The 115,343-nt window shown below is 67.7% G+C and carries 106 protein-coding genes and 2 pseudogenes (1 of these 108 running past the window's edge); 40 read left to right on the top strand and 68 right to left on the bottom strand.

Translation table 11 applies throughout. The features are described from left to right. Positions 1 to 349 carry the 5' end (the start) of an NTF2-like N-terminal transpeptidase domain-containing protein gene (locus A9310_RS09300; protein ID WP_065630327.1) on the bottom strand. The gene continues 1,289 nt to the left of window position 1, outside the view, so the window shows 349 of its 1,638 coding nt (coding positions 1-349); its start codon is at positions 347 to 349; its stop codon lies beyond the left edge, outside the window. 204 nt (positions 350 to 553) lie between these two features. On the opposite strand from A9310_RS09300, the gene A9310_RS09295 reads away from it, so the two are divergent. After that, entirely contained in the window at positions 554 to 1,318 is a 765-nt protein-coding gene (locus A9310_RS09295; RefSeq protein ID WP_058252248.1) for a pirin-like bicupin family protein, read from the top strand. A gap of 122 nt (positions 1,319 to 1,440) precedes the next feature. On the opposite strand, the gene A9310_RS09290 is transcribed toward A9310_RS09295, so the two are convergent. From A9310_RS09290 to A9310_RS09280, 3 genes are all read right to left on the bottom strand, one after another. Next, positions 1,441 to 2,358, bottom strand: coding sequence for an NAD(P)-dependent oxidoreductase (locus A9310_RS09290; protein WP_065630326.1), 918 nt, complete (start codon positions 2,356 to 2,358; stop codon positions 1,441 to 1,443). 76 nt (positions 2,359 to 2,434) lie between these two features. Continuing rightward, on the bottom strand, positions 2,435 to 3,154 hold the full coding sequence (locus A9310_RS09285) for a sterol desaturase family protein (RefSeq protein WP_065630442.1): 720 nt from the start codon (positions 3,152 to 3,154) through the stop codon (positions 2,435 to 2,437). A gap of 15 nt (positions 3,155 to 3,169) precedes the next feature. Then, complete coding sequence (locus tag A9310_RS09280) at positions 3,170 to 3,913, bottom strand: FadR/GntR family transcriptional regulator (RefSeq protein ID WP_065630325.1); 744 nt, start codon at positions 3,911 to 3,913, stop codon at positions 3,170 to 3,172. Positions 3,914 to 4,006: 93 nt separating this feature from the next. Between A9310_RS09280 and A9310_RS09275 the strand changes: the two are divergent. Then, positions 4,007 to 4,448: pseudogene (locus tag A9310_RS09275) on the top strand (pyridoxamine 5'-phosphate oxidase family protein). 25 nt (positions 4,449 to 4,473) lie between these two features. On the opposite strand, the gene A9310_RS09270 reads toward A9310_RS09275, so the two are convergent. Beyond that, the gene (locus A9310_RS09270) at positions 4,474 to 5,925 is read right to left on the bottom strand and encodes an NAD(P)/FAD-dependent oxidoreductase (protein WP_065630324.1); all 1,452 of its coding nucleotides are present in this window, start codon (positions 5,923 to 5,925) and stop codon (positions 4,474 to 4,476) included. 857 nt (positions 5,926 to 6,782) lie between these two features. Between A9310_RS09270 and A9310_RS09265 the strand changes: the two genes are divergently transcribed. The 3 genes from A9310_RS09265 (at position 6,783) to A9310_RS09255 (ending at position 11,372) form a co-directional block, all read left to right on the top strand. Then, on the top strand, positions 6,783 to 8,042 hold the full coding sequence (locus tag A9310_RS09265) for an HNH endonuclease signature motif containing protein (RefSeq protein WP_065630323.1): 1,260 nt from the start codon (positions 6,783 to 6,785) through the stop codon (positions 8,040 to 8,042). A gap of 766 nt (positions 8,043 to 8,808) precedes the next feature. After that, entirely contained in the window at positions 8,809 to 10,806 is a 1,998-nt protein-coding gene (locus A9310_RS09260) for a M13 family metallopeptidase (RefSeq protein ID WP_065630322.1), read from the top strand. Then, positions 10,803 to 11,372, top strand: coding sequence for a potassium channel family protein (locus tag A9310_RS09255; protein WP_065630321.1), 570 nt, complete (start codon positions 10,803 to 10,805; stop codon positions 11,370 to 11,372). The genes A9310_RS09260 and A9310_RS09255 overlap by 4 nt, the downstream gene beginning before the upstream one ends. A gap of 24 nt (positions 11,373 to 11,396) precedes the next feature. Here A9310_RS09255 and A9310_RS09250 read toward each other — a convergent pair whose 3' ends face one another. Continuing rightward, a complete protein-coding gene (locus A9310_RS09250) occupies positions 11,397 to 12,524 on the bottom strand; it encodes an NDMA-dependent alcohol dehydrogenase (RefSeq protein WP_065630320.1) in 1,128 nt (375 codons plus the stop codon). Between the two features lie 397 nt (positions 12,525 to 12,921). Between A9310_RS09250 and A9310_RS09245 the strand changes: the two genes are divergently transcribed. Then, positions 12,922 to 13,878, top strand: coding sequence for a R2-like ligand-binding oxidase (locus A9310_RS09245; RefSeq protein ID WP_065630319.1), 957 nt, complete (start codon positions 12,922 to 12,924; stop codon positions 13,876 to 13,878). On the opposite strand, the gene A9310_RS09240 is transcribed toward A9310_RS09245, so the two are convergent. From A9310_RS09240 to A9310_RS09220, 5 genes are read right to left on the bottom strand one after another with little or no spacing between them, the layout of a single operon-like run. Continuing rightward, entirely contained in the window at positions 13,879 to 14,496 is a 618-nt protein-coding gene (locus A9310_RS09240; RefSeq protein ID WP_065630318.1) for an ABC transporter ATP-binding protein, read from the bottom strand. After that, a complete protein-coding gene (locus A9310_RS09235) occupies positions 14,493 to 15,257 on the bottom strand; it encodes an ATP-binding cassette domain-containing protein (RefSeq protein WP_065630440.1) in 765 nt (254 codons plus the stop codon). Before A9310_RS09235 ends, A9310_RS09240 begins: the two co-directional genes overlap by 4 nt. Continuing rightward, the gene (locus tag A9310_RS09230) at positions 15,254 to 16,123 is read right to left on the bottom strand and encodes an ABC transporter permease (protein WP_065630317.1); all 870 of its coding nucleotides are present in this window, start codon (positions 16,121 to 16,123) and stop codon (positions 15,254 to 15,256) included. The genes A9310_RS09235 and A9310_RS09230 overlap by 4 nt, the downstream gene beginning before the upstream one ends. After that, positions 16,120 to 17,214: an ABC transporter permease gene (locus tag A9310_RS09225; protein WP_065630441.1), complete on the bottom strand. Its 1,095-nt coding sequence runs from the start codon at positions 17,212 to 17,214 to the stop codon at positions 16,120 to 16,122. The genes A9310_RS09230 and A9310_RS09225 overlap by 4 nt, the downstream gene beginning before the upstream one ends. After that, positions 17,196 to 18,827, bottom strand: a complete 1,632-nt coding sequence (locus tag A9310_RS09220) for an ABC transporter substrate-binding protein (protein ID WP_065630316.1) — start codon at positions 18,825 to 18,827, stop codon at positions 17,196 to 17,198. The genes A9310_RS09225 and A9310_RS09220 overlap by 19 nt, the downstream gene beginning before the upstream one ends. Before the next feature lie 146 nt (positions 18,828 to 18,973). Here A9310_RS09220 and A9310_RS09215 point away from each other — a divergent pair, with 146 nt between their 5' ends. Further along, positions 18,974 to 19,267 (top strand): helix-turn-helix transcriptional regulator, encoded by a 294-nt coding sequence (locus tag A9310_RS09215; RefSeq protein WP_065630439.1) that lies wholly within the window; start codon positions 18,974 to 18,976, stop codon positions 19,265 to 19,267. A 22-nt stretch (positions 19,268 to 19,289) separates the two neighbouring features. Further along, positions 19,290 to 20,147, top strand: coding sequence for an alpha/beta fold hydrolase (locus A9310_RS09210; protein ID WP_065630315.1), 858 nt, complete (start codon positions 19,290 to 19,292; stop codon positions 20,145 to 20,147). A gap of 26 nt (positions 20,148 to 20,173) precedes the next feature. Here the strand turns inward: A9310_RS09210 and A9310_RS09205 are convergent, their stop codons facing one another. Continuing rightward, a complete protein-coding gene (locus tag A9310_RS09205; protein WP_254661210.1) occupies positions 20,174 to 20,347 on the bottom strand; it encodes a hypothetical protein in 174 nt (57 codons plus the stop codon). A 762-nt stretch (positions 20,348 to 21,109) separates the two neighbouring features. Between A9310_RS09205 and A9310_RS09200 the strand changes: the two genes are divergently transcribed. Continuing rightward, positions 21,110 to 21,787, top strand: a complete 678-nt coding sequence (locus tag A9310_RS09200; protein ID WP_065630313.1) for a slipin family protein — start codon at positions 21,110 to 21,112, stop codon at positions 21,785 to 21,787. Positions 21,788 to 21,935: 148 nt separating this feature from the next. Here A9310_RS09200 and A9310_RS09195 read toward each other — a convergent pair whose 3' ends face one another. Continuing rightward, entirely contained in the window at positions 21,936 to 24,137 is a 2,202-nt protein-coding gene (locus A9310_RS09195; protein WP_065630312.1) for a 3-hydroxyacyl-CoA dehydrogenase NAD-binding domain-containing protein, read from the bottom strand. A 47-nt stretch (positions 24,138 to 24,184) separates the two neighbouring features. Beyond that, positions 24,185 to 25,396 (bottom strand): acetyl-CoA C-acetyltransferase, encoded by a 1,212-nt coding sequence (locus A9310_RS09190; protein ID WP_058252264.1) that lies wholly within the window; start codon positions 25,394 to 25,396, stop codon positions 24,185 to 24,187. Positions 25,397 to 25,525: 129 nt separating this feature from the next. Between A9310_RS09190 and A9310_RS09185 the strand changes: the two genes are divergently transcribed. The 6 genes from A9310_RS09185 (at position 25,526) to A9310_RS09160 (ending at position 30,860) form a co-directional block, all read left to right on the top strand. Further along, on the top strand, positions 25,526 to 26,698 hold the full coding sequence (locus A9310_RS09185) for a TetR/AcrR family transcriptional regulator (RefSeq protein ID WP_065630438.1): 1,173 nt from the start codon (positions 25,526 to 25,528) through the stop codon (positions 26,696 to 26,698). A 90-nt stretch (positions 26,699 to 26,788) separates the two neighbouring features. Further along, complete coding sequence (locus tag A9310_RS09180) at positions 26,789 to 27,442, top strand: TetR/AcrR family transcriptional regulator (protein WP_065630311.1); 654 nt, start codon at positions 26,789 to 26,791, stop codon at positions 27,440 to 27,442. Positions 27,443 to 27,471: 29 nt separating this feature from the next. Beyond that, positions 27,472 to 28,395, top strand: a complete 924-nt coding sequence (locus A9310_RS09175; protein WP_065630310.1) for an adenylate/guanylate cyclase domain-containing protein — start codon at positions 27,472 to 27,474, stop codon at positions 28,393 to 28,395. A gap of 342 nt (positions 28,396 to 28,737) precedes the next feature. Beyond that, positions 28,738 to 28,965 (top strand): hypothetical protein, encoded by a 228-nt coding sequence (locus tag A9310_RS26270; protein ID WP_254661209.1) that lies wholly within the window; start codon positions 28,738 to 28,740, stop codon positions 28,963 to 28,965. A gap of 27 nt (positions 28,966 to 28,992) precedes the next feature. Further along, entirely contained in the window at positions 28,993 to 30,135 is a 1,143-nt protein-coding gene (locus A9310_RS09165; RefSeq protein WP_254661208.1) for a hypothetical protein, read from the top strand. Between the two features lie 191 nt (positions 30,136 to 30,326). After that, positions 30,327 to 30,860, top strand: coding sequence for an acetyltransferase (locus tag A9310_RS09160; protein WP_065630308.1), 534 nt, complete (start codon positions 30,327 to 30,329; stop codon positions 30,858 to 30,860). A 419-nt stretch (positions 30,861 to 31,279) separates the two neighbouring features. Here the strand turns inward: A9310_RS09160 and A9310_RS09155 are convergent, their stop codons facing one another. Genes A9310_RS09155 through A9310_RS09140 form a run of 4 tightly spaced genes read right to left on the bottom strand, consistent with a single transcriptional unit; the run spans position 31,280 to position 34,345 of the window. Next, the gene (locus A9310_RS09155; RefSeq protein WP_065630307.1) at positions 31,280 to 32,368 is read right to left on the bottom strand and encodes a sulfate/molybdate ABC transporter ATP-binding protein; all 1,089 of its coding nucleotides are present in this window, start codon (positions 32,366 to 32,368) and stop codon (positions 31,280 to 31,282) included. After that, positions 32,365 to 33,186, bottom strand: coding sequence for an ABC transporter permease (locus A9310_RS09150; protein WP_254661207.1), 822 nt, complete (start codon positions 33,184 to 33,186; stop codon positions 32,365 to 32,367). Before A9310_RS09150 ends, A9310_RS09155 begins: the two co-directional genes overlap by 4 nt. Then, complete coding sequence (modA, locus tag A9310_RS09145; RefSeq protein WP_065630306.1) at positions 33,183 to 33,947, bottom strand: molybdate ABC transporter substrate-binding protein; 765 nt, start codon at positions 33,945 to 33,947, stop codon at positions 33,183 to 33,185. Before modA ends, A9310_RS09150 begins: the two co-directional genes overlap by 4 nt. Beyond that, positions 33,944 to 34,345 (bottom strand): molybdopterin-binding protein, encoded by a 402-nt coding sequence (locus A9310_RS09140; RefSeq protein ID WP_065630305.1) that lies wholly within the window; start codon positions 34,343 to 34,345, stop codon positions 33,944 to 33,946. The genes modA and A9310_RS09140 overlap by 4 nt, the downstream gene beginning before the upstream one ends. 281 nt (positions 34,346 to 34,626) lie before the next feature. Here A9310_RS09140 and A9310_RS09135 point away from each other — a divergent pair, with 281 nt between their 5' ends. Both A9310_RS09135 and A9310_RS09130 read left to right on the top strand, forming a co-directional pair. After that, positions 34,627 to 35,661, top strand: coding sequence for an ATP-binding cassette domain-containing protein (locus A9310_RS09135; protein WP_065630304.1), 1,035 nt, complete (start codon positions 34,627 to 34,629; stop codon positions 35,659 to 35,661). Continuing rightward, on the top strand, positions 35,661 to 36,506 hold the full coding sequence (locus A9310_RS09130; RefSeq protein ID WP_058252273.1) for an ABC transporter permease: 846 nt from the start codon (positions 35,661 to 35,663) through the stop codon (positions 36,504 to 36,506). The genes A9310_RS09135 and A9310_RS09130 overlap by 1 nt, the downstream gene beginning before the upstream one ends. A gap of 36 nt (positions 36,507 to 36,542) precedes the next feature. On the opposite strand, the gene A9310_RS09125 is transcribed toward A9310_RS09130, so the two are convergent. Continuing rightward, positions 36,543 to 37,706 carry an ROK family protein gene (locus A9310_RS09125; protein ID WP_065630435.1) on the bottom strand — a complete coding sequence of 388 codons (1,164 nt, stop codon included), beginning with the start codon at positions 37,704 to 37,706 and terminating at the stop codon, positions 36,543 to 36,545. Between the two features lie 677 nt (positions 37,707 to 38,383). Here A9310_RS09125 and A9310_RS09120 point away from each other — a divergent pair. After that, positions 38,384 to 39,460 (top strand): sigma-70 family RNA polymerase sigma factor, encoded by a 1,077-nt coding sequence (locus A9310_RS09120; protein WP_065630303.1) that lies wholly within the window; start codon positions 38,384 to 38,386, stop codon positions 39,458 to 39,460. Between the two features lie 27 nt (positions 39,461 to 39,487). On the opposite strand, the gene A9310_RS09115 is transcribed toward A9310_RS09120, so the two are convergent. Continuing rightward, positions 39,488 to 39,904, bottom strand: a complete 417-nt coding sequence (locus A9310_RS09115; RefSeq protein WP_065630302.1) for a VOC family protein — start codon at positions 39,902 to 39,904, stop codon at positions 39,488 to 39,490. A gap of 83 nt (positions 39,905 to 39,987) precedes the next feature. Here A9310_RS09115 and A9310_RS09110 point away from each other — a divergent pair, with 83 nt between their 5' ends. Next, positions 39,988 to 40,698 carry a histidine phosphatase family protein gene (locus A9310_RS09110; protein WP_065630301.1) on the top strand — a complete coding sequence of 237 codons (711 nt, stop codon included), beginning with the start codon at positions 39,988 to 39,990 and terminating at the stop codon, positions 40,696 to 40,698. A 240-nt stretch (positions 40,699 to 40,938) separates the two neighbouring features. Here the strand turns inward: A9310_RS09110 and A9310_RS09105 are convergent, their stop codons facing one another. From A9310_RS09105 to A9310_RS09085, 5 genes are all read right to left on the bottom strand, one after another. Beyond that, a complete protein-coding gene (locus A9310_RS09105) occupies positions 40,939 to 41,685 on the bottom strand; it encodes an SDR family oxidoreductase (RefSeq protein ID WP_065630300.1) in 747 nt (248 codons plus the stop codon). A 60-nt stretch (positions 41,686 to 41,745) separates the two neighbouring features. After that, positions 41,746 to 42,762, bottom strand: a complete 1,017-nt coding sequence (locus A9310_RS09100) for a phosphotransferase family protein (RefSeq protein ID WP_065630299.1) — start codon at positions 42,760 to 42,762, stop codon at positions 41,746 to 41,748. Beyond that, positions 42,759 to 43,991, bottom strand: coding sequence for an acyl-CoA dehydrogenase family protein (locus A9310_RS09095; RefSeq protein WP_065630298.1), 1,233 nt, complete (start codon positions 43,989 to 43,991; stop codon positions 42,759 to 42,761). The genes A9310_RS09100 and A9310_RS09095 overlap by 4 nt, the downstream gene beginning before the upstream one ends. 133 nt (positions 43,992 to 44,124) lie before the next feature. After that, positions 44,125 to 44,772, bottom strand: a complete 648-nt coding sequence (locus A9310_RS09090) for a TetR/AcrR family transcriptional regulator (protein ID WP_175401104.1) — start codon at positions 44,770 to 44,772, stop codon at positions 44,125 to 44,127. 28 nt (positions 44,773 to 44,800) lie between these two features. Beyond that, positions 44,801 to 45,502: a TetR/AcrR family transcriptional regulator gene (locus A9310_RS09085; RefSeq protein ID WP_065630296.1), complete on the bottom strand. Its 702-nt coding sequence runs from the start codon at positions 45,500 to 45,502 to the stop codon at positions 44,801 to 44,803. 86 nt (positions 45,503 to 45,588) lie between these two features. Between A9310_RS09085 and A9310_RS09080 the strand changes: the two genes are divergently transcribed. Next, on the top strand, positions 45,589 to 46,542 hold the full coding sequence (locus A9310_RS09080) for an oxygenase MpaB family protein (protein WP_065630295.1): 954 nt from the start codon (positions 45,589 to 45,591) through the stop codon (positions 46,540 to 46,542). 37 nt (positions 46,543 to 46,579) lie between these two features. On the opposite strand, the gene A9310_RS09075 is transcribed toward A9310_RS09080, so the two are convergent. Both A9310_RS09075 and A9310_RS09070 read right to left on the bottom strand, forming a co-directional pair. Continuing rightward, the gene (locus tag A9310_RS09075) at positions 46,580 to 47,866 is read right to left on the bottom strand and encodes an alpha-hydroxy-acid oxidizing protein (RefSeq protein WP_065630294.1); all 1,287 of its coding nucleotides are present in this window, start codon (positions 47,864 to 47,866) and stop codon (positions 46,580 to 46,582) included. A gap of 58 nt (positions 47,867 to 47,924) precedes the next feature. Next, complete coding sequence (locus A9310_RS09070; protein WP_175401103.1) at positions 47,925 to 48,218, bottom strand: hypothetical protein; 294 nt, start codon at positions 48,216 to 48,218, stop codon at positions 47,925 to 47,927. A gap of 105 nt (positions 48,219 to 48,323) precedes the next feature. Here A9310_RS09070 and A9310_RS09065 point away from each other — a divergent pair, with 105 nt between their 5' ends. The 5 genes from A9310_RS09065 to A9310_RS09045 are packed head-to-tail and all read left to right on the top strand — an operon-like array spanning position 48,324 to position 53,670. Further along, positions 48,324 to 49,466, top strand: coding sequence for a polyprenyl synthetase family protein (locus tag A9310_RS09065; protein WP_065630293.1), 1,143 nt, complete (start codon positions 48,324 to 48,326; stop codon positions 49,464 to 49,466). Further along, entirely contained in the window at positions 49,463 to 50,179 is a 717-nt protein-coding gene (locus A9310_RS09060) for a monooxygenase (RefSeq protein ID WP_065630433.1), read from the top strand. The genes A9310_RS09065 and A9310_RS09060 overlap by 4 nt, the downstream gene beginning before the upstream one ends. Continuing rightward, positions 50,176 to 51,057 (top strand): carotenoid biosynthesis protein, encoded by an 882-nt coding sequence (locus A9310_RS09055; RefSeq protein ID WP_065630292.1) that lies wholly within the window; start codon positions 50,176 to 50,178, stop codon positions 51,055 to 51,057. The genes A9310_RS09060 and A9310_RS09055 overlap by 4 nt, the downstream gene beginning before the upstream one ends. Further along, on the top strand, positions 51,044 to 52,177 hold the full coding sequence (locus A9310_RS09050) for a glycosyltransferase family 2 protein (protein ID WP_065630291.1): 1,134 nt from the start codon (positions 51,044 to 51,046) through the stop codon (positions 52,175 to 52,177). Before A9310_RS09055 ends, A9310_RS09050 begins: the two co-directional genes overlap by 14 nt. After that, complete coding sequence (locus A9310_RS09045; RefSeq protein ID WP_065630290.1) at positions 52,174 to 53,670, top strand: NAD(P)/FAD-dependent oxidoreductase; 1,497 nt, start codon at positions 52,174 to 52,176, stop codon at positions 53,668 to 53,670. The genes A9310_RS09050 and A9310_RS09045 overlap by 4 nt, the downstream gene beginning before the upstream one ends. 26 nt (positions 53,671 to 53,696) lie before the next feature. Here A9310_RS09045 and A9310_RS09040 read toward each other — a convergent pair whose 3' ends face one another. The 8 genes from A9310_RS09040 to A9310_RS09005 form a co-directional block, all read right to left on the bottom strand. Then, positions 53,697 to 54,146, bottom strand: a complete 450-nt coding sequence (locus A9310_RS09040) for a nitroreductase/quinone reductase family protein (protein ID WP_065630432.1) — start codon at positions 54,144 to 54,146, stop codon at positions 53,697 to 53,699. A 386-nt stretch (positions 54,147 to 54,532) separates the two neighbouring features. After that, positions 54,533 to 56,137: a phytoene desaturase family protein gene (gene crtI / locus A9310_RS09035; protein WP_065630289.1), complete on the bottom strand. Its 1,605-nt coding sequence runs from the start codon at positions 56,135 to 56,137 to the stop codon at positions 54,533 to 54,535. Further along, a complete protein-coding gene (locus A9310_RS09030; protein WP_065630288.1) occupies positions 56,134 to 57,072 on the bottom strand; it encodes a squalene/phytoene synthase family protein in 939 nt (312 codons plus the stop codon). The genes crtI and A9310_RS09030 overlap by 4 nt, the downstream gene beginning before the upstream one ends. 47 nt (positions 57,073 to 57,119) lie before the next feature. After that, positions 57,120 to 57,686, bottom strand: a complete 567-nt coding sequence (gene idi, locus A9310_RS09025) for an isopentenyl-diphosphate Delta-isomerase (RefSeq protein ID WP_065630287.1) — start codon at positions 57,684 to 57,686, stop codon at positions 57,120 to 57,122. A 98-nt stretch (positions 57,687 to 57,784) separates the two neighbouring features. Beyond that, entirely contained in the window at positions 57,785 to 58,528 is a 744-nt protein-coding gene (locus A9310_RS09020) for a CDP-alcohol phosphatidyltransferase family protein (protein ID WP_065630286.1), read from the bottom strand. Further along, positions 58,512 to 59,378: a YhjD/YihY/BrkB family envelope integrity protein gene (locus A9310_RS09015; protein WP_065630285.1), complete on the bottom strand. Its 867-nt coding sequence runs from the start codon at positions 59,376 to 59,378 to the stop codon at positions 58,512 to 58,514. Before A9310_RS09015 ends, A9310_RS09020 begins: the two co-directional genes overlap by 17 nt. A 208-nt stretch (positions 59,379 to 59,586) precedes the next feature. Beyond that, entirely contained in the window at positions 59,587 to 60,213 is a 627-nt protein-coding gene (locus tag A9310_RS09010; protein WP_065630284.1) for a LysE/ArgO family amino acid transporter, read from the bottom strand. Positions 60,214 to 60,282: 69 nt separating this feature from the next. Further along, a complete protein-coding gene (locus A9310_RS09005; protein WP_065630283.1) occupies positions 60,283 to 60,906 on the bottom strand; it encodes a TetR/AcrR family transcriptional regulator in 624 nt (207 codons plus the stop codon). Between the two features lie 93 nt (positions 60,907 to 60,999). On the opposite strand from A9310_RS09005, the gene A9310_RS09000 reads away from it, so the two are divergent. Together A9310_RS09000 and A9310_RS08995 are read left to right on the top strand one after the other, a co-directional pair. Next, a complete protein-coding gene (locus A9310_RS09000; protein ID WP_065630431.1) occupies positions 61,000 to 62,061 on the top strand; it encodes an ABC transporter permease in 1,062 nt (353 codons plus the stop codon). A gap of 58 nt (positions 62,062 to 62,119) precedes the next feature. Continuing rightward, positions 62,120 to 63,031 (top strand): LysR family transcriptional regulator ArgP, encoded by a 912-nt coding sequence (locus A9310_RS08995; RefSeq protein WP_058252295.1) that lies wholly within the window; start codon positions 62,120 to 62,122, stop codon positions 63,029 to 63,031. Positions 63,032 to 63,092: 61 nt separating this feature from the next. Here the strand turns inward: A9310_RS08995 and A9310_RS08990 are convergent, their stop codons facing one another. From A9310_RS08990 to A9310_RS08980, 3 genes are all read right to left on the bottom strand, one after another. Beyond that, positions 63,093 to 64,340, bottom strand: a complete 1,248-nt coding sequence (locus A9310_RS08990; protein WP_065630282.1) for a hypothetical protein — start codon at positions 64,338 to 64,340, stop codon at positions 63,093 to 63,095. A gap of 114 nt (positions 64,341 to 64,454) precedes the next feature. After that, positions 64,455 to 65,789: an MFS transporter gene (locus A9310_RS08985; protein WP_065630281.1), complete on the bottom strand. Its 1,335-nt coding sequence runs from the start codon at positions 65,787 to 65,789 to the stop codon at positions 64,455 to 64,457. Positions 65,790 to 65,860: 71 nt separating this feature from the next. Next, positions 65,861 to 66,871 (bottom strand): Ku protein, encoded by a 1,011-nt coding sequence (locus A9310_RS08980; RefSeq protein WP_065630280.1) that lies wholly within the window; start codon positions 66,869 to 66,871, stop codon positions 65,861 to 65,863. A 72-nt stretch (positions 66,872 to 66,943) separates the two neighbouring features. Between A9310_RS08980 and A9310_RS08975 the strand changes: the two genes are divergently transcribed. The 3 genes from A9310_RS08975 to A9310_RS08965 all read left to right on the top strand — a co-directional run bounded on the left by A9310_RS08975 (position 66,944) and on the right by A9310_RS08965 (position 70,938). Continuing rightward, positions 66,944 to 69,313, top strand: a complete 2,370-nt coding sequence (locus A9310_RS08975; protein ID WP_065630430.1) for an ATP-dependent DNA ligase — start codon at positions 66,944 to 66,946, stop codon at positions 69,311 to 69,313. Between the two features lie 33 nt (positions 69,314 to 69,346). Continuing rightward, positions 69,347 to 70,102 (top strand): dienelactone hydrolase family protein, encoded by a 756-nt coding sequence (locus A9310_RS08970; RefSeq protein WP_065630279.1) that lies wholly within the window; start codon positions 69,347 to 69,349, stop codon positions 70,100 to 70,102. A gap of 146 nt (positions 70,103 to 70,248) precedes the next feature. After that, complete coding sequence (locus tag A9310_RS08965) at positions 70,249 to 70,938, top strand: hemerythrin domain-containing protein (RefSeq protein ID WP_065630278.1); 690 nt, start codon at positions 70,249 to 70,251, stop codon at positions 70,936 to 70,938. On the opposite strand, the gene A9310_RS08960 is transcribed toward A9310_RS08965, so the two are convergent. The 4 genes from A9310_RS08960 to A9310_RS08945 are packed head-to-tail and all read right to left on the bottom strand — an operon-like array spanning position 70,916 to position 77,329. Next, positions 70,916 to 74,230 carry a BTAD domain-containing putative transcriptional regulator gene (locus A9310_RS08960; protein ID WP_065630277.1) on the bottom strand — a complete coding sequence of 1,105 codons (3,315 nt, stop codon included), beginning with the start codon at positions 74,228 to 74,230 and terminating at the stop codon, positions 70,916 to 70,918. The two genes, A9310_RS08965 and A9310_RS08960, sit on opposite strands and share 23 nt — an antisense overlap. Positions 74,231 to 74,262: 32 nt before the next feature. After that, entirely contained in the window at positions 74,263 to 75,132 is an 870-nt protein-coding gene (locus A9310_RS08955; RefSeq protein ID WP_083207318.1) for a DUF998 domain-containing protein, read from the bottom strand. Then, complete coding sequence (locus A9310_RS08950; RefSeq protein WP_065630276.1) at positions 75,129 to 76,832, bottom strand: MDR family MFS transporter; 1,704 nt, start codon at positions 76,830 to 76,832, stop codon at positions 75,129 to 75,131. The genes A9310_RS08955 and A9310_RS08950 overlap by 4 nt, the downstream gene beginning before the upstream one ends. Next, the gene (locus A9310_RS08945; protein ID WP_058252302.1) at positions 76,829 to 77,329 is read right to left on the bottom strand and encodes a MarR family winged helix-turn-helix transcriptional regulator; all 501 of its coding nucleotides are present in this window, start codon (positions 77,327 to 77,329) and stop codon (positions 76,829 to 76,831) included. Before A9310_RS08945 ends, A9310_RS08950 begins: the two co-directional genes overlap by 4 nt. A 359-nt stretch (positions 77,330 to 77,688) precedes the next feature. On the opposite strand from A9310_RS08945, the gene A9310_RS08940 reads away from it, so the two are divergent. Further along, entirely contained in the window at positions 77,689 to 78,441 is a 753-nt protein-coding gene (locus A9310_RS08940) for a metallophosphoesterase (RefSeq protein ID WP_065630275.1), read from the top strand. Between the two features lie 120 nt (positions 78,442 to 78,561). Here the strand turns inward: A9310_RS08940 and A9310_RS08935 are convergent, their stop codons facing one another. Then, entirely contained in the window at positions 78,562 to 79,386 is an 825-nt protein-coding gene (locus A9310_RS08935; RefSeq protein ID WP_065630274.1) for an alpha/beta fold hydrolase, read from the bottom strand. A 78-nt stretch (positions 79,387 to 79,464) separates the two neighbouring features. Between A9310_RS08935 and A9310_RS08930 the strand changes: the two genes are divergently transcribed. Beyond that, positions 79,465 to 80,040: a TetR/AcrR family transcriptional regulator gene (locus A9310_RS08930; RefSeq protein WP_065630273.1), complete on the top strand. Its 576-nt coding sequence runs from the start codon at positions 79,465 to 79,467 to the stop codon at positions 80,038 to 80,040. Positions 80,041 to 80,150: 110 nt separating this feature from the next. Here A9310_RS08930 and A9310_RS08925 read toward each other — a convergent pair whose 3' ends face one another. The 12 genes from A9310_RS08925 to A9310_RS08870 all read right to left on the bottom strand — a co-directional run bounded on the left by A9310_RS08925 (position 80,151) and on the right by A9310_RS08870 (position 92,950). Beyond that, positions 80,151 to 81,158: a YdcF family protein gene (locus tag A9310_RS08925; RefSeq protein ID WP_065630272.1), complete on the bottom strand. Its 1,008-nt coding sequence runs from the start codon at positions 81,156 to 81,158 to the stop codon at positions 80,151 to 80,153. 97 nt (positions 81,159 to 81,255) lie between these two features. Beyond that, positions 81,256 to 81,708: a DoxX family protein gene (locus A9310_RS08920; protein ID WP_065630271.1), complete on the bottom strand. Its 453-nt coding sequence runs from the start codon at positions 81,706 to 81,708 to the stop codon at positions 81,256 to 81,258. Positions 81,709 to 81,820: 112 nt separating this feature from the next. Next, positions 81,821 to 83,224 (bottom strand): HNH endonuclease signature motif containing protein, encoded by a 1,404-nt coding sequence (locus A9310_RS08915; RefSeq protein ID WP_065630429.1) that lies wholly within the window; start codon positions 83,222 to 83,224, stop codon positions 81,821 to 81,823. A gap of 217 nt (positions 83,225 to 83,441) precedes the next feature. Continuing rightward, entirely contained in the window at positions 83,442 to 83,876 is a 435-nt protein-coding gene (locus A9310_RS08910) for a nitroreductase family deazaflavin-dependent oxidoreductase (protein WP_065630270.1), read from the bottom strand. A 96-nt stretch (positions 83,877 to 83,972) separates the two neighbouring features. After that, positions 83,973 to 85,163 carry a MalY/PatB family protein gene (locus A9310_RS08905; protein WP_083207317.1) on the bottom strand — a complete coding sequence of 397 codons (1,191 nt, stop codon included), beginning with the start codon at positions 85,161 to 85,163 and terminating at the stop codon, positions 83,973 to 83,975. Positions 85,164 to 85,169: 6 nt separating this feature from the next. After that, positions 85,170 to 85,640, bottom strand: a complete 471-nt coding sequence (locus A9310_RS08900; RefSeq protein WP_065630268.1) for a DinB family protein — start codon at positions 85,638 to 85,640, stop codon at positions 85,170 to 85,172. 32 nt (positions 85,641 to 85,672) lie between these two features. Next, entirely contained in the window at positions 85,673 to 87,058 is a 1,386-nt protein-coding gene (locus tag A9310_RS08895) for an MFS transporter (RefSeq protein ID WP_065630267.1), read from the bottom strand. A gap of 315 nt (positions 87,059 to 87,373) precedes the next feature. Continuing rightward, positions 87,374 to 87,949 (bottom strand): ABATE domain-containing protein, encoded by a 576-nt coding sequence (locus A9310_RS08890; RefSeq protein WP_083207316.1) that lies wholly within the window; start codon positions 87,947 to 87,949, stop codon positions 87,374 to 87,376. A 121-nt stretch (positions 87,950 to 88,070) separates the two neighbouring features. Then, a complete protein-coding gene (locus tag A9310_RS08885) occupies positions 88,071 to 89,597 on the bottom strand; it encodes an NAD(P)(+) transhydrogenase (Re/Si-specific) subunit beta (RefSeq protein ID WP_065630266.1) in 1,527 nt (508 codons plus the stop codon). A 20-nt stretch (positions 89,598 to 89,617) separates the two neighbouring features. Then, positions 89,618 to 89,923, bottom strand: a complete 306-nt coding sequence (locus A9310_RS08880) for an NAD(P) transhydrogenase subunit alpha (RefSeq protein WP_058253806.1) — start codon at positions 89,921 to 89,923, stop codon at positions 89,618 to 89,620. Continuing rightward, positions 89,923 to 91,011 carry a Re/Si-specific NAD(P)(+) transhydrogenase subunit alpha gene (locus A9310_RS08875; RefSeq protein WP_065630265.1) on the bottom strand — a complete coding sequence of 363 codons (1,089 nt, stop codon included), beginning with the start codon at positions 91,009 to 91,011 and terminating at the stop codon, positions 89,923 to 89,925. Before A9310_RS08875 ends, A9310_RS08880 begins: the two co-directional genes overlap by 1 nt. Positions 91,012 to 91,366: 355 nt before the next feature. Further along, entirely contained in the window at positions 91,367 to 92,950 is a 1,584-nt protein-coding gene (locus A9310_RS08870; protein WP_065630264.1) for a molybdopterin-dependent oxidoreductase, read from the bottom strand. A gap of 140 nt (positions 92,951 to 93,090) precedes the next feature. Here A9310_RS08870 and A9310_RS08865 point away from each other — a divergent pair, with 140 nt between their 5' ends. Further along, the gene (locus tag A9310_RS08865) at positions 93,091 to 94,563 is read left to right on the top strand and encodes an FAD-binding protein (RefSeq protein ID WP_065630263.1); all 1,473 of its coding nucleotides are present in this window, start codon (positions 93,091 to 93,093) and stop codon (positions 94,561 to 94,563) included. Positions 94,564 to 94,649: 86 nt separating this feature from the next. Here the strand turns inward: A9310_RS08865 and A9310_RS08860 are convergent, their stop codons facing one another. From A9310_RS08860 to nadB, 7 genes are all read right to left on the bottom strand, one after another. Beyond that, a complete protein-coding gene (locus A9310_RS08860) occupies positions 94,650 to 96,938 on the bottom strand; it encodes a cation-translocating P-type ATPase (protein WP_065630262.1) in 2,289 nt (762 codons plus the stop codon). Further along, entirely contained in the window at positions 96,935 to 97,117 is a 183-nt protein-coding gene (locus A9310_RS08855) for a hypothetical protein (protein ID WP_058253801.1), read from the bottom strand. The genes A9310_RS08860 and A9310_RS08855 overlap by 4 nt, the downstream gene beginning before the upstream one ends. Before the next feature lie 2 nt (positions 97,118 to 97,119). Beyond that, positions 97,120 to 97,326, bottom strand: coding sequence for a heavy-metal-associated domain-containing protein (locus tag A9310_RS08850; protein WP_010843166.1), 207 nt, complete (start codon positions 97,324 to 97,326; stop codon positions 97,120 to 97,122). Between the two features lie 52 nt (positions 97,327 to 97,378). Continuing rightward, positions 97,379 to 97,672: a metal-sensitive transcriptional regulator gene (locus tag A9310_RS08845; protein WP_004020389.1), complete on the bottom strand. Its 294-nt coding sequence runs from the start codon at positions 97,670 to 97,672 to the stop codon at positions 97,379 to 97,381. A gap of 164 nt (positions 97,673 to 97,836) precedes the next feature. Next, on the bottom strand, positions 97,837 to 98,670 hold the full coding sequence (locus tag A9310_RS08840) for a hypothetical protein (protein WP_065630261.1): 834 nt from the start codon (positions 98,668 to 98,670) through the stop codon (positions 97,837 to 97,839). A 179-nt stretch (positions 98,671 to 98,849) separates the two neighbouring features. Then, positions 98,850 to 99,887, bottom strand: coding sequence for an alpha/beta hydrolase (locus A9310_RS08835; protein WP_065630260.1), 1,038 nt, complete (start codon positions 99,885 to 99,887; stop codon positions 98,850 to 98,852). A 54-nt stretch (positions 99,888 to 99,941) separates the two neighbouring features. Continuing rightward, positions 99,942 to 101,591 (bottom strand): L-aspartate oxidase, encoded by a 1,650-nt coding sequence (gene nadB / locus A9310_RS08830; RefSeq protein WP_065630259.1) that lies wholly within the window; start codon positions 101,589 to 101,591, stop codon positions 99,942 to 99,944. 195 nt (positions 101,592 to 101,786) lie between these two features. On the opposite strand from nadB, the gene A9310_RS08825 reads away from it, so the two are divergent. Beyond that, the gene (locus A9310_RS08825; protein WP_065630258.1) at positions 101,787 to 103,313 is read left to right on the top strand and encodes an FAD-dependent oxidoreductase; all 1,527 of its coding nucleotides are present in this window, start codon (positions 101,787 to 101,789) and stop codon (positions 103,311 to 103,313) included. 46 nt (positions 103,314 to 103,359) lie between these two features. Here the strand turns inward: A9310_RS08825 and A9310_RS08820 are convergent, their stop codons facing one another. Continuing rightward, on the bottom strand, positions 103,360 to 104,208 hold the full coding sequence (locus A9310_RS08820) for an SDR family oxidoreductase (protein WP_083207315.1): 849 nt from the start codon (positions 104,206 to 104,208) through the stop codon (positions 103,360 to 103,362). 322 nt (positions 104,209 to 104,530) lie between these two features. Here A9310_RS08820 and A9310_RS08815 point away from each other — a divergent pair, with 322 nt between their 5' ends. Genes A9310_RS08815 through A9310_RS08805 form a run of 3 tightly spaced genes read left to right on the top strand, consistent with a single transcriptional unit; the run spans position 104,531 to position 107,227 of the window. Continuing rightward, positions 104,531 to 106,132 carry an NAD(P)/FAD-dependent oxidoreductase gene (locus A9310_RS08815; RefSeq protein ID WP_065630257.1) on the top strand — a complete coding sequence of 534 codons (1,602 nt, stop codon included), beginning with the start codon at positions 104,531 to 104,533 and terminating at the stop codon, positions 106,130 to 106,132. Positions 106,133 to 106,147: 15 nt separating this feature from the next. After that, the gene (locus A9310_RS08810; RefSeq protein WP_058253794.1) at positions 106,148 to 106,582 is read left to right on the top strand and encodes an SRPBCC family protein; all 435 of its coding nucleotides are present in this window, start codon (positions 106,148 to 106,150) and stop codon (positions 106,580 to 106,582) included. 39 nt (positions 106,583 to 106,621) lie between these two features. Continuing rightward, positions 106,622 to 107,227, top strand: coding sequence for a flavodoxin family protein (locus A9310_RS08805; protein ID WP_065630256.1), 606 nt, complete (start codon positions 106,622 to 106,624; stop codon positions 107,225 to 107,227). Positions 107,228 to 107,286: 59 nt separating this feature from the next. Here the strand turns inward: A9310_RS08805 and A9310_RS08800 are convergent, their stop codons facing one another. The 5 genes from A9310_RS08800 to A9310_RS08785 form a co-directional block, all read right to left on the bottom strand. Continuing rightward, positions 107,287 to 108,393, bottom strand: coding sequence for a hypothetical protein (locus tag A9310_RS08800; protein WP_065630426.1), 1,107 nt, complete (start codon positions 108,391 to 108,393; stop codon positions 107,287 to 107,289). 33 nt (positions 108,394 to 108,426) lie between these two features. Next, positions 108,427 to 108,618 (bottom strand): hypothetical protein, encoded by a 192-nt coding sequence (locus A9310_RS08795; RefSeq protein ID WP_254661205.1) that lies wholly within the window; start codon positions 108,616 to 108,618, stop codon positions 108,427 to 108,429. Positions 108,619 to 108,723: 105 nt separating this feature from the next. Then, positions 108,724 to 108,819, bottom strand: a complete 96-nt coding sequence (locus A9310_RS26570; protein WP_368072715.1) for a DUF6766 family protein — start codon at positions 108,817 to 108,819, stop codon at positions 108,724 to 108,726. Positions 108,820 to 108,835: 16 nt separating this feature from the next. Next, positions 108,836 to 109,969, bottom strand: a complete 1,134-nt coding sequence (locus A9310_RS08790; RefSeq protein ID WP_065630255.1) for a hypothetical protein — start codon at positions 109,967 to 109,969, stop codon at positions 108,836 to 108,838. Positions 109,970 to 110,055: 86 nt separating this feature from the next. Beyond that, entirely contained in the window at positions 110,056 to 111,099 is a 1,044-nt protein-coding gene (locus A9310_RS08785) for an NAD(P)-dependent alcohol dehydrogenase (protein ID WP_065630254.1), read from the bottom strand. Positions 111,100 to 111,354: 255 nt separating this feature from the next. On the opposite strand from A9310_RS08785, the gene A9310_RS08780 reads away from it, so the two are divergent. The 3 genes and pseudogenes from A9310_RS08780 to A9310_RS08770 all read left to right on the top strand — a co-directional run. Then, complete coding sequence (locus A9310_RS08780; RefSeq protein ID WP_065630253.1) at positions 111,355 to 112,722, top strand: AarF/ABC1/UbiB kinase family protein; 1,368 nt, start codon at positions 111,355 to 111,357, stop codon at positions 112,720 to 112,722. Between the two features lie 99 nt (positions 112,723 to 112,821). Next, positions 112,822 to 114,174 carry a DUF3068 domain-containing protein gene (locus tag A9310_RS08775; protein WP_065630252.1) on the top strand — a complete coding sequence of 451 codons (1,353 nt, stop codon included), beginning with the start codon at positions 112,822 to 112,824 and terminating at the stop codon, positions 114,172 to 114,174. 496 nt (positions 114,175 to 114,670) lie between these two features. After that, a pseudogene (locus A9310_RS08770) lies at positions 114,671 to 115,343 on the top strand (IS1380 family transposase); the annotation flags it as partial.

Below are 115,343 nucleotides of genomic sequence, written 5' to 3'. Positions count from 1 at the left end.
CGCCGCTGGTCGACTCGTACACGCGGCCCTTGTCCCAGTTCCAGGTGGTGGTGACCGAGAAGGTCGCCGTCCCGTCGCTGTATTCGACGGGGTTGTCGACGTCGACGTCGACGCGTTGGGCACCCATCTGTCTCAGAGTGGTGGTGAGACTGTCACCGGCTTGTCCCGGTGCGGTGGTGAACGTGGCGGCCCCGCCGGCGTCCTGGCGGCTGAGGGCGTCGGCGAATGCGTCGATGGCGGCAGCGGCGCCCGTGTCGGTCGAACCGGCGAACCCGCAGGAACTCACCATGACCGCGCACGTGACCGCGGCACAAGCGGCTGTCGTCGCGCGCTTGACCCAGATCTTCATGACGACAATTTTCACTCGTGTAACACTCGAAATCGACGCCGCCAGCTTCCATTCGGGGATCAAGCCGGTCACGAACTCATCTCGCCCACGGGACTATTGACACTCCGCGGCGTGCGCGATCGCCGTCCGGGGACCGACGTCGACAGATCCCGGACCCGGCCGTCCCCGACCGCCCTCACCTTGCCGCACTGCGACAATGGGCGCATGGTTTTCACCGTCTTCCGCGGCGATGATCGTCCGGTCACCGCCACCGACTGGCTGACCTCACGACACTGCTTCTCCTTCGGCGACCACTACGACCCGTCGAACACGCACTTCGGCGCGCTGCTCGCCGTCAACGACGAGGTCGTCGCACCCGGCGCGGGCTTCGATCTCCACACCCATCAGGAGAGCGAGATCGTGACATGGGTGGTCGCGGGGACGCTGGTCCACCGCGACTCGGCCGGGCACTCCGGTGTCCTGTACCCCGGCCTGGTACAGCGGATGAGCGCGGGCACCGGCGTCGAACACTCCGAGCGCAACGACTCATGGCCCGACCTGCCCGACGCCGGCACCGAGCCCGTCCGCTACGTCCAGATGTGGCTGATGCCCGACCGCCACGGCCTCGCGCCGTCGTACGCGCAGGCCGATGTCCGCGACCGACTCGCCGCGGGCGGACTCGTACCGATCGCGTCGGGCGTCGCCGATGTCGACGCCGCGGTCTCCGTCGCCAACTCGGGCGCCACCCTGTTCGCGGCGCGACTCCGCCCCGGCGAGACCGTCGAGGTACCCGCTTCCCGGTTCACCCACCTGTTCGTCGTGCACGGACAGATCGAGGTCGACGGGGTCGGCGTCCGGGAGATCGGCGTTCTGGGCCCGGGTGACGCCCTCCGAGGCGTCGACTCCGCGTCGTTCCCGATCCGCGCCGGCGACGACTCCGACGCCGAGGTGCTGGTGTGGTCGATGGCCGCCGGGCTGGGTGGTGCGTGACCGGACACCGGCGCCTCCCGTGGACCGACCGGCGACGTATGGACTTCAACTCGACCGCCAGACTTCGATCGAAGTCTGGCGGTCGAATTGAGGTCTGGCGGAGGGAGCAAAACGTCGCGAAATCAGGCCGCGTCGAGCTGACGTGCCATCTGCGCGTACCCCTCCCACACCGAGGCGTAGCGCGGTCGCCAGTCGGTGGCTGATCGAAACCGCCTGTTGGACATCCGAAGCGAACGTGTCAGCGACGTGGTGCGTTCGCCGAGCAGGAGGGCGGCCCGACCGGGCAAGGTCACGAAGGGGTGCTTGCCGACCGCACCCGCCAGGGCGGCCGTGTGGTGCTTCTTGGTGACCGGTAGGTCGTCGACGATGTTGTAGGTGCCGGAACCGATTTCGAGTGCGGACACCACGGCGTCGGCGGCATCGGCAAGGTGGATCGACGAGACGTAGGCACCGGGTCGGCCGGCCCGGAAACCGATCCGTCGTCGGGCGAGCGCTATGAGCTGCTCGCTGTGGGCGGCGCCGACGCCGTAGAACAACCCGAAGCGGAGCACTACGCCGACCCCACCCGAATCGGTGAACCGGCGGGCCGAGGCCTCGGCGGCGTGGTTGCCCACCGCGATCGGATAGTGGTCGACCGGCGACTCCTCGTCGATCCACCGGTCACCGGCGTCGGTGTACACCATGGCGACCGATTCCTGCACCACCCGCGGCACGCCGGTGGCGAGTGCGGCGTCGACCACCGCGGCCGAGCCCTCCCGCCGGATGCGATGACAGTCCGCCCAGGCCGACTTTCGGACGAACGATGCGGTCCCCGGAAGGGAGGACGCGAGATTGACGACCGCGCCGCAGCCGTCGAAGTGTTCGGCGAGTCCGTGTCGATCGAACAGCGACACCCGAATCGGGGCGGCGCCGTGGGCACGCAGCGCGGAAGCGGCGGCATCCGAGCGCGCCAGCGCACGCACGTCGTGTCCCGCGGCGACCAATGCGGGCACCGCGTATCCCCCGATGGCCCCCGTACCGCCGGTGACGAATACCCGCATGCGGGCGAGTATCCCGGATCGCGGTGCGGTTTGTCCCGGCTACCGGGACAAACCGCACCGTCATGTGGTTCGCCGGTCAGTCCCCCGTCTGCGATAGAGCGTGCAGATCCTTTGCGGTGGGCGACTTCTCGACCGTGTCGGGATCGGGATAGGTGTGCAGCAACCGGTCCGCGGTGCCCGCGGTGGTGACCGCGAACCAATAGTGCTCGTTGCGGTAGTGATGGAATCGATGGTTGCGCCACAACCGGCGATAGTAGGCGTGGCGCGGCCGGTAGTCGGAGTGGATCAGATAGTGCGTCCATTCATAGACCAGTCCGATCGCCGCGAGCGTCGCCATGAACGTGAGACCGCGCTCGGCACTGGCGAAGACGAGGAGCCCCATCGCGACGGCCGCGAGGACGACCGTGACCAGCACCTGCCACGGGATGAACACCAGGGGGATGTTCCGCGGGTCCGAGTGGTGCTCGCGATGCTTACGCGCCACCAGCGGATCGATGGTGACCGGTCCCAGGCGCTTCGGCCGCCAGTGCAGCACGACGACGTGGATCAGCCATTCGGCCAGCGGAAAGCTCGCGATCATCACGACCGGGACGACCAGATCGGCGATTCCCCACCCGCCCAGCCAAATTCGCGCCGCCGACGAGGTCACCAGGAACGCGGCGATCATCCAGGGCGACGGGTGCCGGAGGAACTCGGCGAATGCGGCACGCAGGGTCGTCGACCGCCGTGATCGCATTCGCCGTTCCTCCGCCGCCACCTGCCGGCGCGCTCTGTGGTCGATGTGATCGGCGTCGATGCTCTCGGCAGACATTCAGTTCCCCTCTCCGATGTCAGACTCCGCACCCTCGAGTGCCTGACAGAGTTCGAGCAATGCCGCGGTCGCGGGCGCGAGCAGTTCACGGGCAGCGGCCTCGGCGCGGCCGGGTTCGCGAGACGTGATCGCGTCGACGAGCGCGCGATAGCCGTCGATGTTGCCGACCTCCGGCTCCAGCATCGACGCGAGCGCGGGAAGCGCCGGTTCGTACGCGGCGCGGAGCGAGTTGTACATGAGACGGAATGCGATCGAGTCGGCCGCGTCGACGATCGCGCTCCAGAACTCGAGTGCCGCGACCTGCTGTCCGACCGGGTCCGGTTCGGCGGCGAGATCGGCGAGCAGCGCTGTCAGCCTGGCGATCTGGTCGTCGGTCACCCGCCTCGCCGCCAGCCCGGCGACGCCCGGGCCGATCGCGGCACGTGCCTCGACGATCGAGCGAGCGACACTGGGCACGAGCGCGCCGCCCCGGATCAGGAGTCGCGGCAACAGATCGAGACCACCCGTCCGCGCGATGTCCTGGACCCGTGCGCCGTCGCCCTGCCGAATGGAGACCAGACCGGCCGCCGCCACCCGCTTCAACGCTTCCCGCACGGTGGGCCGCGAGACGCCGAGGATGCGGGTCAATTCCCGTTCGCTTGGAAGGGCCTCGCCGGCCGGTAGGTCACCCGACAGCACGCCCTCGACGATCTGGTCGAACACGATCTCGGGGGCGCTCTGCTGGGACACGGGCTCGAACGGCATGCACCGACCGTAGAACCCGGAGGACTGGTGGTCAAGTGGTCAGACCACTCGCGGCCTGAGGAATGTTCGGTGGGCGCTCGGGTTGTACCCACCATGAGTGACATCGCCGCGCCTTCGTCCGACACCTTGACCGCCGACGATCTGGACTTTCTCAGCCGCCCACTCCTCGGCTTCTTCTCGACGGCGACCGGCCCGACGCCGCCGCAGCCTCGGCCGGTGTGGTTCGAGGCGACCGCGGACGGCGAGATCCAGCTCTTCACCGGTCCCGATTCGCTGAAGGTGCGTCGTCTGGCCGCCGATCCGCGCGCCTCGATCGTGGTCGCCACCCCGGTCGAGGAACGCGAGCGCTGGATCTCCGTTTCCGGCCCCACGCGCATCGAGACCGACGGTCCAGCGCGAACTCGCAGCACGACTCGCCGACCGCTACTGGGACCTCGACGACCCCACCCGCGCACAGGATCTCGCGGAGATCCTCGCCGACGACTGGGTGCGGATCGTCATCCGGCCGGACAAGATCCGGCGACTGAGCTTCTGAGCGGGGCCTTCGACTCGGCCGCGGCTCATCGCAGCTGATCGAGCAACCGCAACCAGACCTCGCTGATGGTCGGATACGACGGAACCGCATGCCACAGCCGCGAGAGCGGGACCTCGCCGACGATGGCCACCGTCGCCGAATGGACGAGTTCCGCGGTCTGCGGCCCCACAAAGGTCGCCCCGACGAGGATGTCGCGGCCCGCATCGACGACGAGACAGGCGTGACCCGAGTACTCGGGATCGGTCAGGTAGGACCCCGCCACGGAGATGTCCCCGTCGGCGATCCGTACATCGATGCCGGCGTCCTTCGCCTGCTTCGCGGTCAGCCCGACAGATGCGATCTCCGGCCGGGTGAACACCACCTGCGGTACGGCACCGTGGTCGGAGCTCGCGACGTACCGCGGACCGTCGAGGTCCCGGTTCTCGGCACGTGCGGCGATCACGTCCCCGGCCACCCGCGCCTGATACTTGCCCATGTGTGTCAACGCATTACGGCCGTTGACATCTCCCACAACGTACAGCCACGGGTGGTCGGCCACCGTCAGATGGTCATCGGCGCGCAGCGGGCCGCCCGCCTCGAGTCCCACCGACTCCAGACCGAGATCCCGCGTCGCGGGCGAGCGTCCCGCCGCCACCAGGATCTCGTCGACGACGAGCTCGCCTGCGCCGTCGCCGTCGAGCCGGACGGTGACGGGGCCGCCGTGGATGCGTCCGTAGCCGGTGTCGGCGGCGCCGGGCCGGTCGACCGACTCGATCGTCGTCCCGAACCGGATGTCCACGCCGCGGGCAGTCAGCGAGTCCGCGATCCGCTCTGAGACGAACGACTCCATCTTGGGCAGCAACCGGTCACCGCGGATGGCCATGACGACCTCCGCACCGAGGTCGAGCAACCAGGTCACCGCTTCGCACGCCACGACGCCACCGCCGACGACGAGGATCCGCTCCGGCACCTCGACGAGATTCGTCGCGTCCCGGGAGGTCCACGGGTGCGCCTCGGCCAGACCCGGTGTCGGCGGGATCGACGCCGTGCTCCCCGTCGCCACCACGACCGCCTCACGCGCCGTCACCACCGTGTCGCCGACAGTCACCTGCCGCTCACCCGACAACCGCCCATGCCCGCGGATCACCGTCATCCCCGCGCCTTCGGCCCATTTCACCTGCCCGGAGTCGTCGTGGGTCGCCCCGGGCCCGTCCCGTCGGTCGTTCACTGTGTCGCGCCACGCCAGGAGGGCGTCGGCGTCCGGACGATCGCCGCTCACCCGTTCACGCGCACCCGCCAGGGCACGGGCCTCCTCGAGCGCGGACCCCGGACCCAGCAACGCCTTGCTCGGCATACACGCCCAGTACGAGCACTCACCCCCCATGAGCTCGTGCTCGATGACGACAGCGGTTCGATCGCTGCCCCGTGTCGCGTAGTCGGCGACATTCTCGCCCACCGGACCGCCACCGATCACGACGACGTCGAAGGTTGCATCCATGGGTTCAGCGTAGGTGGGTTTCGCTCCCGCGGTCGGCGAGTGCGCACGTTCCGAGGAGAGCAGTGTGCGACTCCTGGGAGTCGCTCTGTCGACGCTGCCGTTCACGAGCCCGCGCTCACCCCCCCCCGCTGGTTGAGCCGGCACCGAGCGAAGCGAGGCGCCGAGTCGAAGCCATTTGGTAACCCGACGCCGCTGAGTCACCCCGACGCCGCCGAGTGACCCCGACGGACACAGCGCCCCAGCCATTCACGAGCCCGCGATCGCCCCCCGCTGGTTGAGCCGGCACCGAGCGAAGCGAGGCGCCGAGTCGAAGCCCCCTGGTGACCCGACCACGCTGAACGACCCCGACAGACGAAGCGCCCCAGCCATTCACGACCCCCGCTGGTTGAGCCGGCACCGAGCGAAGCGAGGCGCCGAGTCGAAGCCACCTGGTGACCCGACGCCGAGTGACCCCGACGGACGAAGCGCCCCAGCCATTCACGAACCGGCGCTCGCCCCCCGCTGGTTGAGCCGGCACCGAGCGAAGCCGCCGGGCCGAGCAAGCGACGAAGGAGCGCGTCGAGGTCGAGGCGCCGAGTCGAAGCCACTCGGTAACCCCGACGCCGCTGAATGACCCCGACGGACGCAGCACCCCAGGCACGGCGTGTTGCGGATGCGGCCCGGGAGAGTCCTCAGACCCCCGCTCCATCGAGGACACAACACATTTGCCCCCCGAACGGGCACGAATACGACTGGAGTGCACCTCGGTCGACGGGGGGTTGCACAGTCAACGCCAATGGACGCACAGTCGACGAAAAACACTGCACAGTCGATGAATTCGTGTTTCGGGCCTGTTGAGACTCCTCGTAATCGAACGCATGTTCCGGTACCTTGGAGTCATGCCAGAGCTTGCCACCCTCCTCGATCGACTCATCGAGACCACCCCACCCGCCGACGACCGAACAGGCAGAGAAACTCTCGACGCCCTCGACACGTTGCGCCTGATCCGCAACACCGTCGACCACCAGATCGTCGCGCACGCAGCACAACTCGACGACCTCGGCGTCTCGCAGAAAGCCGGCAGCACCACCAAGAAGTTACTGATCGAGTCAGGCCACGCCCCGGCCGCCGCCCAACGCACCATGCGAAGTGTCGATGCCCTGCCGGGGTTGCCGGCGCTGTCTCGTCATGCCGCCGACGGGCGACTGTCCAGCGAAATCGTCGACGCCATTGTTCGCGGCATGAACCAGATCGAGAAGTGCTGCGCCGATGGTGGTTCCGACGACGACCGCTCACGGTACGAGATCGAACTCATCGCCCAAGCACTGTCCGGTGCGACGCCGTCGCAAGTGCTCAAGCATGCTCGCGCGATCGCCAACAACCTTGCCTATGCCTCCGACACCGGTGTCCCCTCGGCTGACGACCCATCGCTGAACTCGGTCAACGCGCACACCACCGACGACGGCCGCGTCGAGGTGCGCGCCGACCTCACCCAGGTGGTCGGTGAGAAGTTCATGGCGATGATCGACGAACGGTCCTGTCCGCGGCCCGAACCCGACGGCACCGAGGACCGGCGCACCGCCGAGCAACGCCGCGCCGACGCCTTCGAACTGATCCTCGATCAAGCAGCGATCGGCGCCACCCTCGACACCGTCGGAAGCCCACGCACGCAACTGATGCTGACGATCCCCGCGACCGGAGACCTGGCGACGCTGCCGTGGACCGGATCGGTCAGCCATGCCGCCGCGAAACAGGTGTCGTGCGACGGCTCGCTCACGGAGATAATCCTCGATAGTGAGGGCGTACCACTACAGATGGGTCACACCCGCCGGTTGTATCCGTCACACTTACGCAAGGCGGTAATCGTCCGCGACGCCTGCTGCATCAAATGTGGTGCGCCGCCGTCCCATACGCAGGTGCATCACATCAAGTCGTGGGCCGACGGCGGACCCACCGACCTCGACAACGGGTGTCTGCTGTGCCAGCGCTGCCACACCCAGGTCCACCACCACGGTTGGGACATCGTCATGGGTTTCGACCGACACCCCTGGCTCGTCCCACCCGCGACCATCGACCCACTGCGTCGACCGTTACCCGCCTACAACCGCCGCACCATGCGACTCGACGAGGCCGCCTGAACAGCCACCTGACCACCACCCCGACCGCACTCTTTCGCGCAGCACCTTCCGCACCCGACTCATGTCCGGGACTACATGTGTTCCTTGACAACTCCACAGTGATTCCACTCGCCACTGCCGTCCCGGGGTGACCGGGCAACGCATGTTCGGGAGCAGGGAGCACCCCTGCTCCCTGCTCTGAAAGAGCCAKAGGGCGCTGGGCCGGCGACCGGCAGACTTCAACTCGACCGGCAGACTTCGATCGAAGTCTAGGAGTCGAGTTGAAGTCTGTCGGTCACAATCGGGGCGCCGCGAGCTTGCAGAGCGCACGACCACCCCCCTCCCCCAGGAGCGGCCCGGAGCTCGCAGAGGCGCGTCACCCCCGCTCCCTGAGGACCGCCCGGAGCTTGCGGAGGGCGCGTCAGCCCCCGCTCCCTGAGGAGCGCCCGGAGCTTGCGGAGGGCGCGTCACGAAGGGTCAGCCCACGCATCTCACCAGGACCCTTCGTGACGCTCGCAAGCTCGCTCCTCAGGGAGCAGGGGTCGGGCTCGCAAGCTCGCTCCTCAGGGAGCAGGGGTCGGGCTCGCAAGCTCGCTCCTCAGGGGGCGGAGTGAGACGCTCGCAAGCTCGCACCTCAGGGAGCGGGGGCGACGCTCGCAAGCTCGCACCTCAGGGGGCGGGGTGAGACGCTCCAGGCCGTCACGAAGCTCTCGCCCGGCAACGACCAGGGACTCTCCGATTTCGCCCACGGCGGAGGCGGCTGACGAATAGACGATCCGGTGACAGGATGGAGCGCGTGACTGCATCGAATACCGACCTCAGCTCCGGACTCGACCTCGAGTGGGTCGACGATTCCGTCCGCGTCCAGGACGACCTGTTCGCTCACGTCAACGGCAAGTGGCTCGAGTCGCACGTCATCCCCGACGACCGTTCCGTCGACGGCGCCTTCCACGTGCTGCGCGACAACTCCGAGGAGAACGTGCGCGACATCATCACCGACTGCGCCTCGTCGAACCCGGAAAGCGGTTCCGACGAGCAGAAGATCGGCGACCTGTACGCGTCGTTCATGGACACCGACCACATCGAGGCCCTCGGGATCGGCCCGATCACCGGCGAACTGGAGAAGATCGCGGCCATCAACTCACTCGAGGCGCTGGCCCGGCGGGTCGGACGGCTGCAGCGCCATGGCACCGGCGGTCTGTTCGGCTACTACGTGGACACGGATGCGAAGCAGTCCGACCGATACCTCGTGCACCTGACGCAGTCGGGTCTCGGACTGCCCGACGAGTCCTACTACCGGGAGGACAAGCACGCCGAGACCAGGACTGCGTACGTCGCGCACGTCGAGCGCATGTTCGCTCTCGCCGGATTCGACGACGCCGCCGCCCGGGCCGCGACGGTCCTCGACCTCGAGACGGCCATCGCCGCTCAGCACTGGGATGTGGTCCGGCGCCGCGATGCCGAGCTCACGTACAACCTCATGTCGCTCGACGAGTTGAGCACCACCGCAGACGGTTTCCCCTTCACCGAGTGGTTCGGCGGACTGGGCACCAGCGGTGACGCGACCTTCGCCGAGGTCGTCGTCGCGCAGCCGTCGTTCCTGTCGGGCGTCGCCGGCCTCCTCACGGATCGCCCCCTGGACGAGTGGAAGACCTGGCTGACCTGGCGGCTCGTGCATTCGGCCGCGTCGTACCTGTCCGCACCGTTCGTCGACGAGTACTTCGACTTCTACGGCCGCATCCTGACCGGCGCGGAGGCCAACCGCGACCGGTGGAAGCGGGGCGTCGGGTTCGTCGAGGCCGCGATGGGGTTCGCGGTCGGCAAACTCTATGTGGCCAAGCACTTCCCGCCCGAGGCCAAGGCTCGGATGGACGAGCTGATCGCCAACCTGGTCGAGGCCTACCGCCGCAACATCTCCGACCTGCCGTGGATGACCCCGGAGACCCGGGAGAAGGCGCTGGTCAAGCTCGGCAAGTTCACCCCCAAGATCGGCTATCCGGCCAAGTGGCGCGACTACAGTTCGTTGAGCGTCGACCGCGGCGACCTCATCGGGAACGTCGCCCGGTCCGCGTCGTTCGAGCAGGACCGCGAGTTCGCCAAGATCGGCTCACCGGTCGACCACGACGAGTGGTTCATGACGCCGCAGACGGTCAACGCCTACTACAACCCCGGCATGAACGAGATCGTGTTCCCCGCCGCGATCCTGCAGCCACCGTTCTTCGACCCCGAGGCGGACGACGCCGTCAACTACGGCGGCATCGGCGCGGTCATCGGTCACGAGATCGGGCACGGGTTCGACGATCAGGGCGCGAAGTACGACGGGGACGGCAACCTCGTCGACTGGTGGACCGACACCGACCGGACCGAGTTCTCCTCGCGGACACGCAAACTCATCGACCAATACGGTGAGTTCACCCCGACCGGACTCGATCCCGAGCACAAGGTCAACGGCGACTTCACCATCGGTGAGAACATCGGTGACCTCGGCGGGTTGTCGATCGGACTCGTCGCGTATCAGATCGCGAACGAGGCGAGCGGGGCCCAACCGCCGATCATCGACGGCCTGACCGGAACACAGCGCGTGTTCTACAGCTGGGCGCAGATCTGGCGGACCAAGACCCGGGATGCCGAAGCCATCCGACGCCTCTCGATCGACCCGCATTCGCCGCCGGAGTTCCGGTGCAACGGCGTCGTCCGCAACATGGACGCGTTCTACGAGGCCTTCGACGTCAAGCCCGGGGACTCGCTGTACCTGGACCCGGCCGAACGCGTGCGGATCTGGTGAACGACGTGCCCGGCGGACCCGGTCCGCGCGACGAGAGTCCGCCGGGTACGGCCGCATCACTGGGTCTGGTACGGGGACGCGAACTCACGGTCGCCCTGCTGCGACCGATCGGAGCCGCCGTCGTCCTGCTCGCCGGATACTTCCTGCTGCCCATCGACAAAGAGAGCGACCTGAACTATCTCGGCCTCGTAGTCGGGGCCGCGCTGCTGATCGCGTTCTGTGTCTGGGAGGTCCGCAAGTTCGCCGGCTCCGACCGGCCCGTCGCGACCGCGATGGAGATGCTGGTGGCGCTGGCCGGGTTCTACATCGTCGCGTTCGCGACGACGTACTTCCTGTTCTCCGAATACGATCCCGGCAGTTTCAACGCGTCGCTCACCCGGATCGACGCCCTGTACTTCTGCCTCACCGTGTTCACCACGACGGGTTTCGGCGACATCGCGCCGGATTCGCAGGGTGCGCGCGTCGCGGTGTCGATCCAGATGGCGAGCACCCTGCTGCTCCTCGGTCTGGGCGTGCGCTTCCTCAACCTGCTGGTGAACCAGAGACGCCAGGCCACCGGACGGTGACCTGGCGTCGCTGATCGGTCAGGCTCAGTAGTCGTCGTCGCCGTAGACGATCATGCCGCGGATGTTGTTACCCGCCAGCATGTCGTCGTAGGCCTCGTTGATCTGGTCGAGTCGGTAGGTGTTGGTCACCAGGTCGTCGAGGTTGAGCTTGCCGGCCCGGTACTCGTTCAGGAGCGCCGGGACCTGCGTGCGGGGGCTCGCACCGCCGAAGATGGCGCCCTGCACGCGCTTCTGCATGAGGGTGAGATCGAAGAGGTTCATCTGAGCGTCCATCGAGGCGAAGTTGCCCATGCCCACGACGACGACCTGTCCCGCCTTGCCGGTGAGAGCAAGTGCCGGGGCGATCATCGACCCGTCGATCTCACCCACCGTGAGGATGGTCGTGTTGGCCATCTTGCCCCAGGTGATGTCACCGATCGCCTCGAGCGCCGCCTCCATCGACGGGAACGTGTGTGTCGCACCCAGCTTTTCGGCCATCTGCAACTTGAACGGCACCGGATCGACGGCGATGACGTTGCGCGCACCGGCCGCCGCGGCACCCTGCACCGAGTTGATACCGACACCACCGATGCCCACGACCACCACGGTGTCACCGGCATGCGTGCCGCCGATCTCGACGGCCGAACCCCAGCCGGTCGCCACACCGCAACCGAGCAGCGCAGCCGTCTGGAGGGGGATGTCGTCTTCGATCTTGACCAGCGACGCCTGATTGACCGTGATGTACGGGGCGAAGGTGCCGAGCATGCACATCTGCACCAGGGGCACCCCGTCGTGGGTGTACGCGCGGTTCGTGTCGTCGGCGATGGACAGGCCGGTCAGAAGGCGCGCGCCCTCGTCGCAGATGTTCTGCTGACCGCGTGAGCACGGCTCGCACGTGCCGCACGCGGGGATGAAGGCGGTGACGACGTGGTCACCCTCCTTGAGGCGGGTGACACCCGGGCCCACCTTGGTGACGATGCCGGCGCCCTCGTGACCGCCGAGCACCGGCATGGGTGCCGGGCTGTCGCCGGTCCGCAGGTGGTGATCCGAGTGGCACAGACCCGAGCTGACGAGTTTGACCTGGACTTCGCCCGCGACCGGATCACCGAGCTCGAACTCCTCGATCTTCCACTCTTCGCCCGGATTTCGCAGAACTGCACCTTTGGTCTTCATTCGTGCTCCTCGCTCGTGCTACCCCGAATCGGGGCGTCAGATATCGCCGTCTGCTTATGCGACGTAGATCACATGGTGGTCCACCGATGACACCTTCGCAGGCGTTTCACGCAATCCATGGCACAGGATTGGGGGTGACGTTCCAGCCGAGATTTCGTGGCGGGGCGACCGCTGTCCCGGCGGCCGGGAACCGCTGCACAGTCGACGGCGAAGGCGCACAGTCGACGAACGAGGCGCACCGTCGACGACGGGTCCGAAGCGACGACGGCGCCGGACGGTCGGCATCACACCGCAAAGTATCTCGGCGACAACAGAGTTGGCCGATCCCGTATCTCCGGATCGAGGAAGGGGTTAGCGTCGGGGTATTCCACTTCCGAAGTGTCTGGCTGGTGATCTCATGACTCTCATCGAACACAAAGCGGAGGGCCGGCAGGACTTCTCGTCATTGCGACAAGGCGGTCTCAACTGGGACTCGTTTCCGTTGCGGCTCTTCGTGAAAGGCAATGCCCGGTTCTGGGACCCGGTCGCCATCGACTTCGCGCAGGACGCTCAGGACTGGGCCGAGCTCACTGACGAGCAGCGCCGGAGCGCCACCTATCTGGTGAGTCAGTTCATCGCCGGCGAGGAGGCGGTCACCCAGGACATCCAACCGTTCATGAAGGCGATGGCGACCGAGGGCCGCTTCGGCGACGAGATGTACCTGTCGCAGTTCTGCTTCGAGGAGGCCAAGCACACCCAGGTGTTCCGGCGATGGATGGACGCCGTCGGCCTCACCGGCGACCTCCAGAACTTCGTCAGCGCGAATCCCTACTACCACCAGCTGTTCTACGAGGAGCTGCCGGCGTCCCTGCACATCCTCGACCACGACCCGTCGCCACGGAACCAGATCCGCGCCAGCGTCACCTACAACCACGTGATCGAGGGCAGCCTGGCACTCACCGGCTACCACGCGTGGCAGAAGGTCTGTACCCAGCACGGGATCTTCCCCGGGATGCAGAAGCTGATCCGGTTCATCGGCGACGACGAGCGCCGGCACATGGCGTGGGGAACCTTCACGTGCCGCCGGCACGTGGCGGCCGATGACTCGCTCTGGGACGCCGTCGGCGAACGCATGAACGAGCTGCTGCCGCTCGCCCTGGGCATGATCGAGTGGGTCAACCAGCAGTTCGAGGTCCAACCCTTCGGCCTCGACAACGACGAGTTCCTCGCCTATGCCGCCGACCGCGCCCAGCGCCGGCTCTCCGCCATCGAGTCCGCCCGGGGGCGCCCGGTCGCCGAGATCGACCTCGACTACTCCCCCGAGGTCCTCGAGGACCAGTTCGGCGAGGACGACGCCATCCGCCTGCAGATGTGATCAGCGCCGATCGAGGTCGACGACATCCCGGCTGCGCGACTCCACCAGCCGCCGGTCGTGGCTCACCAGCAGCAGACCGGCCCCGGCGGCGACGAGGTCGTCGAGCAGCGAGGCCACGGCGCGGGACGCGACCGGATCGAGCATCGCGGTCGGTTCGTCGCACAGCACGACCCGCGGCTCCTGCACCACGACCCGCGCGAGGCACGCGCGCTGCAGTTGTCCGTCACTGACCTGTGCGGGGTAGCGGTCGAGCAGCGCGGGGTCGAGTCCGACGCGCCTCGCGGCACGGTCGACGTCACAGTCGCGTCGCGCGATCGTCGCGGGTTCGGCGACGATCCGGCGCAGCGTCCACCGCGGGTTGGTCACCAACCGCGGATGCTGGGCGAGCAGGCCGACATCCCCGGGCCGCCGCCGGTCGCCGCACCACTCGACCGATCCCTCGGCCGGTGCGCTCAGCCCGGCGAGGATGCGCAGCAGCGTCGTCTTGCCACTCCCCGATCGCCCGACCACGCCGGTCACCGACCCGGCCGCCACGCCGACGTCGAGCGCGTCGAACACCACCGCGTCCCCGAAGCGCGCCGTGAGTCCCGTCCCGACGAGGAGGTCTCCCGTGGTCACGGCACCCTCTCGAAGAACCCGGCGACATAGGCGTCGTCGGAGTCGGCGATCTGATCGAGACGGCTGTGGTCGACGACCCGCCCCGCCCGCATGACGGCCACCGAATCGCACCCGCGGCGCATCGTCTCGACGTCATGCGTGATCACAAGGACCGCGGCGCCGCGCCGTGCGGTGTCGGCGAGGAGTTCCCAGATGTCGGCGGCGAGTTCGGCGTCGAGTGCGGAGGTGGGCTCGTCGGCGACGATCGTGTCCGGGTCGCCGGCCAGGGCCGCGGCGATCGTGGCGCGCTGTGCCATGCCACCGGACAGCTCGTGGGGATACAACCCGAGCGCGTCGGGGTCGAGCTGTACGCGCCGGCACAGCTCGACGGCGTCCTGCGTGCCGCCCAGGATGCCGATCACCTCGTCGAGCTGGGCTCCGACGCTGCGCACCGGGGTGAAGGAGGTGGCCACCGATTGGGGCACGAAGCCGACGCGACGCCCGCGGACCTCGCGCCACCGACGGTCGTCACCGAGCATTTGGTGGTCGGTGAACTCCTGGCCGCCCACCTGCAACCGTCCGGTCACCGCAGCGCCCGGTGGGAGCAGGCCGGACAGCACCGCCGCGACCATCGACTTACCGCAGCCGGATTCGCCCACGAGAGCGGTCAGCGTCCCGGCGGGCAACGGCAACGCGACGTCGTCGAGGACCCGGACCGCCGACCGGTTCCATCCACTTCGGGTCACGATGTCCACCGTCACCCCGTCGAGTCCAGCACTCATCGCCACACCTCACCGGCCGGCGACAACGTGGCTCGGCGCAGCGACGACGCCGCAGCCGCACACGCAAGAGCAGTGACCATCAGGGCGACGCCCGGCACCACCAGCGTCCACCACGCACCGGTGAGGATGTCACCGCGCGCCTGACCGAGCAGCGTGCCGAGACTTGCGGCATCCGGGGACAGCCCGACGCCCAGGAACGACAGCGTCGTCTCATGCCAGACCGCATGGGGCAACAGCACGGTCATCGCGACCAGCACCTGGCCGCTCACCGCGGGCGCCAGGTGACGGACGGCGATGAACGTGCGGGATGCGCCGGCCAGCCGGGCCGATTCCACCCACCCCGACGACATCGCCTCCAGCAGTTCGGCGCGCACCACCCGCGCCACGGCAGGCCAGTGGGTCAGGGCTATCGACGCGATGATCGCGACCGGCTCGCCTCGCCACATCGCGGCGATGACGACCCCGACGACCAGGTGGGGCAGGGCATTGACGCCGTCGACGACGCGCATGATCACGGCGTCGAACCACCCGCCGACCGTCACCGCGGTCAGCCCGACAATGACGCCGATGGCGGTTGCCAGGACCGCGCACGCCGCGGCGATCAGCAGTGAGATCCGCAGTCCCTCGGCGGTTCTGACACCGAGGTCGTACCCGGAATGATCGGTCCCCAGCACCGCCCCGGAACCCGGGGACATCAGTGATCGAGCGAAATCGGCGGTCTGGTCGCCTGCGACCACGGGCCACCCGACCGCCGTCACGACCAGAACTGCCAGCATCACCCACGGCGCGACGAGGGCCACGCGGTGACCGACCGTCGCCCGACGGTCGGTCAGCTGCGTCGTCGTCGCGCCACCGATCGTCGTCACGCGGTCAGTCCGATCCGCGGATCGATCGCCACCGCCGCCGCGTCGGACAGCGCGGACCCGAGGAGGACGAGCACGGCCGAACCGACGGCGAGTGCAGCGAGCAACGAGAAGTCCAGGGCGACGGCCGAATCGACCAGGGCTTCGGCGAGACCCGGCCATCCGAACACGGTCTCGACGATGGCCGCGCCGGCGATGAGTTCGGGCAGCCGGGTCCCAAGGAGTGCGAGTGTCGGCAGCACCGACACCGGAACCACGTGTCCTCGCAGCAGCGTCCACCCGTTCACGCCGCGGGCACGGGCTGCCCGCACCGCGTCCGAACCGGTGGCCTCGACGACGGCCGCGCGCATGGTCAGGAGCAACCACGGAACCATCGACACCGTCAGGGCCAGGTACGGCAACACGGCGTGGGTGACCAAGCCGTCGAGCGAGTAGTCGTCGCCGGGGCGTCGGGCGCCGGAGGTCGGGAACCAGCCGAGCGCGACCGCGAACGTGCTGACCAGCACGAGCGACACCACGAACGGTGGGGTCGCGGCCAGCATGGCCGCCAGCGCCGTACACGCCCGATCCAACAGCCCTCCCCGCCGCATGCCGATGACGGCACCGCCGACGACGGCGATCAGCGCGGCGGAGACCAGCGCGGCCGCCGACATCCCGAGGGTGAACGGAAGTCGTTGCGCGATCACATCTCCCACCGCCTGGCCCTGGGTCGACGACCAGCCCAGATCGCCATGGAAGAGCGCGACCCACCAGTTCCACCAGGCGCTCAGCCAGTGCTGGTCCAGGTCGTAGGCGGCCGCGATCGCCTCCCGCTGGGCGGGGGTCGCCGACTGGTAGTCGTCACCGAGATGAGCGGTGAGCGGATCGAAGGGCGATGCCGCGGCGACGGCGAAGATCCCCAGCGACACCAGGATCGTCGTGGGGATCATCAGTAGGACGCGCCGGAGCACGAGCCGGCCGGCGCGACGCGCCCGCGAGTCGCGTCCACGCGATCGCTCACGCCGAGGCCGTTCGAGCCGGGAGCGATCGTCCGCGTCGACGTCGCGTGCAGACCCTACCGACGAGGTGAGCGCGGTCACGAGACCGGCTGCCAGGACGGGATGTTCCACCACGGACCCCAGGTCACCCCGTGCGAATGGGGCTCCAGGATCGGTGCGTCGTGCCGCCAGCCCTCGCCGCGGACGGCATAGGTGTGGTGGAGAAAGGCCAGGAAGACGTAGGACGGCTGGGCCGAATAGACCTGCTGAATGCGTTGGTAGCGCAGGTCGTTGTCCGGCCCGGGCGCGCTCGCGCGGGCCTCGTCGAGCAGGGCGTCCAGCCCGGGGGCGGTGAGGTCACCGGGGTTGGAGTACGGCGACGAGTCCGGAAACCGGGTGTGCAGCGTGTCGTAGATCTGCGAGTCGAGGCTGTATGGCGTCGCTCCCCCACCCAGAACCACTGCTGCCGTGCCCAATTCGGAGTCGATGTCATCCCAGCTGGTACCGCGGGTGAGCACCTCGACGCCGATCGGTTTCATCGCCGCCGCGAACGCCACCGCGAGGTCGCGGCGAAGGGTGTCCTGCGCGTTGTAGAGAAGCGGGAACGATGCGCGATCGGCGCCGCGGACACGTACGCCGTCGGCGCCCGTCCGCCACCCCGCCGCGTCGAGTGCCGCCCTCGCACCGTCGGCGTCGAACTCGAACTGCGCGCCCTCGTCGTAGACGCTCGCCCCGTACACCGGAGCGACCGGGGTGCTCGCGGGTTCGCCGTCGCCGGTGAGCACATCGTCGACGACGGCCTGCCGGTCGACCCCCAGGTTCATGGCGAGGCGCGCCGCCGGATCGGCGGTGAAGGGGTTCGTGCTCGGCAGCGAGATGCCGCGCCAGTCGGCGGATTTCACCGAGAGAACGTCGATGCCGTCACGACCCTCGAGGCCTTCGGCGAGTCTCGGCGGCAGATTCGCGCCGTCGATCTCGCCGGCCGCGATCCGCTGTGCGCGGGTGTTGTCGTCGGGCACGTGGGTGTAGACGAGGCGCTGCACCGCGGGCCGATTGCCCCAATGATCCTCACGCGCAACGAAAACGGCCTGGTCGGGTTCGAGCGATTCCAGCCGGTAGGCCCCAGTGCCCACCGGTTCGGTGTTCAGCGCCCACTCCGCGGCCGGCGCGTCCTCCACCCGTTCCGACGGTACGACGCCCACCAGGAGGTAGGGCGACGGATCGGCGTCGGTGTTCATCCGGACCGTCACCGCCCGCGGCCCGTCGGCCTCGACCGCGACGATCGGCGCGAAGTCGGTGGAGATCGACGACGCCACCCGCGGGTCGACGACCGCCCGATACGTCGCGACGACGTCGGCGGCGTCGAAATCGGTGCCGTCGGAGAACGAGATGCCGCTCTTGAGCGGCACCCGCCACGTCCGCGGCGCGACGCGCTCGGGCCGGGACTCGGCCAGGGCCGGGACGAGGTCGGGAACACGGTCGTCGCCGTCCGCGGCGGGGACGAGCAAGCCGTCGTAGACGGGTGAGACACCGAGCTGCGCGTAGCCCAGCATCGGGTTGAAGTCACCGAGCGCGTGGCCCTCCCCGAGCACGATCTGATCGGCCACCCTGGGCTGATCCGGCGCCGAGCAGCCGGCGAGTACGACAGTCGCGAGCAGCACAGCAGCTCCGGCCGTGGCGACTCCGCGAACGACCGACGACGCTCCCCCTACATCTGTGTGCACGGACATATGTTCTCCCAGACACACATTTGCCGCCACCGGGGGCGGCGGTGAACGATGGGCGGTATACCTGCAGCAACCCGAGAGGACGAGGAGAGCCGGTGACCGACTTCGACCCAGACTCGTTTGACGCGGACTCGTGGGCTGCACGGTTCATGCTGCTCAGCGACCCGAACCGGCTCCGGCTCGTCGCGGAGATGCATGCCCACCCGGGGTCGACCGTGGCCGAGCTCGCCACCCGCATCGGCATCACCGAGAACGCCGCGTCGCAGTCGATCCGCAAACTGCGCGACCAGGGGTGGGTCCGTTCGGAGAAGGCCGGCCGGATGGTCCACTACGAGGTGGTCGGCGACGCGATCGTGCACCGCATCCTGCACGACATCATCGGGGTCGGGCATCTGACCTCAGCAGATCGGCCGGATCACGCCCACCCGGTGACAACGGATTAGAACACGTTCTAGTCTGGTCGACGTGGATGTCACCTTCGATGCGACCAAACGGGAACTGACGACCGACCAGGGCACGCTGCGCTATCACGAGGCCGGTGACGCCGACGCGCCGCCGTTGATCCTCTTGCACGGGTCCGGCCCCGGCGTGACCGGCTGGCGCAACTACCGCGGGAACCTCGGACACTTCGCGCAGACGCACCACTGTTTCGTTCTCGAGTTCCCCGGCTTCGGCGTCAGCGACGCCGTCGAAGGCCACCCGGTGCTGACCGCCGGCGGTTCGGTCATCCGCTTCATGGACGCGCTCGGCATCGACAAGGCCGCGATGATCGGCAACTCGATGGGCGGCGTCGTCGGCGTCAACCTGGCGATCAAGAAGCCCGAGCGCGTCGAGAAGCTCGTGACCATCGGCGGCGTCGGCCCGAATGTGTTCAGCCCCAGCCCCAGTGAAGGACTCCGACTCCTGCAGGAGTTCACCGACGCCCCGGACAAGGACAAGCTCGTCCGCTGGCTCAACTCGATGGTCTTCGACCGCGCCCTGGTCACCGAGGAACTGATCGCCGAGCGCTGGGAGGCCGCCATCAATCCCGACGCGCAGAAGACGGCGCAGATGATGTACGGCTCGGCGGCATTCGAGATGCAGCAGCAGTTCATGGCCGCGTCCGACAACCCGCCGTACTGGGCGTCGATGCACAAGGTCGCCTGCCCGACGCTGCTGACCTGGGGCCGCGACGACCGTGTCAGCCCACCCGACATGGCGATGGTCCCGATGCGCCTGATCCCCGACGCCGAGCTGCACATCTTCCCGAGGTGCGGGCACTGGGTGATGATCGAGGCCAAGGCTGCGTTCGAGGCGACGGTGGGGGCCTTCCTCGCCCGGTGACATCGATGTGGGAGAGGTTCTCCCGGTCAAGCCCCCCGCGACCACAACAGGTACCCCACCGCGAGCGCGAACACACCGGGACCCAGACACACCAGGTGGTCGCGGGTCACCGCCTCGTCGAGGTCGGCGTCGGAGAGTCCGGCACGCATCGCGTGCTCGCGCAGAATCAGGCCGGAACGATCAGTGGGTATCGGGATCACGCGCACTTGGACGTGCGACGACCCCCTACGGTTCCATCCCCGCCCCCGGCCCGAAAGAATGACCGACTTATCCTGCTCCCTGATCCGAAAGAACGACACAACCGCTGGTCTGTTGGGGTGCAAGCGATGTCCTCCCTCTGCGCCCTGAGGTGCGAGGAGCGCCAGCGACGAGCCTCGAAGGGTTTGGCGCCGCATCTCACCGGGACCCTTCGTGACGGCCTCCGCCAGCTCCGGCCTCCTCAGGGAGCGATAGTTGGGTTCGCTCCGACCACAACGAGTTCTTCCGCAGTCCACGACGGCCACCAGGCCGCGGATACTGAGGACCAACCGATCCCGCTGTGGCAGCGACCGATCGAATCCGCCCACCCCCCCGCTCCCTGAGGAGCGCCTAGAGCCTGCGGAGGGCGCGTCACGAAGGGTCACCCCCGCCACTCGCCGTTATTCCGTTGCGCCCCAGTGCACGACGCTGGCATAGTTCCCGTTCGGCACGAGACCAGCAGACCGGAGCGGGGTACCGCGAAGTGTTTCTGCGCGTCGGAATCCTCGTCCGCCTTCAGATGGCAAGGGATACATCCCGAACAGGTTCGAGTCCTGACACGGCACCGCTCCCGGGAGCACGGGCCGGCCGGTCCTGTGGTCGTCGTCCGAGTCGTCCACGACTCCGCGGCGCACCCCACCGGCTCGCCCACCCACGAGCGGTGTCGCCATCCGAACCCATGCCCGACCCGACAAGCATTGCGACGCAACGGAAGGAGGATCGTCATGCTGTTCCACAACCGAATCACCGTCTCGCCGGGTCACACCGTGCTGGCCTACCGGGGTACCGCCGTCCAGGCACTGCCCGCCGGCCGCCACCGTGTGCGCAAGCCTGACGCCACGTTCGACGTCGACCTGCGCGAGCGACTGATCCCCGTCGCGCCGCAGGAGGTACTCACCGCCGACTCCATGTCGGTGCGTGTCTCGATGACGTTGCGCGCCTGCGTGATCGACGCGGTGGCCTTCGTCGAGCGGTCTGCCGACCCGATCGGCGCGGTCTACCTGGCCGCGCAGGTCGCGCTGCGCGAGGTCTGCGCCGGCGTCGGTTCGGACGACCTCATCCGTCGCGGCGACACCGTCGACGTCACGCCGATCCGCGCCGCGGCTGCCGAGGTAGCCGGCACCGTCGGTCTGGAGGTTCTCGAGGTCGTCATTCGCGACGTCATCGTCCCGGCCGAGGTCCGCACCGCGGCCCTCGAGGTGATCACGGCGAAGACCCGCGGTCAGGCCAAGCTCGAGGCGGCACGCGCGGAGACCGCCGCGCTGCGCGCGCTGGCCAACGCGGGCCGGTTGCTCGATGCCCACCCGGCACTGGCCCAGCTGCGCCTCGTCGAGTCGGTGCCGTATGGCGCCCGCGTCGTCCTCAGCGTCGGCGGTGCCGAGGCGCTGCCGGACGACGACTGACTTCCCGCGGTCCCGTTTCCGTCCCGCTGATCAGATCAGATCAGCGGCATGGAAATGGCGACGCGGGAACGGTTTTGGCACAACAAAGCCCCGGCCGGAACGAATCCGACCGGGGCCCTTGTTGTCTGCTGGTCACCCAGCGAAAGCCCTACTTCGCAGCGAGGTTTTCGTTGGTCAGCTTGGTGACACCCTGCTCGGCCTTCTCGACCAGCGAGGCCGGCGGCTCGAAGTGCTTGCCGTACTTGCCCGCGAGTTCCTTGGCACGCGCGACGAAGCCGGGCAGGCCACCCTCGTAACCGTTGATGTACTGGATGACACCACCGGTCCAGGCCGGGAAGCCGATGCCGAAGATCGAACCGATGTTGGCGTCCTCGACCGAGGTGAGCACACCTTCGTCGAAGCACTTGACGGTCTCGAGGGACTCGGCGAAGAGCATGCGCTCCTTCATGTCCTCGAGCGGGATCTCCGTGGTGCCCGACTTGAAGTGCTCACGCAGACCCGGCCAGAGCTGGGTGCGCTTGCCGTTCTCGTCGTAGTCGTAGAAGCCCTTGCCGTCCTTCTTGGCGGTGCGACCGTTCTCGACCATCCAGTCGACGACCGCGTTCGAGCCGTGCTGCGGGAGTTCCTTGCCCTCGGCCTTGGCCGCTGCCTCGGTCTCCTTGCGGATCTTCTGCGGCAGGGTCAGGGTCAGCTCGTCCATGAGCTGCAGCGGCGCGGCCGGGTAACCGGCCTGGGTGCCCGCATGCTCGATGAACGCCGGCTCGACGCCCTCGCCGACGGCCGCGATGGCCTCGTTGACGAAGGTGCCGATGACGCGGCTGGTGAAGAAGCCACGGCTGTCGTTGACGACGATCGGGGTCTTGCGGATCGCCAGCGTGTAGTCGATGACCTTGGCCAGCACGGCATCCGAGGTCTTCTCACCCTTGATGATCTCGACCAGCGGCATCTTGTCGACCGGCGAGAAGAAGTGGATTCCGATGAAGTCCTCGGACCGCTTCACACCCTCGGCGAGGATGGTGATCGGCAGCGTCGAGGTGTTGGAACCCAGGACGGCGTCGGGCTCGACGATGTCCTCGATCTCCTGGAACACCTTGTGCTTGACCTCGACCGACTCGAAGGCGGCCTCGATGACGAGGTCGACGCCCTTGAAGTCGGCGGCGTCGACGGTCGGGTGGATACGGGCGAGCAGCGCGTCGCTCTTCTCCTGGGTGGTCTTGCCCTTGGCGAGAGCCTTCTCCTCGAGCTTCTCCGAGTAGCCCTTGCCACGCTTGGCGGCGTCGAGGTCGATGTCCTTGAGGACGACCTCGATGCCGGCCTTCGCCGACACGTAAGCGATTGCCGCGCCCATCATTCCGGCACCGATGACGCCGACCTTCTTGGCGGTGAACTTGTCGTAGCCCTCGGGGCGCGAGCCGCCGCCGTTGATGTGCTGCAGGTCGAAGAAGAACGCCTTGATCATGTTCTGCGCGACCTGGCCGGTGACCAGCGAGACGAAGTAGCGGGTCTCGATGATGTCGGCGGTGTCGACGTCGACGTATGCGCCCTCGACCGCGGCGGCCAGGATAGCGCGCGGAGCCGGCATGTTGGCGCCCTTGATCTGCTTGCGCAGCAAGGCCGGCAGAGCCGGGAGGTTGGCGGCGAACGCCGGGTTGGTGGGGGCACCGCCCGGGATCTTGTAACCCTTGACGTCGAACGGCTGCTGAGCCTCGGGGTTCTCCTTGATCCATGCCTTCGCGGCGGGGATCAGTTCCTCGATGGAGCCGACTACCTCGTTGACCAGGCCGGTCTCCTTGGCCTTGGTCGGGTTGAAGCGCTGGCCCTGGAGCAGGACACCCATGAGGGCGTTCTGGATACCGAGCAGACGGACGGTACGCACGACGCCACCGCCGCCGGGCAGCAGGCCGAGGGTCGCCTCGGGCAGGCCGATCTGAACACCCTTGACGTCCGCGGCGATGCGGTAGTGGGTGTGCAGCGCGATCTCCAGGCCGCCGCCGAGTGCGGCACCGTTGATGGCCGCGACGACCGGCTTGCCCAGGGTCTCGAGACGACGCAGCACCTTCTTCATGGCGTTGGTGGTCTCGGTGATCTGCGTGGCGATCTCCTCCTTGGAGACACCGCTGCGATCGCTCGTCATGTCCTTGAGGTCGCCGCCGGCGAAGAAGGTCTTCTTCGCGGAGGTGAGGACGACACCGGTGATGTCGTCCTTCTCGGCCTCCAGGCGATCGACGGTCGCGGCCATCGACTCCTGGTAGAGCGCGTTCATCGTGTTGGCGCCCTGGTTCGGGTCGTCCATGGTCAGGATGACGACGCCGTCGGCGTCCTTCTCCCAGTTGATCATGTTGTCACTCATGGTGATTCGCAGAGTTCTTTCTCGTGAAGTGGTGGTCGCCGGGAGAGTCAGAGACGCTCGATGACGGTCGCGACGCCCATGCCGCCACCGATGCAGAGGGTGATCAGGCCGTAGCGGCCGCCGGTGCGCTCGAGCTCGTCGAGGCAGGTGCCGTAGATCATCGCGCCGGTTGCACCGAGCGGGTGACCCATGGCGATCGCGCCACCGTTCACGTTGACCTTCTCGTGCGGGATCTTCAGATCCTTCATCCACTTCATGACGACCGAGGCGAAGGCCTCGTTCAGCTCGAACACGTCGATGTCGTCGACCGTCAGGCCGGCCTTCTTCAGCGCCAGCTCGGTGGCCGGAGTCGGGCCGGTGAGCATGATGGTGGGCTCGCTGCCGATCTCGGCGAAGGACACGACGCGGGCGCGCGGGGTCAGGCCGTTGCGCTTGCCCGCCTCCTCGCTGCCGACGAGCACGAGGCCCGAACCGTCGACGATGCCGGAGCTGTTGCCGCCGGTGTGGACGTGGTTGATCTTCTCGACGCTCGGGTACTTCTGCAGTGCCACGTCGTCGAAGCCGGCCATGTCGGCCAGGGCGGCGAAGGCGGCCTTCAGCTTGCCGAGGCTCTCGACGGTGCTGCCGGGTCGACGGTGCTCGTCGTGATCGAGGACGGTGACGCCGTTGATGTCCTTGACCGGAACCACGGACTTGGTGAAGTAGCCGCTGTTCCATGCCTTTTCGGCACGAGCCTGCGACTCGGCCGCGTAGGCGTCGACATCCTCGCGCGAGAAGCCCTCGATGGTGGCGATCAGGTCGGCACCGATGCCCTGCGGGACGATGTAGTGGTCGTATGCAGTGGCCGGGTCGGTGAACAGCGCACCGCCGTCGCTGCCCATCGGGACGCGCGACATCGACTCGACGCCACCGGCGAGAACCAGGTCGTCGAAGCCGGAGGCGACCTTGGCCGAGGCCAGGTTGACGGCCTCCAGACCCGAGGCGCAGAAGCGGTTGATCTGGGTTCCCGGGACGGTCTCGGGGAGACCGCTGTTGAGGGCGGCGGTGCGCGAGATGACCGCGCCCTGCTCGCCGACCGGGGAGACGACACCGAGGATGACGTCGTTGACGTCGGCCGGATCGAGGCCGCCGTGACGCGACAGGACCTCGTTGATGAGACCGGAGACCAGGTCGACCGGCTTCACGCTGTGCAGCGAACCGCCGCGCTGCTTGCCACGAGGCGTACGGATCGCCTCGTAGATGAATGCTTGATCAGGCACGAAAGTGTTCCTTTCACACGAACCACTGGTTGGTTACCCACCGAGGCTAACGCGGAATAACTAGTTTGGCTATACCCGGTGGTCAAGAGGTCTGGCGTTCTGTCGAATGTGCGCTATGGTCTGTTCACCATGCCTGACCCCAAACCCGCCACCCGCACCAGGGGCGCCGACCGCAAACGACAGCTCGTCGACTCCGCGGCCGCGCTCTTCCTCCAGCGTGGGTATGCGCAGGTCTCGCTGGCCGACATCGCGCGCTCGGCGGGGGTTACCGCGCCGTCGGTGTACCGGCATTTCGACGACAAGCAGTCGCTGCTGGCCGCGGCGGTCCTGGCCGGCGTCGACGATCTCGAGTCCTGCACCGACCGGGCGCTCGTCGACGGCGTCGACGCGAACTCGCTGATCTCGACGGTCTGCGACCTGGCCGTCCAGCGTCCCCAAGCGGCATCGCTGTGGCGGTGGACCAGCAACTACCTCACCACCGAACAGAACAAACTGGTGGCAGTCCGCACCCGCGAGGTGATCGGCCACTGGGCGTCGGCGCTCGCCGCGCGACGTACTGATCTCACCGAGCGCGAGGCCGTGCAGCTGGCGTGGGCGGTGCTGAGCGTCAGCGGCAGCCTCACGGTGCATCACACCCGCATGTCCGGGGCGCGCGCGCGAGACGAGATCGAGAAGCTCATCCGTCGGATTCTCGCCCTGAGCCCCACCGCGGCACCGCCGTTCGCGACGTCGCCGACGGTCACCTCCGTGCCCGGTTCGCGGCGTGACGAGATCCTCGACGCCGCCGCCGAGTTGTTCGCCGACCGCGGCTACACCGACGTCGGCGTCGACGAGATCGGCGGCGCCGTCGGCATCGCGGGTCCCAGTGTCTACAAACATTTCCCGTCGAAGCTGGCCATCCTCGTCGCCATCGGACAGCGCAGCGGCGCGCGCCTGGAGGCGGGGGTGATGGCGGCCTACGGCGCCACCTCGGACCCCGCGAAATTGCTTGCCTCGCTCGTCGATTCGTATGTCGACGTGATCACCAGCACCCCGGATCTGTCGGTGAGCTTCAACAACTCCCCCGCACTCGCCGGACAAGCGAGCGCCACCGATCTCGTCGACGTGCAGCGACGTTATGTGGCGCGCTGGGTGGATCTGCTCATGCAAGTCGATCCGGAGATCAAGCGCGATCAAGGCGCGGTCGCCGTGCACGCGGCGCTCTCGATCGTCAACGACGCCGTGCGCATGCGACGCGGCTCGGAGAGTCCGCAGTTCGCCGCGCGGATGGCGTACCTCATGAAGGGCGTGCTCGCGCTCTGATCCGCGCGAGGGAGTGCGCTGAATCGGGTCGCGGCTCAGATGAACCCGACGCTGTCCACGTTGTAACGTCCGGCACAAGGGAGGGTCACGATGTCGGTAACTGTGGATGACGGTCCCAGATCCAAGCGCGCGCAGATCCTGACCGTCGCGACAGAGCACTTCGGCACAGTCGGTTACGAACACACGAAGTGGGCATCCATCGCCGACGAGGTCGGCATCGGACAGACAGCGCTCTACCACTATTTCGAGTCGAAGGCACACTGTCTTCTGACCATCATGCGCAACCAACTCGGCGATTCGATTGAGCGATTCCGAGCAGGGACCGCCGGTATTCCTGACCCGGTTGAAGCCCTCCGCTCAGCGGTCGCAACATCGCTGCGCGGCGAACCCGTAGACGTCCTGCAGCGGCGAATAGTGCAGAACCAGATGGTCATCCTGGGTACTCCTCGCCGGTCGAACGGAGAAGAGGCCGAACGTGTCCGGTCGCGCGAACTGGTCGCCGAGATCGAGAGCAACTGGGCAGACCTGATCAAGCGTGGAATGGACGCCCGCGATTTCGTCGACGGAGACGCCATGCTCCAGGCGCGTCTCGTACTGGGCGTCCTGGGGAGTGTGTGGCGCTGGTACCGCCCGGGTGGCCCGTTGTCTCTCGACGACGTGATCGGCACGGTATCGGACGCGACGATGCGGATGCTCTCCGCGCGTCAGACCGACCCTGCCGCACCGGCCCGCCCGCTATGCTGAGCCGACGCCGAAGATGGGACTCGGATCGGATGAACGACGCCTCGGAAGCGCGGGACCGCCCCCGCTACACTCGCGACGAACTGGTCGCCGAACTCGGACTGTCCGCTGATTTCGCCGAGAAGGCTTGGAATGCATTCGGTTTCGTGCGTCAACCGTCCTCGGACAAGGTTTTCTCCGATCGCGACCTCGCCGCGCTCCGGATGTTCGCATCCTCCTCGGCGGCGATGCCGGAGACCAGCCAGATCGCGATGGCCCGGGCCATCGGACAGACGATGTCCCGGCTCGCGGAGTGGGAGGCCGACCTGCTGCGTGACATCGTCGACGACCCCGCGGTGCCGTGGGACTTCGACCAGATGAGTCTCGCGCTCGGCCAGATCCAGCAACTCATCTGGCGTCGGCACATGGCGCAGGCGATCGAGCGTCACACCGATCACTCCGACGACGAGGAGATCGACCTGATCGTCGGATTCGCCGACATCGTCGGCTATACAAGCCTTTCCCGACGCATCGATCTGAACGACCTGGAGTCCCTGCTCGGCTCGTTCGAGGACGACACCTTCGACGTGGTCGTGGATCATGGTGGGCGCGTCATCAAAACCCTCGGCGACGCGGTGATGTTCACCTTCGACGACGCCCCCGCCGCCGCGAGTGCCGCGCTCGAGATCCATCAGCTCTCCACGGACGACAGTCTTCCGCCGTTGCGGGTCGGCATGGCGCGCGGCTCCGTCCTCGCCCGGCTCGGAGACGTCTTCGGCGAGCCGGTGAACATCGCTTCCCGCCTCGCCGGATCCGCCCGTCCCGGAACCACACTCATCGACGACGCGATCGCCGATCAGCTCGGCGGTGATGACCGCTTCTACCTCAAATCGATACCGACACTGCGCGTTCGGGGGTACAAGCACCTCAAGGCCCGTGTCCTCGAAGCACACCGCGACGGGCCGCTGAACGACTGACCCACTGGCGAACCTCATTTCGACCCCTGGACTTCGATCGAAGTCCATCGGTCGAGTTGAGGTTCGCCGGTCACAGCGACTCATGGCTGTGGACGGTGGCGCGCTGTTTGCGCCCTGCCCGGCTATCGTCATCGTCGAACATTTATGGTGGTTCGCGAAGTCAAAGGGGGAATTTTGTCGGGCATGATCGTCGATCCAGCGGCTGTCGGGGCGTCAGCGACGGAGATCTCGAGATGCGCATCCCGTCTGATGGCGTTGGAGCTCACCTCCCATGCCGGACTGGACGGTACGACAGCGACGTTCAGCCAGCTCGTTGGCCAGTTCCGCGGAGCTTCGAGCGACATGTCCGCGGTGGCGGCGGGTGCCGACGAACGGATCGCATCCGCGCTGGCCAATGTGTCCGGCACGGTGTCCTCGTTCTCCGAACTGGTGCTCGGCGCCAAAGACACCACCGTCGAGACCGATCAGGCGAGTGCAAGCACCATCAAGGACGCCGTGGCGTACCCCGCCCGCGGGGGTCAGCAGACAGATCACGTGGTCCCGCTGAACGTCCTGCTTTCGGTCCAGTAGACCGTGCCACCCAGCTACAACGACGTCATGTCCTGGAACCCCGAGGTCATGACGTCGATCGCGAATGGGATCACTCGACTGCAGGCACACCTGGAAGTCGAGGCACCAAAGGCCGGAGAACCCGTTCTCAACCTGACGCGTGCTCAGTGGACCGGGATGGCTCGGGGTCCTGCCGATGATCGCGCCGAGGGCCTCACCCGGTGGATTCGCGGTGTGGCCGATGAGTTCGGTGATTTGACTTCCGTACTCGCGAACGGACAGAGCAGCATCCGCGACGCGATGAAGGCTCTCGAGACCCGAACCACCCTTGCCGACTCCGACGGTTACATCCTCGACCGTGGAAGCCGCGAGTACACAATCAACTTCGACGAGTCTCGCGCACCAAAAGATGCAGAGTACGACGCGGGGAAAGCATTCGAGCACCATTCCGCGCTCATCAGCCTCGGAGCCGCGGCCGACAACGCCGTCACCGCCACCCGCGACGGGATCAACTCAGCACTCGGCGAACTCGGCGGAATGACACCCGCCGCCAACGCCGTCAACCGCGGGCTCGTCGACTCGAGTCTCGCAGCGAGTGACGCCGCCGCCGTGCGCGCCGGCACGGCGACTCCTGAACAGCGTGGGCGATTCCTTCGCGCGATGAACCTGACCCCGCAGCAGCTGGAGAAGTTGAAAGCCGGGCAGCCCTCGGACCTGGAGCCATCACGCCTCCAGTACGTCCTCAACGCCTTGGGACTTGCGGGCATGGACCCCAGGAGCGCCGCTGTAACTGGCGCCCTCGGTGCTTTGGAACGTCGCGGGTCAGACATCGAGAATGCGTACGCGAGACAACGGCGGTCCGTTGGGCAAGCCGGGATGAGTGCGGACGATGTCGCGCGGTTGAACTCAGTCGGTAGAAACCTGGCTCGGGGCGCATTCTGGGCCGGGATCGGGTACACCGTCGTGGACGAAGGACTCAAGTACGCCCGTGACGAACAGGACGGCGGCGACGCCACAGCGGCCGTCGTCGGCGCAGTAGGTGGCGGGTATGTTGGCGGCGCCTTGGCGGGTGCGGCCATCGGATCATTCGCGGGCCCCGTAGGAACTGCCGTCGGAGCGGGTATCGGCGCTGCACTCGGAAGTCACTATGGCGCAAGTTTCGGCAAATGGGTGAAAGGTAGGTTCGACTAAATGCAGGCTCAAAACTCCCCTAGCCGCCGACACGCACCTCGGCACCGAGCAGAGTCATTCCCACGCGGGTTCGGCTACTGGCTCGGCGGCCTGGAGACCTACACCAGGAACTTTTTGGTGGTGTTGCCATCTGCCTCTGCATTCGGCGTGGGTGTGTTCACGAGTATCAACATATTCTCCTGAGGCCGTCGATGATCTCTGCCATCGAATACGCGATCGTGAATCTCGGCAGTACGGCGACCCTCCGAGCGTCCACGCCGGCGCTGGAATTTCTTCCGCCCGCAGCCTGGTACGACCTGGACAACGAAGAGGCACACGATTCGATGGCGAGCCGTGTCCTCCTACGCTCGGAGAGTCCGATACCTGCCTTCGCGTCGAACGTGGTCATCCAGTACTTCGATCTCGGCCAGTGCGAAGTCGTTAGACTCTCCGAAATCGACACCACCCTCGACATCTCCGCGTTGGAGCAGTCAGTCGTCCTCGATCACACTGTCGATCTCGATGGATACCTGTGTGTCGACGAGGGCACATACCGGACGGGAGGGTTCGATCTCCGAGTTCGTCGGGCTCAGCTCGCCTATTCCACCGCGCAGGGCACTTCGATGCTGGCGATTTTAACCGCAACCACCTCCGAGTCGGCCTGTGATAGCACCCAATCGGAGATCACAGAAATGGAAACACGTTGGCTGCAGAAAACCACGAACCGAACAAGTGGCGGGATATGAAACCCTACTTCAGTGGTCGATTCTCGATGTTCATCACATACCCGATCGCGCTGTTCCTGGTCGGATTGCTCGTCGGCTACCTGATGTCGAGATGACGAACTGGCGTCGGCTGCAGGTCTCGTCCCGGAGCCACCGGCGCAGATACCGGCCTCGCCACCGCGCATCGTCGACCTCCACCTCGTGGAGCGCGGCGCACTCCCCGCCTGGCCGTCGATATCGGACGTACCTTTCGGATTCGATCATCGACACGCTCAAGTTCGAGCTCGCCTGTATACCGTCCGCCACCACTTTCGCGCTCGGACTCGTTGTCGGCGGCGGATTGTCGTAGCGTCGCGTTCCCAAACCCCACCCCACCCCCAGACCTCAACTCGACCCCTGGACTTCGATCGAAGTCCATCGGTCGAGTTGAGGTTCGCCGGTCAGAGCGAACCGGGCCCTACGCCGCTGATCCGCACCTCGCTCGCCTTGACCACCAGGTAGACCGCTAGTCCGGTGACGAGTCCGAGGTCGGCGACCGCCGCCCAGGTCACCTCGGCGGCGACGATCTGATCGCCCACCTCGGCGGTCATCACGGCGTGGTCACCCCGGGGCGCGACGTCACGGACGGTCGCGGCCAGCGTCGTACGCGGACTGCCATGCGGCGCTTCCAGATAGACGGCGACGGCCCGTGGCGAGAACGTGGCCGCTGCCCCGGCCCCCGGTGAGGGTCCATCGACCTCGACACCGCCGACGACCCGATTGCCGGAGGGGTCGACGACGGCGTCGCCCGCGTCCAGGCGTCCCACGAACAGGTTGAGCCCGGACAGCGACGCCGCGAAACGACTGGTGGGCCATGCCAGAACCGCACGCGTCGAACCGGATTCGACGACGCGACCGTCCTCGAGGACCAGGATGTCGTCGGCCAACCCGAGAGCGTCCACCGGGTCGTGGGTGACCATGATCGTCGTGCGGTCCCGATCGGCGAGAAGTGTGCGCAACAGCGCCCGCAATCGGCTCGCGACATCGACGTCCAGGGCCCGAAACGGTTCATCCAACAGCAGGATTCGGGGCTGCGCCGCCAGCGCTCGGGCGATGGCAACCCGCTGCGACTGGCCGCCGGAGAGCTGGTGCGGTTTACGGTCGGCGAGGTCGGTGACCTCCGTTGCCGTCAGCCAGCGTTCCACTCGTGCCCTGATCTCCGACCTCGAGAGACGCTGCGCCGAGGGCGCGAACGCCACGTTGTCGGCGACCGTCAGATGCGGGAACAGCCGCGCGTCCTGTGACAGTAATGCGATTCCGCGCCGACTGGGCGGCACGAAGGTCGTCGCGTCACAGAACACCCTGTCGCCGAGCACTATCCGGGACCGATCGTCGCCTCGCACCAGTCCGGCGATCGCGCGCAGCATCGTCGACTTGCCGGCGCCGTTGGGCCCGACGACCGCGGTGGTCGCGCCCGCGGCGAACCGGTGCTCGACCCGCAACGCGGGCACCTCGAGGTCGATGATCACCTCCAGATCCGCGCCGGTCACAAACCACCCCCGCCACGCGAACGGCGGCTGTGCACTCCCACGACGACGACCAGGGATACGACAACCAGGATGAGCGACAACGGGATCGCGGCTTGTGGGTCGTCGATCGCCGAGACATAGATCGCCAGCGGCGCGGTCTGGGTGATCCCGGGTGCGTTGCCTGCGAACGTGATCGTCGCGCCGAACTCCCCCAACGCCCGCGCGAACGCGAGCACGAGACCCGCGACCAGCGACGGCAGGACCAACGGGAGCGTGACCCGCCAGAGCGTCCGAGTCGGCCCGGCCCCCAGGGTCGCAGCGACCTCCTCGTATCGCGTCCCGACGACACGAACCGCACCTTCGACGCTGATGACGAGGAACGGCAGCGCGACGAAACTCTGGGCCAGGACGACTGCCGTCGTCGTGAAGGCGATGTCGATACCGGCCGCATGCAGGTGTTCCCCGACGATCCCGAGCCGACCGAAGGTGTACAGCAGGGCAAGACCACCGACCACGGGCGGCAACACCAAGGGCAACAGCACGAGTGCGCGGAGCACCCGGATCACCGGACCGTCGTATCGCGCGAACACCAGTGCCATCGGGACCCCGGCGATCAGACAGATGACGGTGCTGCACGCGGCGGTGATCAGGGACAACCGCAGCGCGTCGAGCGACGAGGACGACGAGATCTGCTCGACGAAGGTGCCCCACGGCGAACGGAAGAGCAGCGCCAGCGGAGGTAGCACGATCAACCCGACACCGATCAGCGCCAGACCGTAGGTCCAACCGGGCAACCCCGCCGGGTCCCGTCGGGAACGCAGGACCGAACCGGCGTTCAAGGCGCTCCGAAGCCGGCCTCGCGCAGGATGCGCTGACCGTCAGCACCCAGGACGAGATCGACGAACTGCCTGGCGAGTCCGGCATCCCCGGCACCGGTGAGGGTCGCGATCGGATAGGAGTTGACCACGGCCGCGAAGGCCGGATCGGTCACGGTCGCCACCCTGTCGCCGGCACCGCGCGCGTCGGTCACGTACACCACGCCCGCGTCCGCCTGGCCGGTCGTCACCTTGGTCAGCACCGCACTCACCGACTGTTCCTCCGACGCCGCGTCGACGGTGATGCCGGTGTTGCGTTCGACGGTCTCGGTCGCGGCGCCACACGGCTGAGCCGACTGGCACACGACGGCCGTCACGCCGTCCTTGTTCAGGTCGGCGAACGACGTGATTCCGCGCGGGTTGCCCGGAGCCGTGACGATCACCAGTGTGTTGGTGGCGAAAACCGCCGGGTCCACGGCGAGATCGCCGATCTTGTCCATGTTCTTCTCGTCGGCGCTGGCGAACACATCGGCCGGCGCTCCCTGTTCTATCTGGTTGGCCAGCGTCGACGACCCGTCGAACGACAGTCGCACGGTGACACCGTCGTGTTGCGTTTCGAACTCTTGGGCGATCGCGGTGAACGTCTTCTTCAGCGACGCCGCCGCCGAGACGTCGAGAGTCGTCGAGGCGGAGTCGGTGGAACCGGTGTCGGACCCGCCGGACGACGAGCACCCCGCCACGAGCAGCAGTCCTGCGGTCGCGACCGCGACGGCGAGCCTCCTCATCGGTTCTCCCTGTTGGTCTCGACGATCACGGTCGTCGCCTTGACGACTGCCGTGGCCACGACGCCGGGCCGCAGATCGAGTTCGCGAACGGCGTCCGCACTCATCAGCGACGTCACTTCGAACGGTCCGCACTGCAACGTCACCTGCGCCATCACCGCGTCCGTGCGGACATCGGTGACGAGACCGGTGAACCGATTGCGCGCCGAGCGTCCGACGGACGCCCCGTCGTCAGGTGCCACCGCGCGCTCGCGGGCCAGCGCGGCGAGCCGTGCGCCGTCGACGGTGGCGACCGGTCCATCGTCGGAGGTCTCCAGGACGCCGGTTGCGACCCAGCGCCGGACGGTGTCGTCGCTGACGCCGAGCAGCGCGGCGGCGTCCCTGATCCGTATTGCGGTCACCGCGACACCCTACCCGCATTCACGGAAAACCAGGCGGTCTATCTCCGCATAATCGGACGATGTCGATGTTGACTTCAACTCAACTTGAAGTCTTACGCTCGATTTCGGTCCGACCGTCGGATTCGCAGCCCCGCAACCGATGAATTCGGTGCGGGCAGACGGTCTGACTTCGAGTACGAGATCGCCACACCCCGAACATGCCCTGAATTGTTCCCTGACGTCACGCGCGCGCCACGTAATTCGGTCGCGGCTGTCACACCCCCTCTATACCGTGGAGAAACATGAGCTCAGTCACAGTTCCCACCACCGCACCGGGAGAAGTCGCGACGGCCGATGTCGCCATCGAGGCCATCGACCTGGTGAAACGCTTCGGCGATTTCACGGCGGTCGACGGCGTCAGTTTCACCGTGCCGCGGGGTTCCGTGCTCGGCCTGCTGGGCCCCAACGGCGCCGGCAAGACCACCACCGTCCGAATGATGACCACCCTGTCGCCGCCCACGAGCGGGACAGCCCGCATCGCCGGCTACGACGTGCGGGAACAGCCCGGGATGGTCCGCCAGAACATGGGCCTCACCGGCCAGGCGGCCACGGTCGACGAGATCCTGACCGGCCGCGAGAACCTCCGCATGATCGGCGGTCTGTACGGCATCGGACGCAAGACCCTCGCGCGTCGATCGGAGGAACTCCTCGAGCAGTTCTCCCTCTCAGAGGCCGGTGACAAACAGGTCAAGTCCTACTCCGGCGGAATGCGCCGCCGACTCGACCTCGCGGTCAGCCTGCTGGCCACGCCACCGGTGCTCTTCCTCGACGAGCCGACCACCGGCCTCGACCCGCGCAGCCGTTCCGAACTCTGGGACGTCCTGCGCGATCTGGTCGCCGACGGAACCACGTTGCTGCTCACCACGCAGTATCTGGAGGAGGCCGACCAACTCGCCGACGACATCGTCGTCATCGACAAGGGCACCATCATCGCGCACGGCACGTCACTGCAGCTCAAGGAGCAGGCCGGTTCGGCCAGCCTGGTGCTGACCGTCTCGCACGCCGACGACCTGACGGCCGCCGAGTCGCTGTTGCGCAAGAACGGGGCGGAGGTGTTCGTCGACGTGGCGGCCCGCCGACTCACGACAGCCGCAGCCGGCCTGGGCGACCTGCCCCGCGTCGCCGCCTGGTTCGACGAGAGTGGCATCTCCGTCGACGACTTCGGACTCTCCCGGCCGAGCCTCGACGACGTCTTCCTCTCCCTCACCGGCCACCGCGCCGAGGAGTCGAGCAACACCGACGACACCGACAACACCACCGACGAGGAGCGTTCCTGATGACCACCACGGCACAGACCCACGCTGTGGTCGCGGACAAGCCGCGGATCCACCCCACCACGATCTGGCAACAGGCCTGGATCATGGTGAAGCGCAACATGATCCACACCAAACGGATGCCGGAGATGCTCTCCGACGTGACCATTCAGCCGATCATGTTCGTGCTGCTGTTCGCGTACGTGTTCGGCGCGTCGATCCAGACCGACTCGGCGTCGTACAAGGAGTTCCTGCTCCCGGGCATCATGGGTCAGACGATCGTGTTCACCGCGTTCATCGTGTCCACGGGCATCACCGCCGACCTCGAGAAGGGCATCATCGACCGGTTCCGGTCACTGCCCATCCAACGGTCGTCGGTGCTGATCGGCCGCAGTATCGCCAGTCTGCTCCACAGTTCGATCGGCATCGTCGTCATGGCCGTGACCGGCCTGGCCATCGGCTGGCGGATCCGGGGTTCGTTCGGTGAGGCGGTCCTCGCATTCGCGCTGCTCCTGCTCTTCGGCTTCGCGATGATCTGGTTCGGCATCCTCATCGGTTCGTGGCTGCGGACGGTCGAGGCCGTCAACGGCTTCATGTTCTCGGTCCTCTTCCCGATCACGTTCCTGTCGAACGCGTTCGTCCCGACCGAGCCGATGCCCACCTGGCTCCGGACGATCGCCGAATGGAACCCGATGTCGTCACTGGTCCAGGCATTGCGTGTGCTGTGGGGTAACGGCCCGGCATTCGGTCCGGATGCGGCTCTCCCGCTGCAATATCCGGTCCTCGCCACCCTGATCTGGACGGTCGCGCTGACGCTCATCTTCGCGCCGTTCGCGCTGCGCGCCTACAACAAGCGAACCTCGGATTAGACCACCACCCGACCGAGGTTCGTCGACGCGACCCGCTCAGGCAGTCAACGTGATTGCTTGCAGCGGGTCGCTGTATATCGCGTCGAGAGACACCGCGCCGGCGGCCTGCTGCTGCACGGTCGCTCCCGAATGTGACACGCGCACATCCCGTTTGCTCACGATCGAGGTCTCGCGCACGGCCTTCGCGACCGTCGGCAGGCCGGCCGCGTAATCGGTGAACGCCTGTCCGCCGAGGATGATGTGATCGGGATTGAAGATGTCGGCGATCAGTCCGACCGTACGTCCGAGCACCTCCGCCCGCTCTTCGAGCAGACGACGTGCCGTGAGGTCACCGTTACGGGCCAGGGCGTGGACATCTTCCACATCGGTCGCCGAGAGGCCCAGTGCGCGTGCAGCTTCCACGACACCGGTGTCGCTCACCGCGGGCTCCAGGCGCCCCGTCCGGTTCGGGTCGAGCAACGTGGTCGATCCGGTCGGGAAGTGACCGATCACCGGCGGTCCCGCGGTCGGCGTGTGCACGGTCCCGCCGACGCTGAACGCGATGCCGAGCATCTCGCGCGCGTAGAAGTACAGGAAGCTCGACTGCTGGTCGTCGGGGTTGAGCACGAGCTCGGCGGCCGCCATGGCCTCGACGTGGGACGCAACCGACACCGGCAGTCCGACGGCCTCGGCGATCGTCCGGCCGACCGGCGCGCCCTCCCAGCCGAGTCGGGGGTGGTCGACGATGCCGCCCTCGGCCACACGGCCACCGAGCGCGACACCGACCCACAGCACCCGCCGGCCCGTCCAGCGCTCGGCGAAACGCCGTGCGCTGACACCGATGGCGGTGAGTGCTTCTTCCGGTGAATCGGCATGCGGGGTAGGGATCTGGATGGCCCCGACGACACGATGCAGCAGGTCATGGGTGGTGATCGCGGTGACCTTGTATCCGATGTGGATACCGAGGGTGAGGAACTCGGAGATGTTGACCTCGAAAGGCAACCGCGGCCGCCCGATGGCGCCCGAGGGCGCAAGGTCGGCCCGTTCGCGGATCAGTCCCGCCTTCAACAGCGCACTGACCTGGCGATTGACCGTGGAGATGCTGAGCCCGGTGCGCTCGGCCGCATCGTCGCGGAACAGCGGGCCGGACAACCGGGCGGCCCGGAGGACGAGCGCCGCGGGTTTGGTCGACAACTCCAGGCGCGGCGTTGCGACGTGCACCCGCTGGTCCCCCTTCACTGGTCCGCGTCGGTCGGCGACCGGACCCGGGGTCCGAGTCGGCGGTACGGAAGTCAACGGTACGGGCTGGCGCGTGCCCTGAGGAGCACGACGCACCGCGCGGGTGACCGGCTGACGCCGGACAGGAGAGGCGGGGGCGTTGCGCAAAGTACGGGTGGAGAGTTCGGGCAGTGTGGCGGTCATGATCGTCCTCGTCGAAAGACCCCGCGCATCGCGGGGCGGAAGCCGGAAGCTGGTGCTCTGAGAAGAGACTCGAGAAGCGACGCCCCGGGGAGGAGATTGACTCGGCGGGGTCGGTCAGCGCATTCGACGACAACAACAGAGAACGCGTGCAAGCGGCAGACGACAGCCCAGCGCGGTGGTCACGTAGGTGACCTCCGTGAGGCTGTGGTCGGCACTTGTCATGCGGATCAAGCTAGCAACGCGGCCCTGTACCGGCAAGCCCGTCCGACCCCTGGTCACGGGCACCGACGACCGGTCGCACACGCGTCCACCGGCGAGAATAGGCCCGTGGCGCGACGCGGACAGGGGTTGCACTCACCCTGATCCGAACTCGTTCGACGTCCGGTCGCTCGACCTGCGACCCGATGGAGAAGCGGACCGTGGTCGGCTTGGACACTCGGGTCGAGGCTGTCGGTGCACCCCGGTAGATTGTGAGCATGACCACAACCAGCCCCGCGGCTGAGTCCAGCGCCGCGACCGACGCCGAGTTCCTCGAGGTCAGCGAGCCTTTTCGACGTGAGATCATCGCGCACTGCTACCGCATGACCGGATCCCACCACGATGCGGAAGACCTTGCCCAGGAGACCTTTCTCCGCGCATGGAAGGGCTATGCGAAGTTCGACCACCGGGCGTCCGTGCGCACGTGGCTGCACAAGATCGCGACCAACACGTGTCTGACCGCTCTGCAGAGTTCACAACGACGCCCCCTCCCCTCCGGCCTCGGTGGCGACGCCTTCGACCCGACCGACGACCTGCTGCAGAACCACGAGGTGCCCTGGCTCGAGCCGTATGCCGGCACCACCGACGACATCGCGCCCGGTGACGACGCGGACCCCGCGTACGTGGTCGGCGCGCGCGAGTCGGTACGACTGGCGTTCATCGCGGCACTGCAGCATCTACCCGAACGGCAACGCGCAGTCCTCATCCTGCGCGACGTGCTGCAGTGGCGCGCCGCCGAGGTCGCCGACACCATCGGTGTCACCACCGCCACCGTGAACAGTTTGCTGCAGCGGGCCCGCGAGCAGGTCAAGACCGCACGCCCGCAGCAGGATTCGGTCGGAGTCGATGCCGCGACGACACTCGACGACGCCGCGAAACGGGAGCTGCTGGCCCGCTACGTGTCGGCCTTTGAACGCTACGACGTCGACGCGATGGTGGAGCTCTTCACCGACAAGGCGATCTGGGAGATGCCGCCGTTCACCGGCTGGTACCAGGGCGCAGAGAACATCGGAACCCTCATCCGTCGCAACTGTCCGGCCGAGAAGGCGGGCGATCAGATCATGCTGCCCACCACAGCCAACGGGCAGCCGGCCTACGGGCTGTACATGCGCGAACCGGACGGTGTCCACCGACCGTTCCAGCTCCAGGTACTTGAGATCGACCCGCAGACAGCCAAGGTCAGCCATGTCGTCGCCTTCTTCAGCGACGACATGGAGAGCGATTTCGCACGCTTCGGTCTGCCGGCGACCCCGTACGACGCACCGGAACGCACGACGCCGAGCCCCTGGCACTGAGACCGTCCGGTTCTCGCGCGGCGCCGATCAGTCGTCCGCGGTCTGCGGGATCTGCGAAGGGTCCATCCACACGATCTCCCAGGCATGACCGTCCGGGTCGCAGAAACTGCGGCAGTACATGAAGCCCAGGTCCTCCGCTGCGCGGAGTTCCCGGCCGCCGCAACCGAGTGCCGCTTCGGCGAGCCGGTCGGCGTGTGCGCGGCTGTCCGCGGAAATGGCCAGCAACGACTCGCGGCCCTGCAGTGGGTCGGCGACTGCGGTGGCCGCGTAGCCGGCGAATCGTCGTCGCTGCATGAGCACGACCATCGCCGAGTCGTTGATCTTCATGCACGCGCTCCCGACGTCGCAGAAGATCTCGTCGAAGTGGAAGCCGAGCGATCCGAAGAACCGACGAGACCGCGCGACGTCTACGACGGGCAGGTTGACGAACAGCATCGGCGTCACGGGCGCACTCCAGACATCTCGGGGTTGCTGATACTGACCGGCCCGACGCCTCGAACTCATCGAAGCCGACATAGGGTGCAGGAATGGGTGTGATCTATCTGGTTCGTCATGGTCAGGCGAACGCATTGGCGTACGGCATCGCCGACGCCACCGACGATCTGAGCAACGGACCCGGCGGTCTCACCACGGCCGGGGCCACACAGGCCGCGCTGTCCGGTGGATTCCTGGCCGGGCAGATCGGCACCTTCACCGCAGCCGCCAGTGGCGACCTCCCGCGCCAGCAACAGACGCTGAGCGGCGTGCTGGGGGCTTTCGACACCGATCAACCTCAGCCGCACGTCGACCCGGGGTGGAACGAGTACTCACTGCCCGCACTGGTCGGCGAGGCCACGCCGGAGATGTATCGCGACGGCCGCAGCTACCAGGAACAGCTCGACAAGGGGCTCGCGGCCTGGATAGCGGCCGGCGAGCACGACGCAGCTCCCGGCCTCGACGGCGGCCCCGCCGAGAGCTACCCCCAGTTCAGGGCGCGCGTCTCCGACGCGGCCGCCCGCGCCACCGAGCTCGCCGGGTCGGGTCAGACGGTGCTCGTGGTGTCCTCGGCCGGCACCATCACCCAGTGGATCGCCCAGTTGTGGGGCATCCCCGACGAGACCTGGCCGGCGATGGCCCGCACGATGGTCAACGCGTCGATCAGCAAACTGATCGTCGGCCGCAGCGGCGTCTCGGTGGTGTCGTTCAACGAGCACGGTCACCTCTCCGACCGCGACGGCGGGATCGCGACTTTCCGGTAGCCCTTCGAGGCCCGCTTCGCTCGCACCTCAGTATCCGCGGCCTGGCGGCCGTGGTGGATCACGAAAGAACACTCCGCAGCATCCACATCTCTGCTCCCTGAGGTGCGAGCGAAGCGAGCCACGAAGGGCTTCGCAACGTGTCTCACCAGGCCCTTCGTGGCTCGTCGCTAACGCTCCTCGCACCTCAGGGATCAGGGGTTTGAGGTTCTTTCGGATTAGGGAGCAGGGGCAGGTCCGAGCCTAGGCTCGGTGCAGGTTCTCGCCGGGTCGGGTGATGACGACGTTCGGCAGGACCGCGTACCGCGACAACTGGGTGATCGAGTGGGCGATCACCGCGATGTCGTCGGCCGTGATCATCTCGTCGGCGGGAATGCGGTCTTTGAGCCAGTCGGTCATGTCGGTGTTGACGTAACCCGGCGCGATCGTCGTCGCGCTGACCCCGCTGCGTGACTCCTCGAGATTGAACGTCTCGCACAACGAGATGAGCGCCGCCTTGGTGGCACCGTAGGCGGACAGCTCCGGCTCCGGGTAGACGCCGGTGATCGACGCCACGGCAATGACTTTCGCGGCCCCATGGGCCTCTGCGGTGGCGCGCAGGGCGGGCAGCACGGACTGCAGGAGGATGTAGGGAGCGCGGACATTCACTTCGTACAGCCGGTCGAATCGCTTCACCGGGAGGTCGGCGATCGCACCCTTCGAGCCCATCCCGGCGTTGACGATCAGCGCGTCGAACCGTCCGAATGCCTCCGCATGAGCCGTACCGAGCGCGCTGATGGCGTCGGCATCGGTCATGTCTGCAGGAAGGACCTCCACCCGCCCGGCGCCACGCTCGAGAAGCTCGGCCGCCTTTTTCTCCAACGCTTCTCGACCACGGGCACTGATGGTCAGGTCCCAGCCGTCGGCGGCGAACCGGTCGGCGATGGCCGCACCGATCCCCCTCGACGCCCCGGTCACCAGCGCGGAACGGTTGTTGGCCGATTCACCCATTGAACTACCCCCTTCGGCGCGCGCACCGCGCGACTGTGTTCTGTTGACGCCGTTGCTCGATCAGCTGATGTGGCGCAGACCGTCGGCGATGAACGCCGCCGTCGCCTCGCCCGCCTTCTCGGCGCCGTCGCCCGACGACGCCCCCGAGAGTGCGCGGTAGGTGATCCCCTCGGCGATCACGCCGAGCTTCAGGTTCGCCAGGCCGAGGTAGAATTCCCAGTCGCCCAGGTCGACACCCGTTGCGGTCGAATACTTCTGAGCGATCTCGTCGACCGACGCATAACGGTCACTGGTCCAGGCCGCGGAGAAGCCGAGAACCTGATCGAAGGCGCCGGTGCGGTAGACGCACATCAGCGCGACATCGGTGAGCGGATCTCCGAGGGTCGACATCTCCCAGTCGACGACCGCCGCGATCCGGGCCGGATCGTCGGCGTCGATGATCGTGTTGTCGACCCGGAAGTCACCGTGCACCACCGACTCTCGTGCCTGCTCCGGAACTCGCGCGGCGAGCGCGTCGACGAGACGCTCGACGTCGGGGAGTTCACGCGTCTTCACGTGCCCCCACTGCCGCGCCCACAGTTTCACCTGGCGGGCGGCGAAACCCGCTGGCCGACCGAACTCGCCGAGCCCGACCTCGCGATAGTCCACCGCGTGCAGGTCGGCCAGCGTCTGGACGAGGGCATCCAGATTGCGGGCGACCTCATCATCGGAGTAGGCGTCGAGGTCTTCCGCGGTCCGGACGACGCGGCCGTCCACGAACTCCACCACGGTGCACGGCGCACCGATGACCGAGCCGTCGGCGTCGAAAGCGACGGTCCGCGCGACCGGGACCGACGTCGACTGCAGCGCACTGGTGACCGCCCATTCACGGCCCATGTCGTGAGCCGACGGCGTCAGTCCGCCGGTCGGCGGTCGGCGCGCCACCCACGTGGAGACGCCGTCGGTGACCGTGTAGGTGAGATTGGACTTGCCGCCGCTGATGAGGTCGATGGTCAGCTCACCTGCGGGTTCGACTCCGTTGTCGATCAGCAACCGGCGCAGGCGATCCTGGTCGAGTGCTGCGTCCGTGGCGGTCATCGGGCACCCGCCGATGCCCTCGCCTCGAGCGCCTGCTGGGCCTTCTTCGCACGTCCGACGGCGCGACGGGCTATCGCCCACCGGTGGACCTCGGACGGGCCGTCGTAGATGCGGAAGGGCCGGAGTTCCTGTGACAGGCGGGCCAGCGGGAGGTCGGCGGACACACCGAGACCGCCACACATCTGGATGCTGCGATCGGCGATCCGCGAATACGCTTCGGCAGCAAAGGTCTTCGCGATCGATGTCTCGTCCGAGGCGTGGTTGCCCAGATCGAGCTCGTGACAGGCCTTCAGCAGCAACGCGCGAGTGGCGGCGAGGTCGATCTCGTTGTCGGCGACGAGTTGTTGGATCATGCCCAGATCTCCGAGGCGGCCACCGAATCCCTCACGGCGCGAGACATAGTCGACGGCGACGTCCTGGCAGCGCTTCGCCGAGCCGAGCCAGCGCATCACGTGGGTCATCCGAGCCGGCCCGAGCCGGACCTGCGCGTAGCGATAACCCTCGTTCACCTCGCCGAGGATGCCCTCGTCGGGAACGAAGAGGTCGGTGAAGGTCACCTCGCAGTGACCGCCGATCATCGCCTTGTCGATCGTGTTGATGTGGCGCCCGACGGTCAACCCGGGTGCATCGGCGGGCGCGAGGAACATGGTGGCCCCGCCGCGGTCACCGGGCGCACCCGAGGTCCGCGCCATGATGATGAAGAAGCCCGCACCGTCGGCGCCGGTGATGAAGTGCTTGTCGCCGTTGATCTTCCAGCCGCCGTCCACGCGGACGGCTTCCGTGCGCAGCGCGTTGGGATCCGAACCGGCGCCCGGAGCGGGTTCGGTCATCGCGAAAGCCGAACGGACATCTCCGGCGGCCAGCGGGGCGAGGTACTTCTGCCGCTGATCCTCGCTCGCGATGTGCGCGAGCATGTGCACGTTGCCCTCGTCCGGCGCACCGATGTGCAGCGCGATCGGACCGAACGTGGAATACCCGGCCGCCTCGAACACCGGCGCGCGGTCACACATGTTGAGACCGAGTCCGCCGTACTCGACCGGGGCATGCGGGCCGAAGACTCCCGCCTCCTTGGCCTTGACGTTCATCTCGCGACGGATGTCGTCACCACCGGCCGCCGTGATGTCGCCGGCCGCCTCGTCCTCGATGGGCAGGACGTAGTCGCGGACGAAGGCCTCGGTCTTCGCGACGACGTCGAGCACGTCGTCGTCGTGCCGCAGGTCTATGGGCATGGTGACTCCTTAACGCGTGAGCAGGGTGGGGATCCCCGAACACCGACCGATCGATCGCTCGGCGTTGCATACCTTGCCAGGCGATACCCGCCGGGTCAAGCGGCCCAGCAGACGGCGCCCTGCGCGAACGCCATCAGGGCGCGCGATACCCGACCAGCGCGCGGGCCATCTGGAGATTGCGCGCGATGAGTTCGTCCGGACCCAGCAGACCGTCGAGCTTGAACCAGGTGGACACCCCGACGCACATGGTGGCCACGGCACGCGCCGCATCTTTCGGATACTCGGTGGTGAACTCACCCGTTTCGACGCCCGCGAAGACGATCACGTCGACCATCCGCTGCTGGCGGTCCCGGTGTCCGATGTAGGTGGGCCGGTAGTTGTCGTCGAGGCTGCGGATCTCGGTGGAACCGACGAACGCCTGCTCGCGGCGATACATGTGGAACCGCAGAAGCGACTCGACGACGGCGTCGAACTGCCGGATCGGCTCGGGACCCGCCTCGACGATCGCGGCCTCCGAGCGTGCCAGGAGGTCGGTCATCGTGCGTTCGAGGAGCCCCTGCAGCAACGACTGCTTCGACGGGTAGTGGTGATAGAGCCCTGGCACCGACAGATTGGCCCGCGCGGCGATCTCCCGGACCGAGGTCCCGTGGTAGCCCTGTTCGGCGAACGCCGCCAGCGCCGCCGCCAACGGGACCGGCAGTTCGGGCTCGCCGTAATCCCGCCAGCCGCCCAGTGGCCGCGTCGCCGGACGGATGTCTGCTTCGCCGGTTCCGCCACTCATGCCATCAAACATATCCCGACATGCGGACCTACTCCGCATCGCCGGTGCGACGCGAGAGACTCTTCTCGAGCATCTCGGCGGGTGAGACGAGCAGCGCGATGCTCAGATCCACCACGTCGGCCTTGCCGAGTTCGACCTCACCCTCGAGCCACGCCGCGAGCAACCGGCTGAGTCCGCCGACCTGGTAGTGCGCAACGCCGACCGCTGCCGCCGGCCCGACGTGGACGTCGAGAATCGCCGACGTGCTCTGCAGGGTGAGGCCGGCGAACAGCGTCGTCGACTCCATCCGCTTGGCCGCGATCACCGGACTCAACAGCGCCTGCGAGAAGAGCAGCCTGCCTTTGCGGCGGTCCGCGTCGATGACGTCGACGATCGCCGACACCGCACCGGCGACCTTCGCACGCATGCTGGCCCCCTCGGAGAAGGCTGCCAGACTGGCTTGCGCGATCTCTTCGATGACCTCGTCGTACATGACGCCGACCAGCTGATCGACGGATTCGAAGCTCTCGTAGAAGTAGCGCGCCGTGAGGCCGGCCTGCCGACACACGCCGCGTACGGTCACCGCGCCCACGTCATCGGCGCCGAGCAGGTCCAACCCTGCATCGATGAGGGCTGATCGACGCCGCGCGACCCGGGTGTCGCCGCCCTCGCCGCCGTAGGCCCGAAGCGTGCCGGCCGCGTCCGGCGCCGCACCGGATCGGCTGTCCGGGGTCGATGGTGCTCGTCCCATGGTTCCTATCTTGACACCCCGGTAAGTTACGTGTGTCATACAACGGGAAACAGACGTTTCCAGAATTCGAGCAGGAGGGGTGTTCGATGGCAACGGAGCCTATCACCAGTGGAAGTTCGGCACTGTCAGCACAACCGGTGACGGATGTGACCGCCGAAGTGCAGGAGTTTTTCACCGCGGAGCGCCCCGACACCGAGTTCCTCCCCTCCTCCGCCCGGATGTCCCGGGCGGAGCTCGACGCGCTTCCCACCAGCGACCTCGATCCGCTCGGCATCGGCGTGATCGCCGGCGCCGCGAACGTGATCATGCAGCTCAGCCTCCCCGCAGTCGGTTACGGCGTGTACGAGAGCCGTGTCGACTCGGGAAACCTGTTCAAGCATCCGATGAAGCGTGGTCGTACCACGCTGAGTTACCTCGCCGTCGCCGGACTCGGTAGCGCCAAGGACAGAAAGGCCTACCGCAAGGCCATCGGCAAGGCCCACGCGCAGGTCCGTTCGACCGCCGACAGCCCGGTGAAGTACAACGCCTTCGATCCGAAGCTGCAGTTGTGGGTCGCCGCGTGTCTGTACCGAGGCACCGAGGACGTCCATCGCATCTTCGGCGGCGTCACCGAGGTGACCGACGAGCGTTATCAGGCCGGCGCCGTTCTGGGCACGACGCTGCAGGTCCCCCGCGAGATGTGGCCCGCCACCCGCGAGGACTTCGAGACCTACTGGAACGACACGGTCGAGACGCTCGAGATCGACGACACCATCCGCGAGTACCTGATGTCGATCGCGCGCGCCGAGTTCCTCGGCCCGGTGATCTCGCGGCTCTTCGGCTGGCATTTCGAGATCATGGCCATCGGCTTCCTGCCGGAGAACTTCCGCCGCAAGATGCGCGTCCAGCTCTCGCCGTGGCAGGAGCTGTACTTCGACAGGCACAACGCGGTCCTGCGCGCGATCATCACGCGGGCACCGAAGTGGGTGCGCGCATTCCCGTTCAACGTCCTGCTCGCCGACGTCCGCTGGCGCATGCGCACCGGGCGGCCGCTGGTCTGACGCTTCGTGGCTCGCTTCGCTCACACCTCAGGGAGCATTAAGAGGTCATCCGGCGCAGCGCCTCGCGGTCGAGGTCGGCGACGTCGGTGTGCCCGGACAGTCCGAGGGTGAGGTCGAGTTCGGCGATGATGTCGGCGACCGCGTCGCGGGCACCGTCGGCTCCCGCGAGCGCCAGGCCGTACATGTGCGGTCGTCCGATGCAGGCGGCGTCGGCCCCGAGTGCGAGCGCCTTGAACACGTCGGAACCGGTGTAGATCCCGGAGTCGACGAGGACCTTGATGCGACCGTCGACGACCGGCGCGATGGCGTCGAGGGCGTCGATCGTGCTGATCGCGCCGTCGACCTGCCGACCGCCGTGGTTGGAGACGATGATGCCGTCCACCCCGGCGTCCACGGCACGACGCGCATCGTCGGGGTGCAGCACGCCCTTCAGCACGATCGGAAGAGCGGTGCGGGCGCGCAGGCCGGCAAGATCGTCCCAGTTCAGCGACGGTCGCGAGTAGATGTCGAGGAAGGTCTGCACCGCGGCACGCGGTTGCGGCGACCGCAGGTTCTGCAGGAACCGGCCCGGGGCGTTGCGGGTGATGGAGAAGAGGGTGGCGATCGCGCCGAGGGAGATCTCCGGACGTTCGTCAGCAGCGCCACGTAGCCGTTCGGCGACGATGTCGACGAACCTGCGGTCGGACGTGTACTGGGCGATGCCCTCACCCTGCGCGAACGGCAGCGAACCCAGGTTCAGGTCCTGCGGCCGCCACCCGAGCATCGTCGTGTCCAGGGTGACGACGACGGCCTCGGCGCGGATGGCCGCCGCGCGCTCCAGGAGGCTGTCGACGAGGTCGTCGTCGGTGGACCAGTACAGCTGGAACCAGCGCGGCGCCCCGGCGCTCGTGTCGTCCATCGCGGCCGCGACGTCTTCCATCGAGACGCTCGCCTGATTCGACAAGATGTAGGGGACACCGAGTTCCGCGGCCGCACGGCCGATGAGGGCGTCGGCGTCGGGTGCGGCGAGCGAACCGGCGCCGACCGGCGCGAACAACACCGGCGCCGGGATGCGGCGACCGAACAATTCGACCCCGAGGTTGCGCTGCGAGACATCCCGCAGGATGCGCGGCACGATCGCCCAGCGGTCGAGTGCCGCGCGGTTGGCGGCCATGGTGCGTCCCTCACCGGCGCCACCGCCGATGTACGCCCACGCACGCGCCGACATCGCACGTCTCGCACGTCGCTCGAGCTCGGCGAAATCCGTTGGTACACGCGGCTTTCGCCGGTGCACCCCGGCCGTGTAGATCTCGTTCTGCCGTGCGCGCCCGTAACCTGCGGTCATGGGTGGAGATGGTAACGCCGGCGTCCGGTGACCGGCCGCCAACGGCGGATCGTGCCGCTCAGCGTGTGGCGACGGCGGTGGCCCCAGCCGCGGCGACCGTCACGGCCGCGACCGACGGCCACGCACCGATCTTCTTCGCCAGTGGATGAGATCCGCCGAATGCCGCCAGGTAGCCGGCCAACAGGCCGCCGGCGACCACGGGGCCCTTCGTCACCGCCCACCGGCGCGTGCACCAGGCACCGGCCGTGCCGAGCACGACTCCGCCCAGTTCGCGTCGCCCGCTGTAGCGCGCGACCGCGAAACCACCGACGAGACCGACTGCCACCACGGGCACCGTTGCATCCACAGCCATGGGTCTCACGCTACCGGTACCGCGGCCGTCACCCATCCGCTCGCGATCGCGGCTCCGAAGACGGGGTAACCGACCGCTCCCCCCGGACTTTCGAAGGGCTCCGTCATGACACCGACCGCCGAGATGACCGACTCGTCGGCGCCGCCTGCACAGTCGGCATCCCCGGCTCCCGATCTGCACCCGATCAGCGCCTCGACGACGGATCTCGAACTCGTCGAAGAGGTGCTGGCGGCGCACTTTCGCCGCCACGCCACCACCTTGCAGCAGGTCGGCGGGGAATTGACGCCGGCGATCGACGTCCTCTCGGCGCGGATCGGCGGAGGTAAACGCCTGCGCGCGTCGTTCTGCCTCTGGGGCGCCCGAGGCGCCGCCGGGGGCCGGAGCGTCGCGGGCATCGTCGAGATGGCGGCCGCCATCGAACTGTTCCATCTCGCCGCCCTCGTGCACGACGACGTGATGGACGACAGCGATGTCCGGCGCGGCCTGCCCACCGTGCATCGGCATTTCGCCGACGATCATCTGCGCGCGCGACGCCGTGGGGACGCCGAGCGCCATGGCACCGCCGTCGCGATCCTCGTCGGCGACATGTGCCTGTCCTGGTCCGACGACCTCGCCGCTGCCGCGGTGGACGACGTGTCCGCGGACATCCGACGCGCGGTCCGCGACACCTGGTCGGTGATGCGCGACGAGGCGTACGCGGGCCAGTACCTGGACATGCTGAGTCAGACCGAGGACACCACCGACGCCGATCGCACGGCTCGCGTGCTGCGCTACAAGAGTGCGCGGTACACGATCGGTCAGCCGCTGCGGCTGGGCGGCACGCTCGCGGGTGCCTCGTCGGCGCTCCTCGAGGCATACGATCGGATCGGCATCACCGCCGGCGAGGCCTTCCAGCTCCGCGACGACATCCTGGGCGTCTTCGGCGACGAGAAGGTCACCGGCAAACCCGCCATCGACGACCTACGGGAAGGCAAGCGCACGATGCTCATCGCGGCGGCCGAGGAATCGGCGGGACGGATGGAGCGCCGCGTGCTCGCCGACGGTCTCGGCAATCCGGACCTCGACGCCGACGGTGCCGCGCGGATGCGTGAGGTCCTGTACTCCACCGGCGCCGTCGAACGAGTGGAACAGCGTATCGCCGACCTGCACGCGGAAGCGCTCGGCATCGTCGACGCCGCTCCGATGGACCCGGCGAGCCGGCACGCACTGACCGCCCTCATCGAACGTTGCGTGTGGCGGCGCGCATGACCGCTCCCGCCGGGCCGACGGTCGAACTCCGCGTCTGGGGTGTCGACCGTGTGCTACCGGCGCTCGGCCGGATGTCGTCGGGTCGACGGGTGCTGCGCCGTACCCCCGGTCTGCGTTTCGCCAAACTGCTGGGCACCGGCACCGCACGCACTTTCACCCTCGAGAGCGCCGACCTGAGACACTGGGCCGCGCTGACGGTATGGCACGACGCCGACGCTGCTTCGGCCGCAAGCGATTCCGTCGTGTTTCGTCGATGGCGGGAGTCCAGCACGGAGGAACTCCGGATCACCATGCGACCACTTCGGTCGAAGGGCCGATGGTCGCGCGTCGACCCGTTCGAGACGGTGCGATCGTCGATCGACCACGACGCGTCCGGACCGGATTGGACGGGCCCGGTCGCCGCGTTGACCCGGGCACGCCTCCGGCCCACGAAGATGGCATCGTTCTGGCGTGCCGTCCCGCCGGTGGCGACGGAACTCGCCGGGGCACAGGGCAATCGATTGGCCCTCGGCGTCGGCGAGCTCCCGCTCGGGGTGCAGGGCACGTTCTCGATCTGGGATTCGGCGCAGGACCTCACCGGCTTCGCCTACCGCTCCCCCGCACATCTGTCGGCGGTTCGGCGGACCGCACCGTCGCGCTGGTATGCCGAGGAATTGTTCGCCCGCTTGGCCGTCACCGAGGTCGTCGGCACGTATGAGGGGAGGTCGGCGTGAGTCTCGTGGACGGCGCCACTTCGCACCATTCGGACCAATCGTCGCGATCGCGGCGAACCGATGGCACCGCGCCCTGGAACCGCGGGCTGGTCACCCTGGCGTGGATCCTGCTGGCCGCGACGATCGGCGTCCAGATCGCGTTTCCGCTGACCGGTGGCGGCACCCTGCCGCTGACCGTCGCGAGCGTGCTGCTCCTGGCGTCGGCGTCGCTCGTCCACGTCGCGGCAACCCGCGGCGCCGCCGCCGCGGTCGCCCTCGCGGTGGTGGCCGGCGGTGGCGGGCTGATCGCCGAATCCGTCGGTGTGAGCACCGGGTTCCCGTTCGGCACATACGAGTACACCGACGGGCTGGGGCTGAAGGTCCTCGGCGTGCCGGTCCTGGTCCCGTTGGCCTGGATCATGATGTCGTGGCCCGCGCTGGTCGTGACCCGACGACTCGTCCGTGCGGTGGGGATCGCCGGACGGTGGGTTCGGCCCGCCACCGCCGTCGTGGGTGCGTATGCACTCACGGCGTGGGATGTGTTCCTCGATCCGCAGATGGTCGACCAGGGCAACTGGGTGTGGCGGTACCCGACGCCGTCGCTGCCCGGGGTCGCCGACATCCCGCTGACGAATTTCGCGGGCTGGCTGCTGGTCTCGTTTCTCATCGTCGGCATGCTCGACCTCCTCATCCGCCGCGACGATCCCGACGCGACCGGGTCTTCCGGGATGGACGCCGTGCCCATCACCGCGTACCTGTGGACCTACTTCTCCTCGGTGATGGCGCACGCGGTGTTCTTCGGCCGTCCGTCCGTCGCCCTCACCGGCGGTCTCCTCATGGGTGTCATCGCCATCCCGCTGCTCGTCGTCGAGATCAGGGGTCGCCGTGCGGGTGTCTGACCTGCTGCGGCCGCTGGTCGCGACGGGAACCGCTATGTCGCTGGCGTCGCTGGCCCTGACCCTCGACAACGCCCGCCGGGTCCGTCGGCCCGGTCTCGCCGACATCCCGGCGCCGGAACCACTGTCGGTTCTCATCCCGATGCGCGACGAGGCGCACAACGCCGAACGCTGCCTACTGGCCGTCCTCGAGGCGGCGGATCGCTGGCCAGGACCGGCCCGGATCCACGTGCTCGACGACGGCTCGGCGGATGGAACCGACGCCGTGCTCGCCCGCCTGGCCTCGATGGACGACCGGGTTCGTGTCCACCCCGGCTCGGCGCCTCCTCCCGGGTGGCTCGGAAAGACCTGGGCCTGCGCCCAACTCGCGGAGAAGGCGTTCCCCGGCGGGGTCCACGTCTTCCTCGACGCCGACGTCGTGGTCGAGCCCCACGCGTTCACCTCATCGTTCGCCTTGCTCCGCAACGCCGGACTCGATCTGGTGAGCCCGTACCCCCGGCAGGTCGCGGTCGGCGCGGGCGAGCGACTGGTGCAACCGCTGCTGCAGTGGTCCTGGCTGAGCACCCTGCCCCTCGGTCTCGCCGAGCGCTCACCGCGCGAATCTCTCACCGCCGCAAACGGTCAGTTCCTGGTCATCGATGCCGCGATGTACCGTCGTGCCGGCGGTCACGAGGCGGTGCACGACGTGGTCCTCGAGGACATCGCCCTGTTGCGCGCCGTCAAGGCGGCCGGCGGTCGCGGCGTCGTGGCCGAGGGAAGCGACGTCGCCACCTGCCGTATGTACCGCGGCTGGGACGAGGTCCGCGCGGGTTACCGCAAGTCGCTGTGGTCGGCCTTCGGGTCTCCGGGCGGGACGCTGGGCGTCACCGGTCTGCTGTGCCTGATGTACGTACTCCCCGCGGCAGCAGCACTGTTCGGCTCCCGGACGGGTCTCGTCGGATACCTCGCCGGCGTGGCGTCGCGGGTGGTGTCCGCCCGCTGCACCGGCGGACGCGGATGGCCGGACACCTTCGCCCATCCGCTCTCCATCCTCGTCTTCACCGGTCTCGCAGTCGATTCGACGCTGGCCCGACAGCGCGGCGACCTGCAATGGAAGGGACGCCCCATCGAGGTCCGTCGATGACACGGGTCCTGGTGATCGGCGCGGGCGTCGGCGGACTCTCCGTCGCGATGCGCCTCGCCGCGACCGGCCACGACGTCACCGTTCTCGAGCAATTCGACGACGTCGGCGGCAAACTCGGGGTCATCGAGCACGACGGGTTCGTGTTCGACACCGGGCCGTCGCTCGTCACGATGCCGCACGTCTTCGAAGAACTCTTCGACGCCACCGGATCGTCGATCCACGACCATCTGACCCTCGAACGACTCCCCGTCGCCGCGCGCTACCGCTTCCCGGACGGCACCGAACTGGACATGCCGGGAACGCTCGACGACATCCCCGCCGCCCTCGACGCCGCACTGGGGAATGGGCGAGGCGCCCAGTGGTCATCGTTTCTGGAACGCGCACAACGTGTCTGGGACGTCACGCACGAGCCTTTCCTGGAATCACCGATGAGCATCCGCACGATGGTCGGCGGGATCGCCACGCCGTCGGACGTGCGGACCGTCGCGCCGTGGCGCACGCTGCGCGGACTCGGCGAGAGTTACCTCGACGACCCGCGCCTGCGGATGCTGCTGGACCGCTACGCGACCTACACCGGTTCCGACCCACGCCGCGCGCCGGCAGCACTCGCGTCTGTGCCGTGGTCCGAGCAGGCGTTCGGATCATGGTACGTACGAGGCGGATTGGGCCGCATCGCCACCGCGATGCACGACCGTCTCGTCGAACTCGGCGGGCGGGTCGAACTCGGCGTCGAAGTCGACCGGATCTCGGTGGACCACACCGGCCGGGCCGATGGCGTGGTGCTCACCGACGGAAGCCGACGCCGGGCCGATCTGGTCGTCGCGAACGCCGACGCCCAGCAGGTCTACGACCGCCTCGTACCGCGTCGCGCCGCCCGCCGGCCCGCGGCGCTGCTGCGACGGACGACGCCGTCGCTGGCTGGATTCGTGCTCCTCCTCGCCCTCGACGATCCGCCCGCTGCGCCGCACCACCAGGTGCTGTTCGCCGAGGACTACGACGAGGAGTTCGACGCGGTCTTCGGATTCCGCGGCCCACCACGTCCGGTCGCGCGACCGACCGTGTACATCTCGGCCCCCACCGATTCCGAGATCGTGCCCGCCCCGGGAACCGGGGCGTGGTTCGTGCTGGTGAACGCACCCCGCCACGACCCCGAGCACGGCGTCGACTGGGACGCCAACGGGTTGGCGGACTCCTACGCCGACCGGGTCCTCGACGTCATGGCCGACCGTGGGCTCGATGTGACCGGACGGATCCGCCACCGCCTCATCGTCTCGCCCGCCGACCTCGAACGCCGGACCAGGACACCAGGTGGCTCGATCTACGGATCGTCGTCGAACGGACCCCGCTCGGCGTTCCTCCGGCCGTCGAACACCTCACCGGTACCGGGCCTCTACCTCGTCGGCGGGTCGTCGCACCCCGGCGGCGGTCTGCCGCTCGTGGTCATGTCGGCGAAGATCGTGGCGGAGCTGATCGGTCCGGCCGTGAGTCACTGACCGACAGGCCTTGCTCATCGGAGCCGTCAGCGCGGATCGATACGAAACACGGCGCATCGGCCCGCCGCGGCAGCAAAGGCTTCCGGGGTCACGTCGTCGACGACTCCCGCGTCCTTCATCATCTTCGGGCCGTCGGTGCCCGCCAGCTCCGGCCAGGCGCGTAGCACCGGAACGGCCTGGTCAGCCGACAGTTCGACGAGGCGGACGTCGCTCATCGTGCCTCCAATCGACAGCTGGGCACGTCCCTCGGCCGCACGGACGTTGCGTGCCCAGTCCGCCCCGGGAAAGCCCTCGAGCAGATAGCGCTCGCCGCTCAGGTCGACCACGGTGAGCGGCGTCCGTCGCGGCTTGCCGGTGCGCCGTCCGGCGACGACGAGAACTGGTAGCTGCTTCATCCCGCCGAGCCGCTGCAGCAGCAGGAACAGCTTGTTCATCGGCTTGAGCCAGCGTGGCGCGGTGTGCTGGGTTTTCGGCATCGTCGGCTCGCTTCTGAGCGTCACTTCGTGCACTGCGGTTTTCCCGTACACCGTACGGTGATCGAGCACCTGCTTCAATCACCATCGCCACGATGCGATCAGCGAGTCGTGGGACCTGGAAGCGTCAGATCAGACCCGGTCGCGATAGCTGTACGCATGTCCTTACCCAGCGACGCGGTCACGACCGCAACCGGCACACGGGAAGCCTCCAGATTCCGCCGCTCTTCGGGGGTGAGGTGCTGACGAGACCACGTCCATCGCGGGCCGCGCCACCATGCATTCGTCCGTGCCTTCTCCATGTCACCGGCACCTTTCGCGCCGCTCGCTGTGAGCCCTGTCACGCGACCGTACCCGGATGATCTGCGTTTGAAACCTTCCGGCGCAGGTCAGCGTGTCGCGACCGGCATCGGCCCCACCGACCGGTCGCCGCGGAGCTTCTTCCGGATGAGTTCGGCGCTGATCAGGCACATCGGCAGGCCGATGCCGGGACGCGTGCTCGACCCGGCGTAGAAGAGGCCGTCGACCTTGCGTGACCGGTTCGTCGAGCGCAGGAACGCGCTCTGCCGCAGCGTGTGCGCCGGGCCGAGGGCTCCGCCACACCACGAGTTGACCGAGTCGACGAAGTCCGCGGGGCCGATGGTGCGGCGGACGACGACACGATCGGCGAGGTCGGGAACACCTGCCCACTGTCCGATCATCGCGATGGCCCGGTCGGTCACCTTCTCGATGTCGGGGTCGCCGCCGCCGTCCACGCCGCCGCGGCCGAGACCCGGGTCGGGCGGGACGGGCACCAGGATGAAGAGGTTCTCCGAGTCCGACGGCGCGACCGACGGGTCGGTGGCCGACGGCTTGCACACATAGAGCGACGCCGGGTCCGGTACGCGCGTGGGACTCTCGAAGATGGCGTCGAAGTTGGTCTTCCAGTCCTCGGTGAAGAACAGGGAGTGATGCGCCAACTCGGGAACCTCACCGCGTACGCCGAGGAGTGCGAGCACCGCCCCCGGGCCGGAGGTGGCGCGGTCCCAGTAGCGTTCGGGGAAGGTCTGCAGTTCCTCGGGCAGCAACCGAGTCTCGAGATGGTGGAGATCGGTCGCACCGATCACGATGTCCGCGAACAGATCTCGCGGTGCGTCGTCGGCTCCTTCGACGCGGACGCCGGCCACCTCGGCGCGACGACGCGACGGCGTGGACCGCTTCCCCGCGCGTTCCCGCGTGAGGATGGCGGTCGCGGCCATGCCGGTGGAGATGCGTACGCCCCGTTCCCGCGCAACCCGCTCCAGCGCGTCGACCAGAGTGGTGAAGCCCCCGTTGGGGTACCGCACACCGTCGGCGAGGTCGAGCCAGCTCATCAGGTGATACATCGCGGGAGTGCGCTCGGGCGAGGAACCGAGGAACACCGCCGGATACCCGAGGACCTGGCGGAGCCGGCGGTCGGTGAAGCGAGCCGCGATGTAGGACTGCAGCGACGTCGTCAGCAGTGTGACAAGCGTTTTCGCATGCCGTAACACCGGCAGGCCGAGGAAGGCACGTGGCGAGTCGAAGCTGGTGTACAGAAACCGTTCCACGGCAAGGTCATACGCCTGCTTGCCGGTGCGCAGATAGTCGTCGAGTGCGGCTCCCGCGCCGGGCTCGATCTCGTCGAAGAGCGCACGGTTCCGGTCCTGGTCACCGAACACGTCGATCGGCTTCTCGTCGGACCCGTTGTCGTCGAAGAACACTCGGTAACCGGGGTCGAGGCGGACGAGATCGAGCTGCTCGGCGGTCGACGTCCCGAGCATCTCGAAGAAATGGTCGAACACCTCCGGCATCAACCACCACGACGGACCGGTGTCGAAGCGGAATCCGTCGTGGTCCCAGGAGCCAGCGCGACCGCCGAGTTCGTCGTTCTTCTCGACGAGTTCGACGTCGTGCCCGTCGTGGGCGAGGAGGGCGGCGGTCGCCAGTCCGGCGACTCCGCCACCGATGACGACGACGCGTCGGGACTCGCTCATACGTTGCTCTTTCTTCTGTTCAGACCGGCGGCGTCGGCACGTGCGGGTCGCGGCATGCCACGCCGGGCAACGGCGGACGCGGCGATCTTCGCCTTGCCGGCGTTCGGGACGCGGACTCGCGTAAGGCGGGCTTCGGTGGCCGACGACTCGCGAAGGCGGGCGGTCAGCTCGGCGAACAGGTCGTGCGCGGTACACACCGCGACGCGACTGCTCGCCGGCAGGTGCGGAATGGCGGCCGCGGCGGCGGTCAGGTCGAGGTCGATGTCGTCCAGCCAGAGCGACCAGGCGGAGTCCGCCGGATCGTCGGGATCGAGGCCCACCAGATAGCGCCGCCCCAGCCCGTCGCTGTCCTCACCGAAGTCGCGGAGGAAGTTGATCTTCTGGAAGGCCGCGCCCAGCCGTTGGGCACCCGGTGCGAGGTGGTCGTACTGCGCGGCGGATTTCGGCTCGTCGGCGAGGAACGCCCGCAGGCACATCAGACCGACCACCTCGGCCGAGCCGTAGATGTAGGTGGCCAGCGACTCGAAGTCGTGCTGGACCTGAGTCAGATCGCTGCGCATCGAGTCGAAGAACGGGCCGACCAGATCGAGATCGATACCGACCCGGCGGGCGGTCTGCGCGAAGGCGTGGACGACGAGGTTGCTGCTCGACCCGGTGACGAGCGCGACGCTGGTCTGCTCCTCGAGCTGGTCGAGTTCATTGCTGCGGTCGACGAGCCCCTGCTCCGGCCGCGGGGCGTCGACGATCTCGTCGGCCACCCGCACGAGCGCGTAGATGTTCTGGACGTCGCGCCGAATCCGCGGTGTGAGCAGACGCGATGCGAGTCCGAACGAGCTCGAGTACGACCTGATCACCATCGCCGCACAGGCATCTGCGACCTCGTCGTATCGCCGGTGAGGTGGGATCACTTGAGTGTGACCGGGAATGTGCATCATCCGACCGCTCCTCGCCCTGGTGACTGAACGCCAATTGCCTGACGTCATTAATTCGACGCCCGGGACATCACCGGATGGGTGTCGTACATCGAACCGGGATCGTCGGACGGCAGCTGCTGCACCTGCTCGACGAACCACGGACTTACCGCCCACGGGGTGTTCGCGACGAGCGACCACACGTCGGCTACGTCGGCCCAGGTGTGCTCGGCGACCTCATGGGGATCCGGTCGAAGTGTTCCCAGCGGACGTGCGACGAACACCGGGCAGATCTCGTTCTCCACGATGCCGCTCGCGTCGACCGCCCGGTACCGGAAGTCCGGCAGGATGCAACGAACATCGGCCACCTCGATACCGAGCTCGCGCCGGGCATACCGATGCACGGCGTCGACGACGTCCTCGCCGGGGCGCGGATGACCGCAGAACGAGTTGGTCCACACCCCGGGCCAGCTGCGCTTGGACAACGCCCGGCGTGTCATGAGGATGCGGCCGTCGACGACGAGATGGCACGAAAAGGCGAAGTGCAGCGGGGTGTCCGGTCCGTGCACCCCCTCGCGGTCGGCGGTGCCGCACGGGCGGCCGTCGGCGTCGGCGAGAACCACCGAGTCGTTCGTCATCGAGATTTCCTCATCGCATCGGGATCGGGCGAGCTGCTCCTCGCACCATTGTTCGTCACCGGAGCGCGATCCGGATGGGAGCCGCCCGCGACGAGAAGTCATCCGAGCCGTCGGGTCTGCCTCCGCACCGCGATCCCCAACTGAACCGTCCCGATCAACGCCAAGCCCGCCCCGATTGCCGCGATGAACAGGGCCAGGCCGGACGCGACGGCTGAACTCAGTCCCGCGCACCACCACGAACCCGCACTCACAGTTGCGACGACCGCCAGTATCACCCGCGACGGCCGCTCCCACACGGTGACCGTCCCCGGCCCCTTCATGCCCACCGCCTGGGCCGTGGCGCGGGTGATCTCGAGGATGAGGGTGAGCACCGCGATCGTCGCGCCGAGCCATGGCGGTGCACCCACGACCACCACGATGCCCACGAGCATCACGTCCGAGAACCGGTCCGCCACCGAGTCATTGATGCGTCCCCACCGCGAGGCGGTTCCGGTCTGGGCCGCGATCGCACCATCGATCCCGTCGAGGAGCGCGGCCAGGACGATGACGAGTGCGGCGAGCAGCGGCCACCAGTCGCCGAGAATGGTCAGGCACAGCGCGATCGCGGTGGCGATGACTCCGAGAGCTGTCACGGTGTTCGGCGTGAGGCCCAGTCCGGCCAACGGTCGCGCACAGGCGTGGCTGACGAGCACCCAGTTCCGGACCCAGAAACTCGCGCGCGGATCGAGCCCTCCGTGGAGCTTCGACCACGAGTCGAGTGCCTCGTCCCGGGCGCTCGTCGTCCTCTGCGCACCCGACGCCGCCGTGAGGCTCCGGCCCGCTCGCTCAGGTTCCGCGGACACGTCCCCTCCTCTGCTTCTCGATCGCCTGCCCGAACGCCCATCCGATGATGACGATGACGTGAGCGACGTACAGCCACAGACCGACCGCCACCACCCCGCCGATCACCCGGAGACCGCCGTACGGGATCCCGACATCGATCGGCAGGGACAGGAACAGCAGGAAGCCCTGGGTGAATCCGGCGATGAACGACGCGGTGCCGAGAGCACTGACCGCCGCCACCCCCAACGACGGCTCACCGGGCGTCACCTTCCAGTACACCCAGGTCAGGGCCACCGTGACCAGCATCCACACGACGATGAACTCGACCACGATCCGGACCGCGAGGTCGGCGAAACCACCCGTTCCGCCTCCCTCGGGAGCAAACGTCGTGAGTGTGCCCGCGACGCCGACGACCACATACGCCAGTGGCGGCACGACGACCACCAAGCCCAGCACCCAGATCCGAGACCGCCATCCCGTGAACCGGTCCTCGCGCGGGTACAACGTCATACACGCGCGGCGAAGACCCTCGCCGTAGAACGACGCCGGGAACAGCAACACCAGTGCGCCCATCAGCGTCAGTCCGGTGCCGACCGCGACGGCCTCGTCGAACACGCCGCGGCCGCCCATGGCCGGTGGGATGAGAACGCGCAGCTCCGTCAGGGACTCCTCGGCGGACGGGCCGCGGAGCCAGGTCGTCGACCAGATCCCCAGCAACGCCCACGGCACGACGGCGATCGCCGCGAAGTAGGTGAGGGTGGCAGCAGCCGCGGCCAGGTCGCCCCGGCCAAGTACCCGGCGCACATCGGTCACCAACGCACGCACGTCGAACGTCGTCGTCTGCTCGCGGATCGTGGTGTCGCGAGTCACCGTCGGGGCCGATCGGCGCGGTGTCACCCCTCCGGGATACCCGAAACACCCCTCTCGCGCCGCAGCAGTGTCCGATCTGAGTCCTCGGTGACTCCAGCGTGATCACCTTGTCGCATCCACCGCGGTCCTGCATCTGTCCGGCTGCGGGGGGATCCCGGGTGACGACACCGGTCACCGACGAGCGCCCCGCACATGCTCGGAATGCGTGTCAGATCGACGCGAACAGCGCGATCGCCATCCCCAGCATGATGACCGCGACCACCGCGTCGAGCATCTTCCACGCCCGCGGACTCGCGAAGAACCCGGACAGTCTCCGAGCACCGCCGCCGAGCGCGGTGAACCACAGGACACTCGCGATGCAGGCACCGAAGGCGAACGCCCACTTGCCGTTTCCGTGACCGTTGGCGATGGCACCCATGGTGATGACCGTGTCGAGGTAGACGTGCGGGTTGAGCCAGGTCAGAGCCAGGGCCGTACCCACCGCCACCCAGCGGCCGGTGGACTCGGCCCCGCTCTCGTCGGTGGCGGCTGCGATGGCCTCGTCACTGCGCACACAGCGTCTGGCGGCCATGACGCCCAACGCCCCGACATACAGTCCGCCGGCCGCCTTCGCGAACGTCACCACCTCCGGATGCGCGGCGACGAGCGCGCCGAGGCCGGCAACCCCTGCCACGATGAGAACGACGTCGGAGAGCGCGCAGACCGCGACGATCTGACCGGTGTGCCTGCGGGCGACGCCCTGACGCAGCACGAAGACGTTCTGGGGTCCGATGGCGATGATCAGACCGGCGCCGGTGAGGAGCCCGGCAAGTGTCGGTACGAGGTAGGCGATCACCGGGACGACGCTAGGGCGACACGCCCCGGTCAGTACAGCGAAACTTTTTCACGAATGAACAGTTGAACTTCAGATTGGGGACATTTCGTCGCCCAGTCCGATGCCACGTAGAACCGCGCACAAGGCCTCGATGTAGTCGGTGACATCAAGGTCACCGACCAGGCCCTGCTGAACGACCACCCCCTGCATCGCCGAGACCATCACCTGCGCGAGCACCGCAGGCTCCGCGGGCAATTCGTGGCCCGCGGCCCGCCAGGCCGTCAGCACGCGTTCGAAGACCCCCCGCAGTCCACGGATGATGTCGCGCACGGTCTCGCGCAGCTCCGGGTTGTTGGCGGCCTCACCCCATACCGTCAGGACCATCCGGAAGCCGTCGGTCATCGGCGCGATCTCCAGCAGGACCCGTTCGGCCAGTGCGCGTACAACCGCCTCAGGCGACGGGGGTTGCTCTACCGGGTCGTCGAAGCTGCTGATCCCCGACTCGTAGGCGGCGAAGATCGACCGCGCCACGGCGGCGATCAGTTCCTCTTTCGACGAGTAGTACGAGTAGACGGCACCCGCACTGAGCCCGGATTCCCGGATCACGTCAGACATCGTCGCGCGGTGGAACCCCTTGTCGACGAAGCATCGGCGAGCGGCGGCGAGGATCTGCCGACTTCGTTCGAGCTTGCGTTCGTCGCTGATCTTGGGCATGCCGACAGTCTAAAACGAATATTCGTTCTTGATTCCTCGCGGCCCTCCGCGCATACTCAGAAAAACGAAGATTCGTTCTTTTTAGGAGTGGTCATGAGCACTGAACTGCACTCGACAGATTCGCGCGATCGGGCGCCCGTTGCGACCGCGGAGGCCGACGGTGCGCCCCCGACCGGGCGTGCACCCAGTTGGCGCCTCGTGGCGGTGATGGCGCTGCTGATCCCGACGTTCGTGATCGCGATCGCCGCGATGTTCGTGTCACTGGCCGTCGATCCCGAGCCGCATCAAGCCCCACTGGGTCTCGTCGCACCACCGCCCGCGGCACAGGCGATCGAGACGGCGCTCGCCGACCGGGCCGGTGAAGACGCCTTCGCCGTCGAACGATTCGCCGACACCGAGGACGCGCGTGCCGCCATCGAACGGCGCGACCTGGTCGGCGCGATCGCGGTCGGGCCCGGCGGGGTCACGGTGCTGACCGCGGAGGCGGGTTCGCCGGTGCTGGCGCAGGTCGTCGCCGGGGTCGGGAACGGCATCGCCACCGCCCAGCGTGTACCGGTCGCCGTCGAATCCGTGGTCCCCACTCCCGAGACAGATGCCCGCGGAACGGGTTTCGCCGCCGGACTGTTGCCGTTGCTGATCGCCGGCATGGCGCTCGGCGGGGCGGCCGCGATCGGGTTGCGCGGCCGAGCCGCCATGCAGGCGACGCTGGCGGTCCTGGGGCCGCTCGTGGCCGGGTTCGGTTTCGCGGCGACGTGGTCATGGTTGGGCGTCATCGACGGCGGTATCGGCCCCGTCGGACTCGCCGCAGCCCTGATGATCGGAGCGATCACCTGGTTCACGGTTGGTGCGGGCAGCCTGCTCGGCCCCGCCGGGGTCGGGGTGTCCGCACTGGTGATGGTGCTGATCTCCAACCCGCTGTCGGGGCTGGCATCGTCGCCGTACCTGTTGCCCGCGCCGTGGGGAACGATCGGCCAGTGGTTGCCGCCCGGCGCCGGCGGCACGCTGCTCCGTTCGGTCGCGTATTTCCCGGCGGCGAGCATCACCGGACAGGTCGCCGTTCTCCTCGGCTGGATTGCCGTCGGCGCCGCGCTCCTCACACTCGGCATGGTGCGCGGACGGCGGGCCGACTCCGCGGGCGACACCGTCCCCGCCTGATCCGGCCGGCGGTGGTGTGTCTCGGCGGTCCGGCGGGACACACCACTAACCTCGGCTCGTGGACATCAGTCAGGAAGGCCTGCGCACGCTGGCCGCGGTCCTGCGCGAGGGCACCTTCGACGCCGCGGCCACCGCCCTGCACATCACCCCGTCGGCGGTGAGCCAGCGGATCAAGGCGCTGGAGTCCGCCGCCGGGCGGGTACTCCTCCGGCGGACCAAGCCGGCGACGGCCACACCCGATGGCGAGGTGCTGGTCCGGTTGGCCAAACAGTGGGAATTACTGCTGGCCGAGACCCGCGCCGAGTTCGTGGGCGCGCCCGACGACGACGATCTGCCGCTGGTCGAACGTCCCCGTGTCCATCTCCCGGTCGCGACGAACGCCGACTCGCTCGCGACCTGGTTACTGCCCGTGCTCGCGCGATTCCACCGGGAGCACGCGGTGGCGGTCGAGGTCTTCCGAGACGACGAAACCCGCAGCAGCACCCTGCTCCGCACCGGCGACGTGCTCGCCGCGGTGACCTCGGAACCACTGGCGATCCGCGGGTGTGCGCTGCAGTCGCTCGGCACGATGCGCTATCTGCCGGTCGCCACACCGGAATTCATCGACACATGGCTACCCGACGGGCCCGATGCCGATGCACTGGCCCGGGCCCCGATGGTGCAGTTCGACCGCAACGATCACATCCAGCGGAACATCTCGGCCGCCCTCGCCGGCCGGCCCGTCGACCCGCCCGCGGTCTACATCCCGGCGTCGACCGAATACCACCGCGCCGTCGCGCTCGGCATCGGCTGGGGCGCCGTCCCGGTCGTCCAGATCGCGGACGCCCTCGACACCGGTCGCGTCCGCCTCATCGCCGACCACCACATCGACGTCCCGCTCTACTGGCAGCACTGGAAGCTGAGTTCGCCTCTGCTGCAAACACTCACGACGAGCGTCGTCGACGGCGCCGCGCGGGTTCTCCAGCACTGATCGCGCTCGACTCGTCGCCGTCCACGACGGGCAGACCCAGCTGTGGACGAATCGGACGTTGTCACACGCCTGAGGTCGACGGTGTTCCCGCGACCGCCGGGCTGTCGTCGACCGTGCGCAGGCCCCGAACGAGCGCGACGCCGAGAACGCCCACAGCGACCACGAGGCAGGCGATCACGTAGGGGAGACTCCCGATCGGTGTGTTGTCGGCGGTGATTCCGTCCTCGGCGTCGAGGTAGGCGGGCAGCGCGGTGCACCACAGTACGAGGTGCACCCCGAGGAACAGGACCGGGAACACGACGAGGAAGGGCCGAGCGCTGCGAGCGTCGTCGACGCCCAGCGTCGGGTCGCTGCGCATGCGTCGCCATTGCACGTACAGAAGTGTCAGTCCGATCCCCCACACCAGGGCCATCTCCACCCAGTACACGACGGTCTGCGCGTCGTGATTCGCGTTCTCGTCACGGCCGAACAGCCCTGTCGGAATGGACAGCAGGGGCATGCTGACGACGGCCAGAACTCCGGACACGACGACGCGCCATGTCAACGACCATCCGCGCGGGGCGCGTCCGTGGGAGGTCGGGATCTGCACCAAGCGCACCGCGACGTAGACGAGCACGGCGAACGAGACGGTCGCGAAAAGCCAGACGCTCCCCCACGGCACCGCGGCCAGTGTGGGCGCCGCGGCGGGATTGCCGAGCTCGTCGGGGGCGATGCCCTGGGCTCGGAGCTGGGCGAGGGTGTCGCGATAGTACGGCGCGTCGACGTTCCACGCCCACCACTTGAGCTGCGGGCCGAGCTGGTCGAAGATCTCGTAGAAGGTCTGGAACACCAGGGCCAGAACGAGCGAGCCGCGCAGCGCGGAGCGCTTCGACCCGTCGAAGAAGCCCCACGCCCGCACGATCTCGTAGGCGACCTGGCTCACGGCCGGATAGAACGCGACAATGTACAACGGCAGCCGGTCGTACATGAACATGACCGTGAACACGTTGTGGGAGAACATGAATCCCATCGCTTCTTCGGCGTGGAACCAGTTCGGGAAGTACAGCGGCGGCTCGATCACGAACAGGTAGACCAACGATCCGATCCACACCGTCAGGTTGGTGGGGTCGCCGTCGCGACGCAGTCGGCGGATCGCGTGGATCAGCGCGAGGACGGCACCGAGGATGATTGTGACCTCGAGGACCGGTTGCGTCCAGTGCTCGAGGTCGGCCGGATTCCGGATCGTGACAATCGGATTCGCGCCCTCGCACTCGAACCCCAGGTAGCCGGTGATGATCGACGGGACGTCACCCGGCGTGCAGACCGCCATCGTCTCCGCCTCCTGCAATGGCTGCGCTCCGGCGCCGAGCCGCCGAGCCCACTCCGCTACGTCACGTCATGCCCTGTGAATGATGTGTCACCGTAGTATGTGCTCCAGGTCACGTCAACGGACCTTGGCGGAGCCGACCAACTTCGGATTCGACTCGTCGACAAGCGGGTTCTCGATCTCGTCGCGCCACATGCCGGCCGCGAAGTAGAACGCCCACGCGATCGGCACCGGGAGCAACCCGGCCAGCACGAACGTGGCGGTCAGGCCGATCGCCGACGAGACCGGGGCGGCGATCGCCATCGACACCGGCATCAGCGCAACCGATACGAAGAAGTCGAGACTGGCGATGCGACCCAACAGTGCCGGCGGCACCCGACGCTGTAAGAGCGTTCCCCACAGCACCATCGGACCGTCGAAGAGGATGCCCATGGTCACACCGGCGGCGACGAACATCCACGTCGAATCGGCGAGACCCATCAGTACCAGCGGCAGGCTGGAGAACGCCCACAGCGAGAACATGACGGTCAGGTACCGGCGCGGCATCGGGATCGAGGCGAAGACCAGCGACGCCGCGGCCGCACCGAGTCCGAACCCGGCGAGAATCCACGCGTGCTGTGTCGCGCCGCCGTCGACACGCTCGCGCAACGCGAACGGTACGAGCACCTCGATCGGACCGAGCGTCGCCAGCACCAGGACACACGCGAAGAGCAGCGTCCCCCACAGCCACGGGGTCCGGGCCATGTAGACGAACCCCTCGGCCAGGTCGCCGACGATCCGGCGGGCACCCGCACCCTCGACGACCTCCGGCGCGTCCTCGCCCGTCTCGCCGAACCGGCGCGCGGTGACCGGGGCCATCCCGAGATAGCAGACGCTCGACAGGATCGCGGCGACAGCCGCCATCAACACCGCGGGTCCCGGGGCCCAGGCACCGATGACCGCGCCGGCGACCATCGGCCCGACCGCCTGGAACACCACGGGGCGGAAGAAGCCCTCGATACCGTTGGCCGCCTGCAACTCCGACGGCGCGACGACACCGGGCAGCAGCGCCGAATAGGCCGGGTAGTACATCCCGGTGGTGATGCCGCCCAGCAGGGACGCCACCACCACGTGCCAGAGCTGCAGCACGCCCGCGATCGAGGCCAGGCCGATGGCACCGAACGCGACCATCTTCGCGACCTCGAGGCCGATCATGATGTGGCGCTGCGAAATACGGTCGGCGAGCACACCACCGGCCAGCGTGGAGACGAGCATCCCCACCGCCGCCACGCCAGTTGCCAGCGACACCTGACCCGGCCCGCCGCCGAGGGCGATGATCTGCCAGATCACCGCGATCGTCCACACGCCATCGGCGAACATGGCGAGGATCAGTCCGGACGCGAGCAGCCGGTACTGCCGACGCGCGAACGGCAGCAGCGCGCGGGGCAGTCGGGAGTCGGCGGCGGAAGTCACCTTTCGAGCTTGCCCGAACCCGCGGGCGTGGTGCCAACCCTTTTCGGACCGCCGTTGTCCGGCGGCGCGGGTCAGCTCGCCTTGCGCGAGGACTTCTTGGCGGGCGCCTTCTTGGCCGTGGACTTGCTCCCGGACTCGCCGGACCCCGAGCTGCCCGAGGAGGTCTTCTTCGCCGTCGACCTGGAAGCGGTCTTCTTGGCCGGCGCCTTCTTCGCGGCCGTCCTCGCCGCAGCCTTCTTGGCCGGTGCCTTCTTGGCCGCGGTGTCCTTCGAGTCCGAATCCTTCGAATCCGATCCCCCGCGATCCTTCACCGACGCGCGCAGCGCGGCGAGCAGATCGGCGACGTCGGAGTCCTCGGTGTCCTTGTCCTCGTCGTCGGATTCGGGGAACGCCTCGCCACCCTCGGACTTCGCCTCGATGAGCTTCGTCAGCTCGTTCTGATAGGTGTCCTCGAACTCGGAGGGGTCGTAGTCCGATGCCATCGACTCGATCAGCGAGGCCGCCATCTGCAGTTCCTGATCGCGGATCTCGGTGTCGTCGTCGAGGAAGCCGAAGTCGGGTTTGCGGACCTCGTCGGGCCACAGCAGCGTCTGCAGCGTCATCACCCCGTCGACGACGCGCAGCGCGGCCACGCGTGTCCGGTTGCGCAGGGTGAAGGAGGCGATCGCGAGTCGGTCTGTCTCCTCCAGCGCCTTGGCCAGCAGGACGTAGGCCTTCGGCGACTTCGACGACGGTTCGAGGTAGTAGGGCTTGTCGAAGTAGATCGGATCGACCTGCTCGGCGGGTACGAACTCCAGGATCGAGATCTCGGGACTCTTCTGCACCGGCAGCGAGGCGAGGTCTTCTTTGGTGAGGATCACGGTCTCGCCGGACTCGGATTCGTAGGCGTTGGCGATGTCGCCGTAGTCGACTTCGGTGTCGGTGCCCTCGCGCACGCGGCGATAACGGATGCGGGTTCCGTCCGACGAGTCGACCTGATACGACTTCCGGTCGTGACTCTCGGTCGCGGAATAGACCTTGACCGGCACGTTGACCAGGCCAAAGCTGAGGTCGCCCTTCCAGATCGAGCGCATGAGGGCCATTCTGCCAGGGATCCGGGCCGGATGGCGGCAAGCTGCGCGACGTTCTGACCGGCGTTGTGGACAATGGGACGCATGGCAGGCGGCGAGACACTGGAGGTCGACGGTCGGCGGATCTCGATCACCAATCTCTCGAAGGTGCTCTATCCGGCGACGGGGACGCGGAAGTTCGAGATCATCGACTACTACTCGCGGATCGCCGATGTCCTCCTCCCGCACGTACGCAACCGCCTCATCACCCGTAAGCGGTGGCCCAACGGCGTCGAGTCGACCCCGTTCTTCGAGAAGAACGTTCCCGAGAGCGCACCTGACTGGATTCGACGCCACGGCATCCAGCACAGCGAGCGGGTCATCTCCTATGCGATGGCCGACGATCGCGCCACGCTGGTCTGGCTCGCGCAGATGGCCGTGCTCGAGATCCACACGCCGCAGTGGCGGCTTCCCATGGGACCCGACGGCGCACCCATGGCCAACCGCATCGTCTTCGACCTCGATCCCGGGCCACGGGTGCCGCTGCACCGGACCGCGGAGGTGGCGTGCGAGATCCGCAACTGGCTCGGCGGGGCGACGACGTACCCGGTGACCAGCGGCGGCAAGGGCATCCACCTCTACGCGCGGCTCCCGAAGCCCGTGACGTCGGATGCGGCGCGCAAGGTGGCGCAGGAGGTCGCCAACGAGTTCGCCCGTCAGCACAGTGATTTCATCACCGCCAAGATGTCGAAATCGCTGCGCGACGACAAGGTCTTCATCGACTGGAGCCAGAACACCGCTGCCAAGACCACTCTCGCGCCGTACTCGATGCGCGGACGCGAGCAGCCGTGGGTGGCCGCGCCGCGCACCTGGGAGGAGATGGAGGACCCCGGACTCTCCCAACTGCTCTACACCGAGGTGCTGGAGCGCGTCGAGGAGTTCGGCGATCTCCTCGACGGTCTGGACGATCCCTACGACGACGAGCCGGAAGCCGTCGTCGAGCCCGCGGCGGGACAGGTCATCAACCTGAAGGAGTACCGGCGCAAGCGCGACCAGTCGAAGACACCCGAACCCTTCGGCGATGAAGCGCATCGACAGCGCATCGAAGCCGAGAGCTCTGCTGCAGAACCTGATTCCTCGGACACGCAGACCGAGAGGGCACCGATCTTCGTGATCCAGGAGCACCACGCCCGTCGGTTGCACTACGACTTCCGGCTGGAACACGACGGGGTCCTGGTGTCGTGGGCCGTACCGAAGAACCTGCCCACCGACCCCGACCAGAACCGGCTCGCGGTGCAGACCGAGGACCACCCGATGGATTACGCCGACTTCGAGGGCGACATCCCGGCGGGCGAATACGGCGGCGGTCACGTGTCCATTTGGGACAGGGGCACATTCGAGCTCGAGAAGTGGCGGGACAAAGAGGTCATCGTCCGCCTCCACGGCGAGCGCGTGCAGGGACGGTACGCCTTGATCCGGACCGGTGAGAAGAACTGGCTCGCCCACCTGATGAGCGACGAACCGCGTCCGATCGTCCCCGACAGCCTCACCGACCCGCGCCCGATGCTCGCGACCGACGAGTCGATCGACGGACTCAACGGTCGAGACTGGGCGTTCGAGGGCAAATGGGACGGATATCGGCTCCTCATCCGTTCGGTCGGCGGCGAGTTCCGGCTCACCTCCCGATCGGGTATCGACATGACCGCCGACTTCCCCGAACTCGCCGGCCTCGCAGACGATCTCGGCCTCATGGACGTGGTGCTCGACGGCGAGGTCGTCGCGATCGACTCGTCGGGCCGCACCAATTTCACGCTGCTGACCTCGCGTCGGCACACCGACGAGCCGTATTCGTTGCGGCTACACCTGTTCGACATCCTGTTCCTGAACGGCTCGTCGTTGTTGCGCAAGCCGTGGTCGACTCGGCGCGAACTCCTCGAGGAGCTGGCGCCCGCGTTCCGCAACTCCGCCTTCGTCGAAGTGCCGCCGCTGCTCCCGGGCCCGGGATCGGCCGCCGTCGAGTACAGCCGTGAGCACAATCTCGAAGGCGTTGTCGCCAAGCGCCGCAACTCGGTGTATCAGCAGGGACGTCGGTCGACGACCTGGCTGAAACACAAGAACTGGAGCGACATCGAGGTCGTCGTCGGCGGATATCGGCCGGGCCGCGGTAACCGCGCGCACACCATCGGATCCCTGCTCATCGGCCTGCCCGAGGAGACCGGACTCCGCTACGTCGGTCGCGTGGGAACGGGATTCACCGACGCACAGTTGCGTTCGCTTGCAGAGGAACTCGGACCGTTGGAAATCTCGCGGTCGCCCTTCCTGGACAAACTCGACCGGCCCGTCGAGTCCAGCGCGGTGTGGGTCCTGCCGAAGATCGTCGGCGAGGTCCGGTTCATGGACTGGACGACGGCCGGGCATCTACGGCATCCCAGCTGGCGGGGGATCCGGAGGGACAAACTGCCCGGCGATCTGTGACCCGGGACGTGAACCGAGCAGAGGAGCGTGGACATGACGGGTGAGACGATCACCATCTCGGCGGCCGACGGAGAGACCGAAGCCTATGTGGCGCGGCCCGATTCATCCGGGACGTCTCCGGGAGTCCTGTTCCTCACCGATGTGATCGGCCTACGACCTCGCATCGAGGCCATGGCCGACCGCATCGCGTCCTGGGGTTACGTCGTGCTGGTGCCGCACCTGTTTCATCGGTTCGGATCGGCCGTCGAGTGGGCGCCCACCGAGGATCTGCTCCTGCCCGAGGCGCGGGCCGCGTTCTTCCGATCCGCGATGCCGCGGGCACGGACCCTCACGCCCGACGCGGTACGTCCCGATCTCGTCGCCTACCTCGACGCGCTGCAGTCCCTCCCGGGCGTCGCTCCCGGACGTGTCGGTGTCACGGGCTACTGCATGGGCGGCCGGCTCGCGCTGAACATCGCCGCCGCCCGCCCCGACGACGTCGCCGCGGTCGGCATGTTCCACACCGGCGGCCTGGTGACCGACGACCACGGCAGTCCGCACCTGCATCTCGTCGGCATCGACGCGTTCGTCCTCGCCATCCACGCCGACAAGGATTCATCACTGCCCGCGATGGCGGTCGCGCAATTCGAGCACGCGTTGACCGGTGGAGGCGTGGCGCACTCGGCGACCGTCTATCCCGGTGCGCCGCACGGGTACACGATGTCCGATCTGGCGGCCTATCACCACGAGGCCTGCGAACATCATTTCGCCGAACTCGAGACTCTCTTTCAGCGGACGTTGTCGGGGTGAGGTGGGTCCGCTCCGACCCCCGGTGAGTCCGATCGTGCGATCGTCGAACAGGTACCGCGGGCCCCGCAAGGCGACTACAAGTCGCGTGTAAGTCGAGAGGCGCACAGTGGCCGCAATCAGCCACCACCAGCCTTCAGGAGAAACCCTTGACCAGCCGCCCTTCCGCCCGCACCGATGCCACCGCGCTGACGACCCCCGATCTCACCGGCATGAAGCTCGCCCACCGCGGCATGCTCGACGACACGCGGCGCTTCGCCGACATCCTCGGCCGCATCGCCGGTGGTGAACCGTGTGATGATCGCCGCCGCCGAGCCATCGGCGACTATCTCGACCAGTTGTGCGCGTCCATCGATCATCACCACACCATCGAGGACGAGGTGGTGTGGCCGATCCTCACCGCATCCGCCGGTGCGGCCGTCGACGTCCACGATCTGCAAGATGATCACACCCAGCTCGATGCGCTGCTCGCGACACTGCAGGCTCGCACAGCAGCCTTCACATCCGCGAAAGCCGATCACCGCGACGCAGCGAACGAGCTCGCCGCGACCCTCGGCGACGTTCACCAGCTACTCGGTGAGCACATCACCGACGAAGAAAAGGTCGTGTTCCCGATCGTCGATCGTTATGTGAGCGTGGCCGATTGGGACCGAGTGGAGAAGGCTGCCCGAAGCGGCGCGAGCATGCGGTTCGAGGCGCCGAGGATGATGCGGCACGCAGATGAGCACGAGCTGGCGAAGATGAAGCGCGAGGCGGGACCGGTCATCCGGGCCGTGCTCACACTGCTCGTTCGCAGCTTCGACAAGCGCGAGGCCATCATCGCCGGCCCAGTTCGGTGAGGCCGGCTCGCACTGTGTTCTGCACCTCTACGGCCATTCGACGGTGGGCGGTCGCGGCGGCCGTGTCACCGAGGAAGTCGGCGAGCTCGGCGAGCACCGCGTCCATCGGACCGAATGCGACAGATCCCGAGTTCAGGCCGGCAATCGTGCCCGACCAACGCCGCAGTTCGTCGTAGAGCACGGCCGCGGCCTCGGTCATCTCGAGCCGGACGAGGGCGCGGGCGTGGAAGACCGACATCGCGGTCCAGTAGAAGTCGCGGCTGATCGGAGGCGCGGTGCGGGCGACGTGGCGCGCCTGCTCGACATGACCGGCGTCCAGCAGCGCGACCACGTACACCCAGGAGATCATCTGCGGGGCAACATTGTTGATCGCGGCGAGGGGTTCGGTGAGATGTGCGAGCGAACCACGGAACCACCCGACCACCATCTCGCCGACCAGACCGATCTCCGCCGAGTTGATCGCGCCCGCCGCATGCAGTCGCGCGGTGAGGTCGCGGTACTCGCGCTCTGCCTGGTCGATGTCGCCACCGAGCACCTCTAGAACCGCCGAGAACGCCGACAAGACGACGACGAGTTCGCCCGCGCGCCCGCTGGAGGCCGACCGTAGACCTTGTTGCGCTCGCGCGACGGCGCCGGGCAGGTCGACCCGTGCGGCCCGCGCCAGGAACGAGAAGAAGTGTGCGGCCGCCTGGTAGGCCAGCACTCCCGACTCGTCTGCCACTCGGTCGAATTCGTCGGTGAACACCGGCAGTTCTGCGCTGAGGTCCGGCCCGAGGGCGGTGTACACACGCGCATTCCATGCCGCGCAACGAACTTCGGGGTCCTCGCGCCCGTTCGCGGCCTCCACGGCCTGGGCGGCCAGTTCGATGGCCCGGAGGTCGTCGATGCCCTCGAGTTCGAAGACCAGCGACACCAACAGGTAGACCCGGTCCTCACCGGTGGCGCGACCCAGCGCGTCCGTCATCGCGGCGATCAACTCCGTGTCGGCGATCCGCTGACGGCGTGTCGTCCAGATCACCGGCGCCCGCCAACATGTCAACGCGGCCATGACCAGATCGTCGTCACCCAGTTCTCGGGCTGTCGCGATCGCCTGACCACGGCGCGCGCGGGCCTCACCGGTGTCGTCGCCGCGGAACGCCAGGGCCGTCACCAGGTGGGTCAACGCCACGACGAACGCGGACCGATCGGCCGCGTCGGCGGTCGCCGCGGCATGTCCGGCCATCTCATGCAGACGCACGGCGGACCGCCACAGGTCTGCCGAGTCCGCCTTGAATTCGGTGCCGAACCTCGCGACGGCAGCGACGATCACCAGCTCGAGGGCGCGTTCGACCGTGTCGGGGACGGCGCCGAGAGCCGCGTGGTGTGCCAGCTCGTCCGGATCGACGCCTGGGGTCTGCTCGAGATACAGCACGATCTGCCAGTGCGATCGCCGCTTCCGCAGCGCGGGGATGCTGTCGTACACGGCGTCGCGCACGAGAACGTGGTTGAAGTGCACCGCTTCGATGTCTGCGGTCAGCAATCCGGCGGCGACGGCCGTGTCGATCGCGTCGAGCACGAGTTCCTCGGCGGTGGCGTCGGGATTCCTGTTCCACAGGGTGAGTACGCCATCGATCGGCGCACGGCGCCCGAAGAGCGCGGCCAGGCGCAAGACGGTCGCGACTTCGGCAGGTAGCCGTTCGATCCGCTGCATCAGCACGCTGGTGACGCCACGGGGGATCGCGGCGGCAGCCGCCGCGAATCCGCGGGAGGCGACGAGCTTGGCCAGCTCACGCACGAAGAGCGGGTTGCCGTCGGTCCTCGTGCGCAACAGCTCGAGCAGCGGGGTGTCCACGGATTCCAGTCCCACCGACGCCGCGAGCTCCCGGATACCGTTGTCCGACAGACCCTTCAGCTCGATGTGTTCGGCGGTCACCGCGGCGAGAGATGCCGTGGTCGCGAGCAGGTCCACACCGGCTTCCGATGCCCGGTAGGTGATCACCACGAGCACCGGAGACCGGGCCATCCAGGTCACCAGTTGCCGAAGGACCTGCAGCGTGGCGCCATCGGCGCGGTGTGCGTCGTCGAGCACGAGGACCGTCCCCGGTGCGTCGGAGTGCGAACCGCAGGCTTCCATCACCCGCCGGGCGATGTCGAACGAATTGTCCAATTCCTCGCCCGACGTCAGATCACCGCGAAAGTTCGCCTGCTGCAGGATCTCTCGCCACGCCCAGGCGGTCGGGGCACCGTCGACCTCGGGGCAGTGTCCAATCGCCCCGGCCCAGCCGGCGGCGCCCAGACGGTCGACGAGTGAATCCGCGAACGTGCTCTTGCCGCCGCCGGCCTCCGCGCTCACCCACACGACGCGCAGACCGGTCGCGCTCGCGGTCTCGGCGTGCCCGAGCAGTGTCGCGAGTTCGTTCTCCCGTCCGGCGGGTTCGCGACGACCCGCCGACGCGGTGACGGGCGACACGCTCGGCGGTTTCGGCGTCTCCGGCACCGGCGGTGCGACCGGCGCCGCCAGGGTGGGCGCCTGCTGCAGGATGTCGCGTTCGAGCACTTGGATCGGCGGCCCGGGATCCACTCCGAGTTCGTCGGCGAGGTACGACCGCAGCCGACGCAGCGTCGCCAGGGCGTCTGCCTGCCGCCCCAGTCGGTACTGCGCCAGCGCGAGCAATCGGAAGTACTCTTCGCGGGCCGGTTGGTCGTCGCACTCCGCAGCCAGCACCTGCGCCACCTCCGCCGCGCGTCCGTGGTCGACCGCCAGTGAGGCCCACTGCTCGATCGCCGACCGGCGTACATCGTGGAGTCGGGCGACTTCGGGCTGTGCCCAGCTCTCACCCGAACAGGCGCCGTAGGGATCGCCGCGCCACATCCGCAGCGCGCCATCCAGCTCGCGGAGCCTCGAGGCGGGATCGTCCGCGTCGCCGCCGACGGTGACGACGGCCTCGAATTCCCAGACGTCGACGCTCGGACGGGGTAGCCGTAACGCATAACCCGGTTGCTCACTGACGAGCACGGTCGCCGGAGCGCGGGGCGGGCGAGACGGTTCGATGACGCGTCGCAGATTGGACACCTGCACCTGGAGGCCTGCCAGTGCCTTCGGCGGTGGTTCCCCGTTCCACAGATCGTCGATCAACCGATCCGTGGACACCACCCGACCGCGGCCGGCCACCAAGCGGGCCAAGACCGCCCGTTGCCGGCGCGGGCCCAGGTCGACCACCTCGGAATCGAGTTCGCAGGAGATGGGACCCAGCACCGAGATCCGGAGCGTCGAACCGGCACCATCGGCCGGACGCCCATCCCGAACCCCCATACCCACCCGATCCTCTCGTCGTCGACGTCAGACTATCGCTGCTGCTGGTCTCGCGTGCCGTTCGCGGCGCCCGACTCCTTGCCGGTAAACCCACCCGGCGGAACGTCGACGTGTTCCGCCTCCGGGGTCCGATCCCCGCCCCGCGAACCGACCACGGCCCACCCCCAGAGCGCCATCCACACACTCATGCCGCCGACCTGGATGCGCTGGGCGAGTCCGAGCCGGTAGTCGCCGACCAGGTTGTCCGCCAACAGCATCCAGACCGTGGCGAGCGCGACGATGACGAGCACCGCGTTCCCGACCCACCGGAGGACCGGCCATACGGGACCGTCCGGTGTGGTGCGTACCGCCGAGACGCCGGCGGCGACCATGACGGTGAAGGTGGCGAACACCGCGACCGTACTGGTGAGCGCGTGGATGTGATGCAGTTGCGGGAGCAGTCCGCTCGGTTCGCGCGGGCACCCGGGGTCGACTCCTGGAATGCACTCGATCGGGAGCAGGGCGTCGGCGATGGTCGCCGCGCCGAACACCGCCAATGCGAGAACGGCGGTGGTCGCGGTCCAACCCCGGAACACCGACGTCGCGCCCCCCTCCCGCTGGCCGAGCCTGTCGAGGTCACCAGGTGGCTTCGACTCGGCGCCTCGCTCCGCTCGGTGCCGGCTCAACCAGCGGGGGAAAGGCGGTCCCGGGACGAGCAACAGCAGTGCCGCGACGAGTGCGCAGACCCCGGTGGTCACGTCCCCGACCACGTAGATGTCACGGTGGGGACGGTTCGCGGCGTCCAGCTCGCTGAGGAACGTGCGCATCGGGTCCAGCGAGTCCGCCCACGCGAACTCCAGGACCCACGACGAATAGCACAGGCCCGCAACGGCGATCAGGATGCCCGCGAGCGATCTCCTCACGACGCGGGTGACGACTCCGGTGCGCCGATCGGCCGTCCCTGACGCAGCGGGAGTTCCTTCCAGGTGACCGTTCCGATGATCGCGAGCAGCGCGACGATCGACACCGCCAGGAACACCCGGTCCATCGAGTCGGCGAACCCCTCCTTGATGGGTTGGGCCAGGTCGGCCGGCAGCTTCTCGATGACCGAGGTGTCACTCATGACGCTGTCCGACGATCCGGTTGCGGCGCCGGGATTCTGAGCGGCCGCGATGAGCGAGTGCCCGAATGCGCTGACCTGCGGGTCGCTGCTCTGCGAGGCCTCTACGACCGCGGCCCGGTATTCGGGTTGGGCTGCCGCCGCGACCATCTCGTCCTTGATGTTCGGCCCCATGAAGGAGAACAACAGCGAGAAGAAGACCGCGACACCGAGCGTTCCACCGATCTGACGGAAGAAGGTGGCGGTGCCGGTGGAGAGTCCCATGTCCTTGGGCGGCAGGATGTTCTGCATCGCCAGGGTGATCGGCTGCATCAGGTTGCCGAGCCCGAAGCCGAGGAGCGCGGCCATCAGCATGACCAGGTAGAGCGGCGTCTCGGTGCCCACCAGGTGCAGCAGGAAAGTGCCCGCGGTGATCAGCACGGCGCCGATGATCGTGAAGATCTTGTAGCGTCCGGTGCGCGAGATCAGCTGGCCCGACAGGATCGAACCGGCCATCAGACCGAGCACCATCGGCAGCATCTGGAGGCCGGCGATCATGGGGCTCGATCCGCGGAGGACCTGGAAGTACTGCGGCAGCATCGAGATTCCACCGAACATGACGGCGCCGATGATGACCGAGATGATGATGCCCTGGCTGAACACCCGGTTGGTGAACACGCGCAACGGGATGAGGGCGTCGTCGCCCATGCGGTGCTCGATCCAGATGAACGCGGCGATGCCGGCGACGCCGATCCCGTAGCAGAGGAACGACAGTCCGGAGGTCCATCCCCACTGGCGCCCCTGTTCGGCGACGATGAGCAGCGGAGCCACGGCGACGGCGAGTGCCGTCGCCCCCCAGTAGTCGGTGCGCCCGCCGACGCCCTTCTGCTGGTCGTAGTTGAGCACCTTGTAGACCACGAACAGCGCGACGAGTCCGATCGGCACGTTGACCAGGAACACCCAACGCCAACCGGACACCCAGAGGATCGTCTCCTGGCCGGCGAACAGACCGCCGAGGACCGGGCCGAGGACGCTGGAGGTGCCGAACACGGCGAGGAAGTAGCCCTGGTATTTGGCGCGTTCCCGCGGCGGGACGATGTCGCCGATGGTCGTCAGTGCGAGGGTCATCAAGCCGCCCGCGCCGAGCCCCTGGAAGGCGCGGAACGCGGCGAGTTGATACATCGACGACGCGATCGTGCACAGCAGCGAACCGACGATGAAGATCGAGATCGCCAGCAGGAAGAACGGTTTCCGGCCGTGGAGATCGGACAGCTTGCCGTACAAGGGGGTCACGATCGTCGCGGTGACGAGGTAGGCCGTGGTCACCCAGGCCTGCAGGTCATACCCTTGCAGATCGTCGGCGATGGTCCGGATCGCCGTCGACACGATGGTCTGGTCGAGAGCGGCGAGGAACATGCCCAGCATGAGTCCGGCCAGGATGGTCAGGATCTGACGATGGGTCAGTCCGGCGCCGGCGACCTCCTCGTCGTGGTTCACCGTGTCGGCGGCCGAAGAGTCTGTCACTGTCGTCCTTTCGGGTCATTCGCATCTGTGTCCGGGCTGCGGTCCGGGCACGCCGGGTGCAGGGCTGCGTCGGCGGCATCGACGAACCGCCCGAGAAGTGTCACGAGGGTGTGGAGTTCGTCGTCGGTCCAGTCGGCCATGACATCGGCCATGGCGGCGCGACGCATCTCGCGCATGGCCACGACGCGATCCCGTCCGGCGGCGGTGATGACGAGCATGGTGGCGCGCCCGTCGTCCGGGTCCGCCTCGCGGCGGATCAGGCCGTGCTCCACGAGCTGAGCCACGTGCCGACTCACCGTCGACGGGTCGGCATTCATCGTCTCGGCGAGGTCCCGCGATCGCATCGACCGTCGCGCGAGCGGGAAGAGTGCCTTGAACGCCGCGGCCTCGAACTCGCCCTCACGCGTACGGAACGTCGTGTGGACCGCCCGTTCGCGGATGCGGACGAAGCGCAGAAGGGTCTCGAAGAGGTCGTCGATCGCGTGTTGATCGAGCACTGTCCTCACCGCCTACCCGAGAAGTTTTACTTGCCCTTTGCAATTAGTTGCAGAGCGCAACTAACACCGCTCGCCAGTGTGCGCGCGAACTCGGGAGAATGCAAACAGCGCCGAAGTCTTGCATCGACGGAGACAAAAGACGGTCGCCGACCTGCCAGGTCGGGGGTTGACAGGTCGGCGACTCATCATCGATGTCGCTCGCCGGCCGCTGTGCGTTACAGGGGAGCCGGCACCCGAGCGGGCTGAACCACACCGACGTCATGGGAGTGCGTTGCACCTCGCGGCCCTGAGGCGATGCGTCGTCGGACCCTGCCTGCGGTTAGCCTCGTGGGAGTCAGGAACCGTGACAGGAGCTCTTCGTGTTCGTTGTCGCCCACATCAGCGACCTGCATTTCAACGGGACGCGGTTCAATCGGGCCCGTATCCAGTCGACGTTGAGCTATATCAACGCCCGCGCCGCCGGGATCGACGTCCTGCTGGTCACCGGTGACATCGCCGATGAAGGTGCCGCGAGCGAGTACCGCGAGGCGTACGGGGTGCTCGAGAGTCCGCTGCCGATGCTCATCACCGCCGGCAACCACGATGTCCGGGAACCGTTCAGCGCGGCCCTGATCGGCACCGAGACCTCTGGTCCGATCAATCACGCGCGGACGGTGCGCGGGCGCGACGGCTCCGACGTCCTCTTCCTGATGTGCGACAGCTCGATACCCGGACGCAACGACGGTCGTCTCGACGACGCGACCATCTCCTGGCTGTCGGACCGGCTCACCGCGGCGTCCGTGGCGACACCGGTGTTCATCGCCTTTCACCATCCGCCGGTCGACCTGCTGATGCCGTTCATGGACTCGATCCGCCAGCGTGATGAGGGCCGTCTCGCCGCCCTGGTGGATCAGCACCCGAACATCGTCGCGTTCCTGTGTGGACACGCCCACACCCCGGCGGTGACCACGTTCGCCGACCGCCCGCTGTGCATCGCACCGGGTGTGTCGTCGACACTGAACCTGCCGTTCGAAGGCCGGGAGGTCGTCAACCGCGGTCAGCCGCCGGGGATCGCGTTCCATCTCTACGACGACGAGCGGTTCGTCACCCACTTCCGATCGGTGATGTTCTGACATTCAGGACGGTGCCGGCAATCGGCCGTTGCGCTTCGGCGCTCGGCATCGAAAGGCAGGCGAGCTACATCGTCGGCGACATCGCGCAACCGGTATCGCCACCGGCGGGGCAACGACGCGTCATCTGACGAACCCGCGCAGCAGATCGGCCATCGCCTCCGGCTGGTCTTCCGGGATGAGAGTCCACGAATCGTCGACGACGACCTTGGACGCGTTCGGGAAGAGCTCGACGAGGCGGTCCGCATGCTCAAGGGGCATCATCCGGTCCTCCCTTGCCCAGACCACGAGCACCGGGCGATCGAACCGCCGCATCATGTCCGACAGTTCGAGCAGCCTCCGGCGGGAGGGCGCGCCCGTGGCGAATTTGACCAGATCCCTTCTGATCGATGCGTTTTCGACAGCGGGGCGGAACCACTCGTCGAACAGCGAGTCCGGAATCCCCGACTTCGTCAGCGCGCCATACGCCCGCGTGCTGTGCCGGAAGAATCGAGTGCCCAGCATCCGGGTGAGAATCCACCCGCCGCCGGGCACTCGGCACAACAGCGCCGCGGGGCGCGCCGGCTCGGGAGGATAGTTGTCGAAAGCCGTGCACGATGCCAACACCAACCTCCCAACACGCTTGTCCCGGCCTTGGGAGATCACGAACTGACCACCGCCCCAGTCGTTCAGGACTAGCGTCACGTCATCGAGGTCGAGGGCATCGAGAAAGTCGGCAAGGATCGATGCCACACCCGTCTCGGTGAGGTCCGCGTCGGCGTGCATCGGCTCCGTGTGCGCCCCCATCGGGAGCGTCGGTGTGATGCAACGGAATTCGGGAAGCAGCGGGATCACCTTGCGCCACTGCCGCCCGTCCATCAGCAACCCGTGGCCGAGTACCAGGATCGGCCCGGGACCGCCGGTGTCTTCGTAGGAGATGGAGCCGACCGGCACGTCGACTGTGGGCACGTCGCCTCCTAGATAGATCGTTCTACTTAGAAGCAAGATAAGCTGACATCGGCACGATGCGCAAGGGATGGAGACGTCATGGCAGATTCCGCTACCCGCGACCGGATCTTGAAGGCAGCCGCAGAGCTGTACCGGCGGCAGGGTATGCCGGCCACCGGCATCAAACAGATCTCGGCGGCGGCTGAAGCGCCCTACGGTTCGATCTACCATCACTTCCCCGGCGGCAAGGAAGCGATCAGCGTCGAGGTCATCCGACGCGAAGGGTTGCGCTACGGCGCGTTCGTCGGCGCCCAGCTGGAGACGACCGACCCCCTGACCGGCATCCCGACGCTGTTCGAGAACGCCGGAAAACTGTTGGAGTCGCAGGACTACAGCGAGGCCTGCTCCATCGAGACCATCGCACTGGAGGTGGCGAGTACCAACGAGCGTCTCAGGCTGGAATCCGCCGAGGTTTTCGAGAGCTGGTTGACCGGCCTCGCAACGTGGTTCGGACAACTCGAGATCACCGAGCCGGAGCGTCGACGGCTGGCGTTGATCACCCTGACCGCGCTGGAAGGTGCGTTCGTGTTGTGCCGCACCCTGCGCTCCATCGAACCGATCGTCGTCGCCGGGCACGGCGTGCAGGCGGCCATGCAGGCGGCCGTCGGGTCGTAGCAACAGACCGACGATGCACAGTTGCGCTTCTGCTGCAAGCCGTTGCACCGCAGGGCCAGCACCATGTCACTTCACCGGACTCGGCCGCCCGGTGCGGCGAGATCGGCCCGTCAGGCCGACGATCCCGCCTTCAGGAGCTCTTGGAGGATCCGACCGCCGATTTCCGGGATCAGTCCGGGACCGGTCTCGGGCAGGTTCTGCGGCAGCAGCCCGGGCTCATGGGTCGCCGGGATACGCGCGGTCCGAGTGGCCTCCACACGTATGCCGGTCTGCTGCGCCTTGGCCAGCGGGGTCCGGTACTTCTCCAGGTCCGTCGCGGTGGTGAGAGTCCCGACGACGCGCAAGCCCATGGCACCGAAGTCCGCCGCCCCGCGCCGGATGTGGCTGGGCGACGTGACGAGAACGATGTCCCGGATTCCCTGTGCGCGCAGGATCTCGGCGGTGTTCTGCGCATTGGCCACCGTCGACCCGGACTTGTCCTCGACGAGGATCCGGTCCGCACCGACACCGTTGTCCACGAGCCAGGTCCGCATCGCGGCTGCTTCGGTGATGCCCTTCTTCGGCACCCCTCCGGTGACGACGATCGGCGCGGACGTCGTGAGCTCCGACTGCGCCTTGCCGGCGGACACCCGGTTGACGAGCTCCGGCGCCATCTTCCCGTTCGCAGTGAGCCCGAATCCGAGCACGACGATAGCCACCCGACCGGATACCGGCTTCGGCGTGGTGTCGGGGACGATCTGCGCCGCCGTCGCCACACCCGAGATGATGTTGCGGGCGGTTGTCGCCAGGGACGGGTTCATCATCGACAACCGGTTCAGGGCCGAGCGCCCCGCCACGACGTCGTCGACCTGGTCCGACCAGATCGCCTGGAGTGCAAGCGCGTCGGTATCGGCCGGCGCCACCGCGAGGACCTGCTGCAGGAGTTCGAGTCCGCCCGCGACATCACCTCCGGCGAACTTCGACTGCGCGCTGTTGTACAGGCCGGCCGGGTCCATCGCGGAGGCCGTCGTCACAACCGAGGCGTCCGGTCCGGGCAACGTCCCGACCGCCACCCCGCCGAGGGCGGCGACCGCGATCGTCGCTGCCGCCGCCAGTTTCCTGCGCTTCACTCTGGTCACACCAGTCACTCGCGTAACGGTACGAGAGGTGCACAACGACCCCGCACCCGTCCGATCCCAGATCGGTAACGGGTGCGGGGCCGGGCAGCGGCGAAGCTCAGCGCTTCAGGCCGGCCACCTTCAGCAACTCGGGGCGGCGCAGGACCAGACCGATCCACATCAGCACGCCGAGGTAGACCGCGAACAGGACCGTGTCGAACAGCGGTGCCTCGATTCGCATGTTGGCGGTGACCGCGCCTCCGAGGTAAGCCGTGATCCCCAGGGCGCCGAGGACTGCGGTGCGCGGGATGGCGAACACGACGAGACAGACCAGCAGGACGATACCCATGACAAGCGCCTGGTCGATCGGGAAACCGAGTTTCGCCATGGAATCGACCACCTCCTGCGGACGCGTCAGCTTGATCACGATGTCGAAGACCAAGAAGGCGCCGATCAGCACACTGATGACGATTCCCGTTGTGCGACGCCAGTTCCGTCGGACGGGTTGCGGATCGGCGGCGGCCGTGGCCGCCGGGTCGGCGGTGCCTGCGGTGACGGTGTTGCGGCTCATGATGTTCTCCTGGCGAGTGATGCGAGTATGTTGTGCAGGGATAGACACCCGTACTCGCCAGAACTCATCGCCGAACCGGCCCGGAGCCGTCTATCTCGACGACGATCGACGACTACGCCGCCGACCTGGCTGGGTCGGCGCGATAGGACCTGCTTTCCTTCCACTCCCAGACGGCGTAGAGCACCTCGGTGGTGTAACCGAGGTCCATCCGACCCCCACCGATCGGGACCGTCGCGTCGATACCTATCGCAGGGTTCGGTTGCCACCCACTCGGTTTCGACGTCAGCGGCGCCACCTCGATCTCGGCGCCGTCCGGGCGTTGAAACGTGAACCGCTGCAACCCATGCGCGATGATCGCAAACTCGCCCCGATGCAACGCCCGATGACACGACCCACACAACAAGATCAGATTGTCCGGATCCGTCCGCCCACCCGCCGACCAGAACACCACATGATGGGCATGCAGATGACGCGTCCGCCCACACCCCGGCACCTGACAACACCGATCCCGCACGAACAACGCCCGCACCAACGCCTTGTTCGGCGTCCGCCTCCGACGACCCACCCCCAACAACGCCAACTTCCCCGGCCGCCCGGGAACCCTACGGCTCACCACCTCCCGCGTCGACGCCCCACACCGAGCTTCGTCCACCTCAGCCTCCGACAACGCCGGACCATCATCGAGATGAGCCGACTCCACCCCCTCACCGGCATGAATCAGGATCTCCGCACCCGGCGCGAGGCCGGGCATCGAAATCCCGTCATGCACCATGTCGGCCATCGCCACCACCGCCGGCGCCACATTCAACGGCACCTGCCGCCACAGATCCCGACGCCGAGACGGAACCACCTCCGAATCCGGCACCGAACCCTCGGCTACCGAACCTGATTCAGTGTTCCGCGGAACACTCTCCACCGTAGGTAGATCCGGGTCATCGCAGGTCCGGGTGCGTTCGTATTCCGCCCGCACCGACCCAGCGAGGAACCGCGCACCATCCAACGGACTCAACCGCAACGACACCGACAACGACCCGTCATCGTTCCACTTCCACCGACCCGACGACTCCACCGGCGGCCGGCTTTCCTCCTCGACACCACGGTTACGGTCGATCCGGGCCATCGCCCGCACCGCCCGATCCAACTGACTCGCCGTGCACGACAACGCCAGATTCACCAACTCCTGCTCCCGCTCCGGCGTAGCCACCCGTGTCAGGGCGCGGACCTTCGAATACGACAGCCGACCTTCGCGAAACGCCGTGCGGATCATCGGCAATTCCCGTAGCGCCTTGGCGACCCTCAACTGCTCATGCGCCGTTCGCGGTGCAATGCCGGCCTTCCACGACAACCAGTGCGCCAGCGAGTGAATCCCCGGCCCCCGCCACGACTCCCGCTCATCCAGTTCCGCTATCAGGTCAAGGAAGTTCGCTGTCAGCGCCGTGATCTGAGCCGCATACCCCAGCACCCGCGCCTCGAGAACCTCATCCGACAACGACGCCGGATCCGCACCATCGAACATCGACGACACATCCCCAGCAGAACGAAAAGCACTGACCCCCACAGCAACCCCCTGAACCGATCGAGAAGTACAGCAACAAGGTATCGTCCGGCACCGACAATTTCACGGGACTCAACCTGAGGTCGAGAGTGTTCCGCGGAACACTCTCGAGTCACCTCATCAACCGCGCCACCTGCCGTCGCGCCCAGCTCCTACCGCCCCCGTTTCGGACCACCGATCACGAACGCGCGACGAGCCTCACGAGCGGATACTCGCGCGAGGACTTCTTCTGGTACTTGGCGTATCGGGGTTGCGCCTCGACAACCCGCTTCCACGCCGTGCTGCGTTCGTCCGCGCCGAGGACGACCGGCGTCACCGGCACCGGGGCCTCCCCGTGCCGCTCGACCGACACGCCATCAGGATGCGCGGTCAGGTTGGCGAACCAGTCCGGATTCCGCTTGCCGCCACCCGATGCGACGACCAGACAGTCGTCGCCGTCGGGGAACCAGCTGAGTGGTGTCTCACGCACGAGACCCGACCGCCGACCGGTCGTGCGCAGGATGAGCATCTCCATGCCCCACATCGATCCGGACTTCTTGCGGATGCGGGCGACGGTGCGCTCGTTGGTCCTTCGCTGATACCAGAGCGACAGGGACCGAAGTGACAGAGACATGTTTTCCTCCGTTGAGATCAGGCAATGCGCCGACAGTACGGCGTCGACGCGGCCGGCGGCTTCTCGATTCCTGACCGGTCGTCATCTCGACGAGAGTCACCGGATGAGTCCGGCAGCTACTCCTTCCAGGATCTGTTCGAGAATCGACTCCGAGGTGGCGAAGTTGATCCGCACGTACTCCGCACTCGATTCACCGAATCCGCGGCCGCCGTCGACGAGAACGCGACCGCGGCGACGAATCGTGTCCACCGGATCGTCGAGCCCATACGCCGAAACGTCCACCCAGCTCAGGTATGTGGCTTCGGGAAGGTGATGCACGGCCTCGGGAACTTCGCCGAGAAGGAATTCGTGTACCCGCTTCCGGTTACGATCCAGCACACGGATGAGGTCGGAGTGCCAGTCCGATGCCTTCTCCCACGCCGCGACATGCCCGACCACCCCCGGCACCGACACCGTCCCGTAGAGATCCGGCGGCTCCGCGTCGCGGCGGCCCAAGAGCTCCGACGACCCGTAGTGGACGACTGCGCAGCGCAACCCGGCCAGGTTGAATGCCTTGCCCGCCGAGGTGATCGTCACCGTCCGCGCGGCCACCTCATCGCCGAGCGATCCGAAGGGAATGTGGCCGTGCGGATGATACACAAGGTCTGCGTGGATCTCATCACTGATGACCAGGAGGTCGAACCTCTCCGCCAGTTCCGCGATTCGGGTAAGTTCCGCCCGGGAGTGCACCCGACCGGTGGGGTTGTGCGGATTCACGAGAACGAGCACGTTCGGCCGTCGACGCTCGAGCGCCCGCTCGAACTCGTCGAAGTCCAGACACCATCCCGACGACGTTCGGCGGAAAGGCACGTCGACAGTCTGCAGTCCCATCCTCGCCAGCGTCGCGAGGAAGGGAGGATAGTTCGGAGTCTGGATCGCCACCGCGTCGCCCGGACCGGCACTCAGCCTGAGGAGCAACTGCAATGCCTGGATGAGGTCGGTCTGCTCGCGCACCCGCGCGGGGTCGACGACCCATCCGTATCGGTCGGCCATTCGCCGGGCGAACGCATTACGGAGTGGTGTGCCACCCAACCAGTCGGGGTATCCGAGATCCCCCTTCTCGATCGACTCGACGAGCGCGTCGCGAATCGGCGGTGCGATGGGGAAGTCCATGTCGGCGACCCATGCCGGAATAGTTCCGTCGGCGCTCGCACGAGACCATTTGACGCCCGGCCGCCGGCGGAGTCGACTGACTTCGAGGTCATCGAAACCTGGATGCGCCGAACGAGTCCGGCTGCTCATGGGCATGGCCGATCACCGCCGACCTGCGGCCAGGGCCGTCAGCGCGTCGCGAGACAGTTCGATCTGTCCGTGATGCTGAGCGAGTTCCTCCAGCACGTGCAGGAGCACACCGATCGGCGACAGTGGACGATCCGGACCCTCGTAGTCGCTCGGCGGGGTGTTCCGCAGCGGCGCATCAGGATCGAAGCCTGCAAGGTCACCGTTCAGTCGGCCCTCCAGTGCGGCGATCCGCCGTCGGAGGTCGTCGATCGATCCGCTTGCCGTGAACTCGGCCGTTCGGTTGCGATCACTGGGTCGGCCGGCGATGAGGTGCCCGATCCAGTACTCGGCGACCTCGGTGCAGTGGAATGCGATGGCCCACGGCGGGTTCGCCCCGGAAAGGGGCGGTGCCTGATTGGCCTGGTCGTCGCCGATCTCGCCGAGCGCGTCGAGCATCCCCGCGAAGGCGCGATGCACGAAGTACAGGTATTCCTCGGTGTTCATCTGATGACTTTCTGTGATTCGTGTGGTGAGGATCAGTCGATCTGCTCGAGTACGGCGTTCTTCGTCTCGGGCAGCATTGTCAGGACGACGCCCGCGCCGATGGCGAAAAGCACGGCGCTGGTCGTGAATACGAGTCCGGTTCCGCCGAAGCCGAGCAGTGCCGGGACGGCGAGCGGACCGAACACGGAGCCGAGGCGACCCATTGCCGTGGCTGATCCGACGCCGGTGCCTCGGCTGTTGGTGGCGAACAGCTCCGGCGTGTAGGCGAAAATGGAGGAGAACATGCCGAAGAAGAAGAACTGCAGGAAGGAGCCGGCAACGATGAGCTCGACGGTTTCCGAGCTCTGGCCGTAGAAGAAGGCGGCGATTCCGGAACCTACGGTGTATCCCGCCAGGCAGTATCGACGCCCGAGACGCTCGATGAGATAGGCGGCGGACAGGAACCCGGGAATTCCCCAGAGCGCCATGGCCAGAACGAATCCGATGCTCTTCGCGACATCCAGACCGCTGTCGGTGAGGAGCTTACCGATCCACGTGGTCAACCCGTAGTAACCGGTCATCAGGCAGAACCACACCGCCCACACGGTCAAGGTGCGTGCTCGGTTGCGGACGTCGAGAAGCGCTCGCAACCCGCCACGCGCCGTGCCGGGTCCGGCGTCCGGAATCGGCGTGTAGTCGGGAAGTGGTTCGGCGGTGGCCTTCTGCACCCGCTGCTCGAAGGCGCTGAGCGTTCGTTCGGCGTCCGCCTCATGACCCCTGGCGATCTGCCACCGCGGTGACTCAGGCAAGTTCCTGCGGACGATCAACGCGATCACGGCGAGCCCGGCCTGCATGAGAAAGAAGCCCCGCCAGCCGAATTGCGAGGCGACCAGGAGATAGGAGAGCGCGCCGGCAGAGATGAATCCGAGCGGCCACGCCCCCTCCAGCAGGGCCGCATACCGGCCACGTTTCGACGACGGCATGAATTCGGCGAGAATTGCTGCAGCGACCGGGAATTCAGCACCCATACCGATTCCCAGCACGAACCGGAAGGCCAGCATCGATTCGTACGACCAAGCGAACGAGAGGCCGACGCTGGCGAGCCCCCAGATCACGATGCTGTACTTGAAGACACGCAGGCGACCGAACCGGTCGGCCAGCGCACCTGCACCGATGGCACCGAAGAACATCCCGGCGAAACTCGCACTCCCCAGTACGCCGGTCTGCGCCGGGCTGAGATCGAAGTGGTCGCTGATGGGTGAGAGCAAGAAGGTCATCGCCCCCAGGTCGATGGAATCAAAGAACCACGCAGTTGCGATGACCAGGAACAGGTTTCGCTGCACGGGCGACCAGGGCAGTCGCTCCAGGCGACCGGCGACTTCGGCTGGGGTGAGGGTCGTGGGCGCGGTCGTCGAGGCCGCGAGTGGTGGTTTCGTCAATGGATTTCGGTCTCTCTCGACAGAAGGAGACGGCGCAGCGGCGCACCGTAGATGACTTCCCGGGACTCCGTCACCGGCTTAACCGGTTACGGATTGCACCGAGTGTGTACCTTCGATTCGTCACCTGTCAAGGGGGTTACTCAAATTCGGATACGCGGCACTACCAGGTATTTCCGTCGTTTCAGAGCCGTCATGACGCCGTAACACGGATGCGCGGCCACCCGCGCCCGACGACCGTCCGGGGCGCAGAATCGTGAAGACCCGGCACCGGCGATGATCGACCGAGTAACGGGAGAACTTCCTCGCGGAGAGGATTCAGGTGGAGAGTTCCTTGTGGCGGCGTCGATAATCCGCCGCCTTCTTGCGATTGCCGCATTCGGCCATGCCACACCACCGCCGTGAGCCACCGCGCGACACGTCGACGAACAACCGGGTGCAGTCAGGGTTCGAGCACTCGCGCATCTTGGCGAGGTCGGGCGATCCGAGCAACTCGATGGCGTCCCGCGCGAGCAGACTCAATCCATTTCGAGGCGTCCCTGTCACTTTCGCCATTCCGTCGACGTTCAGCGTGACAGTGGGCAGAGGCGTGGCGGCAGCAGAATTGAGCACGGCAGCGGACTCGGGATCGAAGTTCATCCCGCCGGCGGACGTGTCGTTGCCGGAGCCGAGGCAACCGACCACGACGTCGTAGATCGCCTCACGAACCCGTCGGGCGTACTCGACGTCCACGGTGTCCGGATCGTCCACCAGATCGAAGAGTCCCGCTTCGAAGAACCACCGGGACAGGTCACCAGCGTCGCCGAGGAGTTCGGTACGCATGCTTCGACGCCACAGCATCGTGCCCGCGAAATCGAGGCTCGACCGTCCGCTGACGAACACAAAACCCGACACATAACCATCTTGACAGGTGACGGCTCTCGATTCAACGTATCGAGATGTTTCCCCGCCGAGAAACAGCCGAGGCCCCCGCAACCAGAACGGTTGCCGGGGCCTCAGGAGAAACGTGAAAACGCTAGAGCGCCTTGAGTTCCTCGATGACGCTGTCGACGCTCTTCTTGGCGTCGCCGAAGAGCATGCTGGTGCCGTCGGCGAAGAACAGCGGGTTCTCGATGCCGGCGTAACCCGAACTCATCGACCGCTTGAGCACGATGGTCGATCGCGCCTCGTCGACGTTGAGGATCGGCATCCCGTGGATCGGGCTACTCGGATCGTTGCGCGCCGCGGGGTTGGTGACGTCGTTGGCGCCGATGACGATGGCGACGTCGGTCCGGCTGAACTCGCCGTTGATGTCGTCCATCTCCTTCATCGAGTCGTACTCGACGTCGGCCTCGGCCAGCAGCACGTTCATGTGACCGGGCATGCGACCGGCGACCGGGTGGATCGCGTACTTGACCTCGACGCCCTTGGCCTCCAACAGCTTCGCCATCTCCTTGACCGCATGCTGGGCCTGCGCCACGGCCAGACCGTAACCCGGGACGACGATGACCTGGTTGGCGTACGCCATCTGGATCGCGGCGTCGGCAGCCGAGGTCGCCTTGACCGTGCCGCCGGCCGCACCCGGGCCGCCCGCGGCAGCAGCATCGCCGCCACCGAACGAACCGAACACGATCGCCGGGATCGACCGGTTCATCGCCTTGGCCATGAGGTTGGTCAGGATCGAACCCGACGCGCCGACGATCATGCCGGCCACGATCAACGCCGTGTTGTCCAGCGCGATACCCGCGGCCGCAGCCGACAGACCGGTCATCGCATTGAGCAGTGAGATGACCACCGGCATGTCCGCACCACCGATGGGGAACACCACGAACAGACCCATCACGCCCGCGGCGACCAGGACCCCGACCATCCACCAGACACTCGCGCCGCCACCGTTGGAGGCGTCGACACCGAGGTAGATCGCCAGCCCCAGCGCCACGATCAGCAGCACGATGTTGGCGGCCTGGAACAGCTTCGCGTTGGAGACGAAGGTCTTCTCCAGCCCCTTGGGCATGATCTCCTGCAGCTTCGCGAAGGCCACCAGCGATCCCCAGAACGAGACCGACCCGATGATCGCGGCGATCAGCGAACCAATCACCAGCGGCGACGCCGGTTCGACGTTGTGGAACGACGAGAACCCGGAGGTCTCGATGAACTCGGCCCACGCGATGAGCGCGACGGTGCCGCCGCCGACACCGTTGAACAGTGCCACCAGCTGCGGCATGGCCGTCATCTTGGTCTTGAGTGCCGGCGGGATACCCAGCGCCACACCGAGAACCAGACCGACGACGATGAGCACCCAGTTGATCGTGGGCACGCCCTCGGTCGAGTGCCCGTCGGAACCGACCGCCCCCTCGTTCCACACGTAGAGCAGGGTGGCGGCGACCGCCAGACCCATACCCACGGCGGCGATCCAGTTGCCACGCACCGCGGTCTTGGGCCCGGTCAGACCCATCAGGCCGTAGATGAACAGGGAGAACGAAACGATGTAGAGCGCGGTCACCAGGTAGCCGACGCCCTCACTCGGGGTATGCGCACCCGCCGCGAGTACCAGCTGTGACACAGAAGTCTCTGGGGAGCCGTTCACTTGGCCACCTCTTTCTTACCCTTGAACATGCCCAGCATCCGGTCGGTGACCGCGAAGCCACCGATGACGTTGAGCGTGCCGAACACCAGCGCGACGAACGCGATGATGCGCACACCCCACCCGGCGTCGGCGGGCAACTTGCCCAGCACGACCAGCGCGCCGAGCACGACGATGCCGTGAATGGCGTTGGTGCCCGACATCAACGGGGTGTGCAGGGTGTTGGGGACCTTGGAGATGACGGCGAAGCCGACGAACCCGGCGAGCACCAGGATCGCGAGATTCGCGAGTAGACCGGCATACATCAGGCAGACACCTCCTGCTCGGTACGGGTGACACACGCCGCCGCGACGACCTCGTCGTCGAAATCCGGTGTGATGGAGCCGTTGTCGTCGAGCATCAGCTCGATCAGCGCCAGCAGGTTCTTCGAGTACAGCTCGCTGGCGTGCTCCGGCATCGTGGCCGGCAGGTTCAGCGGAGCGGCGATGATGACGTCGTGTTTGACGACGGTCTGACCCGGCTCGGTCAACTCGCAGTTACCGCCGGTCTCACCGGCGAGGTCGACGACGACACTGCCCGGCTTCATACCCTCGACCGCGGCCGCGGTCACCAGACGCGGAGCCGGACGACCCGGCACCAGCGCAGTGGTGATCACCACGTCGAAACCCTTGATCGCGTCTTCGAGAGCCTGCTGCTGCTGCGCGCGCTCGTCGTCGGTGAGCTCACGGGCGTACCCGCCCTCACCGGCGGCGTCGATGCCCAGATCGAGCCACTGCGCGCCGACCGAACGGACCTGCTCAGCAACCTCGGGACGCACGTCGTAACCGGTGGTCCGCGCACCCAGACGCTTGGCCGTGGCCAAGGCCTGCAGCCCGGCCACACCGACACCCAGGACCAGCACCGTCGCCGGCTTCACCGTGCCGGCCGCCGTGGTCAGCATCGGGAAGAACCGCGTCGACACATCCGCGGCCACCACGACCGACTTGTAACCCGCGACGTTCGCCTGCGAACTCAGCGCGTCCATCACCTGGGCGCGCGAGATACGCGGAATGGCTTCCACCGCGTACGCCTCCACGCCTGCTTCCCGCAACGTGGCGATCTGATTGTCGGCGTTGCGCGGCGCGAGAAAGCCGATCAGCTTCTGCCCGCTCCGCAGCTTCGCGATCTCCGCATCCGACGGCGGCGACACCCTCAGGACCACATCGGACCCATATGGATCGCCGATCGTCGCACCGGCCTCGGTGTACGCCTCGTCGGGGATCAGAGCGCCGAGACCGGCCCCCGACTCCACCACGACGGGCACACCCTTGCCCACCAGCGCGGCGACGACCTTCGGGACCAGCGCCACCCGGCGCTCTCCCTCGGCCGTCTCGCGCACGACACCCACTGTCATCTATCTCACCTGTCTGATCCGGCGCCATCGAGCAGCGCCGCGGTTCGGCGCGCCAGGACTCGGCGCGTCTTTGTCAACGAGGTGACCTGCCTCCACATCGTGCAGCTCCGCCATGTGTGGGCGCAGCGGACGACCTGACGCAGGTCACGAGGTGCTCGGATGGGACAGGATGGCTGTCACCCGGCTCACATAAAGGTGCGATGAACATAACATGCGCTCTCAGCGACAGCTCAGGTGAGTCAGATACCTCACTCAACCCTTGACGCTGCGGTTTTCGCTATTTCTGGACACATGTCTGCACAGGTGTCGTCCCGCTGGCCTGCCAAGGCATTTCGGGCTCGGGCTTCGCACCGCCTCAGACGATGGTGTAGGTGCGGTCGTCGAGTCCGCTCGCGCCGTCGGGTGCCGGTGCCTGATAGCGCTCGATCTGCGGCTTGCCCTGCTTGTCGATCGCCCGGCACTCGAGGGTGTGGTTGCCCTTGGTCGCCTGCCAGGCGAACCGCCATTGCCGCCACGTGTCGATGTTGTACTCCGTCGTCAACTCCGCGGGTTGCCATGGCCCCTGGTCGACGCGCACCTCGACGCGCTCGACGCCCGTGTGCTGGGCCCATGCGGTGCCGGCCACGACGACCTCCCCGGCCGGATGCTCGGTGCCATCGGCCGGACGGTCGAAGCGCGACGCCATCTTGATCGGGCCGAGCGCCGACCACCCGCGTGTCGTCCAGTAGGCCTTGGCCTCGGAGAACCGCGTGATCTCCCAGTCGATGACCCATTTGGTCGCCGAGACGTACCCGTACAGTCCCGGCACCACCTGTCGGACCGGGTATCCGTGCTCGAGGGGAAGCGGCGAGCCGTTCATCCCCACGGCGAGAAGCGCGTCGCGCCCATCGGTCACCGCCGAAATCGGTGTGCCGCAAGTCCATCCGTCCACACTCGTGGACAGCAACATGTCCGACCCGGGCCTCACCCCGGCGAGGTCGAGGACCTCGCGCATCGGCACCCCCAGCCACTTGGCGTTGCCGACGAGGTCGCCACCGACCTCGTTCGACACGCAGGCGAGCGTCACGATCCGCTCGGTCATCGGCATGGCGAGCAGGTCGTCCCAGGACAGGGTCACCTCGCGGTCTACGTCCCCGTGAATCCGCAGTCGCCACTCGTCGGTCGTGAGCGTCGGAACCTGCAACGCGGTGTCGATGCGGTAGAAGTCGGCATTGCTGGTCATGAAAGGGGTTGCGCCCGAGAGCTCGAGCTGCGCCCCGGCCGGGATCGGCGGCGCCTGGCTCGCCGCGCGCGGCAACAGCACTCGGGCGCGGTCGGCGACGACGCCCGCAGTGTCGGCGAGCACTCGCCGGGCCACGACACCGACGACGACCGCGGCGGCCGCGATACCGCCGGCGGTGAGCACGAAGCGGCGCGAGAAACCCGACCGCACTGCCGATGTGGGCTCGTCGCCCGCAGCGTCGGGATGCGCCTCGGGGGACTCCGCCCCCTTGGGACGTAGCTGCGCGATGAGGACGCGCAGCACGACGATCCCGACGACGCCGGCGATGATCGACGGCAGTGCGTGCATCCATCCGGCATCGGGACGGTTGAGTGCGGCCAGCATCCCGACCACCCCGAAGGCTCCGATGATCACCGAGCCGAGTGGAGGTCGTCGTCGTTCGAGGTATCCGCATGCCGCCGCGAGTACCGCGATGATGATGCCCATCCCGATGAACAGTGCGAGCTTGTCGTTGACGCCGAACGTCTCGATGGCCCACTTGCGTACGGCCTCGGGCGAATGGTCGACGACCGACGATCCGACCGCGAAGTACGGGGAGGAGTCGGGCGAGATCGGGACGGCGGCCAGTTCGCCCGCGGCGAGAGCCGCGCCGACGGCGACCACGCCCGCCAGCGCAGGAGCCGGCGAGGATGCGTGACGTGTCGTGATGGAGGCCATATCCCTTGGTACCGGAGAACCCTGTGAATATGCCGTGCGTCTGATGGTCCGAGACCGGCCGGTGACCACCGACGGCACCCCGTCGACGAATCGTTATCAAGACTAGAACAGGTTCTAGTTTGTCCGCTAATCTGAGCGGCATGGCTACCAGCACCGAGATCCCCGAGACCGTCGCACTCGATTCGGTGAGCGAGTTCTCCGACGAGGTCGACGTCGTCGTGATCGGATTCGGCATCGCCGGCGGATGCGCCGCCGCCGAGGCCGCTGCCAACGGCGCGCGTGTGCTGTTGCTCGAGCGCGCCGCCGCGCCCGGCGGCACCACCTCGCTCTCCGGTGGGTTCTTCTACCTCGGCGGCGGGACCGCGGTACAGCAGGCCACGGGCCAGGACGACTCCGTCGAGGAGATGGAGAAGTACCTCACCGCCGTGTCGATCGAACCCGAGGCCGACAAGATCCACGCCTACTGCGTCGACAGCGTCGATCACTTCAACTGGCTCGAAGGGCTCGGCTTCACCTTCGAGCGCAGCTTCTATCCGGAGAAGGCCGTGATCCAGCCCGGCACCGAGGGACTGATGTTCACCGGCAACGAGAAGGTCTGGCCGTTCAAGAACCAGGCCGTCCCCGCACCGCGCGGCCACAAGGTCCCGGTCCCCGGGGAGACCGGGGGCGCGAAGCTGGTCATCGATCTGCTCGTCACCCGCCTCGATGAGCTGGGTGCCGAGGTCCGGTACGAGACCGGCGCCCGCCAGTTGGTCGTCGACGAGCAGGGTGCGGTCGTCGGCGTGATGTGGAAGACGCCCGACGCCGAGGGCGTCATACGCGCGGACTCGGTGATCATCGCCGCCGGCGGTTTCGTGATGAACCCCGACATGGTCGCCGAACACACCCCGCATCTCGCCGAGAAGCCGTTCGTGCTCGGCAACACCTACGACGACGGCCTCGGCCTGCGCATGGGCCGATCGGTCGGCGCCGCACTGAAATACATGGACAAGGCGTTCATCACCGCGCCGATCTACCCGCCCGCCAGCATGGTCATGGGCGTCATCGTGAACAAATTCGGCGAGCGGTTCGTCACCGAGGACTCCTACCATGCGCGGACATCGGGATTCGTTCTCGAGCAGCCGGATTCGGTGGCTTATCTCATCGTCAACGAGTCGCACATGAACGAGAAGCAGAACTACCTGGTCCCGTTGATCGACGGCTGGGAGACCATCGAGGAGATGGAGCGGGACCTCGGAATCCCCGAGGGCAAGCTGCAGGCGACCATGGCCCGCTACAACGAGAACGCCGCGAAGAAGGAAGACCCCGACTTCCACAAGGCACCCGAGTTCCTCGAGCCCCAGGACACCGGACCGTGGGCGGCATACGACCTGTCGCTCGGCAAGGCGATGTACGCCGGGTTCACCATGGGCGGTATGGCGACGTCACTCGACGGCGAGGTGCTCGACGAGTCGGGCACCGTCATCCCTGGGCTCTACGCCGCCGGGGCCAGTGCCACCAACATCGCGCAGGACTGCAAGGGATACTGCAGCGGAACGCAATTGGGCGAGGGCTCCTACTTCGGCCGGCGCGCCGGGCGGCACGCGGCGGCACGGGTCGCCACCAGCGCCTGACGGTCGGGCACCCGATCGAAAACCGCCCGCCGGCGGACCACAGACGACGAAGAGTCGTCGGCGTCGCCGGCGAGGGCGGTTTCCACTCAGCGCCGCGGCGTGAACCCGCGGAGTCGCAGGCTGTTGCCGACGACGAACACCGACGAGAGCGCCATGGCCGCGCCGGCGATCATGGGATTCAGCATCCCCGCGGCGGCCAGCGGGATGGCGGCGACGTTGTACCCGAAGGCCCAGAACAGGTTTCCCTTGATGGTGCCGAGGGTTCGACGCGCCAGAGCAATGGCATCGGCCACCGCGCGCAGGTCACCGCTCACGATCGTCAGATCGCTGGCGGCCATCGCGACGTCGGTGCCGGTACCCATCGCGAGGCCGAGATCCGCCTGCGCAAGCGCCGCGGCATCGTTGATCCCGTCACCCACCATCGCCACCACGTGGCCCTGCTCCTGCAGTTCGGCGATCACCTCGAGCTTCCGCTTCGGACTGACCCCGGCGGTGACGTCGTCGATGCCGACACTCGACGCCACGGCCCGAGCGGCGCCCTCGTTGTCGCCGGTGAGCAACATCGGAGTCAGACCCAGTCGCCGGAACTCGGCGACCGCCGCGGCCGACGACGGTTTGACCTGGTCCGCGACCACGAGAACCGCGACGGGAACAGGTTGTCCGGCAGTCTCTTCGGAGGAATTCTCAGCGATCAGGACGACGACCGCGGTCGCACCGTCGGATTCCGCGGCGACCACCGCATCGTCGAGCGACGATGGTAGCGGCGCGTCGACCGTGTTCGGCGACACCACTGTCACGAACCGGTCGCCGACGACTCCGGCGACACCGGCGCCCTGCGTGGACACGAAATCTCGAACGCGGGCGTCGATGTGGTCGCGTCCCGCGTCGACGATGGCCGCCGCGATCGGGTGTTCCGATCCCGACTCCACCGATGCCGCCCAGCCCAGGACCTGTTCGCGCGCATAGCCGTCGGCCACGGTGATCCCGGACAGCGACATCGCACCCGTCGTCACGGTGCCGGTCTTGTCCAGCACGATCGTGTCGACGCGTCGCGTCGATTCCAACACCTCCGGGCCCTTCAGCAGGATGCCCAGCTGCGCCCCTCGCCCGGTACCGACCATCAGGGCCGTCGGAGTGGCGAGTCCGAGCGCGCACGGGCACGCGATGATGAGGACCGCGACGGCGGCGGTGAACGCGAAGGTCACATCGCCACCGGCGAAGTCGGTCGTGGACGCCACCCCGAGCCAGAAGCCCAGAGTCGCAAGCGAGATCGCGATCACGATCGGGACGAACACCGACGAGATCCGATCGGCCAGTCGCTGGACGTCGGCCTTGCCCTCCTGCGCCGCCGTCACCATGCGGGCCATCTGGGCGAGCGCGGTGTCGGAACCGACAGCGGTCGCACGCACGACGAGCAGACCGCTGGTGTTGACGGTCGCACCGACCACCGAGTCGCCGGAGGTGACCTCGACCGGTACGGATTCGCCGGACACCATCGACGCATCGACCGCCGACGCACCGTCGACGACGACTCCGTCGGTGGCGATCTTCTCACCGGGCCGCACGACGAACTCGTCGCCGACCGCCAGCTGCGCGATCGGGATTCGGGACTCGGCACCGTCGGACCGTCGGAGGCGGACATCCTTGGCCCCAAGGTCCATCAGCGCGGCAAGCGCGTCACCGGCCCGCCGCTTGGCGCGCTTCTCGAAATAGCGGCCGGCCAGTAGGAAGGTCGTGACGCCGGCCGCGGCCTCGAGGTAGATGTGCGACGACCCGTCGGTCCGCTGGGGCAGAAGGTCGAAACCGTGTGTGAGCCCGGGCGTGCCCGCGGTGCCGAGGAACAGCGCGTACAGCGACCATCCGAACGCCGCGAGGGTGCCGACGGACACGAGGGTGTCCATCGTCGTGGCGCCGTGGCGCAGGTTGATCCACGCTGCGCGGTGGAACGGGTAAGCGCCCCACACGACCACCGGCGCGGCGAGCGTCAGGGACAACCACTGCCAGTACGTGAACTGCAGCGCCGGGATCATCGCGAGCGCGATCACCGGCACCGAGAGGACCGCGGAGACGATCAGGCGCTGCCGGAGACCGTCCAATTCGGGATCGCCGGACCCCGCTCCCGGGTGTTCCGGAGCGTCCGCCGACGAATCGGTCAGGATCGGCGACGCGTCGTAGCCGGCCGCGCGGACCACCTCGACGAGGTCGCCGGGCACCAGACCCGCAGGTACCTCGACGTGGGCACGTTCGGTCGCGTAGTTCACCGACGCGGTCACACCGTCGATCTTGTTGAGCTTGCGCTCGATGCGGTTGGCGCAGGACGCGCAGGTCATGCCGGTGATGTCGAGGTCGACCAGTTGTCCGGTGCTCGCGGTCATGGGTGACCACCTTCATGCGGGTCGGATGTCGGTTCGCCGGTGACGACGCCGTGTGACGGTGCGTCGTGAGTCACCGGCTCCACGTCGGGGCCCCACGCGCGCCCGACGCCGAACGCGATCACGAAGACCGCGATCAGCGCGACGACGTAGGCCAGGGGCCCGGTGACAACGGATCTCATGGTCAGACCAGCGCGTAGCCGGCTTCGGTGACGGCGGCAGCGACCTCGTCTCGACCGAGTTCACGGTCGGCCGCGACCCGCACCGAGCCGTCGTCGACGGTGACCTCGACGCTGGTCACGCCCGGCAGCGCCTCGATCTCCTCGCGAACGGACGCGGCACAGTGGCCGCAGGTCATGCCGGTGACGGTGTAGGTGCTGGTGGTGCTCATGCGGGAACTCCTCGGATCGTCGAAGTCAACGGGGATGGATCAGGAAGGACGGTCAGGACTTGACCAGGCGGGTGATCGCGGCCATGGCCTCGTCGACCTTGGCCTTGCCGGCCTCGTCGCTCTCCTGCGCGGCATGCACGACGCAGTGAGCCATGTGCTCTTCGAGGAGCCCGAGGCTGACCGCTTGCAGCGCCTTGGTCATCGCCGACACCTGCGTCAGGATGTCGATGCAGTAGGTGTCTTCCTCCACCATCCGCTGCAGACCGCGCGCCTGACCTTCGATGCGCTTCAGGCGGCGCAGATAGTCATCCTTCCGGCCGATGTAGCCGTGCTGGTGCTCGTCCATGATTCTCCCGTCCGGATACCCCTCAAGGGTATGCCCGACCAGGTATACCACCGCCGAACCCGAAACGGTACCCCCCTACCGTATGCGGAACGAACCCGTTGTGCTCGGAGCAGCCCAACTACTGCTCTCTGAGAACCAGCGGTCTCGTGGCTTTTCGGATACCCCTACGAGCGGAGTGCTGCGGCCAGTTTGGCCAGGGCGGCGGCGACCTCGTCGAGTGCGTCCCCGATGGCGGCAACACGCGCCGCGTCGAATCCCGGAGCGGTGGGGTCGGGCACGCGCACGGCCGGGACGTTCCGCGGCGCGATGCCCGTCGTCTCCGAATTCGGGACACGGACGGACGGGCCGGCCTGGCCGCTGCCTGCCTGTCCGTCGAACGATCTGCCGGGGTCCGGCGCCGGCGAGTAGGCGACGTCGTAGCCGTCGGTCCGGTGGCGTCGGCCGTGGTAGTCCTCGGCGGCCAGCGGCTCGGCATTGGTCGACCGGCGTCCGCCGCGGTACTCGTTCGGTTCGGGCTCGGCCGCCGGGGGTTGCGTCGGCAGGGCAGCCGGGTGCGAGTCGGGCAGGCGGTGCGAACCCATCCGTGACGAACCCATCTGCGGCGGCTGACGCAGCGGGTCGACGGCGTGATCAGGCGCGACGGTCTGCGGGTTGGAAGCGCTCGCGCCGGTCATCACCGACGGTGCGTGGCCGTTGCTGCGCGCATAGAAGTGCGGGCCGCCGTGCCCGGCGAAGAACACGCATCCGGCGCCCTCCGGGGACGGGACCGGGCACGGATTGCGTTCGATGAGCGACTGCGCGCGGTCGTCGAAGTCGTTCCACTCGAGCCACAGCCGGCGGTCGTGCCGCGGGTGGGTGCTCGCGTCGGTGGCGTGATTACCCCGATGGCCGATCGCCAGACGGCATTGCAGCAACCAATCGGAGTCACCCGACAGCCCCAGCGCCGCGCGTTCGGTCGGCCGGCACACCACCGTCGACCAACAGCCTTCGCCGTTCATACGGACTCCCCTTCATGCCTTGCATCGCCGCGAGATCTTCGCGCGACCACACCCGTGTGGAGCGCACGGTCGTCTTCTCGTACCCGTCGGCTTCCTGCCGCCCGGTGGCAAGCCCCCCCGGCATGCGCTTCTGCGGTGGCCCTCCCCCGGTGGCCACGGTGTGGTGAAGATCCCGCGGGTCAGTGTACGAAGCGGGCCGGTCCGGTGCCACCCTCTTGGCCCCGCGCGTCCGAACCGAGGAACGCGAGGATCCTCGCGTTCACCTCGTCCGGCTGGTCGAGGTGCAGGAAATGGCCCGCCCCGGCGACGACCGCGGCCGCACTGCCCGCCGGCAACACCTCGCGGACCGTGTCCGCAAGACGCGACTGCATGCACCCGTCGTCTGCACCATGCAAATACAATGTGGGAGAACGTGGTTCGCCCAGCCAGTCGTTCCGCAACGCGGCGTACCGAGGATGGGTCCGCAGCCTGCGGAGTGCGCGGTAGTACCCGAGCGCAGCTGTCCGATGGGCACGTGTGGGCAGCGCCGCGAGCGCGTGGTCGACGTCCAGTCGGTGGTCGGGCCGGACAGGAGTCGCCGCCGAATCGAGCAGCCAGCGGCGCCACAGGAGCGGGATGAGGCGGTCGAGAGTCCGTTCGGGCAACCACGGCAGCTGATTGAACGCGATGTACCAGCTCATCACCGCCTGACGCGCGAGCGTCTTGACGCCGTCGACCCCACCGCCGATCGAGCGCCGGACCGCCGGAACCGGCGGGACCGACATCGAGATCACCCGCGCGTACGGATTGTCGTCGCGGTGCGCCACCGCGTTCGCCGTCATCGCGCCCCAGTCGTGCCCGATCAGGACGGCGTCGGGGCCGGCTCCGACCGCGCGATGAACCGCCAGCGCATCGTAGGCCAGCGCCGCAACGTGAAAGTCGTTGTCCTCCGGTATCTCCGACGGTGCGTAACCGCGTGTGAACGGGGCGACCACGCGGTACCCGGCGCCGGCGAGTTCGGGCCCGAGGTGCCGCCACGTCCATGCCGAGTCGGGAAATCCGTGCAGGCACACGACCACCGGACCGGCCGCGGGACCCCACGCGAGCGCATGCAGGGTGATGTGTCCGAGCTCGAGGGTGATTCGTTCCGGGCCCCCGGGAACAGGGGCGCGGGAATCCGGGTCGTCGTGATCGGGGCCGCCCTCGGGCCCCGAACCGTCTGCGGAGATCTGGGTCATCGGGGTCAATCTATCTCCGACAGCACCCCGGAGGCGTCGACTTGACCGGTCCGCTCAGCCGGGCAGGCCTACGGGACGGGCCTCCCGCAGTTCGCCGTCGATGATCCGGAACACCCGCGACTCCGCCACATCGGCGGTCAACGGGAAATCCGTGCGGACATGCGCTCCGCGGGATTCGGTACGCGCGGCAGCGGCGGCGACGACCGCGGACGCGGTGAGCGTGAGTGCCGCGTCCTCGATGTCGCGTACCGAGTCGGCCGTCCGACGCGGCGCGGCGGCGAGCGTCGCGGCGACTTCGGTGAGACCTGCGGCCGACCGTCGTAGCGCGACGTGTCGCGTCATCATGTTCTGGAGCTGCTCGCGGTCCAGGACGGGGACCGGCCGCTCGACCTTCCGTTCGGCGCGTTCGGGGACCGGGATCTCGCGACGCGCGACTGCCACGGCGGCCGCGCGACGGCCCATCACCAGGCCTTCCAGCAGGCTGTTCGATGCCAGCCGATTGGCGCCGTGCAGCCCGGTCCGCGCGACTTCGCCGGCCGCGAGCAACCCGTCGACCGCGGTGCGGGACGACTCGTCGGTCACGACCCCGCCGCACAGATAGTGCGCGCCGGGGACGACCGGGATCCGTCCGGACGCGGGGTCGAGGCCGGCCGCGCGGACACCTGCGGTCACCGTCGGGAAGCGTGTCTCGAAGTCGCCGACGTCGGCGATGTCGAGATACACGCACGGGTGCCCGGTGAGCTCGATCGCGGTCTGCACCGCGTCGGCCACCACGTCGCGGGGAGCGAGATCGCCCATCGGGTGGACGCCCGCGGTGACCGACCGGCCGTCGACGTCGACGAGCCGTCCGCCCTCACCGCGCACCGCCTCGCTGATGAGGGTCCGCCGACCCCGCGCGCCCGCGGTGTAGAGCATCGTCGGGTGGAACTGGATGAACTCGAGATCGGCCACCTGCGCCCCGGCGCGCAGTGCCAGCGCGATGCCGTCGCAGGTGGCGCCCGCCGGATTCGTGGTGGCAGCGTACAGGTGCCCCGCCCCGCCGGTCGCGAGGAGCACGGTCGGGGCGAGGACCGACGTGGGACGGCCGTCGCGCAGGCACGCGACACCGACCGCCCGGCCGTCGTCGAGGTGGATCGCGGTGGCGATCGTGTCGTCGAGGAACCGGATCGGCGGCACGTCCCCGCGGGCGGTCTGCCGGACGGCCTCGTGCAGCGCGCGTTGGATCGCGGCCCCGGTCGCGTCGCCGCCGGCGCGGATGATGCGCCGGCGGGTGTGGCCGCCCTCACGGGTGCGCAGGAGCAGACCGTCGGCGTCCCGGTCGAATTCGGCACCCCAGTCGATGAGGGCCGACACCGAGTCCCAGCCGTCGGCGAGGATGAGGCCCGACGCCGCGGCATCGGTGAGACCGCCACCGGCGGCGACCGTGTCGGCGAGGTGGCGGTCAACGGAATCGGCGTTGTCCGAGCTTCCCGTCTCCGCGCCGGGCATCACGACCGCGACACCACCCTGCGCGTAAAACGTGGACGTGGGTTGCTCCGCATTCGTCACGTCCCAGCCCGGCCCCTTGTTGAGCACGACGACCTGGAGCCCCTCGTGGGCGGCCCACAGCGCCGCCGTCAGTCCGGCGATTCCGGCACCCACCACCACGAGGTCGGCGCGGACCGTCTCCGCGGTCCCGGTCAGTCCGCGAGTGAACCCGCTCATGTCAACCGCCTCTCGCCGCGGCTCAGGGTGCCGCCGGCCCTCCGGGCAACACCCCGGATGTGTTTTCGATTCCCAGTCGAAAACCCTACCCTGCGATTGCGCCACCCGAAATGCTCGGCGGCCCGCCGGCTCCGATGTTTGATCGTCTCCGGCCCCGATGTTTGAGCGCCTCCGGCAAGGGCAAACCCGGTCAGCATGAAAACCCTCTGGTTCGACCCCGCAGGTGAGGCGGCCCCCGAGTACCTGCCCGATGTTCGCCCGGAGACGATGCCCATCGACGTCGTCGACAGATTCGACCAGGTCATCGTCGGAGGTGGCATCACCGGTCTGACGACCGGCCTGCTGCTGGCCCGCGCGGGCCAGTCGGTCGCGGTCCTCGAAGCCCGGCACATGGGTGCCGCGGCGACCGGCCACACCACCGGCAAGCTCTCGCTGCTCCAGGGCACTCGACTGTCGTCGATCGCGAGCCGCCACGGCCACTCGGCCGTACAGGACTACGTCGACGCCAACCGCGAGGGACAGGCCTGGTTGCGTCACTATCTCGAACACCGCGGCCTGCAGGTCGACGAACGCGCGGCCCTCACCTTCGCCGCCACCGCGTCCGGCGCGAAGTCGGTGGAGAAGGAGTTCGAAGCCTGCCGCGCGCATGACCTCCCCGTCGAACACGTCGACTGTCCCGAACTGCCCTTCGACGTCCGCACCGCGATTCGCCTCGACGGTCAGGCCCAGATCGACCCGATGGTTGTGCTCCGTGCCCTGACCGACGACCTGCGCGCACACGGCGGCCATTTCTACGAGGGCGTCCGTGTGCAGGGCCTCCGCCACGGCTCACCGAACGTCCTCTCGACCGACGCCGGTGACGTCCGTGCCGACTCGGTGGTCATCGCCACCGGACAGCCCTTCCTCGACCGTGGCGGCTACTTCGCCCGGGTCCATCCCCAGCGGTCCTACGCCGCGGCGTTCACCGTCGACGGGGACATGCCCGGCGAGATGTACCTCGGCTCCGACAACCCGTCGGTCTCACTGCGGACGGTGTCCCGGCCCGGCTACGACCGCGAACTGCTCATGGTCGGCGGCTTCGGACACGAGGTGGGCCGGACGAAGTCCGAGCGACAGCATGTCCTCGACCTGATCAGTTGGACCCAGAAGCACTTCCCCTCGGCGCAGATGGTCGCGCGCTGGTCGGCCCAGGACTACACGACGATCGACGAATTGCCTTATGTCGGACCGATTCTGCCGGGCGTCGACTCGGTGCAGGTGGCGACCGGCTTCGCCAAGTGGGGCCTGACCAACGGCGTCGCCGCGGCGCTCGCGATGACGGGACGCATCCTCGGTTCCGAACCGCAGTGGTCCACGACCCTGCGCCCGTGGCGCACGACCGAGATCAGCCGCCCCGGCTCGCTGGCCTCGGCGGTGTCGGCCAACGCGCAGGTCGCGGGATACATGGCCGCCGGCTACCTGTCGCTGCTGAAGCCGACCGACGATGCACCGAAGGAAGGCGACGGCAGCGTCGGGCGTTCCGGCGTGAAGCCCGAGGGCGTGTGCACCGTGCAGGGCCAGACGCGGTCCGTCGCGCCGCTGTGCACACACCTCTACGGCGTGCTGCGGTGGAACGACGCCGAGCAGTCCTGGGACTGCCCGCTGCACGGTTCGCGATTCAGCCACACCGGCGAGGTCCTCGAAGGTCCGGCCACCCGGAACCTGGCCTCGCACAACGACTGAGCGGGACACAGCGGACCGTCGTCGGGCCCGACGACGGTTCGCCTTGTCAGGTCCGGACGACGGCCGGCGCCGAACCGGCAAGCGCGGCCTCGCCCAGCATGCGTCGGAACACCGGACCGGTCAGCGTCGCGATCGGGCGCTGCACCGCTCCGGCCAGGACGCGGACACCGACGTCGAGTGCTCGCGCGTCGAGGCCGACCGGAATGCGGTCCCGGCCGCTCAGGACCCCGTGCAGGATCGCCGCTGCCGCGGCATCCGGCCGCGTACCGGGCAGGCGACGGTTGAACCCCCGCGTCACGAAGTCCCGCACCCCGGGCGTCACGTACAACGCGCGGGCCGCGATCTCGGTGTGCACGACGCCGGGATGGACACTGTGCACCCGAACGTCGGACCCTTCGGCACGTAGCTGTAGCTGGATGGTCTCGGAGTAGCCGCGCGCGGCGAACTTCGAGGCGGAGTACGCCGACTGCGTGGGGCAACCGAGGAATCCGAAGGCGCTGGAGGTGTTCACGATCGACCCGCCGCCGGCCGCCTGTAGATGAGGGAGGAAGGCCACGGTGCCGTTCACGACGCCGCCGAGGTTCACGGCCATGATCCGCCGCGCGTATTCGTCGTCCTCCTCGAGAACGCCCGCCACCATCGTGATCCCGGCATTGTTGAACACCATGGCCGGCGGGCCGGACCGACCGACGACGGCGTCGGCATATGCGGTCATCGCATCGGCGTCGGACACATCGACCTCGTCGAGATGCACCCGGGCACCGGCGTCGCACAACCGCACCGTCTCCCGCGCCGCCGGAAGGTCGACATCGCTCAGGAACACCTCGACACCCGCACGACCGAACCGCCGCGCGAGTGCCCGGCCCATCCCCGCCCCGGCACCGGTGATCACCACCGGCCGCCCGGCGCAGCGCCGACGAAGCCGGCCATCGGAGACCTGCGGATGCCACAGTCGCGCGGGCGGAAACGCCGGGTCCAGGCGCAGCGACCGGAGTTCAGACCAGTTCGTCACCCGTGCGGACTACCCGCTTGCCCCGGCGCTACACATCGCACAGAATCGCCGGGCACGGCTGCACCTCGACCCGCGCGTCCACCGCCCGCGCATCGTCGGCGTTTACGGTCGGGGGCCGCGGGTAACCCGCGCACCGGACAGCGTGGCGTACCGGCCCGGAGCACATCGGCCGGGTGAGATCGATACGGACGAGGGGAGTCGACCGTTGAGTGTGTCGGATGCAGTGGTCGTCGGGGCCGGCCACAACGGGCTCATCGCCGCGATCCGGCTCGCCGATGCGGGCTGGGATGTCACGCTCCTCGAAGCGCAGCCCGAGGTCGGCGGCGCAGTCCGGAGCGCCGAGATCACCCCCGGTTACGTCACCGACCTGTTCAGCGCCTTCTATCCGCTCGCGGTGGCGTCGCCGGTCTTCGCCGACCTCGACCTCGCCGATCACGGTCTGGAGTGGAGCCGCGCACCGCTGGCCTTCGGCCACCCCGCTGGGCCCGACGACGTCAACGCGCCGGTCGTCTTCCCCGATGCCGCCGACACGGCCGCGCATCTGGCCACCTTCGACGAGCGTGACCGGCGCGCCTGGCTCGACCTGGTCGAGCAGTGGCAGCAACTCCGGCCCGCGATCCTCGACACCCTGTTCGGTCCGTTCCCCCCGGTCCGCGCGCTGTTGTCGCTCCTCCGCTCGCTCGGCACGGCCGACGCCCTACGCCTGGCCCGGTTCCTGATCCTGCCGGCCGATCAGATGGTGCGTGAACTCTTCGACAGCGAGAAATCCGGTCTGCTCATCATCGGCAACTCCCTGCACGCCGACATCCCGCTCCACGCACCCGGCAGCGGATTGATGGGGTACCTGCTGACCATGCTCGGCCAGGACACCGGTTATCCCGTACCCGTGGGCGGGGCGAGCGCGCTGCCCGCGGCCCTTCGACGCCGCGCCGAGAGCGCCGGGGTGACCGTCGTCTGCGACACCCGAGTCACCCGGATCGACGTCCAGGGCGGGCGGGCCACCGGGGTCGTGGACAGTACCGGCCGCCGATGGCCGGCGAAGCGCGCCGTGCTCGCCGACGTGGCGGCGCCCACGCTCTACACCGAGCTGCTGTCGGCCGACGACGTGCCCGCGCGCGTCCTCGACGACCTGCGAACCTTCACCTGGGACACCCCGGTGGTCAAGGTGAACTACGCCCTGCGTGAGAAGATCCCTTGGCGCAGTACCAATCTCAGCGGAGCCGGCACCATCCACCTCGGCGCCGACGCGCGCAACATCGCCTACGGGACCGCCGACATCGAAACCGGCCGTGTCCCGGAGCATCCGTTCCTGCTCTTTGGCCAGATGACCACCGCGGACCCGGGCCGGTCCCCCGCGGGCACCGAAAGCGCCTGGTCCTACAGCCATCTCCCGCGCGGAGTGACCGACGACGAGGCGGCCCAGCTGCTGGCTCGCAGGATGGACGCCGTCCTCGAAGCCCACGCGCCCGGTGTCTCCGACCTCATCGTGGGACGGCACGTCCAGACCCCACACGACCTGCAGGCCGCCGACGCCAATCTCGTCCACGGGACGGTCAACGGCGGTACGGCACAACTGTTCCAGCAGTTGATCTTCCGCCCGACGCCGAACCTGGGCGGTGCGTCGACGCCGGTGGATCGCCTCTACCTGGCGGGGTCGGGAGCGCACCCCGGTGGCGGGGTCCACGGCGCCTGTGGCAACAATGCCGCGCGTGCCGCCCTCGCCTCGGACGGGTTCCGCGGATTCCCGCGAAGAGTATTCGACCGCAACATCATCCGACGACTGACCAAGACCGACAACAACCACTGAACGGAGCAGCGGAGCATGAACCGAGTCGAACGTCATACGAGTGCCACACCGGCGCAGGTCTGGTCGGTGCTGTCCAACGGCTGGCTGTACGCCTCGTGGGTCGTCGGGGCCTCCCGCATCCGCAACGTCGACCACACATGGCCGCAACCCGGATCGAAGATCTATCACTCGGCGGGGGTGTGGCCGGCCCTGCTCAACGACGAGACAGAATCCGTCGAGTCGAAGGCCGGGCTTCTCGAATTGTCGGCCGCCGGGTGGCCTTTCGGTCGCGCACGAATCCGCATGACGATCGAGAAGGACGGTGACGGTTCCCTCATCGGCATGGAGGAGTTCGTGGAGACCCCGCCGCTGAGATGGATTCCGCCGACCATCCAGGAAACCGTCATGTCACCGCGCCTCAACGAATGCCTGAAACGGCTGGCGATGCTCGCCGAGAACCACGCGGGCTGAGAGGGTTGCAACCGGGTCGGTGCGGGTACGCCTTGCGGCATGACCACAGCACTCGCCATCAACTGCACCCTCAAACCCTCTCCTGCTGAATCGAGCAGCGAGCTCATCGCCCGACACATCCTGGACGCGGTCGCCGAGCAGGGCGTGACCGGGGACATCGTCCGGGCGGTGGATTACGACATCCGGCCGGGAGTCGAACGAGACATGGGCAACGGTGACGAATGGCCCGCGCTCTTCGAACGGGTTGCCGCCGCCGACATCCTGGTCATCGCGACCCCGACGTGGCTGGGCCACATGTCCAGCGTCACCCAGCGTGTTCTCGAACGTCTCGATGCCGAGATCTCCGAGACCGACGACGCCGGCCGCCCCGGGATGTTGGGCAAGGTGGCGATGTGCGGTGTCGTCGGCAACGAGGACGGCGCCCACAAGATCATCGCCGACGTCTTCGGCGCGCTCAACGACATCGGGTTCACGATCCCCGGACAGGGCAACACCTACTGGAACGACGAGGCCATGGGCGGCCGCGACTACAAGGACCTCGACTCGGTTCCCGACCCCGTCGACTCCGCCACCCATGCCGCCGCCCGAAACGCGGCACACCTCGCCCGACTGCTGTCGCAGAACAGCTTCCCGCCGTACGAGTGAGCAGCGGATCTTTCGGACGACCTTGATCGTCTGCCGATCGTTGCCTGATGTCCTGCGGCTCAAGCCTTCTCGTCGTCCGCGAGATGACCGGCGTCCTCGGAGGCCTGGCGGCGCAGCCGCTCCCGGTATCCGTAGGTGGCCCGCAGGACGTCGTCGTAGCTGTCGGCACTCGAGCCGAGGGCGCCGGCGAAGATCCCCATCGACGTCGCCAGCCATGCCAGGTACACGTAATTGCGCAGCCCCACCGGATATCCGAGCTGCGAGGCGAGGAATTCCTCCTCGATGACGATGAGCGCCGCCGTCAGTGTCGCCAGGAACAGCCCGGCGTACAGCACCACCGCGCTGAACACGACGGTGCACACCGTCGCCATGTTGTAGAGGCGCGCACGCGGTTTCGCGGTGACCGTCACCCGTTCCCACAGGCGATTGTTGACGATGAGCCACAGCGAGGCGAGCACCAACGACAGCAGGGTGATGGCTGCGAGACGCCACGCACTCAGCGCATTGGCCATCGACCAGATCGTGGAGAAGAAGATGCCGAACGACGCCGCTGCGGCGGCTGCGGCGGTCATGCCGGTGAGGGTCGGGATCAGCCGCCACGGCCGATTTCCCCGAACCATTCCGGCCATCAACTTCAGACGACGCGAATAACCCTCGGCGCACACGTATTCGGTGTCGCCGTCGCCGATGACGACGATGCCGCGCTGCTCCTCGAACTCGCGCATGGACCCCGCACCGGTCACCGCCTCGGCGATGGTCGCGACCAGGGTTCGCAGTGCTCGCCGGGGAGCGGGTCCGAGAGCTGGGAGCGAGACGACGGCGGCGTTGCGTTCGCGGTCGAGTTCGGCCAGCACCACAAGGTTTCGTGGGCTGCGATCGTTGCCGTCGGCGTCCCGCGGCTTGTACAGCCGCGGCATTTCGGTGACGAACACGACCACCTCGTCGGCCGAGTCATCCGTGCCCCAGACGGTCTCCAGATCACCGCGCGGCGTCATCTGCAGTGTGGTGTCCCTCGTGACGGTGTGCCCGCGGTACTCCAGTGACAGCTCGTCGGCGATCTGCTCGAAGCGGTCCTCACCGCGCTCGATCAGGGCGGCCGGAAGCCCGTGTTCGGCGACGATCCGCAGCGCTCCGGCGCGCCGCGGATCGTCGTTCTCGGTGGTCATGTGCGTCTCTGCCGTCATGATCAGGCGGGGGCCTCAGTCCGGCGGCTCGGACTCCCCCGCCGCAGGGGATTCCGGGTTGTCCTCGTCGTCGCGGGCGGTGGCGGCGGAGGGGTCCACCTGCTCGTCCGTGTCGGGTTCGTCGACGGTCCGCTCCTCGAGTTCGTCGACCTTGCGTCGAGCATCATCCGGCGTCGCCTCGGGCGTGCCGGTTTCGGCTGGTTCCATGGGCAATTCCTCAGACATCAGATTCATCGATCCTTCGGTCGGTGTCTCGCGATGGAGCCTCTGTCGCATGTCCGTTTTCCCGGTGACGACATGACGTAAACGCGATCACGCCCCGGTCGCCACATGTGTATCGGCCACCGGCTTGGGCTCGGCCGAACCGCGTTGACGCAGAACGACCGACAAGACGGCGATCGCCGCCACCAGCACTCACCCCGTCTCAGTCGTCGGCGGACGTCCTCGGCGCATAGCGAAGGACCGCTCCGATCCCGTCGCGCGGGGCAACGCGTTCGTCGATCCGGACCAGAGCGGCTCCGGTCAGGACCGCGGCCACCGGCAGGGCCTCGTCGGCACGCAGCGTACGTTCCGGGGCCAGGCCCAGCTCAGAGAGGTTCTCCGCCGTCGGCGCGATCGTGGCGAGGCCCCCCGCGGCGTCTCCGCCGTCGAAGACCGTCGCATCGCCGAGGTCGCCGATGATCAGCGTCTCGACCTCGCCGTTACGCAACGCCCCGCACACGGCCGTCAGTCCTTCGACCGCGACGGCCGGGCGATGCCCGAGTCCTGCCTGCAGACTCTCCGCCGCGTCGGCCATCGTGCGATTCTGGCGCAGCTCGAGTTCGGTGGTCACCGCCTTGCGGACGTCGTCGTCGGCGATGCCGCTGTCCCGGGCGCCGAGTTGGAGGTCGACCAGTCGCTCGGCGAGCCGCTCGGGAGCCGTTGAACGCAGATCCGACATCGACGAGAGCTCACCGATCACGAACACGAGCTCGGGGTTGTCCGAGTCGACGATCGCGGTCAGCCGGTCGGCGATCTGACGAATGTTCTTGCGGTTCTGCTCGTCGCTGCGCTGCTGCGGGTCCCCATACCCGGGCGATTCCGCACCGGCGGCGTGGTGGATCGGATAGCCCTCTCCCTCAACGCTTTCGCGCATCAACGAGGATCCGCCGGCTTCGAAGAGCTCGATGTCGGCGCCGGCGTGATCGACCGCGGCGATCACGTGTCTCGGGGCACTCGTGCCGTGTTCGACCAGCGGAACCAGGTAGGGCACCGGCGAATACCGTGCCACGGATGTGACCGGTGGTCGGATGAGGTGTTGGTCGAGGAGGACACCGTCGGGACCGGCGATCACCGCACGGCCACTGGGCCCGACGGCCGGCGCCCCGTCGAGCAGGGCATTGCCGATCGACTCCACCACCGCCGCGTCGGCCCCCGCCGACTCGAGTTCCTCCCGCAGGGCTCGCCACCGGAGTTCCATCGTGTGGGCGGCGTCCTCGGTGTTGTGCGAGTCGTCGATGTAGATGGTGGCGAACGGACCGGTTGCAGTTGCCAGCTCGCGGAATCGGGTCGAATTCATGCGCGGCCTCCTTGCCTGTCGTCGGGGCACGTCGACTCCCTCGACGGGTGCCCACCGGATTCAGGCCGCAAACATGACGCACACCCCTACAGCGTCGAGGTGTCGATCACGAAGCGGTAGCGCACATCCGACGCCACGACGCGGTCGTAGGCCTCGTTGATCCGGTCGGCGGAGATCACCTCGATCTCGGCGCCGATGCCGTGCTCGGCGCAGAAGTCCAGCATCTCCTGGGTCTGCGCGATGCCGCCGATCATCGAACCCGCGAAACTGCGCCGCTTGCCGATCAGCGCGCCCGCCGGGACCTCGATCGGATGTTCGGGGAGACCGAGTTCCACGAGTGTGCCGTCGAGGGCGAGCATGCCCAGGTACTTGCCGATCGGAAGATTCGCCGACACGGTGTTCAGGATCAGGTCGAAGGTGCTGCGGAGTTCCCGGAAGGTCTGCGGGTCGCTGGTCGCGTGATAGTGGTCGGCGCCGAGCCGCAGACCGTCCTCCATCTTCTTCAGCGACTGGGACACCACGGTCACCTCCGCACCCAGTGCGTGCGCGATCTTCACGCCCACGTGGCCGAGCCCGCCGAGTCCGACGATCGCGACCTTCTTGCCGGGTCCCGCGCCCCAGTGCCGCAGCGGTGAGTAGAGGGTGATGCCCGCACACAACAACGGTGCGGCCTCGTCGAGTGCGATGCCGTCCGGAATCCGGAGGACGTAGTTCTCGTCGACGACGATCGAGGTGCTGTAGCCGCCGTGCGTCGGCGACCCGTCGCGTCCGACGGCGTTGTAGGTCCCCACGTTGCCTCGCTCGCAGTACTGCTCCTCGCCGAGGCGGCACGGTTCGCACTCACGGCACGAGTCGACGAAACAACCCACGCCGACCCGGTCACCCACGGCATACCGGGTGACGGACTCGCCGACGGCCGCGACCGTCCCGGCGATCTCGTGGCCGGGGACCACCGGGAACCTCGTCCCGCCCCACTCGTCGCGCGCCGTGTGGATGTCGGAATGACAGATCCCGGCGAACGCGATGTCGATCGACACGTCGTTCGGACCGAGATCACGCCGCTCGATGGTGGTCGGTTCGAGCGGGCGATCGGCTGCCGGCGCGATGTAGGCGTTGACCGTGGTGGGCATGCAGAACTCCTCGGTGTGATGCGGGGGTCGGGGCGAAATCGGGGTTCGGGCACGATTCCGTGAGCGGGAATGCTCGTCGTGCGAGACCTGCTCAATGACACGAACAGATGCGGGCCGATGCATGTGTCCGATGTGGCCAGTGTGCCCGCCGACCCCGCCGCATCGCCATAACAGCACGTCGCAGGGCCGCGTAGGCGATCCGCCGTCGCCCCGTGGGGCTGGATCCGCCGCTAATGATCGTTACAATGACCGACGGTGACGATCAACAGCTCAGTCGACGACGGTCAGCGCACGCAGTTGCACCCGGTGTCCCCGATCGCCGAGCTCACGCGATTCGGGACGACCACCGCTCACGCGGCTGCGGGCGTCGGACGCTTCGTCCTCCACACGGCAGGCGACGCTTTACGGGGTCGCCCACCCGGCGCCGCCCGCGTCGCGCACGAGATCCGGACCACGTTCGAACACCTGGGTCCGACCTACGTGAAGCTCGGCCAGCTCATCGCCTCGAGTCCCGGCGTCTTCTCCGAATCGATGTCCACCGAGTTCGAATCACTCCTGGACCGCGTGAAACCCGCCGACCCCGCGCTCATGCGTGCACAGTTCATCGCCGAACTGGGCCGGGCGCCCGAGGAAGTCTTCGCCACGTTCGATCCGGTGCCCATCGCGTCCGCGTCGATCGCCCAGGTGCACACCGCGACCCTGCAGGGCGGCGAGGAGGTGGTCGTCAAGATCCAGCGTCCGGGCATCGCCGACCGCCTGGCGCCCGACGTCGCGATCCTCGAACGCCTCGCCGGCCTCGTCGAGATCTCCGAGTACGGGCGGATGCTCAGCGCGCGGCACGTGGTCGAGGACTTCGCGGCCGGCCTCGACGCCGAACTGGACTTCCGCATCGAGGCCGACACCATGCGCGAGTGGTTCGCCTGCCTGCAGCCGGGCCCGTACGGCGACCGAGTCCGCGTGCCGCACGTCTACGACGACTTCACGACGCAGCGCGTGCTGACCATGGAACGAATCCACGCCATCCGCATCGACGACGTCGCGGCCGTACGCGCCGCAGGCCACGACGGAGTCGCGCTGTGCCGCAACCTCCTGCTGTCCCTGCTGGACTCGGCATTCCACGGCGGGTTGTTCCATGGGGACCTGCACGCCGGGAACGTCCTCGTCGACGACGCGGGCAAGCTGGTCCTCCTCGATTTCGGCATCGTCGGGCGTTTCACCCCGCGCACCCGGCGCATACTCCGCCAGCTCGTCGTCGACCTCGTGGTCCGCGGGGACTACGAGTCCGCCGGCCGGGCGATCTTCCTCCTCGGCGCCGTCCACAAGCCGGGTTCGACGTCGCAGGGCGCGGAGGACATCAAGAAGGTGACGACTCCGTTGTCGACCACCGACCTCGGTTCGATGTCATACACCGACCTCGGGCGGCAACTCGCCGCCGTCGCCAAGGCCCACGACGCACGGCTCCCGCGTGAACTCGTCCTCGTGGGTAAGCAGTTGCTGTACGTCGAGAAGTACACGAAGCTGCTGGCGCCGCGGTGGAAGGCCATGTCCGACAAGGAGATCTACGGATACATGGCCGGCATCCTGAAGGAGGCCGAACGCGATCGTCGAGCCGCCCCGGGCTGACTCCCCGCCGCGGATCCCGGCATGTCGGACCGACTGTGGCCAACTGTGGCAAACGCGACAGTTAGGGTGGGAGCGATCAGCTGATTCCAGGAGTCATACATGAGACGTTTTGTGCCGGCAGTGCTGGCCTTCTTCGGCGCTGCGTGTATCGCGGCGGCCATCGCCATACCGCTCTACCTCGTGCCGCAGTTGAAGGTGGTTCCGCTCGATCTGGACATCACCTCTGACGCGACCACGGTGGCGGCGGACGGTTCGACCGGAGAGCGCTTCCCGGCGGTGATCTTCGACCGTTGCTCGGTGTCCGAGGATCGTGCCCGCACTCTCGAGGCGCATCTCACCCAGCAGCGACGCTCGATCATCATCGAACCGTCGGACAGCCGCCAGGCGAGCCTGCAGTCGGCGCAGACCGTGCGCATCGACCGCCTGCGCGACGCCGAGGGAACCGAGACCGAACCCAGCTTCGCGGCTGCGGGCGAGACCCGCACCTGTGAGGACGGTCTGCTGACCGCGACCATCGACCGCGTGTCGGTGAACCGCAAGACCTCGGCACCCAACGGGGCGGTCAGCTCGCTGCAGCTCGAGGCGGTCCCCGAGGGCGGCAACGTCAACGACGTGTCGGTCGCCATCGACAACCGCACCGGATACCAGTACAAGTTCGGTTTCGACGTGCAGCAGCGCGACTACCCGTACTACGACCTCAACACCCGCCAGGACTGCGCGGCGAAGTTCGAGGGCGAGGAGACCATCGACGGGATCAACACGTATCACTTCGTGTGTGATGTCCCGGAGACCGATCTCTCCAACCTCCCCAACGCGCAGGGTGAAGCAGCTCTGGGCACGATGCTGACGATGCCTGCCCGCTGGTGGGGCATCACCGGGCGCGGAGTGCGGGCGAACGACCCGATCACGATGCACCGGTACGCCGCCGCGACCCGCCACGTGTGGGTCGAGCCGGAGACCGGGACCATCGTCGACGGTCGTGAGGACCAGCACCAGTACTTCAAGTCGCCCGACCAGAGCGACGCCACCCCGGAAGCGGTGCGCGAGTTCCGGATGGACGCCCTGAAGGGCACCTTCAAGTGGACCGACGACACCGTCTCCAACCAGGCGAGCAAGGCCAGCGGCTACGTCGACCAGCTGAAGGTCGGCGGCTTCTGGGTGCCGATCATCCTCGGCATCGTCGGGGTGATCCTGCTGATCGCCGCCGCGCTGCTGCTCTTCCGCGGACGCCGCGACGACAACCGGGTCGATGACACCCCGCCGCCGACGACACCGCCCGCCGACGAGCGCGACACCACGCTGATCAAGCGCGACGCACCGCCGGCCGGCGCAGCACCTGCGAGCGCCAACCCGTGGGAGCGGCCGACCGAGCAGATCCCCAAGGTCGGTGACACGCCGCCGCCCGACGACTCGGCCACGCGCACCTTCCGCAAGCAGCCGCCGCCCGAATAAGCAGCGACGCAACGACCACCGCGGGCGCATCCGGTACCACCGGATGCGCCCGCGGTGTTGTGTTTGTGGTTAAGGGGCGGTGACACACCCCTCCGTAGCCCGGCCCACCCAAGTGACCTCGACGGACGCGCGGGCACGCTTCGCGTGCACGAGCTGCTCGGCCAGCAGGGGTTGCGCGCGGCAGAGTGTCTTCCGCTCCCTGAGGAGCGCCCGGAGCTTGCGGAGGGCGCGGCCAACCCCGCTCCCTGAGGAGCGCCCGGAGCTTGCGGAGGGCGCGGCCAGCCCCGCTCCCTGAGGAGCGCCCGGAGCTTGCGGAGGGCGCGTCACGAAGGGTCGGCGACAGAGGTTGCGAAGACCCTTCGTGACGCTCGCAAGCTCGCTCCTCAGCCTGGATCCGTGGATGGGTGCGGGGTGTCGATGACAAGAAAATGCCCTCTGAGCTGGAATGATTGGTGGTGTTGAGACAACAAAACAAACCAGTCAAAAGGCATTTTCAGTGAAAGTATCGCACACGTTCTCCGCCGAGTCCGCGGTCTTCGACGACGACAACCTGGTGTCGCACGCCGGGCTGGTACCGGTCATGGCGGTGGCTGAGTCGACCGGGTTGGCGTCCCTGCTGGGCGAACGGGTCGATCTCGGCACCACCCAGGTCGCCTCCGCCGGGGCCAACCTCGAGGCGAAACTGTTGACCGTGATCGCCGGATTGTGTTGCGGCGCTGACAGTATCGACGACCTCGGAAGGGTCCGCAGTGGTGGGCACACCCGCCTGTTCGACCGCGTGTACGCCCCAGCCACGATCGGACAAACGCTGCGCGAGTTCACCCCCGGACATGCCCGGCAACTCAACGCGGTGATGACCCACACACTGCCGGCGATGTGCGCCACCGCTGACCTGCTGCCCACCGACGGGTCCCAGGTATTTGTCGACATTGACTCACTACTACGCCCGGTCTACGGCTACCAGAAAGAAGGCGGCTCCTACGGGCACGCCAAAATCGCCGGGCGTGAACTCCTGCGCAAAGGGTTGTCCCCGCAGGTCACCACTCTGTCCGCAGCCGGGCATGCCCCGGTGATCGCCAACGCCTGGCTACGCGCCGGGCGCACCGCTTCCGGGAACGGGGCAGCGAGAATGATCGCTGAAACCCTGACCACCGCACGCCGGTGTGGGG

The organism is Gordonia sp. UCD-TK1, assembly GCF_001691435.1.
Taxonomy (GTDB): Bacteria; Actinomycetota; Actinomycetes; order Mycobacteriales; family Mycobacteriaceae; genus Gordonia; species Gordonia hongkongensis.
The sequence above is the reverse complement of the archived record's forward strand: the minus strand, read 5'-3'. Positions and strand labels throughout refer to the sequence as shown.

Coding starts and splice junctions, on each gene's coding strand:
- A9310_RS09295 (WP_058252248.1), top strand. CDS start 554: ATGGTTTTCACCGTCTTCCGCGGCGATGATCGTCCGGTCACCGCCACC.
- A9310_RS09290 (WP_065630326.1), bottom strand. CDS start 2,358: ATGCGGGTATTCGTCACCGGCGGTACGGGGGCCATCGGGGGATACGCG.
- A9310_RS09280 (WP_065630325.1), bottom strand. CDS start 3,913: ATGCCGTTCGAGCCCGTGTCCCAGCAGAGCGCCCCCGAGATCGTGTTC.
- A9310_RS09270 (WP_065630324.1), bottom strand. CDS start 5,925: ATGGATGCAACCTTCGACGTCGTCGTGATCGGTGGCGGTCCGGTGGGC.
- A9310_RS09265 (WP_065630323.1), top strand. CDS start 6,783: ATGTTCCGGTACCTTGGAGTCATGCCAGAGCTTGCCACCCTCCTCGAT.
- A9310_RS09260 (WP_065630322.1), top strand. CDS start 8,809: ATGGAGCGCGTGACTGCATCGAATACCGACCTCAGCTCCGGACTCGAC.
- A9310_RS09250 (WP_065630320.1), bottom strand. CDS start 12,524: ATGAAGACCAAAGGTGCAGTTCTGCGAAATCCGGGCGAAGAGTGGAAG.
- A9310_RS09245 (WP_065630319.1), top strand. CDS start 12,922: ATGACTCTCATCGAACACAAAGCGGAGGGCCGGCAGGACTTCTCGTCA.
- A9310_RS09235 (WP_065630440.1), bottom strand. CDS start 15,257: ATGAGTGCTGGACTCGACGGGGTGACGGTGGACATCGTGACCCGAAGT.
- A9310_RS09220 (WP_065630316.1), bottom strand. CDS start 18,827: ATGTCCGTGCACACAGATGTAGGGGGAGCGTCGTCGGTCGTTCGCGGA.
- A9310_RS09215 (WP_065630439.1), top strand. CDS start 18,974: ATGCTGCTCAGCGACCCGAACCGGCTCCGGCTCGTCGCGGAGATGCAT.
- A9310_RS09200 (WP_065630313.1), top strand. CDS start 21,110: ATGCTGTTCCACAACCGAATCACCGTCTCGCCGGGTCACACCGTGCTG.
- A9310_RS09195 (WP_065630312.1), bottom strand. CDS start 24,137: ATGAGTGACAACATGATCAACTGGGAGAAGGACGCCGACGGCGTCGTC.
- A9310_RS09185 (WP_065630438.1), top strand. CDS start 25,526: ATGCCTGACCCCAAACCCGCCACCCGCACCAGGGGCGCCGACCGCAAA.
- A9310_RS09180 (WP_065630311.1), top strand. CDS start 26,789: ATGTCGGTAACTGTGGATGACGGTCCCAGATCCAAGCGCGCGCAGATC.
- A9310_RS09175 (WP_065630310.1), top strand. CDS start 27,472: ATGAACGACGCCTCGGAAGCGCGGGACCGCCCCCGCTACACTCGCGAC.
- A9310_RS26270 (WP_254661209.1), top strand. CDS start 28,738: ATGTCCGCGGTGGCGGCGGGTGCCGACGAACGGATCGCATCCGCGCTG.
- A9310_RS09165 (WP_254661208.1), top strand. CDS start 28,993: ATGTCCTGGAACCCCGAGGTCATGACGTCGATCGCGAATGGGATCACT.
- A9310_RS09160 (WP_065630308.1), top strand. CDS start 30,327: ATGATCTCTGCCATCGAATACGCGATCGTGAATCTCGGCAGTACGGCG.
- modA (WP_065630306.1), bottom strand. CDS start 33,947: ATGAGGAGGCTCGCCGTCGCGGTCGCGACCGCAGGACTGCTGCTCGTG.
- A9310_RS09135 (WP_065630304.1), top strand. CDS start 34,627: ATGAGCTCAGTCACAGTTCCCACCACCGCACCGGGAGAAGTCGCGACG.
- A9310_RS09130 (WP_058252273.1), top strand. CDS start 35,661: ATGACCACCACGGCACAGACCCACGCTGTGGTCGCGGACAAGCCGCGG.
- A9310_RS09120 (WP_065630303.1), top strand. CDS start 38,384: ATGACCACAACCAGCCCCGCGGCTGAGTCCAGCGCCGCGACCGACGCC.
- A9310_RS09110 (WP_065630301.1), top strand. CDS start 39,988: ATGGGTGTGATCTATCTGGTTCGTCATGGTCAGGCGAACGCATTGGCG.
- A9310_RS09105 (WP_065630300.1), bottom strand. CDS start 41,685: ATGGGTGAATCGGCCAACAACCGTTCCGCGCTGGTGACCGGGGCGTCG.
- A9310_RS09100 (WP_065630299.1), bottom strand. CDS start 42,762: ATGACCGCCACGGACGCAGCACTCGACCAGGATCGCCTGCGCCGGTTG.
- A9310_RS09095 (WP_065630298.1), bottom strand. CDS start 43,991: ATGCCCATAGACCTGCGGCACGACGACGACGTGCTCGACGTCGTCGCG.
- A9310_RS09090 (WP_175401104.1), bottom strand. CDS start 44,772: ATGAGTGGCGGAACCGGCGAAGCAGACATCCGTCCGGCGACGCGGCCA.
- A9310_RS09085 (WP_065630296.1), bottom strand. CDS start 45,502: ATGGGACGAGCACCATCGACCCCGGACAGCCGATCCGGTGCGGCGCCG.
- A9310_RS09080 (WP_065630295.1), top strand. CDS start 45,589: ATGGCAACGGAGCCTATCACCAGTGGAAGTTCGGCACTGTCAGCACAA.
- A9310_RS09075 (WP_065630294.1), bottom strand. CDS start 47,866: ATGACCGCAGGTTACGGGCGCGCACGGCAGAACGAGATCTACACGGCC.
- A9310_RS09070 (WP_175401103.1), bottom strand. CDS start 48,218: ATGGCTGTGGATGCAACGGTGCCCGTGGTGGCAGTCGGTCTCGTCGGT.
- A9310_RS09065 (WP_065630293.1), top strand. CDS start 48,324: ATGACACCGACCGCCGAGATGACCGACTCGTCGGCGCCGCCTGCACAG.
- A9310_RS09060 (WP_065630433.1), top strand. CDS start 49,463: ATGACCGCTCCCGCCGGGCCGACGGTCGAACTCCGCGTCTGGGGTGTC.
- A9310_RS09045 (WP_065630290.1), top strand. CDS start 52,174: ATGACACGGGTCCTGGTGATCGGCGCGGGCGTCGGCGGACTCTCCGTC.
- A9310_RS09040 (WP_065630432.1), bottom strand. CDS start 54,146: ATGCCGAAAACCCAGCACACCGCGCCACGCTGGCTCAAGCCGATGAAC.
- crtI (WP_065630289.1), bottom strand. CDS start 56,137: ATGAGCGAGTCCCGACGCGTCGTCGTCATCGGTGGCGGAGTCGCCGGA.
- A9310_RS09030 (WP_065630288.1), bottom strand. CDS start 57,072: ATGATGCACATTCCCGGTCACACTCAAGTGATCCCACCTCACCGGCGA.
- idi (WP_065630287.1), bottom strand. CDS start 57,686: ATGACGAACGACTCGGTGGTTCTCGCCGACGCCGACGGCCGCCCGTGC.
- A9310_RS09005 (WP_065630283.1), bottom strand. CDS start 60,906: ATGCCCAAGATCAGCGACGAACGCAAGCTCGAACGAAGTCGGCAGATC.
- A9310_RS09000 (WP_065630431.1), top strand. CDS start 61,000: ATGAGCACTGAACTGCACTCGACAGATTCGCGCGATCGGGCGCCCGTT.
- A9310_RS08990 (WP_065630282.1), bottom strand. CDS start 64,340: ATGGCGGTCTGCACGCCGGGTGACGTCCCGTCGATCATCACCGGCTAC.
- A9310_RS08980 (WP_065630280.1), bottom strand. CDS start 66,871: ATGGCCCTCATGCGCTCGATCTGGAAGGGCGACCTCAGCTTTGGCCTG.
- A9310_RS08975 (WP_065630430.1), top strand. CDS start 66,944: ATGGCAGGCGGCGAGACACTGGAGGTCGACGGTCGGCGGATCTCGATC.
- A9310_RS08970 (WP_065630279.1), top strand. CDS start 69,347: ATGACGGGTGAGACGATCACCATCTCGGCGGCCGACGGAGAGACCGAA.
- A9310_RS08960 (WP_065630277.1), bottom strand. CDS start 74,230: ATGGGGGTTCGGGATGGGCGTCCGGCCGATGGTGCCGGTTCGACGCTC.
- A9310_RS08930 (WP_065630273.1), top strand. CDS start 79,465: ATGGCAGATTCCGCTACCCGCGACCGGATCTTGAAGGCAGCCGCAGAG.
- A9310_RS08920 (WP_065630271.1), bottom strand. CDS start 81,708: ATGAGCCGCAACACCGTCACCGCAGGCACCGCCGACCCGGCGGCCACG.
- A9310_RS08915 (WP_065630429.1), bottom strand. CDS start 83,224: ATGTTCGATGGTGCGGATCCGGCGTCGTTGTCGGATGAGGTTCTCGAG.
- A9310_RS08910 (WP_065630270.1), bottom strand. CDS start 83,876: ATGTCTCTGTCACTTCGGTCCCTGTCGCTCTGGTATCAGCGAAGGACC.
- A9310_RS08905 (WP_083207317.1), bottom strand. CDS start 85,163: ATGCCCATGAGCAGCCGGACTCGTTCGGCGCATCCAGGTTTCGATGAC.
- A9310_RS08900 (WP_065630268.1), bottom strand. CDS start 85,640: ATGAACACCGAGGAATACCTGTACTTCGTGCATCGCGCCTTCGCGGGG.
- A9310_RS08880 (WP_058253806.1), bottom strand. CDS start 89,923: ATGTATGCCGGTCTACTCGCGAATCTCGCGATCCTGGTGCTCGCCGGG.
- A9310_RS08875 (WP_065630265.1), bottom strand. CDS start 91,011: ATGACAGTGGGTGTCGTGCGCGAGACGGCCGAGGGAGAGCGCCGGGTG.
- A9310_RS08870 (WP_065630264.1), bottom strand. CDS start 92,950: ATGGCCTCCATCACGACACGTCACGCATCCTCGCCGGCTCCTGCGCTG.
- A9310_RS08865 (WP_065630263.1), top strand. CDS start 93,091: ATGGCTACCAGCACCGAGATCCCCGAGACCGTCGCACTCGATTCGGTG.
- A9310_RS08860 (WP_065630262.1), bottom strand. CDS start 96,938: ATGACCGCGAGCACCGGACAACTGGTCGACCTCGACATCACCGGCATG.
- A9310_RS08855 (WP_058253801.1), bottom strand. CDS start 97,117: ATGAGATCCGTTGTCACCGGGCCCCTGGCCTACGTCGTCGCGCTGATC.
- A9310_RS08850 (WP_010843166.1), bottom strand. CDS start 97,326: ATGAGCACCACCAGCACCTACACCGTCACCGGCATGACCTGCGGCCAC.
- A9310_RS08845 (WP_004020389.1), bottom strand. CDS start 97,672: ATGGACGAGCACCAGCACGGCTACATCGGCCGGAAGGATGACTATCTG.
- A9310_RS08840 (WP_065630261.1), bottom strand. CDS start 98,670: ATGAACGGCGAAGGCTGTTGGTCGACGGTGGTGTGCCGGCCGACCGAA.
- A9310_RS08835 (WP_065630260.1), bottom strand. CDS start 99,887: ATGACCCAGATCTCCGCAGACGGTTCGGGGCCCGAGGGCGGCCCCGAT.
- nadB (WP_065630259.1), bottom strand. CDS start 101,591: ATGAGCGGGTTCACTCGCGGACTGACCGGGACCGCGGAGACGGTCCGC.
- A9310_RS08825 (WP_065630258.1), top strand. CDS start 101,787: ATGAAAACCCTCTGGTTCGACCCCGCAGGTGAGGCGGCCCCCGAGTAC.
- A9310_RS08810 (WP_058253794.1), top strand. CDS start 106,148: ATGAACCGAGTCGAACGTCATACGAGTGCCACACCGGCGCAGGTCTGG.
- A9310_RS08805 (WP_065630256.1), top strand. CDS start 106,622: ATGACCACAGCACTCGCCATCAACTGCACCCTCAAACCCTCTCCTGCT.
- A9310_RS08800 (WP_065630426.1), bottom strand. CDS start 108,393: ATGACCACCGAGAACGACGATCCGCGGCGCGCCGGAGCGCTGCGGATC.
- A9310_RS08795 (WP_254661205.1), bottom strand. CDS start 108,618: ATGGAACCAGCCGAAACCGGCACGCCCGAGGCGACGCCGGATGATGCT.
- A9310_RS08790 (WP_065630255.1), bottom strand. CDS start 109,969: ATGAATTCGACCCGATTCCGCGAGCTGGCAACTGCAACCGGTCCGTTC.
- A9310_RS08785 (WP_065630254.1), bottom strand. CDS start 111,099: ATGCCCACCACGGTCAACGCCTACATCGCGCCGGCAGCCGATCGCCCG.
- A9310_RS08775 (WP_065630252.1), top strand. CDS start 112,822: ATGAGACGTTTTGTGCCGGCAGTGCTGGCCTTCTTCGGCGCTGCGTGT.